The organism is Streptomyces sp. 3214.6 (genome assembly GCF_900129855.1).
In the GTDB taxonomy this organism is placed as follows: Bacteria; Actinomycetota; Actinomycetes; order Streptomycetales; family Streptomycetaceae; genus Streptomyces; species Streptomyces soliscabiei.
Genome location: NZ_LT670819.1, coordinates 1,999,818 through 2,113,056 on the forward strand (window position 1 = coordinate 1,999,818; position 113,239 = coordinate 2,113,056).

Here is a 113,239-nt window from a genome sequence, read left to right on the forward strand (position 1 = left end):
GCGGACAGCATGCCCGCGCCGCCGTCCGTGGTGGCGCTGCCGCCGACCCCGAACACGATCGTGCGCACGCCAGCGTCCAGCGCGGCCCGCAGCAGTTCCCCGGAGCCGTATGTCGACGCCGTGAGCGGCGCGAACACGCCGGCCGGGAGCCGTTGCAACCCGCTCGCCTCGGCCATCTCCACGACCGCGGTGTCGCCGCGCACCGCGAACGCGGCGGTGACCTCGTGCCCGAGGGGGCCGGCGACCCGCACCTCGCGGCGTTCGAAGCCGGCCGCGACCGCCGCGGCGACCGTCCCGTCACCTCCGTCGGCGACGGGCAGGGCCTCCACCTCGACGTCCGGTACGACCCGGCGCAGTCCGGCCGTCACCCGCTCGGCGACCTCCACGGCCGTCAGCGAGCCCTTGAACTTGTCCGCGGCCACGAGCACCCGTCGGGTGCCCTGCGCTGCAGCGTCCGCCACCTTGCCATCCCCTTGCTCTCCGGGCCCCGCGCACGTCAGGGCCAGTCGCGCCGCTGCGACCTTAACCGGAGGACGCCCCCGCCGTCATGCGGAGACCGGACCCTGGAACAAGCCTGAGCGCCGTCTGTGGGCCGTCCGGGCCCGCACGAGTGTTCCCGGGATCCGGAATCGGGTAAACCGGAGCCATGACCCCTGTGGGCGGCGAGCCGGAACTCGCCGACCGTGTCCTCGGAGGCTGGCTGGGCCGGATCGCGGGCAACATGCTCGGCAAACCGATCGAGCAGGGCGATCTGTGGACGCGCGGACGCATCGACCGCTATCTGCGGCGGGCCGCCGCCCTGCCCCTCACCGACTACCTGCCCGAACCGCCCACCGAGGAGGACGGCCTGCGGCTGCGCCCGGAGTGGCGCGCGTGCGTGCGCGGCCGCATCCACGGCAGCTGCCGCGACGACGACGTCGACTACGCCGTCCTCGGCCTCGACCTCCTGGAGACCCACGGCTTCGGCTTCAGCACCGAGCAGGTCGGCGACCTGTGGCTGTTGCGGCTGCCGTATCTGCAGACGTTCACCGCCGAGCGGGCCGCCTACCGCAACCTCGCGAACGGGCTCAGGCCACCGCTGACGGCGACGTACGACAACCCCTACCAGGAGTGGATCGGCGCCCTGATCCGCGCCGACGTCCACGGCTGGACCAGCCCCGGGCTCCCCCGTCGCGCCGCCGCCCTCGCCCGCCGGGACGCGGTGCTCTCGCACACCGGCAACGGCGTGTACGGCGCGATGTTCGCGGCCGCCCTGATCGCGGCGGCGTTCACCGCGCCGACGGTGCGGCATGCGCTCGACGAGGCGCTGGCCGTCGTCCCGTCGAGCAGCCGTCTCGCCCGGACCGTGCGCCGGGTCGTCGCCCTGCACGCCACCCGCATGAGCTGGGAGGACACCCTCACCACGATGGAGGCGGAGACGGCGGGCCTGGGCTGGATCCACACCGTCCCCAACATCGCCGTCCTCACCGCCGGACTGCTGTACGGCGACGGCGACTTCACCCGCACGATCGCACTCACCGTGCGCGGCGGCCTGGACACCGACTCCAACGGGGCGACGGCCGGTTCGGTGGCCGGCGTCCTGACCGGCGCCGCGGCCATTCCGCTGCAGTGGACGGAGCCGCTCCAGGACACGGTCCGCAGTGCGGTGTTCGGCTTCGACGGCGCACGCATCAGCGAGTTGGCGCAGCGGACGGTTCGACTGGCGCGGCTCGCACGGCTGGAGGACGCCCGGGACCGGCACCCGACGCAGAACCCGCCGGACGCCCCACCGGCCGACCCGCCGCCCCTTAGCCTTTCCGGGTGACTGCTTCCAGTACGACCGACTTCGCCGCCTACCTCGCCTCCCTGCCCCGGGTCCTGGCGGGCGCCGCCGCGATCTTCCGTGACGCCGACGGGCGGGTGCTGCTCGTCGAGCCCAACTACCGGGCGGGCTGGGCGCTCCCGGGCGGCACCATCGAGTCCGACGGCGGGGAGACCCCGCGGCAGGGCGCGCGGCGCGAGACCCTCGAGGAGATCGGACTCGACCGCGAGCTCGGCCGACTGCTCGCGGTCGACTGGGTGCTCGACCCGGGCCTGCCGCCGCGGGTGGCGTACGTGTACGACGGCGGGGTCCTCGGCGAGGCCGACTTCGAGGCGATCCGGCTGCAGGAGGCGGAGCTGCTGTCCTGGCGACTGGTCCGGCCCGAGGAGCTCACCGACTATCTGCCGGGCCAACTGGGCCACCGGGTCCTGGCCGCGCTGGACGCCCTGACGGACCCCTCGCTGACGGCCGAACTCGAGAACGGCCACCGGGTGGGCTGACCGCCGGACGGCGCACTCTCGCGCACTCGCACTCGCCCCCCTGGTCGTGGGCGGCTGTCTGCGGGCCACCGCCCGATATCCGCTCGCGGCCACCGGATCCCCCGACTTACGCTCGAACGCATGAGCAAGCCACTCGTCGCCATCCTCAGCGGGGCCGGTATCTCCACGGATTCCGGGATCCCCGACTACCGCGGTCCGAACGGGTTGTGGCGGCGGGATCCGGAGGCGGAGAAGCTGGTCACGTACGAGTACTACATGGGCGATCCGGAGATCCGGCGGCGGTCCTGGCAGCTGCGGCGCCGCAACCGGGCCCTGACGGCGGAGCCGAACGCGGCACACCGGGCCGTCGTCGAGCTGGAGCGGTCCGGGGTGCCGGTCAGAGTCATCACGCAGAACGTGGACGGGCTGCATCAGCTCGCGGGGATGCCCGTGCGCAAGGTGCTCGAACTGCACGGCACCGTCCGCAGCGTGGTGTGCACGAAGTGTCATGCGCGAGGGCCGATGGCCGAGGCGCTGGCGCGGGTCGAGGCCGGTGAGGCCGATCCGCCGTGCCTGGCGTGCGGGGGGATCCTCAAGTCGGCCACCGTGATGTTCGGCGAGCGCCTCGACCCGGTGGTGCTGGGCGAGGCCGTCGCCATCACCAAGGCCTGCCAGGTCTTCGTCGCCGTCGGCACGAGCCTCCAGGTGCAGCCGGCCGCCGGACTGGCCGGCGTCGCCGCCGACCACGGCGCCCGGCTGGTCATCGTCAACGCCGAAGCGACGCCGTACGACGAACGGGCCGAGGAAGTCATCCGCGAACCCATAGGCACCGCGCTACCGAAGCTGCTGCGCCAACTCGGCGCCGAGTAGCCTCCGGACAGGCCTCAAGGGAGCCCTAAGGGCGGATCCCGTCGCAGGAGATGTGCAGACGCCGTGGCCCGCGGAGCACGGCGTTCTGCCGGTACTGGGGCGGATCCTTGAGCAGACGGGGGTTTTCCAGCCTCCGGGCCAGTTCCGACAGGGCGAACTGGGTCTCCAGCCGGGCGAGTGGCGCGCCGAAGCAGCTGTGGATGCCGCTGCCCAGGCCGAGGTGCTGGATGTCCCGGCGGTCCGGGTCGAAGCGGTCCGGGTCCTCGAAGCGCTGGGGGTCGCGGTTGCCGGACGCCAGAACCAGCCAGAGGGAGGCGCCCTTGGGAATGGTGACGCCGCGGACCTCGATGTCGGCGAGGGTGGTGCGCTGCGGCACCAGTTGCACCGGCGGCTCGAAGCGCAGCAGCTCCTCGACGACGGGCACGGCCAGCCGAGGATCCTCGCGCAGCCGCTGCAGGACGTCGGGATGGCGCAGCAGGGTCAGCATTCCGTTGGTGATGAGGTTGACGGTGGTCTCGTGCCCCGCGATCAGCAGCAGCGCGGCGGTGCTGAGCAGCTCCATCGTCGTCATCGCGCCGTCCTCGCCCTTGGCCGTGGCCAGCTGGGAGAGCATGTCGTCGCCGGGATTCTTACGGCGCTCCTCGATCAGGCCGGCCAGGTACATGCCCAGCTGCATCCTGGCGTCGTGCGCGCCCTTGCCCCGCTCGGTGGGATCGGCGTCCGGGTCGGGGTCCAGGCTCGCGGCGAGCGTGTCCGCCCAGGTGTGGAAACGCGCCTCGTCTTCGCGTGGCACGCCGAGCAGCCGGCAGATCACGGTCACCGGGAAGGGGTACGAGAACTGCTCGACCAGGTCGATCCGGCCCGGGTCGCCGATGCCGTCGATGAGGCCGGAGACGATGTCGTGGAGCTCTGCGCGCATCCCGTCGACGCGGTGCGGGGAGTGCGGCGGGCCGAAGGGCCGGTTCGTCATGCGTCGCAGCCGGTCGTGTTCGGGCGGGTCGAGCCGCAGGAACCCGGGCGGCAGGGCACTCTCCTCCTGGGTCGGCTCGGCCAGCGGGTCGTGGGCGGTCGAGGCCAGATTGCGGGCGTCGGAGCTGATCCGCGGATCGTGCAGGAGGCTGCGGATCTCGTAGTAGGTGCTGATGACGTACGGCCCGCCGTCTTCGTGGTGTACCGGCGTCTTCCGCAGCTGTTCGTAGATCGGGTACGGGTTGGCGCGGTTGGCGTAGTCCAGGATCTGGTGCAGCAAGGATTGCGTCATGGCGAGTCCTCGTGGCCGTACGGGTCAGTGCGCGGGGGTGAACGTCATCCGGCGGTCGGTCGGCGCGTATCCGCCGAGGGTCACGGTGGGGCCGTGCGTGGGAACCGACGGGTCGGGGAAGTCCGCGTCGACCGGCCGCTGTCCGTCCGCACGCCGGTCGACCGTGGGGAACGGCGGCGGGAACGGCGCGGTGGTCTCGATCAGCTCCTGGTAGAACGGCAGCCATCGGGCATGGTCGAAGGCGACCGCGCCGATGACGCGCCCCTGGTAGCCGTAGACGCCCATGAACCGGTGACTGTCGAGTGCGCCCTGCGAGATGACGATCTCCGTTCCCAGCGACGGCACCCCTACCGACTTGATGTTGACTCCGAACTGTGAGGACCAGAAGGCCGGCACCTCCATGTGGGGGATGCGGTCGGCGCTCTCGCTGATCATGTTGTGCGCCGCGATCCGGGCCTGGGTGACGGCGTTGCCCCAGTGCTCCAGGGACAGGAACTGGTAGCCGAAGAGGGGGTGCGGGCAGCGTGCGACGTCGCCGGCCGCATAGATGTCGTCGGTGACGATTCCGCGGATGTCGAAGGCGCGGCAGCCGGCGTCGCAGGCGATGCCTCGGGGGCCTGCCCCCAGTCCGGACCCGGCGAGCCAGTCCGTGTTGCGGATGGCGCCGAGCGAGACGATCACCACGTCGGTCTGCACGGTGGAGCCGTCGGACAGCTGCGCGGCGCGCACCCGTCCCGAGGCATCGCCCTCCAGAGCAGTCACCATGATCCCGCACCGCAGGTCCACACCGTGCGCGCGCTGGAGCTCTGCGGCGACCGCGCCGACCACCCCGCCGAGAGCGCCGACCAGAGGCGCCGCGCCGCGCTCGGCGACGGTGACGGCAATGCCGCGCTCGCGACAGGCGGAGGCGATCTCCGAGCCGGTGAACCCGGCCCCGATGACGAGGACCCGCTTGGGGCCCTCCTCGAGCCGCCGTGCGAGCGCGACGCTGTCGTCGCGGGTCCGCAGGACGAAGACGCCATCGAGTTCCGCCTCGGCCTCGCGCGGCCACGCTCGCGCCCGAACGCCGGTAGCGATCAGCAGCCGGTCGTACGGCACCTCGTCGCCGTCGGCCAGCCGCACCCGCCTTGCGGCCATGTCCAGGCCGGTGGCCGGGACACCCAGCCGCCAGGTCGCATCGACCGATCGAAGCCTGGGCAGCGCGGTGCGGTCGGCGGCCGCCCTGCCCAGCAGCACCTGTTTGGAGAGCGGGGGCCGGTCGTACGGCTCGTGGGGCTCGTCGCCGATCATGGTCAGGGAGCCCGCGAAGCCCTCGGCCCGCAGGGTTTCGGCAGCGCGCAGCCCGGCCAGCGAGGCGCCTACGACGACGATGCGGCCCTCGCGTTTGAGCCGTTCCAGGGATCCGTCACCGCGCACCGGACACCGCCTCGGCCGGCACGTCCACCGCATCGACGAGGATGGCCTGGACCGGGCAGGCCGCGGCGGCCTGAGCCAGCTTCGCGCGCTGCGCCTCGTCGGCCTCCGGGTCGTACAGCAGCGCCTCCTCGCCGTGCATGGTGAAGATCTCGGGGGCGAGGAACGCGCACTGCGCATACCCCTGACAGCGGTTCAGGTCGACGGCAATCCTCAGCACGGGATCGGTCTCCTCTCCAACGGCCCGGTCAGTCCCCTGCTACACCTTCGGCGGCCCGGCGGGATCCTGCGACGAGAAGGAGGCCGTTCGAGTGAGCGGTGCGGTCCGCTCAGGTCGACGGGGCGGGCCGCGTGCGTGCGGGACGCCGACCCCACAGGATGTTCAGGCTGAGCAGCAGCGCCCAGGCCGGGAAGACCAGTTCGGACCAGGGCACACTCGCTCCCACCAGGAGCAGCGCAAGGCCCGCCAGGTAGCCGAGGACGACGAGCGGGCGCGGGAGGGCGCCGTGTCGGCGGCCGATGGTCGAGGTCGTGATGATGAACACCGCCGCCATCCGCATGGCGTACGTGGTCAGCAGGGCGTAGGCGAAGTCCCGGCCGAATGGAGGGTGCTGCCGACTCTCGTCGAGCACGGTTCCGGCCGCCGCGGCAGCGCCGAACAGAGTGGCGACGAAGACCAGGCCACTGCCCAGGAACACGGTGGAGAAGAACTGGTCCTCGCCCTCCCCGGCCTGCTCACGCAGCGCGCCCATGAACCACAGGAAGGCGATCCCGGCGAACGGGAGCAGCGCCAGCGCGGTCCGCACGGCGCCACGCTGTCCGGCGTCGACGGTTGCGTCGCCGCCGGCGCCGCCGGGCAGGGCGGTGCGCATCAGGGCGATCGCCGCGGCCATCAGGATCGCGAACACCACCCCGGCCACCCCGGCGGCCCAGGGCGTCGCGAGACGCTCGTGCTCGCGCTTCAGCTCCATGGTCTCTCGCCTTCTGCCTGGTCCTCCTTCGTACAGACACTCGCGATCCAGGCACTCGCGCCACCGGGGTCACTCGGGAGGAAGACCCCTATGCGCCATACAGGTCACGGCTGCTGGTCGGAGGGGTGATCCGGAGATCCGGCGGTGTTCCTGGCAGCTGCGGCGCAGGAACAGCACCCGTCAACGCCGTACGACGAACGCGCCGACGACGTCGTCCGGGAGCCGATCGGGACGGCGCTGCCGAAGCTGCTGCGGGAGCTGACCGGGGCGCAGCTCTGACGTCGTCCCGGCCCGGCCTGTCAGCCCAGGTAGGCGGGGGCGACGGCGGAGGTCATGAGGGTGCGGGCCGTGCCGCTGCCGTCGGCGGGGACGGTCCACAGGTCCGAGCCGTAGTCGCCGGGGAGGGCGTACACGAGGGTGGAGGGGTCGGCCCACAGGGCCTGGTCGTCGATGTTGCGCCGCTCGGCGGTCGCGGTCTCCTTCATGGTGCGCAGATCCAGGACGTACAGCCGCCAGGGGGCGTCGGCAGAGGCCCCCTTTACGCGCCTCTTGTAGGCGATCCGGGTGCCGTCGGGTGAGAGGGAGGGGCATTCGACGTTGCCGTGCACGGTGGTGAGGGTGCGTGCGGTGACGTCGCCGCGGACGAGGTAGGTCCGGCCGCCGCTCGCCAGGGTGGCGTAGAAACGGGTGTCGTCGGCGAAGGTGACACCCCAGACGTTGATGTCCGCCGCGCGGTAGGGCCGACCGTCCTTGATGATGCGGAAGGTCTCCAGGTTGTCGTCGATCGCCCAGGTGCGGGTGTCGACGATGGCGGTGCGGGTGGAGAAGTCGGTGCCGGCGTAGGAGTCTCCGCTGACGAAGACCGTCCAGGCCACCAGGTGGCCGGAGGGTGAGACCCGGGCCCGGGTGGGGATGCCGGCGGCCGGGAAGTGGTGCAGTTCGTGCAGGTGCGAGTCGAGCACCACCGCTCGGTAGGTGTCCTGCAGTGCGCCGTGCACGGCCTGGAGGCAGATGCCGGTACCGGCCGCCGCGTGGAAGCGCAGGCATTTGACGCCCGATGCGGTCCGCGGGCCCTGCGGATCGTCGGCGGGCACGGTGGCGATCTCGTCGCGGTGCGGGCCCCAGGCCAGGTTGCGCACCAGCAGCCGACGGCCGGTCGTCGGCCGGAGCGAGACGTCGCCGGCCCGCACGGTCGGACCGTTCGCCTGCTGCTCGTCACGCATGCCCGACCGGTGGGCGGCGTACAGCACCGCCCCGGTGCCCACGCTGCCGAGGAGCAGGACCGAGACCAGCAGGATCAGCAGGCGGGCGGTTCTGGTCATACGGGCACCTCATCGGCCGTACGGAGTATGAAGGAGGCCACCACGGCGCTGACGGCCAGCGCGACAGCGGTGACGGCGAGCGCGGTGTGCCCGCCCCACAGGGTCCAGGCCGCGCCGAAGGCGAGCGAGCAGGCGAACCGGGCCAGCGCCTGGCCGGTGCCGACCAGCGCCTGCCCGGCCCCTTGGTGCTGGGCCGGCACGGCGCCGGCGGTGGCGGCCGCGAGGACTCCGTCGGTGGCGGCGTAGAAGGTGCCGTGCAGGACGAGGACGGCGACCACGGCGGGGGCGCCGTGCCAAGGGGACAGCACCAGGCCGTAGCCCAGCAGCAGGACGCCGTGGCCGGCCAGGAAGAGCCGACGGCTGCTGACGCGGTCGGCGAGGGCACCGAGCGGGAAGGCGAGCAGCAGGAAGACGGCGGCGGTGCCCAGCGGCAGCAGCGGGAAGAGATGGGCGGGCAGGTCCCCTTCGCGCTGCAACAGCAGATAGAGGAAGGAGTCGCTGACGGTGGTCAGGCCGAGCAGGGTCGCGCACACGGTGAGCCCGCGCAGCTCGGGGCGGCGCAGCAGCCCGAGCGCGTCCCGCAGCAGCGGGCGGGCCGGTTCGGGTCGTGGTACGCCGCCGGCGGGGGCGATGTCGCGGGGCACGAAGAGCACCAGCACCAGGACCCCGAGCACGGCGATGCAGCCGCTGACCGCGAAGACCGCGTCGTAGCCGTCGACGGTGGCCCTCAGCACGGCGAAGGCCACGAGCGGGCCGAGCAGCGCGCCGGTGGTGTCCATGGCACGGTGCACCCCGAACGCCCGTCCCCGGTGGGCGGGTTCGGTGGCCAGCGAGATCATCGCGTCCCGGGGGGCCGTGCGCAGTCCCTTGCCGGTACGGTCGGCGGCGAGCACGGCGCTGATCACGGGGAGGGTGTGGGCGAGCAGCAGCAGCGGCTTGCTCAGCGCCGACAGTCCGTAGCCGAGGCCTGCCACGACCTTGTGCCGACGGCCTCCCCGGTCGGCGAGATGGCCTCCGGCCAGCCGGACCAGGGCCCCGACGCCGTTGTTGATGCCGTCGAGGAGACCGAACCCGAGCGGCGACAGACCGAGGCCCGCGACCACGTAGAGCGGCAGGACCGCCGTGACCATCTCCGAGGAGACGTCCGTGATCAGGCTGACCGCCCCCAGGGCCAGCACGGTGCCGGGCACGGCGGCCGGCCGCCGCCCCGGACGGGGGTCCGGGGCGGCGGCGGCCTTGGTGCTGCGGGAGTCCGCGAGATACACGGGCGTCAGTTCCAGATGCCGGTGATGTCGGAGGCGGAGGCGGCGTTGCCCGCGTGCGCGCTCAGACCGGCCAGGTCCTCCACGGTCCGCAGGACGTTGTAGTGGTTGTAGGTGGTGGCGCTGGCGCTGCCCGGGGTGACGTGCTGCCCGTAGAGAACGGTGGGTATGCGGTTGCCGGACAGCTTGTTGTCCTCGTCGAAGGTGACGGCGAGGATGCTGTTGTGGGTCTGCGCCCAGGTGGCGTACGCGCCCAGGTTGTTCTTGATCCAGGTGTCGCCCGTGGAGACCGAGCAGTCGTGCATGTCACTGCACAGGTTCGGCACGACGAAGGACACCTTCGGCAGGGTCGTGTAGTCGGTCGGGAACTGCGTCATGGTCTTGGCGCTGCTGGTGGGCACATTGGAGAAGCCGAACCACGGGTTGTGCTTCTGTGCGTAGTTGCCGCTGCTGCAGGTCGTCGAACCCTGGCTGGGCAGCGACTCGTTGTAGCTGGCCCAGGTCTCGCCGGCGGCGATCAGCTCCGAGGCGAGGTTGGGCGCGGAGATGGACCCGACCGAGACGCAACTGTCGTCGGTACGGCCCTGGTTGGAGCCCGAGAACAGCATGTAGTAGTTCGGCTCGCTGGGGTGGGTGAGGCCGTAGGACTGGGTGAGGTTGGCGCCACCCGCCTTGAGGGTGTTGTTGATGTAGGGGGCGCTGGAGCTGCCGATCACCTGCGAGTAGGCGTGGTTCTCCATCACCACGACCACCACGTGGTCGGGGGTCGGGAGAGCGGCGGCCTGAGCGGTGGAGGCCGTGGCGGCCCACACGCCGATCGACGTGGCGGTGAGGGCGACGGCGCCGGCGAGTGCGGCGAGGGGGCGTCTGTTGCGCTGGGAAGCCTTGACGGCGGCCATGACTGTCCTCCGGACAGAAGGGACGGACGTGCGAGGGGGCAGCGCCGCAAACCCTAGAAGCCCTGGGCCGGGCCTGGGTGAAGGCCAGAAGAACGGTGAACCCCAGCAGGCAAAGGTCGCACCAGGCCCAGGTCACGCACGGCAAAAGCCGTCCGGTCCTTCCAACTGTGTGTGGAAGAGGGTCGTTTCGCCGGCTTCGTCGATCGCGGTGCCGCTCTCGAACTTCAACAGGCGCTGCTTGCGTTCCAGACCGCCACCGTAGCCGGTGAGGCCGCCGCCCGCTCCGATCACACGGTGACAGGGGACGATGATGCCGATGGGGTTCTTGCCGTTGGCGAGGCCCACCGCGCGGGAGGCGGCCGGATTGCCGAGGGCTTCGGCGAGTTCGCCGTAGGTGCGGGTCTCGCCGTACGGGATCCTGCGCAGTTCGGCCCAGACGCTCTGCTGGAACTGGGTTCCACGCAGGCTGAGTTGGAGGGTGAAGTCCTGCAACTCGCCCGCGAAATAGGCGTCGAGCTGTTCCTCGGTGTCGCCGAAGAGGGTGTCGTCGCGAGGGCCGAAGTTCTCCTCGGGCGGGCGGTGGCGCTGTTCGGTCATATAGAGGCCGCAGAGGACTCCGTCGTCGGCGACGAGGGTCAGCGGGCCGTACGGGCTGTCGACGATCGTGTGCTGGTTCATTGAACGCCCCTATACGGGAAGGAAGTTGATGGGGTGGCTGTCGGTCGCCCACAGGTACTGGACGGCGTACGCGCGCCAGGGCCGCCAGGCCGCCGCACGGGCCGTGAGCGCCGCCGGAGTCGAGGGCAGGCCCAACTCCTGGGCGGCGCGCCGGATTCCGAGGTCGGTGGCGAGGAAGGCGTCGGGGTCGCCCAGGGCGCGCATCGCGATGACGTCGACCGTCCACGGCCCGAAGCCGGGCAGTGCCAGGAGACGGGCACGGGCCTCGGGCCAGTCGCTCTCCACCCCCAAGTGCAGTGTGCCGTCGGCGAGTTGACGGACCAGGGTGGTGAAGGTGGTGCGGCGGGTGCGGGGCATCGCCAGACGCTCGGGGACGATGTCGGCGAGCGCCTGCGGCGTCGGGAAGAGATGCGTGAGGCCGCCTTCGGGGTCGTCGACCGGGTCGCCGTACGCGGTGACCAGTCGGGCCGCGTGGGTGCGGGCGGCCGCCGTGGAGACCTGCTGGCCCAGCACGGCACGCACGGCGAACTCCGCCTCGTCGACCGTGCGCGGCACCCGGCGGCCGGGGGCCTTGTCCACCAGCGGCGCGAGCAGCGGGTCCGTGCGCAGTTGCTCGTCGACGGCGACCGGGTCGGCGTCCAGGTCGAGCATGCGCCGGCAGCGGCTGATGGCGACGGTGAGATCGCGCAGGTCGCTGAGGGTGAGACGGCAGCCGATGTGGTCGGGGTTCGGGGTGAGCGCCACGATCCCGTGCCCGTACGGCAGCCGGAGCGTGCGCCGGAATGCCCCGTTCCGCCACTCCTCCACGCCCGGCACGGCGGTCGCGGCGAGGTGCCCGAAGAGGTTGTCGGGGTTGAGGGGCGCGCGGAAGGGGAGGCGGAGGGCGAGCGTGCCGGGCGTGGCCGGGTGGGCTGCGGGGTGCGCGGGGGCTGAGGCCGAGGGGGCCGTATGGGCGGAGGGGTTCTTGCGCGGGACGCGGGCTCGCAGTGCGCTCGGGGAGAGTGCGAAGACCTCGCGCACGGTGTCGTTGAAGGTGCGGATGGAGGAGAAGCCGGCGGCGAACGCGACGTCCGCCATGGGGAGTTCGGTCGTCTCGATGAGGATGCGAGCCGTCTGGGCGCGCTGAGCGCGGGCCAACGCCAGGGGACCCGCGCCGAGTTCGGCGAGGAGCTGGCGTTCGACCTGACGGGCGCTGTAGCCGAGGCGCGCGGCGAGTCCGGGGACGCCGTCGCGGTCGACGACGCCGTCGGCGATCAGCCGCATGGCCCGCGCGACCAGGTCGGCGCGTTGGTTCCACTCCGGTGACCCCGGAGTGGTGTCGGGCCGGCAGCGCTTGCAGGCGCGGAACCCGGCCTGCTGGCAGGCGGCCGAGCTCGGGTGGAAGACCATGTTCTCCGGCTTGGGCGGCACCACCGGGCAACTGGGCCGGCAGTAGATTCCGGTGGTCAGGACCGCTGTGAAGAACCAGCCGTCGAACCGCGCGTCCTTGGACTGTACGGCGCGCACACAGCGCTCCCGGTCGGTGTACATCCCGTTCTGCATGCCTCCAGCATCGACCGGCCACCGCCCCCGTGCTGGCGAGAATCCGACGTCGACCTCGCGTGTCCTGCGCCGTCCCGCATCACGTCGTGCCGCCCTGCACCTCCCATGGCGTCGTCAGGGACCAGATCACGAACACGTCGATCGCCATGACGGTGATCGACCAGAGCGGCTCGTAGGGCAGGAACAGGAACTGGGCGACCAGGCTCAGCGCGGCGAGGAGGATGCCCGGGAAGCGGGCCCAGTGGGCGTTCTTCAGGAGGGCCACGCCGGTCGCGGCCGCGACGACGCCGAGGACGAGGTGGATCCAGCCCCAGCCGGTGAGACTGAGTTCGTAGACGTAGGTGCCGACGCGAGCGTAGACGACGTCCTCGGCGATGGCCGCAATGCCCTGGAGGACGGCGAGCACGCCGCTGCACAGCATCAGGACGCCGGCGAAGACGACGCCGCCGCCGATCCGGCTGCCGGGCGGGGTGGTCCGGCGTGGTCCGCCGCGTGGCGTGGACCAGGCGGTGCCGATCTCGCCGTGCGGGTCGCCGGCCGGGGGGTTCGCACTCATGTGGGGCTGTCCTTTCGCCGGGGCCGGGTCGCGAGGAGGTCGACGACGCCCAGCGCGAAGAGCAGGGCGAGGGCGAGGCCGATCACGACCCGGCCGGTCGGGTACGGCCACAGCAGATACGCCAGGACGGCCGCCCCGGCCAGGATCCCGGGGGCCCGCTGCTCGGAGGGCCGGTGTCCGCTGGCCCTCCGGCCGGACGGGCGTCGGCCGGGGTGTTGCCGTCCCGGGCGCTGCGCTCCGGCATGGCGGACTCCCTAGCCGTCGGTCCGGTCCTGGCCGGACCGCCCCGCGTCGGTCGGGGTTCGGTCCGGTGGATGCCAGCACATCCCGGCCGTACGTCGGCGGCGAGCGCAGCGGGACCGTTCGGGTGAACGGCCCCGCCGGGCGCGGTGCGCAAGACCTACATGTTGATCATGTGCCCGGCCAGTCCGTGCACCGCCTCCTTGACGGCTTCGCCCAGGGTGGGATGGGCGTGGACGTTACGGGCGACCTCGTGGACGGTGAGGTCCCACTGCTGGGCCAGCGTCAGCTCGGGAAGGAGTTCGGTGACGTCGGGGCCGATGAGGTGGCCGCCGATGAGCTCGCCGTACTTGGCGTCGCTGATCAGTTTCACAAAGCCGGTGGTGTCGCCGAGGCCGTGCGACTTGCCGTTCGCGGTGAACGGGAACTTCGCCACCTTGACGTCGTAGCCCCTTTCCCGAGCTTGCTCCTCGGTGTAGCCGAAGCTGGCGATCTGGGGCTGGCAGTAGGTGGCCCGCGGGATCATGGCGTAGTCCAGCTCCATCGTCTCCGCGTCGGCGAGGGTCTCGGCGGCGATGACGCCCATCGCCTCGGCGGCGTGCGCGAGCATGAGCTTCGCGGTGACGTCTCCGATGGCGTAGATGTGCGGGACGGAGGTGCGGCAGCGGCCGTCGACGTCGATCGCGCCGCGCTCGGTGACCTTCACGCCCGTGTTCTCCAGGCCGTAGCCGGTCACGTTGGGCGCGAACCCGATCGCCTGAAGGACCTTGTCGGCCTCCAGGACCTGCTGGGCGCCGTCCTTGCCGGTCACGGTGACACGCACCTGGGGACCGGACTCGTCGATCGCCTCCACGCGGGTCGAGGTCAGTACGTCGATGCCCAACCTGCGGTACTGCTTGGCCAGTTCGGCGGAGACCTCGGCGTCCTCCAACGGGGCGACCCGGTCCAGGAACTCGACGATCGTGACCTTCACGCCGTAGTTGTGCAGCACATAGGCGAACTCGATGCCGATGGCGCCGGCGCCCGCGATGACGATCGACTGCGGCAGGTCCTCGGCGAGGATCTGCTCCTCGTACGTCACCACCCGCGCGGTGCGCTTGGTGCCGGGCAGCAGCTTGGGGGTCGCGCCGGTGGCGATGATGCAGTGGTCGAAGCCGATGGTGCGGATCTCGCCGTCGTAGCCGGTCACCCGGAGGGTGTGGTCGTCGACGAAAGCGCCACGGCCGTCGAGTTCGGTGATCTTGTTCTTCTTCATCAGGTAGTGGACGCCCTTGACCCGGCCGTCGGCGACCTTGCGGCTGCGGCGGTACGCCTCGCCGTAGTCGAAGGAGACCTGCCCGTCGACCTTGATGCCGAAGGTCTTCGCGTCGTGGGTGAAGATGTGCGCGAGTTCGGCGTTGCGCAGGAGGGCCTTGGTGGGGATGCAGCCCACGTTGAGGCAGACGCCGCCCCAGTACTTCTCCTCGATCACCGCGACACGCTTGCCCAGCTGGGCGGCGCGGACCGCGGCGACGTAGCCGCCGGGACCGGCGCCGAGGACCACGACGTCGAAGCGTTCGTCCTGCTCGGGCATAGGGGTTCCTTTTCCGTCGATTCCGTTTCCCGTTCCGTGGGAATTGTTCCGCTCTTCCCCGCCCGCCGCCACAAAGATCATCCGTGGAGGGGGTCACACGGGCGGGGAAACGGCGCCGACGGACCCGGGGGGTTACTCCTCGGCGGTGGGCCTGCGCGAGGCGGCCGTCGCCTCGCGCACATCGGTCAACGGCCGCAGACGGTAGGTGTACGCGTAGTCGCGGTCGGCGAACAGCTTGTACTCGTCGTGGGTGTGCGCGCCCCAGCTGTTGTCGCCGCCGATGCCCATCTGCCGGTGGTTCAGGCGGAGTACGACCTCCTTGCGGGGTGTGAGCTGGTAGTCGTGGCGGGCCCCGACCGACAGGTCCTCGGGCGTGAAGTGCGAGGCGTTGACCTCCAGGAGCGGCTCACCGGAGACGAGCAGGCCGTTGCCGTCGCCGTCGGTGAGGGCGACCCACCGCACGTCGGTCTTGTTGCCGTTCTCCTGCGGACGCAGATAGGAGGTCCACTGCCCGGTGACGGTGCCGGAGTACAGGCCCACGTCGGTGGCGTCGTTGCGGTCCCAGTGGTTCTCCTCGGGGCCGCGGCCGTAGTAATGCAGTTTCTCCAGACGGGCGGGCAGGAACAGCATCGTGCCGACCTCCGGGAGGTACGGCAGCGAGGCCGCGCCCGGATGCAGCGTGTTGTCGACCTTGATCTCACCGTTTCCGAAGACGGTGTAGGTGGTGGTGTACGTCGATTCCGTCGTCGTGGGCAGGGTGCCGGCGACCTTGATCACTACGGCCCGGTCGCGCACCGCCCGCACGTTGACGTCGGTCACCTTGCGGCGCGCGCCGGCGTCGCGCCAGGTCTGGTTGCGGGTGTGCTGGCCGTTTCCCCGGTCGTTGTCGGTGGGGGCACGCCAGAAGTTCGGGACCGGCCCGGAGGAGATCAGCTGAACGCCGTCGGCCCGGTAGGACGTGATGACACCGGTCCTCTTGTCGACGGTGACGGAGAAGTCGTCGCCCGTGACGGTGACCGACGTCTCGCCGTCCTCATGGCTGAGCGCGGGCACTCCGTCCAGGGACACGGGGGTGACGGCGGGGCTGCCGGCGTCGACGACGAGCTGCTGCCTGGCCACCTCGAAGCCGGACCGCGCCCACTTCGTCGTCTCCTTGATGGTGAACGACAGGTGCAGGAAGTACTCGGCGCCCGGCGCCGGATCCCCCGGCGCCTTGAAGGGGACGGTGACGTTCTTGCTCGACAGCGGAGCCACGTCCAGCTGCGCACGGCTCAGCTTTCCGCGTTGCAGCACTCTGCCGTCGCCGACGAGCTCCCACCGTCCGTCGAATTCACGGAGGTTGGTGAAGAGGTACTCGTTGGTGAGGGTGATCGCCGCTCCGGGAGCGAGCCGTTCGCCGGCGGCCGGTGCGGCGTTGACGGCCTGGTAGATCCGCTTGACCTCCGCCGACTTGCCGGTGGGTCCACGGTCGGCGGTGACGATGCCGTCGCCGGAGAAGGCCCCGTCGTTGGGGTTGTCGCCCCAGTCGCCGCCGTAGGCGCGGAACGTCTTCTCACGGGGCCGCTTCTCGGTGAGGCGGACGGTGGCGGCGTCGAACCAGAACCGTACGCCGTCGTCGCCGGGGCCACGGCCGGCGGAGGCCAGTTCGGCGGCGCTCAGCGCCCGGGCGTACACCCGGGCCCGGCGGACGGTGCCGCTGAACTCCCGGGTCGGGTTGTCGACGTCGGTGGCCAGGGACAGCGGGGCGGTGTTGACGGCGGGGCGCACCGTGGTGGTCCGGGTCGCCCGGACCGAGCCGTCGACATGAAGGGTCAGGGTGCCGGCCGCCGCGTCGAAGACGCCCGCGACATGGTGTTCGGCGCCGGTCCAGTCGTCCGGCAGCGCCCAGCTCGCAGTGACCCACTGACCGCTGCCGTAGATGAAGAACTCCAGGGTCCTGTCGGTCTGTTTCAGGGCGTACTGGGTGTCGCCCTTGGCGAGGACGGGCTGGTGGTAACCGGTTACGTGCGGGGTGATCCACGCCTCCAGGGTGAGTGAGCCGGTGAGGTCGAGGCGCGCGTCGCGGGCGAAAACGGTTCCACCGGACACGCCCCGGTCACGGGTGAAGCTGCCGCTGGGGGCGATGAGCTCGCCGCGCAGTGCGGCGGGACCGGCCTCGGTGAACAGCTTGCGGACGGGGGTGGGCCAATCGAGGGCCTGGTCGACGAAGTCCCAGATCCAGCCGCCCTGCAGCACGTCGTGGCGGCGGACGAGATCCCAGTACTTCTTGAAGTTTCCGCTGGAGTTGCCCATCGCGTGGGAGTACTCGATCATCACGTACGGCCGGGTGTCGGCGGTGTCCTTCGCGCGGGCCTCGACGCGGGCGGGACTGTCGTACATCTCGGAGCGGATGTCGCTGATTCCCGGGCGGTCGTCGCCCTCGTACTGGATGACGCGGGTGGTGTCGTAGGAGCGGATCCAGTCGTGCATGGCGGTGAACGTGCTGCCGCCGCCGGCCTCGTTGCCGAGGGACCAGATGACGACCGAGGCGTGGTTCTTGTCGCGGTGCACCATGTTCTGGGCGCGGGCCACGCACGCCCTGGTCCACTCGGCGTGGTCGCCGGGGTACTCGCCCCGGATGCCGTGGGTCTCGAGGTTGGTCTCGTCCACGAGGTACAGGCCGTACTCGTCGGCGAGTTCCAGCCAGAGCGGGTTGTTGGGGTAGTGCGAGGTGCGCACGGTGTTGATGTTCAGCCGCTTGATGATCCCGATGTCCTGGACCAGGTCCGCGCGGGTGAGGGCCGAGCCGCGCGCCGGGTGCATCTCGTGCCGGTTGGTGCCCCGGAAGGAAACCGGCTTGCCGTTGATGCGCATCAGCCCGTCCTTGAGCGCGAACTCGCGCAGGCCGACCCGATGGGAAACGGTTTCGATCACCTTTCCCGCGGGGTCGCGCAGGCGGAGCACGGCCGTGTAGAGGTTTGGGTGTTCGGCCGACCACAGACGCGGTGTCGGCACCGCCTTCGCCGCCCGCACGGTCCTCTCCTGTCCGGCGTCGAGCGCGGCGGCCTGCTGGAGCGGCCTGGACCACACCGGATGCCCGTGCGCGTCGTACAGCTGGGTCTCGACGGAGTACCGGCCCGCGCCCTTCCCGCCGTAGTCCCGCACGCTGGCGGTGACCGACAGCTCGGCCGCCTTGTAGTCGTCGCTCAGCGGGGTGTCCAGCCTGAAGTCGCGCAGGTGCACGGCCGGCGTGGAGTAGAGGTAGACCGAGCGGAAGATGCCGCTCAGCCGGATCATGTCCTGGTCCTCCAGCCAGTCCCCGTCGGAGTAGCGGTAGACCTCCACGGCGATCTGGTTGGCGCCCGGCTTGAGGTGTGGGGTGATGTCGTACTCGGCGGGGTCGTAGGAATCCTCGTGGTAGCCGACCAGCTCACCGTTGATCCATACGTAGTGGGCGGACTTGACCCCCTCGAAGTGAAGGAACGTCCGCCGTCCCGCCCAGCCGCGCGGGACCGTGAAGGTGCGACGGTACTGGCCGACGGGGTTGTAGCGGGTGGGGGCGAGCGGCGGCTGCGCCTCCTCGCCCAGGCCGTTGGGGCCCCACCACGGGTAGGTGATGTTGATGTAGATCGGCCGGTCGTAACCGTGCAGCTGCCAGGCGGAGGGAACGGGGATGGTGTCCCAGCCGCTGTCGTCGAGATCGGTGCGGTGGAAGTCGGCGTCTCGGTCGTCGGGGCGGTCGGCGTACGCGAACTTCCAGACACCGTCCAGACTCAGCCGGTACGGGGAGCGGGTGCGGTCGGCGGCGAGCGCCTGGCCGAGGTCCGCGTACGGCATGAGGGTGGTGTGCGGGGCTTCGGTGCCGAGCCGGAAAGCGTCGATGGAACCGTTCCACTCCGGCGTACCGTCCGCCGCGACGGCCCGGTGTGCGGTGGACGGTGCGGACAGGGCGAGGGCGCCGAGGACGGCGGCGGACCCTTCGAGCAGACGACGGCGGCTGACGACCGGCCGCTGGGAATGAGCCGGCTCCACCCGCGGGGGGCGGTCCGGCCGGTCCACGGACGACACGTGCGGGTGCGACATGACCACGACCTTCCTCTAGGCGACCGTGCGACTGTGCACGGACGGAGGGTGCGTCAGATCTTGTCCACTCCTGTTGAAAAAACGAACATAGTCGCGCCGCGATGGCTGAATATCAACTCTCTTCGGCGCAACACCACTTGGCGCCCACGTTTCCCACGGGCCCTTTTGGTGACTCCCGTCAGTAAACGTCTCAGTAAACGTCTCACTGAACGGCTCAGTAAACGTCCCGTACGTACCGCTTGTCGGCGGCGAGCTGCTTCACATGCGCCGCCGCCTCCTCCTCGCTCATGCCGCCGTGGACGACGGCGACGTCGCGCAGGGCCCGGTCCACGTCCTTGGCCATGCGGGAGGCGTCCCCGCAGACGTAGAAGTGGGCGCCGTCCTGGAGCCAGGACCACAGGTGGGAGCCGTGCTCGCGGATCCGGTCCTGGACGTAGACCTTGGCGCGCTGGTCGCGGGAGAAGGCGGTGTCCAGTCGGGTCAGGGTGCCGTCGGCCCGCAGGCCGCTCAGCTCGTCCTCGTAGTAGAAGTCCGTCGCCCGGTGCTGCTCGCCGAAGAACAGCCAGTTGGGAGCCCGGTGTCCGCGGGCCCGGCGCTCCTCGAGGAACCCGACGAACGGCGCCACCCCCGTTCCCGGGCCGACCATCACCATCGGGGTCGAGGGGTCGGCGGGCGGTCGGAAGTGCGGGGAGCGCTGCACATGGACCGGGACCTCGGTGCCGGGTTCGGCGTCGGCGAGGAAGGGCGAGCAGACGCCCTGCCGGGGTCGGCCGGCCAGGTTCTCGTACCGCACGACGGAAACGGTGAGCGACACAAGGTGGGGGTCGGTCAGCGGGCTGGACGAGATGGAGTACAGGCGCGGCTGCAGCCTTCCGAGTACCTCGGCCCATTCCTGGGCGTCGGCGCGCAGGCCCAACTCGGCTGCCACGTCGACGGCTTGGCGGCCCCAGGACCACTTCGCCAGCTCGTCCTTGTTGTCCGGGCGCAACAGTTTCCGCAACTCGCGCGGGTCGCGGGTGCGGTCGGCGGCGAAGCGGAGCAGGGCCGGGGTGATCCGGGTGATGTCCAGGTGCCGCAGCAGGGCCTCGCCGACGGCAACCTCTCCGAAACCGCTCAGGACAACAGGCGCGTGCGCGTCGAGGCCGGTGACGGACAGCCACTCCGCCACCAGTTCGGGGGAGTTGAGGGGGCGCACGCCGAGGGCGTCGCCGGCCTCGTAGACGAGCGGGCTCTCGCTGTCGCCGGTGTCGAAGGTGAAGCGCCGGACCTCCTTGCCGGAACCCGGCCGGCTCAGCAACCGGTTGCCGGTGAGGCGGGCGGTGACGGGAACGGGCCGCCGGGAGCGGGCGGGAGCGGCGGGAGCGGCGGGCGCGGGCCTGGTGGCGACGGCGGCGGACGTCGAGGCAGGGCCGAGGGCCGGGACAGGGGCGGCGGCGGGGGACGCGGGCGGGGTCGCGACGGGGGCCGCGGGCACGAGCTCCGTGGCCTCCTTGAGCGCGGTGACCACCTGGTCCAGCCAGGCCTCCGCCTCCGTCTCGTAGTCCGGTTCACAGTCCGTGCGCGGGGCCAGCCGGACCGCGCCGAGCTCGTCCATACGGTGGTCCAAGCGTCGGCCGTGTCCGCAGAAGTCGTCGTACGAGGAGTCCCCGAAGGCGAGGACGGCGTAGCGGCGGCCTTCGAGACGGCCGGTGTCCAGCGCGGCGAGGCCGTCCCAGAAGCCGGCGCCGTTGTCGGGGGCGTCGCCGTCGCCGAAGGTGCTGGTGATCAGCAGCAGGTCGGCGGCTGCGGGCAGGCTGGCGGGGTCGGCCTCATCCATGGCGACGAGGGACGCCGGGTGGCCGCCCTCGGTGAGCCGGGCGGCGGTGGCGGCGGCGAAGTCCTCGGCGTTGCCGGTCTGGGAGGCCCAGAGGATCACGACCTGGCGCGCCGGGGATTCCTGGGGCGCGGCGGTGGTGCGGGAGTACATGCCGGCGAGGGTGCCGTTGACCCACAGGGCGTGCTCGGGGCTGAAGGGCGCGTCCGGCGGCAGGACGGGGACGCCGGGGGCGCCGGCCGGGATGCCGGCGAGGAAACCGACGAGGTACTGCCGTTCGCGTTCGGTCAGGGCCGGCGGCGGGGCGGGATCCAGGCCGAAGACGGCGGCCGCGGAGGGCTGGACCGCGGTCGGTACGAGGACGGGCGCGGGCACGGGCGCGGAGGCCCCCAGGGCAGAGGTCTCCGTTGCCGGAGTTTCCGTGACCGGTCCGGCCATGACGCGCGTCCCCATGGCCGTGGTGGCTGTGGCCGGGGTGTCCGTGGCCGGAACCTGCACGGTAACCGGTGTCGAAACCCTGGTCAGCGAGACGGCGCACACCTTCAGCTCGGGCTGGAAGGAGAGCGGGTCGACGGCGTCGCTGGTGACCGCGTTGACGCTGAGGTACTCGCCGAACAGGTCGTTCCAGTGGAACGGCGCGAAACAGGAGCCGGGCAGGACGCGATCGGTGACGACGGCCGGCAGCACGGCCCGCCCGCGCCGCGAGGCGACCTCGACGGAGTCGCCGTCGGCCACGCCGAGCGCGGCCGCGTCCTCGGGGTGCACCTCGACGAACGGGCCGGGGTTGAGCTTGTTGAGCTTGGCCACCTTCGCGGTCTTGGTCAGGGTGTGCCACTGGTGCTGGAGGCGTCCGGTGTTCAGGACGAACGGATAGTCGTCGTCCGGCATCTCGGCGGGCGGGACGTGCGGACGCGGGTGGAAGACGGCGCGGCCGGAAGCCGTGGGAAAGGTGAGCGAGCCGTCGTCGTTCACGTACCGGATCGGGTTGCGGTCGGGGCCGTCGGCGGTGGCGGCAGGCCACTGCACGGGGGTGGCGCGCAGTCGGTCGTACGTCACTCCGCGCAGGTCGTAACCGGTTGCCGGGTTGTGGGCGCGCTTGATCTCCTCGAAGACCTGCTCGGCGCTGTCGTAGGTGAAACCGCTCTCGTAACCCATTGCGCGGGCGACGGCCGCGATGAGCTGCCAGTCGGCCATGGCCTCGCCGGGCGGGTCGGCGGCGGGCCGGGCGAGGGTGAGGTTGCGCTCGCTGTTGATGAGGACGCCCTCGGTCTCCGTCCACAGCGCGCCGGGCAGGACGACGTCGGCGTAGGCGTTGGTCTCGGTGTCGGCGAAGACGTCCTGGGCGACGACGAACTCGGCTGCCTCCAGCCCCTCGATGACCGTTCTGCGGTTGGCGACGGAGGCGACCGGGTTGGTGCAGATGATCCAGCAGGCCTTGATCTCGCCCTCGGCCATTTTCCGGAACATCTCGACGGTGCCCTTGCCGACGCCGTCGGCCCGGATGGTGCCCGGTTCGAGCCCCCACAGCTCCTCGACGAAGGCACGGTCGGCGTCGACGAGGACGGAGCGCTGGCCGGGGAGCCCCGGACCCATGTAACCCATTTCCCGGCCGCCCATGGCGTTGGGCTGGCCGGTGAGGGAGAAGGGCCCGCTGCCCGGGCGGCAGATCGCGCCGGTGGCGAGGTGGAGGTTGATGAGCGCGTTGGTGTTCCAGGTGCCGTGCGTGGACTGGTTGAGGCCCATGGTCCAGCAACTGGTCCACTCCCCCGCCTCCCCGATCAGCCGCGCGGCCTCGCGCAGGTCGGCCTCCGGGAGGCCGGTGATCTCCGCGACGGTCGCGGGTGGGTAGTCGGCGAGGAACTCCGGCATCGCCTCCCAGCCTTCGGTGTGGGCGGTGACGAAGGCGGGGTCGGTGTGGCCGCTCTCGTGCAGGAGGTGGAGCAGACCGTTGAGGAGGGCCAGGTCGGTACCCGGCTTGACCTGGAGGAACAGGTCGGCTTTCGCCGCGGTGGCGGTGCGGCGCGGGTCGACGACGATCAGTTTCGCGCCCGCTTTCACCCGGTCCATCATCCGCAGGAACAGGATCGGGTGGCAGTCGGCCATGTTGGAGCCGATGACGAGGAAGACGTCCGCCTTGTCGAGGTCCTCGTAGGAGCCGGGCGGGCCGTCGGCGCCCAGAGACAGCTTGTAACCGGTTCCGGCGCTTGCCATGCACAGTCGGGAGTTCGACTCGATCTGGTTGGTACGGAGGTAGCCCTTCACCAGTTTGTTGGCGAGGTACTGCGCTTCGAGGCTCATCTGGCCGGAGACGTAGAGGGCGACCGCGTCGGGGCCGTGCTCGTCGACGATGGCCCGCAGTCGCCGTGCCGTCTCGGCGACGGCCGCTTCCACGGGGGCGGGTTCCGGTTCCTCGCCACGGTCCGAGCGGACGAGGGCGGTGGTCAGCCGGCCGGGGGCGGCGAGCATGTCGGCGGTGGTCGCACCCTTGGTGCACAGCCGGCCGAAGTTCGCGGGGTGCTCCTTGTCGCCGGACGCCTTCAGGACCGTACGCCGTCCGTCCGGTCCGAAGCCGATGTCCAGGACCATGCCGCAGCCGACGCCGCAGTACGAGCAGACCGTGCGCACCTTCGTCTCCGACGCGCTGTCGGTCCGCGGGTCCAACGCGGCCACGGGCGCCCCTTTCCTTCTGACGATCAGCCTGGTGAGAGTCTCTGCAAGCCTCTGCGACGGTACGAACCGTGCATTACACAGGTGTCTCCCGGACCGGCCACCGGGAGTTAAGCCCGGCGCACAACGAACGGCGGGCGAGTGTGAGCGGCCCGCTGCGGCCCCGCAAAGGAGCAGGTTACGGGGGTGACGGCCGGGGTGTTCGAAGGCGGGGTGGGTTCGAAGGCGGGGTGGGTTCGAAGGCGGGGTGGGTTCGAAGGCGGGGTGGGGTTTCGGGCTGCGGGGCCAGGGAGCTTTGCCAATCTCTGATGGCATGGCCGCGTCAAATCTGTCAGGCTTCCGGCAGCCGTCGCGCACCGCCCCTCCGGCACACCCACGCCGTCGGGGACAGCCACCGAGCAGGCCGGAAACCCGGCCGCCGCAAAGGAGCCATGTGTGAGACCCACCCCCCGCAAGGCCATCTCCACGAGCGCGCTCGTCCTCGCCGCGCTGGCCGCCGTCTCGCTCCCCGCCACGACCGTGGCAGCCGCGCCGCAGACACAGCAGGCACCCGGTGCACAGCAGGCAGCCCGTGCACAGCAGGCACAGCAGGCCCCGCGGTCGTCACAGGCACCGCGGGCTGCGGGTGCGGCTGCCGCCTGCACCCCCGCCCAGGTGGTCGCGGGCGGCGACTTCGAGAGCGGCGCCTCGGCGTGGACCCAGTCCTCGACCGGTGTGATCACCAGCCGCACCGGTCAGTCGGCGCACGGCGGCACCGCTTTCGCCTGGCTGGACGGAGTCGGCAGCACGCACACCGACACGCTCTCGCAGAGCGTCACGATCCCGTCCGGGTGCGCCACCGCCACCCTCACCTTCTGGCTGCACATCGACACGGCCGAGACGACCTCGTCCACCGCGTACGACAAGCTGACGGCGAAGATCGGCACGACGACGCTGGCCACGTACTCGAACCTCGACAAGAACACCGGCTACGTCCAGAAGTCGTTCGACGTGTCGGCCTTCGCGGGCCAGACCGTGAGCCTCGCCTTCACCGGAACCGAGGACTCCAGCCTCCAGTCGAGCTTCGTCCTCGACGACATCGCGCTCAACACCTCCGGCGACACCGCACCGCCGCCCGCCGACTCCACGCGCACCCCGGCCGCACCCTCGTACACCGTCAGTCTCACCAGCAACACGGCCGGCACGGTCTGGACCGGTCACGAGAGCGCGACCTTCACCAACGCCTCCGCCACCGCGCTGAGCGAGGTGTATCTGCGGCTGTGGGACAACTACCACGGCACCTGCACGTCGATGCCCATCGCGGTCAGCAACGTCACCGGCGGCACCGCGGGCGCCCTCTCCGTCGGCTGCACGGCCCTCCAGATCACCCTCGCCACGCCCCTCACCCAGGGGCAGAGCGCCACGATCGGCTTCGACCTGGGCATCACCGTGCCCAGCGGCGCCGACCGGTTCGGCTACGACGGGTCGTTCAGCTTCATCGGCAACGCGCTGCCCGTGCTGGCGGTGAAGGACGGGGCGGGCTGGCACCTGGACCCGTACACGAACAACGGCGAGTCGTTCTACTCCCTGGCCGCCGACTTCAAGGTGACCCTCGACCATCCGACCGCCCTGCTGGTCCCGGCCACCGGCGCCTCGGTCGACGCCGCCGGCTCCAGTGGGCGCACCATCACCACGGCAACCGCGTCCAAGGTGCGTGACTTCGCGTGGGCGGCGGGCCCGTTCAGCAAGATCTCCGGCACCTCGACCGCCGGGACGCCGATCAACGTCTACTCCGTGTCCGGCATCAGCTCGGCCAACGCCCAGTCGATGCTCACCACCGCCAAGTCCGCCGTGGACGCCCACGCCGCCCGCTTCGGCGCCTACCCGTACGGCGAGTTGGACGCCGTCATCGACAACAACTTCTGGTTCGGCGGCATGGAGTACCCCGGGTTCGTCCTGGACCTGGTGAGCACCACGGCGCTGACGCATGAGATCGGCCACCAGTGGTGGTACGGCATCGTCGGCGACGACGAGTACAACAGCCCCTGGCTGGACGAGTCGTTCACCGACTACGCCACCGACCTGGCGCTGGGCAAGACCGGCAGTGGCTGCTGGAGCAGCGTCTCGTGGGCCTCTTCGGCGGAGAAGATCACCAACTCGATGGCCTACTGGGACGCCCACTCCTCCCGGTACTCCACCGTCGTCTACGGCTACGGCAAGTGCGCCCTGCACGACCTGCGACGGCTCATCGGCGACACCGCCATGGCCAACCTGCTGAAGGCGTACGCCACTTCGCACTGGTACGGCGTCTCGACCACGGCCGAGTTCAAGGCGGCGGCCCAGGCCACCACGGCCACGGACCTGACGTCCTTCTGGACCACCCACCGCATCGAAGGCTGATCCGGCAGCGAAGGCTGATCCGGCAGCGACGGTTGATCCGGCGGGGACCGGACCACCGCGCTCGCCGGTGCTTCACGGGTGACGCCCCCAGCGCGTCACCCGTGAAGCACCGGGCGCAGGGGGTCTCCCTTTCGCCCCCTTCCCCCCTTCCTCCCTTCCCCCCCCAGGGCACGCCGTCAGTTCTTCGCCGCGAGTTCCTTGAGCGCGATGTTGAGTTCGAGGACGTTGACGCGGGGTTCGCCTATGAAGCCGAGGGTGCGGCCGTCGGTGTGGTCGGCGACGAGCTCGTGGACCTGGGCGACGGACAGACCGTTCTTCTCGGCGACCCGGTGGACCTGGAGGTCGGCGTAGGCCGGGGAGATGTCCGGGTCGAGGCCCGACCCGGAGGAGGTGACCGCGTCGGCGGGCACCTGGGACGGCTTGACCTTGTAGTCCGCGGTCGAGTTGTCCTTCACCACCTCGGCCTTGGCGTCCTCGACCGACTTGATGAGTTTCTCGTTGTCGGCGGAAAGGTTGGTCGCTCCCGAAAGCAGCAGTTTGTACTGGGTGTTGACGGTGTTCTGACCGAGCCCGTTCGCGGGGCGCGGCTGGAAGTAGTCCAGGCTGTAGCCCTGTTGGCCGATCAGGGAGGAGCCGACGACCTTGCCGTCCGCCCTGATCTCGGAGCCGTTCGCCTTGCCCGGGAAGAGGCCCTGGGCGATGCCGGTCACGACCAGGGGGTAGATCACGCCGGTCATCAGGGTCACTACGAGGAGGGCACGCAGGCCCGCCCCGAGCAACCGGGCTGTGTTCACAACGGAGTTGTTCATGGTCCTGTCCTTCACCACGCTTTCGAAGCGTTACAGCCCGGGGATCGATGAGATGAGCAGGTCGATGAGCTTGATGCCGACGAAGGGCGCGACAAGTCCGCCGAGGCCGTAGATCCCGAGGTTGCGGCGGAGCATCCGGTCGGCGCTGACGGGCCGGTACTGCACGCCCTTCAGCGCGAGCGGGACGAGCGCGATGATGATCAGCGCGTTGAAGACGACCGCGGAGAGGATCGCGGAGTCGGGGCCGGCCAGGTGCATGATGTTGAGCTTGTCCAGGCCCGGGTAGACGGCCGCGAACAGCGCCGGGATGATCGCGAAGTACTTCGCGACGTCGTTGGCGATGGAGAACGTCGTCAAGGCGCCCCGGGTGATGAGGAGTTGCTTGCCGATCTCGACGATCTCGATGAGCTTGGTCGGGTTGGAGTCGAGGTCGACCATGTTGCCGGCCTCCTTGGCGGCCGATGTGCCCGTGTTCATCGCGACGCCGACGTCGGCCTGCGCGAGCGCCGGAGCGTCGTTCGTGCCGTCGCCGGTCATCGCCACCAGCTTGCCGCCCGCCTGCTCCCGCTTGATGAGCGCCATCTTGTCCTCGGGGGTGGCCTCCGCGAGGAAGTCGTCCACGCCTGCCTCCTGCGCGATGGCCTTCGCGGTCAGTGGGTTGTCACCGGTGATCATGATGGTCTTGATGCCCATCCGGCGCAGCTCCTCGAACCGCTCCCGCATACCGTCCTTGACGACGTCCTTGAGGTGGATGACGCCCAGCACCCGGGCGCCCTCGGCGTCCTCGACAGCGACGAGCAGCGGGGTGCCGCCCGCCTCGGCGATCCGGTCGGTCGACTCCGCGGCGTCCTGGGCGACTTCGCCGCCCCGCTCCTTCACCCAGGCGACGACGGATCCGGTCGCGCCCTTGCGGATCCGGCGCCCGCCCACGTCCACTCCGGACATACGGGTCTGCGCGGTGAACGCGATCCACTCGGCGCCGGTCAGCTCGCCCTGGTGTCGCTCCCTCAGTCCGTACTTCTCCTTGGCCAGGACGACGATGGAACGGCCCTCGGGCGTCTCGTCGGCCAGCGACGACAGCTGGGCGGCGTCGGCGAGCTCCGCCTCACTCGCGCCGCTCACCGGCACGAACTCGGCGGCCTGCCGGTTGCCGAGGGTGATGGTGCCGGTCTTGTCGAGCAGCAGGGTGGAGACGTCACCGGCGGCCTCCACGGCCCGTCCGGACATCGCCAGGACATTGCGCTGGACCAGCCGGTCCATGCCCGCGATGCCGATGGCGGAGAGGAGGGCGCCGATGGTGGTCGGGATGAGGCAGACCAGCAGCGCCACCAGCACGACCATCGTCAGGCGCGTGCCCGCGTACTCCGCGAACGGCGGCAGGGTCGCCACCGCCAGCAGGAAGACGATCGTCAGCGAGGCGAGCAGGATGTTCAGCGCGATCTCGTTCGGCGTCTTCTGCCGGGCCGCGCCCTCCACCAGGTTGATCATCCGGTCGATGAAGGTCTCGCCCGGCTTCGTCGTGATCTTGATGACGACGCGGTCGGAGAGGACCTTCGTGCCGCCGGTGACGGCGCTGCGGTCGCCGCCCGACTCGCGGATGACCGGCGCCGACTCGCCGGTGATCGCCGACTCGTCGACGCTGGCGACGCCCTCGACGACGTCACCGTCGCCGGGGATGACGTCCCCCGCCTCGCAGACCACCAGGTCAGCGACGCGCAGCTCGGTGCCGGGGACCTGTTCCTCGGCCCCGTCCTTCAGCAGCCGGCGGGCGACCGTGTCGGTCTTGGCCTTGCGCAGGGTGTCGGCCTGCGCCTTGCCGCGGCCCTCGGCCACCGCTTCGGCCAGGTTGGCGAAGACGACGGTGAGCCATAGCCAGGCGCTGATGGTCCAGCCGAACCAGTCGGTCGGGTCCTTGAAGGAGAAGACGGTGGTCAGCACCGAGCCGACGAGCACCACGAACATCACGGGCGACTTGACCATCACCCGCGGATCGAGCTTGCGGAAGGCGTCCGGCAGGGCCTTCACCAGCTGCTCGGGGTCGAAGAGACCCGCGCCGACCCGGCTCTCCCTGTGGCCGGTCGGGATGTCGCTGTGTGGTGCCCGGGTGGGAGTGGCTGTGGACATCGGGTCCTCGTGCTTCGTTACGTCGGTCGTCATGACGCCAGCCCCTCGGCGAGCGGCCCCAGCGCCAGGGCCGGGAAGTACGTCAGACCCGTGATGATCAGGATCGCGCCCACCAACAGGCCGGTGAACAGCGGTTTCTCGGTGCGTAGGGTGCCCGCGGTCACCGGGATCGGCTTCTGCTCGGCAAGCGATCCGGCCAGCGCCAGCACGAACACCATCGGCAGGAACCGGCCGAGGATCATCGCCAGGCCCAGGGTGCTGTTGAACCACTGCGTGTCCGCGTTCAGACCCGCGAACGCCGAGCCGTTGTTGTTGGACGCGGACGTATAGGCGTAGAGGATCTCGGAGAACCCGTGCGCGCCGGTGTTCGTCATCGAGTGGCCCGGTGTCGGCAGGGCCATCGCCGCGGCGGTGAAGACCAGCACCAGCGCCGGGGTGATGAGGAGGTAGCAGGCGGCGAGCTTGATCTCGCGGATGCCGATCTTCTTGCCCAGATACTCGGGCGTGCGGCCCACCATCAGGCCCGCGATGAACACGGCGATGATCGCCATGACGAGCATGCCGTAGAGGCCGGAGCCGGTGCCGCCGGGCGCGATCTCGCCCAGCATCATGCCGAGCATGGCGATGCCGCCGCCGAGGCCGGTGAAGGAGGAGTGGAAGGAGTCGACGGCGCCGGTCGAGGTGAGGGTCGTCGACACGGCGAAGATGGACGAGGAGCCGACGCCGAAGCGGACCTCCTTGCCCTCCATCGCACCCCCTGCGGCCTGGAGCGCCGGGCCGTGGTGGGCGAACTCGGTCCACATCATCAGGGCGACGAAGCCGAGCCAGATCGTGAACATGGTCGCGAGGATCGCGTAGCCCTGCTTCACGCTGCCGACCATCACACCGAACGTCCGGGTCAGCGCGAAGGGGATGACCAGCAGCAGAAAGATCTCGAAGAGGTTGGTGAAGGGGGTCGGGTTCTCGAAGGGGTGGGCGGAGTTGGCGTTGAAGTAGCCGCCGCCGTTCGTGCCCAGCTCCTTGATGGCCTCCTGCGAGGCGACCGCGCCGCCGTTCCACTGCTGCGAGCCGCCGATGCCGTCCCCATGGAGGAACTGGCCGACCTCGTGGATGCCGGAGAAGTTCTGGATGGCGCCGCACGCGACGAGCACGATCGCAGCGACGAGGGAGCCAGGCAGCAGGATGCGGACGACACCGCGCACCATGTCGGCCCAGAAGTTGCCGAGTTCACCAGTGCGCGAGCGTGCGAACCCGCGCACCAGCGCCACCGCGACGGCGATGCCGACGGCCGCCGAGACGAAGTTCTGCACCGCCAGCCCGGCCGTCTGCACGACATGGCCCATGGCCTGCTCACCGTAGTACGACTGCCAGTTGGTGTTCGTGACGAACGACGCGGCGGTGTTGAACGCCTGGTCCGGATCGATCGCCTTGAAGCCCAGTGACAGCGGCAGAACGCCCTGGAGCCGCTGGAGCAGGTAGAGGAAGAGGACCGAGACGGCCGAGAACGCCAGGAGACCGCGCAGATACGCCGGCCAGCGCATCTCGGCGTCGGGGTTGGCGCCGATGCCGCGGTAGATCCACTTCTCCGCCCGCCAGTGCCGGTCGGAGGAGTAGACCCTGGCCATGTAGGTGCCGAGGGGGACGTAGGCGAGCGCCAGGGCGCCTATGAGGGCCAGCAGCTGAAGCACGCCGGCGAGTACGGGGCCCATGGTGCTGCTCAGAACCTCTCCGGGAAGATCAGGGCGAGGAAGAGATAGCCCAGCAGGGCGACGGCCACGACCAGGCCGACGATGTTCTCGGCGGTCACAGCTTCGTCACCCCCTTGGCTACGAGGGCCACCAGCGCGAAGACCGCGGCCGTGGCGACGACGAAGGCCAGATCGGCCATCGCGAACTCCTAGAAGAGGTTCGAAGGAAACAGAACCGGACGGATCGAGGAAAGCGCTTCTTCGACCGGATGTGACCGCCGTTGACGGCTCTCTAACGGCACTCCGTCCACCCTTGACGGCGCTTTGACGGCACCGGGCGTCACCAGCCCGGCGCTAGAGTGAAACGGTGACTCCCCTGCCGGAAGAGCCCGTTCCCGCAGGACGGACAGGTCGGAGTCGGTCATGATCCACGCTCTCCGGGTCTTCCAGCCGTCCGGCCGTCCGGCCGCAGAGGCTGATTCAGCCCCCGCGGCGCAGCGTCCTCCACCGGCTTGAGCGGCGCCCCGCGTGTCATTGATGCGTCATCAAACCTGCCGGGCGAACGCGTCGTACGCGCGCTCGTCGAAGAGCACGAACCTGACCTCCTCGACGTTCGTCTCCGTGGCCCGGACGGTCTCCACGGCGATCCGGGCGGCGTCGTCCATCGGCCAGCCGTAGATGCCCGCGGAGACCGCCGGGAAGGCGACGGTACGGGCGCCTAGCTCGTCCGCGACCCGCAGCGACTCCCGGTAGCAGGAGGCCAGCAGCTCCGACCGGTCCTCGGTGGCGCTGTGGACGGGGCCGACGGTGTGGATCACCCAGCGTGCGTCCAGTTCGCCCGCGGTCGTGGCGACCGCCCGGCCGGTGGGCAGGCCCTTGCCGTACTGCGAGGCGCGCAGGCGGCGGCAGTCGTCGAGGATCGCGGGTCCGCCCCGGCGGTGGATGGCGCCGTCGACGCCACCGCCGCCGAGCAGGGAGGAGTTGGCGGCGTTGACGATGGCGTCCACGGACTGCCGGGTGATGTCGCCCTGGACGAGCGTGATCCTGGTCATGGCTGTGTGTATACCAACGGGGACCGGCCCGCCGTTCACCTTTGCTGCCGCAGCCTCCGCCACACGGCCTTCGCCGCGTTGTGGCCCGACATGCCGTGCACGCCAGGGCCGGGCGGGGTGGCCGAGGAGCAGATGAAGACGGCCGGGTGCGGGGTGGCGTACGGGAACAGGGTCGGCTTGGGGCGCAGCAGCAACTGGAGGCCGGAGGTCGCGCCGGAGGCGATGTCTCCGCCGACGTAGTTGGCGTTGCGCACGGCGAGTTCGGCCGGGCCCGCGATGGCGCGGGCGAGGACTCGGTCGCGGAACCCCGGGGCGAAGCGCTCCAGTTGGCGTTCCATCACGTCGGTGAGGTCGCCGGTCCAGCCGTTGGGGACATGGCCGTAGGCCCAGAAGACGTGCCGGCCGGCCGGGGCCCGGCTGGGGTCGACGACACTGGGCTGCACCGTGATCATGAAGGGCCGGTCGGGTGCCCGACCCTCCCGGGAGGGGGCGCGCAGAGCGGCGCCGATCTCCGCACTGTCCGCGCCGATCTGCACGGTGCCGGCGGTGCGGGCCTCCTTCGCGGTCCACGGGACCGGGCCGTCGAGCGCGTAGTCGATCTTGAAGGCGGCCGGGCCGTACCGGTAGCCCTGGTAGTGGTTGCCGAAGCCGGCGATGCGGGCGAGGGCGGTGGGCGAGGTGTCGAAGACGTAGGCGCGGGCCGGGGGCAGGTCGTCGAGGCGCTTGACCTCGTAGTCGGTGTGGATGCTGCCGCCGAGGTCCTCGAGGTAGGCGGCGAGGGCGTCCGAGATGGACTGGGAGCCGCCGCGGGCCACCGGCCAGCCGCGGGCGTGCGCGGCCAGGGCGAAGACCAGGCCGACGGCCCCGGTGGCGAAGCCGCTCAGCGGGGCCATGACATGGGCGACGAGACCGGCGAAGAGGGCCTTGGCGGGCTCGTCGCGGAAGCGGCGGGTGAGCCAGGCGGACGGGGGCAGGCCGACCAGGCCGAAACGGGCCAGGGTGAGCGGGTCGCGCGGGAGCGCGGTCAGCGGCAGCGACATGAAATCGCGGGCCAGGGTGTCCCACTTGGGCAGGAAGGGCTCGACCAGACGGCGGTACGCGCCCGCGTCGCGTGGCCCGAAGGAGGCGGCCGTCTCGGCGACCGACCTCGACAGCACCGCGGCGCTGCCGTCGAGGAAGGGGTGCGCCATGGGCAGCTCGGCGTGCAGCCATTCGAGGCCGTAGCGCTCCAGGGGCAGGGCACGGAAGGCGGGCGAGTTGATGCCGAGGGGGTGCGCGGCGGAGCAGGAGTCGTGGCGGAAGCCCGGCAGGGTGAGCTCCTCGGTACGCGCTCCCCCGCCCACGGTGCCCCGCGCCTCGAACAGCGCCACGGAGAAGCCACGCCTGGCCAGCTCCACCGCCGCGGTCAGCCCGTTGGGCCCCGCTCCCACCACGACCGCATCGAGCATCGACGGCACTTCGACCCCTTCGTCAGCCGGTGACCTCCGTAGACCGGCGGCCCCCGATCTCAGGATATGCCGGTGGTACGACAACACCTGCGGCACGGGGCCACCGGAAGCGTCCGGATCACAGGAGCAGCCACGAAACGTCGCGAGGGCGGTCGCGCACCGCATCACCGGGGCGCGCCACAGTAGCCGCCCGCCCCCGGCACAGGGATCGTCCTACCGTGTCCGCCTTACCGTGTCCGCCTTACCGTGTCCGTGGTTCGGTGCCCGAGAGTAGGCCCGACACGCGGCGGGCCGTCGTCGCGTCCCTGGCCGCTGTGAACGGCAGGGCGTTGCCGCCGGTGATGCGGAACGGCTCACCGGTGAGGGTGAGGTGGGCGCCGCCCGCCTCCTCGACCAGCAGCAGTCCGGCCGCGTGGTCCCAGGCCGCCTCCCAGGAGAAGGCTGTTGCGTCCAACTCGCCCCGGGCTATCGCGAGATACTCCAGGCCGGCCGATCCGCACGCGCGCGGTGCGACCCCGTCCGTCCACAGCGCCAGCAGGGCGCGCTTCTGCTCGTCGGTCGTGTAGTCGGGGTGGGACGTGGCCACCGTCAGGTCGCGGCCTGCCTCGGGCGGGCCGGCGAAGAGACGCTCGCCGTTCAGGAAGGCACCGCCGCCGCGGACGGCCGTGGCCAGTTGGTCGCGGGCCGGAGCGTACGTCCAGGAAGCGAGCAGGACGCCGTGCCGGGCGAGGGCGACCAGGGTGCAGAAGCCGTCTTCGCCGCGCACGAACTGCCGGGTCCCGTCGACAGGGTCGACGATCCAGACCGGCGCGTCGCCCTGTATCGCCTCATAGGTCGCCGGGTTGGCGTGCACCGCTTCCTCGCCGACGACCACCGAGCCGGGCAGAAGGGCGCCGAGGGCCTCGGTGAGGAGCAGCTCGGCGTTGCGGTCGGCATCCGTCACCAGGTCGTGCGGGCCGCTCTTCTCGTCGATCTCATGCGCCGCGAGCTGCCGGAAGCGGGGCATGATCTCGGTCGCGGCGGCCTTGCGGACCGCCTCCTCCACGTCGGCCGAGTGGCGGGCGAGAAACTCGTCGATGGTTTCCGTGTCTCCGATCATGCCTCCATGAGAGCACGCCCCACTGACAATCCTCGCCCGGCCGGTGCACACCGGGTGGAATCGGGATGAAGAAGCGGGGCGTGGGGTCAGCGGCCCAGGCGTGGGGTCAGCGGCCCACCGCATACCCCTGCATCCCGCGCGGGTTCGCGGCCGCGAGCAGGATCCCGGTCCGCGGGTCGCGGGCCACCGCGCACAGCCGGCCCTCGGACCACGGGTCGCCGACGGTGACGTCATGGCCGCGCCGCCGCAGCTCCTCCACCACCTCCGCCGGCATGCGCGACTCCACGGTGACGCTGCCGGGCCGCATGCCGCGCGGGTAGAAGGAACCGGGGAAGGCGTCGTTGTGCCAGTTCGGGGCGTCGATGGCCCCCTGGAGGTCGAGGGAGCCGCGCACCCGCGCGCGAAGGGCCACGGCCAGGAAGAAGTGCAGCTGCCACTGGTCCTGCTGGTCGCCCCCGGGCGTGCCGAACGCGAGTACCGGCGCCCCGTCGCGCAGCGCGATCGAGGGGGTGAGGGTGGTGCGGGGGCGGCGCCCCGGCGTCAGCGAGTTCGGCAGGCCCTCCTCCAGCCAGGTCATCTGCAGCCGGGTGCCGAGCGGGAAGCCCAGCTCGGGCACGACCGGGTTGGACTGCAGCCAGCCGCCGCTGGGCGTGGCGGCGACCATGTTGCCCCAGCGGTCGACGACGTCGAGGTGGCAGGTGTCGCCCCGGGTGAGTCCGTCACCGGTCACCTCCGGCTCGCCGGGCACCGGCGAGGCCGGTCCCTTGGCGACCGTCGGCTCGCCCGCGCCCATCGGGTCGAAGGCGGGGTCGTCTCCGTTGACGACGTGCGCGTGCGCGCTGAGCCGCGGGGTGCGCCCGCCGGGGCTGCCGGGTCGCAGCTCGTACGACGCCTTGTCGCCGATCAGCCGCCGCCGGTCGGCGTTGTAGTCGGCGTCGAGGAGCTCGCCGAGCGGGACCTCTGCCGCGTCGCCGTACCAGGCCTCGCGGTCGGCCATGGCGAGCTTGCAGCCCTCGATCAGGAGGTGGACGTAGTCGGCGCCGCCGTGGGCGGGCAGCTCGGGCGGGAGCAGGGCGAGCTGCTGGAGGAGGGCCGGGCCCTGACTCCAGGGGCCGGCCTTGCACACCGTCCAGCCGTTCCAGTCGTACGTCGCCGGCGTCTCGTAGGTCGCGGACCAGCCGGCCAGGTCTGCGGCCGTGAGCGGGCCGGTGTGGCGCTCTCCGCTGGTGTCCAGGGTGGGCCGGGCGGCCTGGCGGACCAGCGCCTCGGCGATGAACCCGGTCCGCCACACCTCCCGCGCGGCCTCGATCCGCGCCTGGCGGTCACCGGCGCCGGCGGTCTCGGCGAGCAGCCGCTTCCAGGTGGCGGCGAGGGCGGGGTTGCGCAGCAGCTCGCCGGTCCGCGGCGACTGCCCGCCGGGCAGGTACACCTCGGCCGAGGAGGTCCAGTCCGTCTCGAACAGTTGTCGTACGGTCTCGACGGTCGCGCCGACCTTCTCCACGGGCGCGTGGCCGTGCTCGGCGTACCCGATGGCGTACTTCAGCACGTCGGCGAGGGACTTGGTGCCGTGGTCGCGCAGGAGGAGCATCCAGGCGTCGAACGCGCCGGGCACGGCGGCGGCGAGCGGTCCGGTGCCGGGGACCAGGTCCAGGCCCAGCGCCCGGTAGTGCGCGACCGTGGCACCCGCGGGCGCCACGCCCTGACCGCACAGCACCCGCACCTCACCGGCCGCCGGGGCGAGCAGGATCGGCACCTCGCCGGCGGGGCCGTTGAGGTGCGGTTCGACGACGTGCAGGACGAAGGCGCCGGCGACGGCGGCGTCGTAGGCGTTGCCGCCGTCCTCCAGGACGGCCATCGCCGACTGGGAGGCCAGCCAGTGTGTGGAGGACACCATGCCGAACGTGCCCTGGAGGGTGGGTCGGGTGGTGAACACGAGTGCTCCTCAACTCACGACGGCCGCTCTCGTGATCGTACGCACGGGCCCGTCATGCCGGGCCGCGATCACTCGAACCCGTGCTCCCTTCCGTGGGTCCGGGCCGCCGCTATGCCCCGTGAAGAGCCGTGATGTCCCGGTCGGGCCGGGCCCCTTCGTCACCGCGCCGCCACGGAGCGAGTTTTCGCTTCCGCCCCACCGGGAGTCGTGTGACACTGGCGTCTTCGTCCGCATCGCGGACTCGTCCGCACCGTCCCCCACGAAAGTGCGCCGTGCGCTCTCTCCCACTGCCGCTCGCCCTCACCGCGCGCCTGTCCCCGGTGGCCGTGCTGGCCTGCGCGGGCTGGGCGCTGACGTCCGGCCCGCTCACCGAAACACAGGACACGGCGAGCAAGGACACGCAGAGAACCCAGTCCCAGAAGGCGTCCGACCCTTCCTCCACCGCCGCACCCAAGACGTACTCCGCGGCGCCCGCCCCCTGCACCAGCGTGGCCGCGAAAACGGTTGCCGCGCTTGTTCCCGGCGCCAAGACGGCGGGCAAGGAGATCCCGTCCACGGACGCCGCCCTGCGCCGCACCTGTTCCTGGAACGCGCTCAAGGGATACGACTACCGGTGGCTCGACATCTCGTTCGAGATCATGGATTCGAACGATGCGGCGCAGAGTTCGTACAAGGCGCGTCTCGGGGAGAAGAGCGGCGGCGGGGCGGTCCCAGGGCTCGGCAACGCGGGCTACTCGGTGGTGAACCTCACGACGGAGGACAAGCAGCAGACCCGGGAGGGCGTCGTCATCGCCCAGGTGTCCAACGCGCTGGTGGTCGTCAACTACAACGGCAGCGACTTCGAGACGAAGAAGGCGCCCAGCACGGACGAGATCAACAAGGGTGCGATCAAGGCCGCGAAGGAAGCGGTGGCCGCCCTGCAGAACGGCACGAAGAGCTGAGAGCCTGACCTCGAACACGGAAGCGGCCGAAGGAGCTGAGCAGCTTCTTCGGCCGTTCCCGTGTCCCGTGCCGTCGACCGTCAGGCCAGGTGTTCCTCCTGCCGTCCACGCGTCAGCATCAGCGCCAGGTACAGCACCGTCGAGGTGCCGAGCCCGACCGCCCAGCCGTAGTCGGCGAGGGATTCCAGTGCCGGGATGGGCCGCCCGTCGAACAGGGGCTTGAAGCTGGCGCCGCCGATCGCGAGGACGCCGCCGACCGCGAAGGCCACCACGGCCCGCCAGTTCCAGCCGCCGTCGTACCAGTAGCGGCCGCCGGTGCGGTACAGGTCGCTCAGGTCGAGCTTGCCGCGGCGCAGGATCCAGTAGTCGGCGATGAGGATGCCGGCGACCGTGCCCAGCAGTCCGCCGACCAGACCGAGCCAGGTGAAGATGTAGCCCTGCGGGTCGGAGTACAGCTTCCACGGGAAGATCAGCACGCCGAGGACGCAGGTGGCGAGGGCGCCGGTACGGAAACTGATTTTCCTCGGCGCGATGTTGGAGAAGTCGAAGGCCGGCGAGACCAGGTTGGCCGCGATGTTCACGGACAGCGTCGCCACCAGCACGGTCACCAGCGCGAACAGCAGCCCGAAGACGTTGTCCGTCTTCGCGGCGAGCTGTACCGGGTCCCAGATCGTCTCGCCGTAGACGGCCTGGGAACCGGAGGTGACCATGACCGACAGCAGCGCGAAGAGCGTCATGGTCGTGGGAAGGCCGAGGGCCTGGCCCCACGTCTGCGCTTTCTGCGACTTTCCGTAGCGGGTGAAGTCCGGGATGTTCAGCGACAGCGTCGACCAGAAACCGATCATGCCCATCAGGGACGGCCAGAAGAGTTTCCAGAAGTCGCCGCCCCAGCCGAGCTTGGAGGGCTGGTCCAGCAGCGGGCCGAAACCGCCTGCTTTGTTGCTCATCCAGATCAGCATCACCAGCGCGCCGACCAGGACGAAGGGCGCCGCCCAGTTCTCGAAACGGCGGATCGTCTCCATGCCCCGGTAGATGATCGCCACCTGGATCGCCCAGAACACCGCGAACGACAGCCACATCGTCCAGGCGTAGCCGCCGATCTTCCCGGCGTCGCTCCAGCCGTTGCCGATCAGTTTCCCGGCGAGGAAGTAGATCGCCTCGCCGCCGATCCAGGTCTGGATGCCGAACCAGCCGCAGGCCACCAACGCGCGTACGACAGCGGGGAGGTTGGCGCCGCGGATGCCGAAGGAGGCGCGGGCGAAGACCGGGAAGGGGATGCCGTACTTCGGTCCCGCGTGCCCGGTGAGCAGCATGGGGACCAGCACGATGAGGTTGGCCAGCGCGATGGTGAACACCGCCTGCTTCCAGTCCATGCCGACGGCGATCAGACCGGAGGCGAGCGTCCACGACGCCGTGTTGTGGGCCATGCCGACCCACAGCGCGGAGAAGTTGTACGTGGTCCAGGTGCGCTTCTCCACGGGAACCGGAAGCAGGTCCTCGTTGGCGTAGGGGCCGCTGGGCGGCGGTGAGCCCGGGGCGAGCTCGACGCGTCCGTCGGGGCGGGTGACTTGGTCGGCCATGGGTATGGCCGTGGGAGCGGTGTCGGTCATGGGCAGGCCAATCAAACGAGGGGCGGATCCGGAAAGGCCGTGCGGGATCTCCGGTCCCCTCCTCCGGGAATGCCGCAGGAGGGGAGAACTGGAGTGGGGGGTGGGGAGTCGAGCGGGGTGATCCGGGCGGGGATCAGCCGTTGACGGCCGGGATCACCGTCGTGCCGTACGCGTCGATGACCTTCTCCTGCGCGTCGTGCATGTCGTAGACGGCGAACTGGTCGACGCCCAGCTCGCGCAGGGCGTTCAGCTTCTCGATGTGCTTCTCGACCGGCCCGATGAGGCAGAACCGGTCGACGATCTCGTCGGGCACGAACTCGGTGTCGGGGTTGTCGCTGCGCCCGTGGTGCGAGTAGTCGTACCCCTGACGTGCCTTGATGTAGTCGGTGAGCTCCTCGGGGACCTGGGAGGAGTGTTCGCCGTACTTGGACACCAGGTCGGCGACGTGGTTGCCGACCATGCCGCCGAACCACCGGCACTGGTCGCGGGCGTGGGCGAGCGCCTCGGGCGAGTCGTCCTCGGTGACGTACGCGGGGGCGGCGACGCAGATCTTCACCTCGGACGGGTCGCGTCCGGCGGCGACGGCCGCGTCCTTGACGGCCTTCACCATGTACTCGGTGAGGTACAGGTCGGCGAGCTGGAGGATGAAGCCGTCGGCCTCCTCGCCGGTCATCTTCAGCGCCTTGGGTCCGTACGCGGCCATCCAGACGGGGAGCCGGGCGTCCTCCTTGATCCAGGGGAACCTGACGACCGTGCCGCCGAGGTCGGCCTCCCGGCCCGAGCCGAGCGCCCGGATGACCTTCATGGCCTCGCTGATCCGGGCGAGGGTGTTCGGGGTGCGGCCGGCGACGCGCATCGCGGAGTCGCCGCGGCCGATGCCGCAGACCGTGCGGTTGCCGAACATGTCGTTGAGCGTGGCGAAGGTGGAGGCGGTGACCTCCCAGGTGCGGGTGCCGGGGTTCGTCACCATCGGGCCGACCGTCAACGTGCTGGTGTTGGCGAGGATCTGACTGTAGATCACAAAGGGTTCCTGCCAGAGCACCGCGGAGTCGAAGGTCCAGCCGTAGGTGAAACCGCTGCGCTCGGCGCGCTGCATCAGGCTGACGACCTTCGAGGCCGGCGGGTCGGTCTGCAGGACGAGTCCGAAGTCCATGGTGCGCTGCTCCTAGTTGAGGTACTGACAGGTGGAGCGCGGGGTGTAGACGCCGTGCCCGGCGTGTCCGGTGTACTCCCGCTCGGTGATGACGAGTTCGCCGCGCGAGAGGACCGTCTCGACACGGCCGGTGAGGCGCTTGCCCTCGTATGCCGAGTAGTCGACGTTCATGTGGTGCGTCTCGGCGGAGACGGTCTGCTCGGCGTGCGGGTCGTAGATGACGACGTCGGCGTCGGCCCCCGGCGCGATGGTGCCCTTCTTCGGGTACATGCCGAACATCCGGGCCGGGGTGGCACAGGCGATCTCGATCCAGCGGCGGCGGCTGATGTGGCCGTCGACGACGGCCTGGTGGAGCAGGTCCATGCGGTTCTCGACGCCCGGCAGCCCGTTGGGGATCTTCGAGAAGTCGCCCCGGCCGAGCTCCTTCTGGCCCACGAAGCAGAAGGGGCAGTGGTCCGTCGACACCACCTGGAGGTCGTTGGTCCGCAGGCCCTGCCACAGCTTGGCCTGGTGCTCCTTCGGCCGCAGCGGGGTGCTGCACACATACTTCGAGCCCTCGAAGTCGGGCTCCGCGAGGTTGTCGGTCGACAGGAACAGGTACTGCGGGCAGGTCTCGCCGAAGACGTTCAGCCCCTCGTCGCGTGCCCTGGCGAGTTCCGCGACCGCTTCCATCGCCGATACGTGCACCACGTACAGCGGAGCGCCCGCGACCTGCGCGAGTTTGATGGCGCGGTGGGTGGCCTCGGCCTCCAGCAGCGCCTTGCGCACTTCGCCGTGGTACCGCGGATCCGTCTCGCCGCGCGCCAGCGCCTGCTCGACCAGGACGTCGATGGCGATACCGTTTTCCGCGTGCATCATGATCAGTCCGCCGTTCTCGGCGGAGCGCTGCATGGCGCGCAGGATCTGGCCGTCGTCGCTGTAGAAGACGCCGGGGTAGGCCATGAACTGCTTGAAGGACGTGACGCCCTCCTCCACCAGCAGGTCCATCTCCTTGAGCGTGTCCTGGTTCACGTCGGAGACGATCATGTGGAAGGCGTAGTCGATCGCGCAGGTGCCCTCCGCCTTGGCGTGCCAGGCGTCCAGGCCCTCGCGCAGGGTGTGGCCGACGCTCTGCACGGCGAAGTCGACGATGGTCGTCGTACCGCCCCAGGCGGCCGCCCGGGTTCCGGTCTCGAAGGTGTCGGAGGCGAAGGTGCCGCCGAACGGCAGCTCCATGTGGGTGTGGGCGTCGACCCCGCCCGGGATCACGTACTTCCCGGTGGCGTCGATGACGCGCTCGGCGCTCCAGGCCTCGGCGGCCGGGGTGCCGGAGGCGGCGAGGGCGGCGATACGGCCGTCCTCGATCAGGACGTCGGCGTGGATCTCGTCGGACGCGGTGATGACGAGGCCACCCCGGATGACGGTACGGCTGCTCATACTCCCTCTCCTGCCGTGCTCAACACTGGTGTGCGGGTCGGTCGGCGCCGCCGGTCGGGCCCCGTGCACCGGACCGGCGGCGAGCGCTGCGACTGCGGCCGAGCGGGCGGCCGCGGCCGGCTACGGAGCGGTGAGCGGCGGGTAGGCGTCGGGACGGCGGTCCCGGTAGAACTGCCAGCGGTCGCGCACCTCGCGCAGCTTGGCCATGTCGAGATCGCGGACGACGAGTTCGCTCTCCTTGTCGCTCGCCACCTCGCCGACGAACTGGGCCTCCGGGTCCACGAAGTACGAGGTCCCGTAGAAGTCGTTGTCGCCGAGTTCCTCGACGCCGACCCGGTTGATCGCGCCCACGAAGTACTCGTTGGCGACGGCCGCCGCCGGCTGCTCCAGCTGCCACAGGTAGGCGGACAGGCCCCGTGAGGTGGCCGAGGGGTTGAAGACGATCTCCGCGCCCGCCAGCCCCAGCGCGCGCCAGCCCTCCGGGAAGTGGCGGTCGTAGCAGATGTAGACGCCGATCTTTCCGACGGCCGTGTCGAACACCGGCCAGCCCACGTTCCCCGGGCGGAAGTAGAACTTCTCCCAGAAACCGTTTACCTGCGGGATGTGGTGCTTGCGGTACTTGCCGAGGTACGAGCCGTCCGCGTCGATCACGGCGGCGGTGTTGTAGAGGACCCCCGGCTGCTCCTCCTCGTACATCGGCAGCACCAGCACGATGCCGTGTTCCCGGGCGAGCGCCTGGAAACGCTCGACGATGGGGCCGTCGGGGATCTGCTCGGCGTACTCGTAGAACTGCGGGTCCTGGACCTGGCAGAAGTACGGTCCGTAGAACAGCTCCTGGAAACACAGGACCTGAGCACCCTGGGCGGCCGCGTCGCGCACCGCCTGCTCGTGGACCTGGATCATCGATTCCTTGTCGCCGGTCCAGGCCGTCTGGAAAATCGCGGCACGGATCACTCTGCTCATCGGGACCTCCGGTCGCTCGGTGTGCGAGGAGCCTAGAAAGGCCGGAAGACCCATTTGAGTTGCACCGTGTCACGTCTGCGGGCGTCCGGCGTGCCAGCGTGTCACGTCTTGGTCGCCCCATGTTTCACCGCCGTTTTCCCAGGTCGTTTCATGTTTCCGGGCGGTTGCCGCCGCCCGCGGGTCAGCCCTGTTGAGCGTCGTGCGCGAGAAGCGCGATGTGCACCGAGGCGGCCTGTTCGAAGTCGTCCAGGTCCACGCCCAGCCGGCCCTCTATCGCCTCCAGCCGCCGGTACAGCGCGGGCCGGGAGACATGATGGAGCTGGGCGGTGCGGGACTTGTTGCGGCCGGTGGCCAGATAGGTCCGCAGCACGGCGAGCAGGTCCTCGCCCGCCGCGCACAGCAGCCCGTCGAGCTCTCGCTCCGCGAAGGACTGCACATGCGGGTCGTCCCGCAGCAGCCGGACCAGGCCCCGCAGATGGACGTCCTTGAGGCGGACGACGGCCGGGAGGTCGAGGGCGGCCGAGGAGTCGGCCACGGCGTCGGCGACGTGCTGGGCCTCACGCAGTCCGGCGGGCACGTCCTCCCAGACGGTGCGCGGGTCGGCCGCCGCGACGACCCTGCGGGCCTGACCCGACTCCGTCCGCAGCCGGGCGGCGAAGTGCGCGGCGAGTGCGTCGGCGTCCTGGTCGCGGGCGAGGCTGAGCAGGACCGCCGTCGCCCCGTCCGCGAGTTCGGCGACCAGGCCCGGCATCCCCAACAACCGCAGTGTCCGGTCGAGTTCGGCCAGGTCCCCGTCGCGCACGACCAGCGGGACGAAGGTGCGCCGGTTGACGGGGAGTCCGGCCGCCCGGGCCCGGGGCAGCAGCTGCCGGGCCGGTACGACGCCGGAGATCAGGTCGGTGAGCAGGCTCTGCGCGGACTGCTCCTCCCAGGTGTGGGCGGAGGCGCCGCCGAGCATGCGGTGCAGGACGAGGGCCTCGGCGGCCCGGTCGGCGAGCAGCCGTCCGCCCGCGGTGTCGCCGCGGTGCCCGCAGAGCATGATCTGCCCCCACCGTTCGCCGCGTCCGCCGAGTTCGGCGCGGATCCAGCCGTCGCCCTCGTTGCCGCCGGCCTGCCGGGCGATGCGCTCCCAGTCCCGCAGCACGTCGTCGACCGCCGACCGCTCCCCCGCCGTCGCCAGCACCCGGTGGGCGAGGTTGGTGACGACGACGGGGCAGGCCGCGTGCTGGGCGATCTCGTCGAGCAGCAGTTGCAGCGGAGCCCCCGCGGTGATCAGTGCGGTGAGCGCGGTCCGTACGGCCTCCGACAGGCTGACGGCGGCAAACTTGCGCCGGACCAGCCGGGACTGGACCTCCTCCGTCAACTCGGCGAAGGGGAAGGGCCGATGGAGCACGATCATGGGCAGCCCGCACCGCTCGGCGGCCCGCCGCATCACGTCCGGCGGGGTGGGAAAGGCGCGGCCGAGGCCCAGCACCACGGCCGCGGCCTCCGCCCGGTGCAGGGACCGGATGTACTCGGTCTGCGCGCTCTCGTCGCCGGCCAGCAGCACGCCGGTGGTGAGGACCATCTCGCCGCCGCTGAGCATCACGCCCACGTCCGCCGCCTCGGCGACGTGCACCCAGCGCACCGGCCGGTCGAGCTGCGCAGCACCGGCGACCACCTCGGGCTCGCCGGCCAACACCCGTTCCAGGGCCAGGACCTGACGGATCGACAGGGCGGGTTCCAGAGGCTCTACGGGCCCCCAGGGCTCCAAGGTGATGGTCATGGCGATGTGTTCCCTTGCTCAGGCCGGCACTACTGCGTGGTCCTCAGCGCGTTTTCGAGGATCGCGGCGCCCTCCTCGGCCTCCGCCACGGTCAGGGACAGCGGCGGGGCGATGCGCAGGGCGCTGGTGTTGTGGCCGCCGCCCTTGCCCAGCAGCAGCCCGTCGGCGCGGGCCGCCTCCAGCACGGCGGACGCCCGGTCCGGGTCGGCCAGGCCGGTGCCGGGTCTGGTCAGTTCGACGCCGATCATCAGCCCGCGCCCGCGCACCTCCCGTACTCCGGGGTCCTGGGCGGCGACGGCGCGCAGCCGCTCGATGAGCAGCCCGCCGACCCGCCGGGCGTTGCCCTGGAGGTCGTGTTCCAGCAGGTAGCCGAGGTTGGCGAGGCCGGCCGCCATGGTGATTTGGGTGCCGCCGAACGTGGAGATGCTGTTGGCGTCCAGACAGTTCATGATCTCGGAGCGGGCGATGACACCGCCGATGGACATGCCGTTGCCGATGCCCTTGGCGAAGGTGACGATGTCCGGCGGACCGCTCTGCCCATGCGCCTGCCAGCCCCAGAAGTGCTCGCCGGTGCGTCCCCAGCCGGTCTGCACCTCGTCGGCGATCCACAGGATGCCGGATGCGTTCAGCACGTCACGGAATGCCGCGTACAGGCCGTCGGGCGGCGAGGTGAAGCCTCCGACGCCCTGGATGGGCTCGGCGATCAGGGCCGCGGGCGGGCGGGTGTGCCCGAGCAGGTCCTTCAGGTCCTCCACGCAGGCGTCGATGAACTCGGCGTCGTCGAGGTCGGCGAAGGGACCGCGGGTGCGCACCCCACCGTGCACGTACAGCGTCTGCAGGGGGGACAGCGAGGTCGGGGACCAGCCGCGGTTGCCGGTGATGCCGACCGCGCTGAAGGAACGGCCGTGGTAGCTGTTGCGCATCGCCAGGACGGTGTTGCTGCGCCGGTATGTGGTGGCGAGCAGCAGCGCCGTGTCGTTGGCCTCGGTGCCGGAGGTGGTGAAGAAGACCCGGGCGTCGGGGATGCCGCTGAGGTGGGCGATGCGCTCGGCGAGCTCGACCATGGGCCGGTTGAGGTAGAGCGTGGACGAATGGACGATCCGCCCGGCCTGCTCGCTCACCGCTTTCGTCACCTCGGGCAGCGCGTGCGCGGTCATCGTGGTGAGGATGCCGCCGAAGAAGTCGAGGTACTTGTTTCCGTCGGCGTCCCAGACGTGGCGGCCCTCACCGTGAGTGATCTCCAGCGGGTTGTCGTAGTAGAGGGCGAGCCAGTCCGGCAGGACGCTTCGATGGCGGGCGAGGAGGTCGCTCACGGCTGCACCAGTCCTTCGTAGGCGTCGGGTCGGCGGTCGCGGTAGAAGGCCCACTGCTGGCGGACCTGCTCGACCAGGTCGAAGTCGAGGTCGCGGACGAGGAGTTGCTCGTCCTTGTCGCTGGCGACCTCACCGACGAACTGCCCGCGCGGGTCGACGAAGTACGAGGTCCCGTAGAAGTCGTTGTCGCCGTACTCCTCGACGCCGACCCGGTTGATCGCGGCGACGAAGTACTCGTTGGCGACCGCGGCCGCCGGCTGCTCCAGCTGCCAGAGGTGGGCGGACAGACCGCGGTGGGTGGCCGACGGGTTGTAGACCAACTGCGCTCCCTTCAGGCCGAGTTGCCGCCAGCCCTCCGGGAAGTGACGGTCGTAGCAGATATAGACGCCGACCTTGCCGACGGCCGTGTCGAAGACGGGCCAGCCGATGTTGCCCGGCCTGAAGTAGTACTTCTCCCAGAAACCCTTCACCTGCGGAATGTGGTGTTTGCGGTACTTGCCGAGGTACGAGCCGTCCGCGTCGATCACGGCGGCGGTGTTGTAGTAGAAACCGGACTGCTCCACCTCGAAGACCGGCACCACGACCACCATGCCCGTCTCGCGCGCGAGGTCCTGCATACGACGCACGGTGGGCCCGTCGGGGACCGGCTCGGCCCAGCGGTAGTGCTCCGGCTCCTGGACCTGACAGAAGTAGGGAGCGTTGAACACCTCCTGGAACCCGATGATCTTCGCACCCTGCCGGGCCGCCTCGCGGGCGTGCTCCTCGTGTTTCGCCACCATGGACTCGGTGTCGCCGGTCCAGGTGGCCTGGACCAGAGCGGCACGTACGACGTTGGCCATGAGCTGCTCCTTCGACGGGACGGCAGAGCGTCTACGCGCGTGTACGCCGACCGTAGAGGGCGAAGGTCCCGCCGGGAAGGATGCCCGCCCACTCGATCGAGTGAACTGCATTGAATGCCCCGCAAGAAACAAGCGTGAGCCGATTTCTTTGCCTCGGTGTAAACCGGGCCGGCCGGGTGCGGCCCGGTCAGGCGGTGAAGCCCGCGACCCGCAGGGCGTGCACGAGGTCCCAGTGGCGCTCCTCCGAGACGCTGCGGGCCGCCTCCAGAAGGAGCGGGACGAGCGCCTGCGGATCCGGGGCCACGCTGCGGGCGGCCTCCTCGGGGGTACGGACACGGACGTAGGCGTCGACCAGCGCGCGGGCCTCCCGGCGCCTGCCCTCCGTGACCAGGCCGAGCACGGACTGCCCGATCTCGGCGGCCGGCCGGGCGACGCCCTGCCGCAGGATCTGCTCGCCGTCGGCCGTGCGCCCCACGGCGGCCAGGGCGTCGGCCGCCGCGACGAGCCGGTCGGCGGGCAGGGACGCGGCCTCCCAGAGCAGGGTGGTCCAGTCGGCGGTGAGTCCGGCGCGCTGCAGTTCGGCCGCGAGCAGCGGGATGCGGGCGGCCGGCCAGTAGGCGAGCTCGACGAGCAGGGCGTGCGCCTCGCCGCTGCGGCCGTCGCCGCGGAGCCGCACCAGCCGCTCCACCACCTCGACGGTCTCCCGCCGGGCCACCGCGTCCAGCGGCTCACGCTGCGGCTCGGACGGACGCTCGACCTTCTCGGCGGCCCCGGCGAAGCGGGCGCCGCGCGGGGTGCGGCGCGCGGGCGCGGCAGGCGCGGGCGCCACCGGCTCGGCGACGGGCGGTACGACGGGAACGCCGGCGTCCTCCTCCTCGGCGATCCCGGCGAAGCGGGCGCTGCCACGACGCCGCTTGCGCTGCTTGGGCACGGGCGCCGGTGCGGGAGCGGGGGTCTCCTCGGCGGGGGCCGTCGGAGCCCCGGCATCGTATGCGTCGACCGTGGTGCCCGCGGCGGACTCGGCACCGCGATACCCAGCCCGGGCGTCGTGCACGTCGACCGCAGCACCGGCCGCAGGCCCGGCGGCGCCGTGCCCGGACCGTGCGTCGTGCACGTCGACCGCAGCACCGGCCACGGGCTCCGCAGCCCGGTACCCGGCGCCGGCATCGTATGCATCGACCACAGCACCCGTCGCAGGCCCGCCGGCGCGGAACCCGGACCGGGGGTCGTACGCGGCGACCGCGGCACCCGGCGTTGATTCCGCGTCGGGATGCCTCGCACGGGCGGCGTATGTGTCGGTCGTGGGGGTGGTGGGGCGGGTGTTGGGGGTTGGATCGGTGGTGGTGGGGCCGGGGCGCGGGACGGAGGCCGGGAGGCGGTCCAACTCCGCCATCCGGTAACGGAGTTCGGCGCAGCGGGCGGTGGCTCGTTCGTGGTCGTCGTGGGCCCAGGCGAGGTCGAGGCGGATGGCCTCGGCCTGGTCGTGGGTGGCCGCCGAGGCAAGCCGGCGGCTCAGGTCGGCCAGCCGTTCCGCGGCGTAGCGCTGTTCGCGGAGCATGACGTCGAGCCGGTCCCCGAGGGCGTCGCGGCCGCCGGGCCGGGCGTCGTGGGCGGCGAGCGCGGCGGCGTGCAGGGGCCGTACCCGTTCCGCCTCCTGCACGGCGACCTCGGTGCCGTACTCGGCGGCGAGGTCCTGGAGCAGCGCCTCCACCACGTCCCAGGGCGGCACCTCACGTCCGTCGAGGCAGGCCTGCATGCCGTCGGGATCGCGCTGCCAGAACACCGCGCACCAGCCGGCGCCCTGATCCAGGCGCGCCAGCAGTGCACTCAGGTGGAGCGCGAACTCCCGCACCCCGCCCGGGAGTTGATGCACATCCATCGCTCGACTCCCGCCCCGGCCGGAACACTCCGGTTCGTAGAAAACACCAGTCGTGTTACAGCGGGGCTACGGCAAGTTTTCGAAGCGGACGCGACGGCGTCGTTTGCGCGATCTTGACCCCTGCCCGAGGACGGGCGCCGGGGGTCATACCGGGGCGAGCGCGCACAGCCCGGCCAGTTCGTCCATCGACAGGCCGAGCACCCGGGCGAGCGCGGCGACGGTGAAGAACGCCGGGGTGGGCGCGCGGCCGGTCTCGATCTTGCGGAGGGTCTCGGCGGAGATGCCCGCGCTCGCCGCGATCTCGGTCATGCTCCGGCCGCCGCGCGCCTCGCGCAGCAACCGCCCGAGCCGCTCGCCGCGTTCGCGCTCTTCCGGAGTGAGGGGGGTACGCACCATGCCGTCATTCTAATACCGGTATAGTAATTGGCATGGTGGAGCTGAAGACAGACACATCGATCGATGCCATGTACGAGGCGGGACAGGTCGTCGCACGGGCTCTTACGGCCGTGCGCAAGGCCGCCGACGTGGGCGTTTCCCTGCTGGAGCTGGACGAGCTGGCGCATGAGACGTTGCGGGAGGCGGGGGCGACGTCACCGTTCCTCGGCTACCGCCCGTCCTTCGCCCCGACGCCCTTCCCGGGGGTGATCTGCGCGTCCGTGAACGACGCGATCGTGCACGGCGTCCCCACCCGCTACCGGCTGCGCGACGGCGATCTGCTCTCCGTCGACTTCGGCGCCGAGCTGAACGGCTGGGTCGGCGACTCCGCGATCAGCTTCACCGTCGGACGGGCACGCCCGGCGGACGTCCGGCTGATCGAGACGGCCGAGCGTGCCCTCGCGGCGGGCATCGAGGCGGCGGTCGTCGGCAACCGCGTCGGCGACATCGCGCACGCGATCGGCACGGTCTGCCGGGCGGGGGGCTACGGCATCATGGACGACTTCGGCGGCCACGGCGTGGGCCGCCACATGCACGAGGACCCAGCGATCCCCAACGAGGGCCGCCCGCACCGCGGCCTCCCGCTGCGTCACGGCATGGTCATCGCGATCGAGCCGATGCTGATCGCCGGCGGCGGGGACGACTATCACGCGGCCCCGGACGGCTGGACGCTCCGAACGAACGACGGCTCAAGAGCGGCCCACACCGAACACACGGTGGCGATCACGGAGGCGGGCCCCAGAGTCCTGACCGAGAGGCTCTAGAGCAGCCGGCGGTCCACCGGGGGCGCGAGGCCGTGACGCACCCAGGACATGCCACGCAAAGGGGAACGTGCCATGGTGGTCTACGGGCCCTGCCCAACCACACAGGTGTAGCGCCGCACGGCGAGGGCACCCGCGTCCGAACGGTACCTCGATCGAACGGAACGCCATGACCAGCGGCTTCACCAGCCCGGAGGGCTACGGCGACCCCTTCGGTGAATTCCTGGCCCGCTTCTTCGGCGGGCCCCGCCCCGGCCCCCGCCAGATCAACATCGGCCAGCTCCTCAGCCAGCCGGCGAGGGACCTCGTGCGCGGCGCGGCCCAGTACGCCGCCGAGCACGGCAGCCGCGACCTGGACACCGAGCACCTGCTGCGCGCGGCCCTCTCCGCGGAGCCGACGCGCAGTCTGCTCAGCCGGGCGGGCGCCGACCCCGACTCCCTCGCGACGGAGATCGACGAGCGCTCGGGCCCGGTCCAGCACCCGCCGGGCGAGGTGCCGCCGCCCACCTCGCTGGCCCTGACCCCGGCCGCGAAGCGCGCCCTGCTGGACGCCCACGACCTGGCCCGTTCCCGCGGCGCGGGGCACATCGGCCCGGAGCACGTGCTCAGCGCCCTCGCCGCGAACCCGGACTCGGCGGCCGGGCACATCCTCAACGCGGCCCGCTTCGCCGCCGCCGGTCTGCCGCCCGAGCCCCCGGACGCCGCCCAGGCGACCCGCACCGCGGACCGGCAGCGGTCCACCGACACTCCCACGCTCGACAAGTACGGCCGTGATCTGACCGAGCTGGCCCGCGAGGGCCGGATCGACCCGGTGATCGGCCGGGACGACGAGATCGAACAGACCATCGAGGTGCTCTCGCGGCGCGGCAAGAACAACCCGGTGCTGATCGGCGACGCGGGAGTCGGCAAGACGGCCATCGTGGAGGGGCTGGCCCAGCGGATCGCGGAGGGCGACGTACCGGACACCCTCGTCGCCCGGCGGGTGGTGGCCCTGGACCTGACGGGCGTGGTCGCGGGAACGCGTTACCGCGGCGATTTCGAGGAGCGGCTGAACACCATCGTCGACGAGATCCGCGCGCACTCCGACCGGCTGATCGTCTTCATCGACGAACTGCACACGGTCGTCGGCGCGGGCGGAGGCGGCGAGGGCGGGTCGATGGACGCCGGAAACATCCTCAAGCCGGCCCTGGCCCGCGGCGAACTGCACATCGTGGGCGCGACGACACTGGAGGAGTTCCGACGGATCGAGAAGGACGCGGCGCTGGCCCGCCGTTTCCAGCCGATCCTCGTCCCGGAGCCGTCCGTCGCGGACGCGCTGGAGATCCTGCGCGGACTGCGCGACCGCTACGAGGCCCACCACCAGGTCCGCTACACCGACGAGGCGCTCGTCGCGGCCGTGGAGCTGTCCGACCGCTATCTCACCGACCGCAGGCTGCCCGACAAGGCGATCGACCTGATCGACCAGGCCGGCGCCCGGGTGCGCCTCGGCGCCCGCACGAAGGGCACGGACGTACGGGCCATGGAGCGCGAGGTCGAGCAGCTCGCCCGCGACAAGGACCAGGCGGCCGCGGACGAACAGTACGAGCAGGCCACCCAGCTACGGGACCGTATCGTCGAGTTGAAGCAGCGCATCGCGGACGCCAGCGGCGAGGACGCGGCCGACGAGGGATGTGATCTGAAGGTCACCGCGGAAGCCGTCGCCGAGGTGGTGTCCCGGCAGACCGGCATCCCGGTCGCCAGCCTCACCCAGGAGGAGAAGGACCGGCTGCTCGCCCTGGAGGAGCATCTGCACGAGCGGGTCGTCGGCCAGCAGGAGGCCGTACGGGTCGTCGCGGACGCGGTGCTGCGCTCACGCGCAGGGCTCGCGAGCCCGGACCGGCCGATCGGCAGCTTCCTCTTCCTCGGCCCGACCGGCGTCGGCAAGACGGAACTGGCCCGCGCGCTCGCCGAGGCGCTGTTCGGCAGCGAGGAGCGCATGGTCCGGCTCGACATGAGCGAGTACCAGGAGCGGCACACCGTGAGCCGTCTGGTGGGCGCCCCGCCCGGCTACGTCGGCCACGAGGAGGCCGGGCAGCTGACGGAGGTCGTCCGCCGTCACCCGTACTCGCTGCTTCTGCTCGACGAGGTGGAGAAGGCGCACCCGGACGTCTTCAACATCCTGCTGCAGGTCCTCGACGACGGTCGACTCACCGACTCCCAGGGCCGCACGGTGGACTTCACCAACACGGTGATCGTGATGACCAGCAACCTGGGCTCGGAGGCGATCAGCCGGCGCGGCGCCGGCATCGGCTTCGGGTCGGGCGGCACGGACGCCGACGAGGAGGCGCGGCGCGAGCAGATCCTGCGTCCGCTGCGCGAGCACTTCCGGCCGGAGTTCCTCAACCGGATCGACGAGATCGTCGTCTTCCGGCAGCTCACGAGTGAGCAACTGCGGCAGATCACCGACCTGTTGCTGGAGAAGACGCGTCGGCTGGTGCATGCCCAGGGCATCACGGTCGAGTTCGGCGGCGCGGCCGTCGACTGGCTCGCCGAGCGCGGCTACGAGCCCGAGTACGGTGCCCGGCCGTTGCGCCGCACCATCCAGCGCGAGGTCGACAACGAGCTCTCGCGGCTGTTGCTCGACGGGCGGGTCAAGGAGGGCGACCGGGTGCGGGTGGAGGTCGAGGACGGGCGGCTCGCGTTCCGCACGCCGCCGCCCGTCCCCACCGCCGAACTCTGAGAGCTCCTGCCGCTACGGCGCCGGGTGCACCACCTGCGCGGAGCCGCCGCCGCGCCGAACGGTCTCGGCGGCGGCCAGCCACTTGCCGTTCGGCAGCCGCTGCACGCCCGTCGCGGCACCGATCTCGGGGTTGAGCTTGAAGGAATGGCCAAGGGCCTCCAGCCGGGCCCGCAGGCTGTCCGGGCCGGCGTCGTTGTAGAGCGCGGGCTCCAACTCCGTCTGCGCGGCGTTGCGTTGGCTGGCGCGCGGGGCGGCGATCGCGTCGACGAGCGGCAGACGGCGGTCGAGGAACTCGGTGAGGGTCTGCAGCACGGTGGTGATGATGGTCGCGCCGCCGGGCGAACCCAGCGCCACCACCGGCTCGTTGTGCCGGTCCAGCACGATCGTGGGTGAGATCGACGACCGCGGCCGCTTGCCCGGGCCCGGCAGGTTCGGGTCGTGGACGGCCGGGTTGGCGGGTGCGAAGGAGAAGTCCGTCAGCTCGTTGTTGAGGATGAAGCCGCGGCCGGGGACGGTGATGGCGCTGCCGCCGGTCTGCTCGATGGTGAGCGTGTAGGAGACGACGTTGCCCCACTTGTCGGCGACGGTCAGGTGCGTGGTGTTCTCGCCCTCGTACGTCGTCGGCGCCGCCGTGCCAGCGGTGTTGCAGGCGGCCGGACGGCGCGGGTCGCCCGGTGCCACGGGGCTGGTGAGGACCGCGTCGTCCTTGATGAGGCAGGCGCGGGAGTCGGCGTACTTCTGCGACAGCAGTTGCTTCGTGGGCACGTCCTCGAAGGCGGGGTCGCCGACCCAGCGTCCCCGGTCGGCGAAGGCGATCCTGCTCGCCTCGATGAAGTGGTGCAGATACTGCACCTCGCTCGCCTTGGAAAGGTCCGTCCTCTCAAGGATGTTGAGGGCCTCGCCGACCGTTGTGCCGCCCGAGGACGAGGGGGCGATGGAGTAGACGCCCAGTCCGCGGTACGAAGTCCTCGTCGGTGCCTGGGGTTTGGCGCGGTAGGCCGCGAGATCCTTGGCGGTCAGGTCGCCGGGCCGGGCGTTCCAGCCCGAACCCGGGTCCACGGGAGGGTGGTTGACGGTGTCGACGATGTCCTTGCCGAGGCCGCCCCGGTAGATCGCGTCGACGCCCTTCCTGCCGAGCTCCTCGTAGGTCTTCGCGAGGTCGGGGTTCTTGAACGTGGAGCCCACGACGGGGAGCCCGCCGCCCGGCAGGAACAGCTTCGCCGTGTCGGGGAAGTAGCGGAAGCGGGTCTCGTTGGCGGCGGTCTGGCTGCGGAAGGTGTCGTCGACGGTGAAGCCGTCGCGGGCGATGCGCTCGGCGGGCTTCAGGACCGTGCCGAGCCGTTCGCTGCCCCACTTGCCCAGTGCCGTCGCCCAGGTGGCCGGCGTGCCCGGCGTGCCGACGCTGAGGCCGCTGCTGACGGCGTCCGCGAAGGCGAGCGGCTTGCCGTTCTCCAGGAAGAGACCGGAGTCCGCCGTCAGCGGCGCGGTCTCGCGGCCGTCGATGGTGTGCACCGTGCGGGACTTGGCGTCGTAGTAGACGAAGTAGCCGCCTCCGCCGATGCCGGAGGAGTAGGGCTCGGTGACGCCGAGGGCGGCGGCGGTGGCGACGGCCGCGTCGACGGCGTTGCCACCCTTCCTCAGCACCTCGATACCGGCCGCGGAGGCGTCCGCGTCGACGCTGGCCACGGCGCCGCCGTAGCCGACGGCGACGGGTACCTTCGCAACCCCCGTTCTCTGTGCGGCGGGTGGCGCTGCCGCCCCCACCGTGACCACGGCGGCCGAGACCGCCAGGACCGACAGTTTCCGCGCGACAGGGCGACGCATCCGTACCTCCAGTCCAGGACCGTCCGCGCAGCGTAACCACATTCACGGAGGCCTGACAGACTCCTTCCGGGCACTGTCATACGACTGCCACACCTCGAACACGGGTACGTACCGGTCATGCTCGCCCGCTACCATGCGCGCCCATGAACGACGACGTGCGCAACATCGTCCTGGGCGTGGTCGCCGCCGGCATCAGCGCCGCGTTCGGCTGGCTCGCCCGTACGTACCTGTGGCGGCGCCGACTGCGGCGCAAGCAGGCGTTCTTCGGGCTGCCGGAGAACTCGGAGACCTTGCTGGTCGTCAACCGCGACCCGGCGTCCTCCGAGCCCGCGGTGCACCGCTTCGACGTCTTCGCGCTGCTGGAGCTCTCCGCGCTGATCAAGGACTGCGGCGCCAACGTCCAGGTGGTCACCCAGGACACCGCCCAGCAGGGTTTCGGCGAGCGCACCGAGTTCTGCGTGGGCGGCCCCGCCTCCAACCGGCGCATGATGGCGCACATGGCGGCGATGCTGCCGGGCGTGCGCGTCAACGTCGATCCCGAACCGGGGCCGGACCGGGGGGCGTTCCAGATCGGACCCGATCGATACCGGCTGGAGGCGGGGATCACGGAGTATGTGCTGCTGGCCCGGCTCACCGCGGGCGGGCGGCGTGACATGCGGCCGGTGTTCCTCTTCTGCGGCCAGCGTGCGATCACCAACCAGGCCGCCACCCGCTATCTCGCCCGCAACCACGAGCGGCTGGCCCGCAAACACGGGAACAACTCGTTCGTGCTGTTGCTGAAGGTGGTCAACTCGCAGGCGTACGGCCCCGATGTGGTGGATCTGGTCGCCGACGTGAGCCGGGCGGCGCAGGCGCCGCTGCCGTCCCAGGAGGTGGCTTCGCGCAGCTCACATCGTGCGTCCTGAGTGCCTTCCGGCAAGCGGACAGAAACTCGCCGACATCGTTTACGTCGTGCTCAGTCACGACGTGCGGGGCTTCTGGCAGTAGTCGACCCGCTCCACATCGAGCACAACCCGTCCGGCGCGCGGCTGACCTTCTCCTCGCCGGCGAACGACCCGTCGTATGTGGCGGTTCCGCTGCGCGAGCAGTGATCTCCGGCCGCTGCCGGGGCGGGTGGGCTCGGTGGCTGCCGCCGGTCGGGATCAGTGCTTGAGGATCTTGGAGAGGAAGTCCTTGGCGCGGGCGACCGCCACGCTCCCCCAGCGCCTGAAGGGCCTGGGAGGTACCTGGCCCAGCGAGATGTTGACGCGCGGCACAGTGTCGACTTCCCCGATCCCGAAGGGCGGGACATGCAGCTCCCCGAAGTACTTGTTGACGTCACGCAGCTCGATCAACGGATCGACGGCCATGCGCAGCCCTACTCACTCTCAGCTGTGTCGTGATTGCCGCAAACTATCCACATAAGGCTGGAGTTAAGACACGACACGCACTTTTCGGTCATTAGCCGTATTTAATCCATAAAGTCAGTTCTCTGACACCTCTGCGTACAGCTGGGACAGTTCGGGAGTGCCGCTCGCGGCCCACTCGTGTCCTGCGGTGACCACGTCGACCTCCCGGCCGGACTCCAGCCTGACGACCGGCTCGCCGCCGGGCCGGATCGCCCAGGCGGCGCCCGGCACGGTCCGCACCACGACGGTGCCCAGGTAGAGCCCGGCGTCATGGCCGAACCACGACAGGCCGTCCTCGTCGTCGCGCCAGCGCGGCGGAAGCTGGTCCAGGGCCTCCAACGAGGCGGCGGTGTCGTCGAGTCCGATCCCCTCCCGGGCCGCGTGGGATCGCAACAGCTCGCATTCGGAGAGGAGTTCGGCGATCCCCTCGGGGTCCTCGGCCAGCACCGACGCACGGTACTTCTTGCTCCTGTTGCCCAGGAAAGGGATGTTCATAAGCTCAGCGTGACACCGGCACCGGGGTGTGCACCACAGGCGCGCTGGCCCTCCCCGGGACCTACACGTCGAGGTCGACGACGACCGGCGCGTGGTCCGAGGCGCCCTTGCCCTTGCGTTCCTCGCGGTCGACATAGGCGTCCTTGACGGCCTTGGCGAACGGCTCGTTGCCGTACACGAGGTCGATGCGCATGCCGCGGTTCTTGGGGAAGCAGAGCTGGCGGTAGTCCCAGTACGTGAAGGGGTGCTCGTACTTCAGGGGGCGCGGGACGACGTCCGACAGGCCGGCCTCGCGCAGGGCGGCCAGGGCGGCGCGCTCGGCCGGGGTGACATGGGTGAGTCCCTCGAACGCGGCCACGTCGTAGACATCGTCATCGGTCGGCGCCACGTTGTAGTCGCCCATCACCGCGAAGGGCCGGCCGCCCGCCGCGTCGCCCGCGACGGCCGCCTTGAGGGCCTCGAACCACTGAAGCTTGTAGGCGTAGTGCGGGTGGTCGACCTCGCGGCCGTTCGGCACGTACACCGACCAGACGCGGACCGGGCCGCAGGTCGCCGAGATGGCGCGGGGCTCCGGCGCGCCGTCGTAGCCGGGGTCGCCGGGCAGGCCCTTGACGACGTCCGCGAGGCCGACGCGGGAGATCACCGCCACGCCGTTCCACCGGCCCGTGGCATGGACGGCCGCCTCGTAGCCCCGCTCGCGCAGCTGGTCGAGCGGGAACTGCTCCTCGGCGACCTTGGCCTCCTGGAGGCAGAGCACGTCGGTGCCGCTGCTCTCCAGCCAGGCCAGGAGCCTCGGCAGGCGGGCGGTGATCGAGTTGACGTTCCAGGTCGCGATGCGCATGTCTCACAACCTACCCGGCAGGTCCGACACTCACAGGAGTGCGGTCTCCCCGGGCGTCAGCCGCAGGTGCCGCGAGCCGCCGAGGGAGCCGATCTGGTTGTCGTAGATCGGGCGGGCGAGGTCGGTGAGGAGGGCGTCGTGGATGTCGTAGGCCCGCTGTGGCTTCACCTCACGGACGTAGTCGATGACCTCGGAGATCTTGCTCCAGGGGGCCATCACCGGGAGCATCAGCGTCTCGACGGCGCAGTCGGGGACGGTGAGGGCGTCGCCGGGGTGGAAGACGCGGCCGTCGTCGATGAGGTAGCCGACGTTGGTGATGCGCGGGATGTCGGGGTGGATGACGGCGTGCAGCTCGCCGTGGACCTGGACGTCGAAGGCCGCGGCGGTGAACGTGTCGCCGTGGCCGACGGTGTGGACGCGGCCGGGGAAGGCCGCGGAGATCTTCTCGGCGACCGACTTCAGGGTCCAGATCTCGGCCGCCGGGTTGGCGTCCATGGCCGTGCGCAGCCGGCCTTCGTGGAAGTGGTCGGGGTGCTCGTGCGTGACCAGGATGGCGTCCGCGCCGACCGCCGCGTCCTCCTCGCCGAACCCGCCGGGGTCGAGGACGAGCGTGCGCCCGTCCTTCTCCAGGCGCACGCACGCGTGGAACTTCTTCGTGAGCAACAGATCCGTCGTCATGGCGTCCATCCTGCCTCGGCGCCGACGGCGGGGCTCACTCGGTGGGGGTGGTCTCCTCGCGGATGACCTGCTGCGCCACCTTGAACGCGCTGTTCGCCGCCGGTACGCCGCAGTAGACGGCCGCCTGGAGCAGCACTTCCTTGATCTCGTCCGGGGTGAGGCCGTTGCGCAGGGCGGCACGGGTGTGGAAGGCGAGCTCCTCCAGATGGCCGCCGGCGACCAGCGCGGTGAGCGTGACGCAGGAGCGGGAGCGCCGGTCGAGGCCGGGGCGGTCCCAGATCTCGCCCCAGGCGTAGCGGGTGAGGAACTCCTGGAAGTCCCCGGAGAACTCGTCGGCCTGCGACAGCGCCCGGTCGACGTGGGCGTCGCCGAGGACCTCCCGGCGCACCTTCAGCCCGGCGTCGTACGGATCGGGGCGGCCCATGACCTGTGGCGGCTCGACGACGGGGGCGGCCGCGATCTCCGCGATGGCCACGGGCTGCGGGGGCTGCTGGGGCGCGGTCAGGACGGCTCTGACGGGGACGCCCGGGATGGCCGTCTGCCCGGTGCCGGAGTCGTAGGCGGGCTGCCAGGCGGTGGAGAAGTGGCGGACGAGCAACTCGGTGACGGCGGCGGGCTGCTCGACGGGGACCAGGTGCGAGGCGCCGGGGACGACGGCCAGGCGGGCGTCGGGGATGCCGGCGACCAGGGTGCGTGCCTCGGCGGGGCCGGTGACCTGGTCGTCCGAGCCGACGAGGACGAGCGTCGGCACGCCGACGCGACCGATCTCGGCCCGTACGTCGAACGCGGCGAGGGCCTCGCAGGCCGCGATGTAGCAGCCGGGGTCGGTGGTGCGCACCATCTGCACCGCCCACTCGGTGATCGCGGGCTGCGCGGCCGCGAAGCCGCTGGTGAACCAGCGGTCGGGCGAGGTGCGGGCGATGGGGTCGAGGCCGTTCGTGCGCACTATCACGCCGCGCTGGCGGAACTCGTCGGCCGTGCCGAACCGCGGGGAGGCCGCGATCAGCGCCAGCGAGGCGACGCGCTCCGGGTGCCGCAGGGCCAGTTCCACGCCGACCGCGCCGCCGAACGCACAGCCCGCGTAGCCGAAGCGCTGCACCCCGAGCGCGTCGAGCGTGGCGAGGAGGCGGTCGGCGAGGTCGGAGACCGAGCCCGCCGGGTAGGCGGGGGCGCCGCCGTGCCCCGGCAGGTCGAACCGGAACACCCGCCACTGCTGGGCCAGTTCGGGAACCTGGCGGTCCCACATGTGCCATGTGGTACCCAGTGAGGGACCAAGGATCAGGACCGGCGCCTCTTCTGGCCCGTCAAAGCGGTATTGCAGGGTGTTCGGTGAAGTCTCGCTCACCCGTCCGCTCCTCTCATCTCTCACGGGATTCACATGGCCGGTCCGACCCTAACGGCTCTTGTCCCTCTCCTTACGACAGGTCCGGTGCTGCCGGAAGCCCCGGCTCGGCGTGACTCACCTGCAAGCCTTCCGGAATCTCCCCAATCAGGGGCTTGAACACCACAAGGTGAACGTTTTCTTGCCGGTCTTCACGTTCATGCGTTCAGCCGGGTCGGAAGAATGCGAGCATTTTCCTGGCGGCGTCCGGCGACCGCAGCAATTCCTGCAAGTCCGCGGACATCCGGGCGGCAGCGCTGGTGCGTTCGAACATCTCGCGTTCGTATTCCTTGACGGCGGCGGGAAAGTCGTCCGGGTGCGCGGCCAGCGCGAGCCCGAGCAGGGCACCGTCGAGCAGCGCCATATTGGCGCCCTCTCCCACCGGCGGCATCAGGTGCGCGGCATCGCCGAGCAGCGTGACGTCCGGCGTCGACGGCCAGGTCAGGCCGAGCGGGAGCGTGGTGATCGACCGCGGCACGACCATGTCGTCGCAGGCCTCGATCAGCGCGGTGAACCGCGGGTCCCAGCCGGGGAGCAGGTCGATCAGCCGTGCCCGGGCGGCGGCCGGGTCGTCGAACGGGATCCCGCTGGTGGCGAACCAGTCCTCGGCGGTGTTGTAGAAGCTGACACCGATGCGAACGCGGCCGTCGCCGTTGCGCTGCGCCGCCAGGGATATTCCGCCGCCGAGCACCCAATAGGTGCCGCGCCCGACCATCTCCGCGAGGTCGGGGTGCGTCCGGTCGATGTCGGGAATGCCGATCTCGACGACGTTGTGGCCGGTGTGCGCCGGGCGGGCGTCGGTGAGCAGCGCGCGGACCCGGGACCGCGCGCCGTCCGCGCCGACCAGCAGGTCATACGGCGCACTGCTGCCGTCGGCGAAGCGCAGCAGGCCGTTGTCGGCGGATCTGAACGCGTGTCCCCAGCGCACCATGTCCTCGGGGAGGGAGTCCAGCAGCAGGTCGCGAAGATCGGCGCGGTCGACCTCGGGTCGGTCGAGCGGTGCGTCGGGGGGTGTGTCCTCCTGGAGCAGCAGGGTGCCGTCCGGCTCCAGGAGACGCATGTCCTGGCCTTCACCACGGGCGATCGCGTAGAACTGCTCGATCAGACCGGCCTCGCGCAGTGCCCGCTGGCCGGAGTGGATGTCGAGCATGCCGCCCTGACCGCGCGCACCGCGCGACGCCTCCCGTTCGTGGACGACGGCGTCGATGCCGTTCACGTGCAGCACCCGGGCAAGAACCAGGCCGCCCAGGCCGGCTCCGACGATGGCAATCGGGTTCACCGGCGGAGCCGGGGTGCGAGGACCGTGCGCACGACCTTGGCCACCTTGCTCGCGGCGGATCCGTCGTCGCCTTCGGGTTCCGGTTGGAGCATGCCCTGGAGCTGCAGCAGCAGTTGGTTGGCCGACCGCCAGAGCGGGACGAACATGCCGGCGACCGGCCCGACGCCCTGGATCGGGCCGCCGCACAGCTCGGTGACCTCCTTGGCGATCGTGACCGTGGTCGGGTCCCGGAGGATCAGATGCACCTCGTCGTCGACGAGCCGGATTTCCATCTTGCGCGCGGCGGCTTCCTCCGGGTTCGCGTCCGTGGTGGTCTCCGGGTCCAGTTCGTCGATCTTGGCGGCGACCGCGTCCGGATCGACCCCGAGTTCGCGCAGCACCCGGGCCGCCATGCTGTTCTCCGCCCGCAGCATCGCCTCGAGGAGGTGATGGCTGCCGAGCGGTGCGCCACCGGCCAGCGCGCGGGCGGCGGACACGGTGTCCTCGGTGGCGGGCGTGCCGGCCGGCCATGGGCCGGGCGCGACGTCCTGCGGTCCCTCCATCGATGCCAGCACCGCGGTACGGATCTTGCTGATCGGATTGATCCGCTCGGCGAGCACCTTCGCGCCGACGCCCTCACCCTCCCTGACCAGGGCGAGCAGGATGTGTTCGGTACCGACGTCGTGGTGGTGCAGCTGCTGCGCCTCGCGCAGGGCGAGTTCCAGCGTCTTCGTCGCGCGCGACTCGAACGGGATATGGCCGCTCAGCTGCCGCGTGCCGGGCGGGACCAGCGCGGCGACATCGGCCTGCGCCGCCTCCTTGTCGTACCCGAGTCGGTGCAGAACCTTCGCCGCCGTGCTGTCCGGCACGTCGAGCAGCCCCAGCAGGAGGTGCTCGGTGCCGATGTGGAGGTGCTTGAGCAGCCTCGCCTGCTCCTGGGCCGCGACGACGGCCTGGCGGGCTTTCGCCGTGAACCTTTCAAATGTCATGCTTCCATGGTCCCAACCCTGTCAATACACTGTCATTGACAGGGTCACCGTGCTGAAAGGAGGGTGTGATGGAGACACCGTCGGACTGGGAGGACCGGCTCGCGCGCTGGCGGAACGAGCTGGAGTTGTTCGAGCAGTTGGACGAGAGCCCGTGGGTCACGCTGGCGAAGGCGGAGGCCGAGACCGGCGTTTCCCGCTCGGCCCTGCGGTCCTGGTATCGCAACGGCGAGATCCGGTCTCGGCTGGTGGACGGCCCGAACGGCCCGCAGCGTCTGGTCCGGTTGGACGCGGTGATCGAGCGGGCCGCCACGTCACCGCGCATCCAGCGCAGGGCGGAACGAGAAGTGAGCCTGGAAGCCCAGGTCACCCTGCTACGACACCGGGTCGACCAGCTTGAGCTGCGGCTGGCGGCGTTGGAGCGACGGTGACCGTGTTCGCCGTACTGTGCGTCAGGCCGCCCGGGTGAGCTCGGCTCGGCCGAACAGCAGGGCGTAGCCGGAGGGGAGTTGGGCGAGGATGCGGTCGAGGAGTTCCTCGCCGGCGAGGTGGGCCACGATACGCAGGACGGTACCGGTGTCCCAGCGGGTGGTGGCCGGTGTCCCGCCGGTGCGGGTCGCCAGGTCCTTGACGAAGCCCCAGCCGGTGAGGGCGTCGGTGGCGGGGATCTGGGAGGAGAAGATGACGGCGGCCTCGTGCGGCAGCCGGGCGGCGAGCTCCACGCGCTCATCGCCGGTGAGCGTGCGCCCGAAGGCGGCCAGCACGGCGCGCACGACTTGCTCGGCCTGGGCACGGGTGGCATAGGCGCCTTCGTAGCGCACTTGTTCCAGCATCTGCTCGAACGTCATGCCCGTGGTGGACCGGCACGGCTGCTGCTGGGGAATCATCGCTGACGGGGTTGCCCTTCTCGTGTGAGGTGGTGGCGGCACCGGTGGTGGCGGCACCGGTGGCGAGGCCCTCGCCGGCCACCGGTGTCGCCCGGGGTCAGGAAGAAAGCGGGTGTGGCCGGCTGTGGGCCGGCCGTGGGGTCAGACGGGCTGGGGGTGGCCGAACAGCAGGTCGTAGCCCGCCGGGAGCTGGAGCAGGATGCTGCGGGTGAGTTCGTCGCCCGCCGCGTCCGCGGCCACGCTGAGCACGGCGCTCACGTCCCAGGCCGCGGTCTGTTCCGTGGCTCCGTCGATCCAGGCCGCGGTGGCCCGTACGAAGCGCTCGGGGGACAGCGGCTCGCGCGCCTGGAGCGGATTGAGCAGGACGAGGGCCAGATTCTCCGGCAGTCGGGCGGCCAGTTCCGCCCGCACTTCGCCCACCAGGTGTGCGCCCAGCAGCGCCAGTACCGTGCGGGCCGCCCGCTCGGCCTCCTCGGTGGTCTCGTATTCGCCGCGTTCCTTGACCTGGTCAAGGAACGTTTCCCATCGCATCACCATCGCTGCTCCCATGCCTGTGTGCTGCGGCGAGCGGAGGACGGCGCCGGCCACGGGGCGGCGCCGGCCCCGTCCTCCGGTGCGGCCGGGAGGGGATTCAGCCGCTGATCTCCCTGCGCTCGGATCCGCCGCCGATGGCGACCTTGCGTGGCTTGGCGCGCTCGGCGATCGGGATACGCAGGGTCAGCACACCCGCGTCGTAGTCCGCCTTGATGTGCTCGGTGTCCAGGGTGTCGGCCAGCACGACCTGGCGGGAGAAGACGCCCAGAGGCCGCTCCGACAGCTCCATCTGCACGTCGTCCGCCTTGGCGACGGGCCGCCGCTCCGCCTTGACGGTCAGCATGTTCCGCTCGACGTCGATGTCGATCGCGTCCGCGGAGACGCCGGGCAGGTCGAGGGCGATCACATACTCCTCGCCCTCGCGGTAGGCGTCCATCGGCATCGGCGACGGCCGCGACCAGGTCCCGGTCGTGCCGAGGAGCTGCTGGGTGAGCCGGTCGAGCTCGCGGAAGGGGTCGGTGCGCATCAACATCGTCAAACACCTCCAGCGTTCAGGTCAGGCACTGCTGCCAATGCGTTCACCTGCCATCGTTGTAACATGTCATCCAAGCGATGACAAGTCGACAGTCGTCGAGATGATGACAGAGCCCGCTGGAGGCCCGATGACCAGGGATGATCAGCCCACCCGCCGCGGCGGCGGTCTCACACCGGCGTCCTTCCTCGCCGCCGCGGCGGCGCTGAACACGATCCACGAGGCCCTGCACACCGCCCGGACCACACCGGCAGGCACCGGCAGCACCCTCGCCGGGTCCGACCGGAGCAACTCCGAGCAGGCACTCGCCGCGCTCCTGCTGCTGCGCGAAGCGCGCGAGCAGCTCGCCGAGTGGGAACCGGGCCTGATCGAAACCGCGCGGGAGGCGGGCGCCAGCTGGGCCGACCTGGCCCAGCCCCTCGGCGTCTCCAGCCGCCAGGCCGCCGAACGCCGCTACCTGCGCGTACGACCCGGAACGCCGGGGTCCACGGGCGAGCAGCGGGTGCGGGCCACCCGCGACCACCGCGCCGCGGACCGCACCGTCACCGCCTGGGCCCGCGCCAACGGCGGCACCCTGCGTCAGCTCGCCGGCCAGATCACGGCGCTCACCGGCCTCCCGGCCGCCGCCGACATCCCGCTGGCCGAACTCACCGCCGCCCTCGCCGACAACGACCCGGCCGCCCTCGTCGCCCCCCTGACGGACACGCACCCCTACCTGGCTTCCGCCCACCCCGACCTCGCCACGCGCGTCGACGACCTCACCCGCCACACCGACCGGCTCCGCCGGCACAGCGGAGACCAGCGCCGGAACAGAACCTGAAACGGGCAGGTCACCGCCTCCGTGGGTGGCGGCAGGGACAGGAGGCGTCACCTCGCCGCCGGCCGGGAACCGAAGGGGTCGCGCCGCGGTTCAGGCCCGGTCAGGCACGGACCAGGGGTGTGTCGACCAAATGCTCGGCCAGGAACCACGCTTGGAGTTCGCCGGTCCGCACCACCTGTGAGACCAGCAGGTCGTTGGTGCCGTCGTCGCCCAACTCCGCGACCCGGGCCGCCGCGTCATGCGCGTCGGTCAGGATCGTCTCGTGTGCCTCCAGCAACCGCGACAGCATGGCCGGCACCTCCTCCACACCGTCCGGGGGCCGCGGGATCGACGTGATCTCGGCGACGTGCCTGGGGTCCCCGACCGCGACACCGCCCAGGGTCTGGACCCGTTCGGCGAGCGCGTCGACGAGTTCAAGCTGTTCCCCCGCATGCTTGTCCAGCACCAGGTGCAGCTGGTAGAAGGTCGCCCCGCGCATCAGCCAGTGATGCTTCTTGTAGAGGCCGTAAAGGATCTGAGTATCGGCCAGGACCTTGTTGAGGCGCTGGGCGGAGTACATGCGCGCCTCGTAGGAGAGGCCGAGAGGGAACTGTTTGACGGTCCCGAACTCCTGGATGATCTCGCCCTTCTGATGCAGCCGTGGCTGGCTGCTCACATGTTGCGAGCTGGTGGTCATGATCCGCCTCCTGCGGTCCGCTCTGTGTTGGCGCAGGTGACGCTAGGTGCCCGCTCGACGGAGTCCTTGCCCAGGAGCGCACGTGACGGTGCTCGGCAGCGCACGGATCGACGAGGCCGTGCGCCGTGTTCGTTCTCGGGCAAGTCTCCGTGCGCCGGCGGGCACGTCCCGGCGGCTCGCCGCCTCTAGCCTCTCGCCGACGGCGTGGGCCGATGAGCACCAAGGAGAGGCATGAGCGTGAGCCAGCAGGCCGACGTGGTCGTCCTTGGTCTGGGCCCCGGAGGCGAGTACGTGGCTGGGGCGCTGGCCGAAGCCGGGCTGGACGTGGTGGGAATCGAGGCGGAGCTGGTCGGGGGCGAGTGCCCGTACTGGGGGTGCGTGCCCAGCAAGATGATGATCCGTGCCGGGAACCTGCTCGCCGAGGCGGGCCGAGTGCCCTTCCTCGCCGGTGAAGTGAAGGTGACTCCCGACTGGAGCCGCGTTGCCGGACGTATTCGGGGCGAGGCCACCGACGACTGGAACGACCAGGTGGCTGCCGACCGCCTCGCGGCGAAGGGCGGCCGGCTCGTACGCGGAACCGGACGGCTCACCGGGCCTCGCCAGGTGACGGTCGGCGAGCGTACGTTCCAGGCCCGACGAGGTGTGGTCCTGGCCACCGGCACCCGGCCCCGGATCCCCGCGGTTTTGGGCCTTGCGGGGACGCCGTACTGGACCAACCGGGACGCCATGGCGGCCAAGGAACTGCCGGCCTCGATGATCGTGCTCGGCGGGGGCGCCATCGGCGTGGAGCTCGCCCAGGTCTTCGCCCGCTTCCAGTGCGCCGTCACCGTGGTGGAGGGACAGGACCGACTGCTGTCGCAGGAAGAACCGGAGGCCGGAGAGCTGGCCGAGAAGGTTCTACGGGAGGACGGTGTCACCGTGCTGTCCTCCACCCGCGCTCGGGAGATAGCCCATGACGGCGCCGGCTTCATCGTCCGCCTCGAAGGCGAGGAGGCGCCCCTGCGCGCCGAACGGCTTCTCGTCGCCACCGGGCGCCATGCCGATCTCGCCGCGTTGGGCGTCGACGCGGCGGGCCTCGACCCCTCGGCGCCGAGCGTGCGCACGGATGGACAGATGCGTGCCGGGGAAGGACTCTGGGCGATCGGTGACATCACCGGTCACGGCAGTTTCACGCATGTGTCGATGTTCCAGGCGGAGATCGCCCTGCGGGACATCCTCGGACGGCCCGGTCCCGACGCCGACTACCGGGCGCTGCCCCGGGTCGTCTTCACCGACCCCGAGATCGCGGCCGTAGGACTCACGGAGCGGCAGGCGCGCGACCAGCGCTTGCGGGTGCGCACCAGCCTGCAGCCGATCGCCTCCTCCACCCGCGGCTGGATCCACGGACCGGGAACCGAGGGGTTCATCAAGCTGGTCGAGGATGCCGACCGGGGCGTACTGGTCGGGGCGACCTCGGCGGGACCGGCGGGCGGAGAGGTGTTGTACGGGCTGAACGTCGCCGTCCACGCGGAAGTGCCCGTCGAACGCCTCCGGCACATGATCTACACCTATCCCACCTTCCACCGGACGGTGGAAGCCGCTCTGGGAGCCCTTCGCTGAGCCTCGTCTCTCCCCGGGGCATGCGGCGAGCCGGACGACGGTACGGGAGTTCCGGGGGCACCATGCAGGGCCGGGACCCCGGTGAACCGCACCGCGCTGCCACGTCGCTGGAGCTTCTCTTCGACCTGTGCTTCGTCATAGCGGTGGCGCAGGCGTCCGCGGGCCTGAGCACAGCGGTGACCGATGGGCACTACGTCACCGGTCCCCTGCGCTTCGCGCTGGTGTTCTTCACGATCTGGTGGGCGTGGATGAACTTCACGTGGTTCGCCTCCGCCTACGACCCGGACGACATCCCCTACCGGTTGACGGTGCTGGTCCAGATCACAGGGTCCCTCGTTCTCGCCGCCGGCGTCCCCCGGGCGTTCGAGGAAGGCGACCTGCGCGTCATCACCCTGGGCTACGTCGTGCTGCGCACGGCCCTGGCCGCCCTGTGGCTGCGTGCCGCGCGGTCGGACTCCGGCCGACGGCGGACGGCTCTCCGCTTCGCCGCCGGAGTGACGGGCTGCCAGCTCGGCTGGGTCGGAATGCTTCTCCTTCCGGCCCCGGCGCGACTGCCCGCCGTCATCGGGTTGATCGTTGCCGAGCTCTCCGTCCCGGTGTGGGCGCAGTCAGCCGGGATGACCTCGTGGCATCCGCACCACATCGCCGAACGGTACGAACTGTTCACCCTCATCGTGCTCGGTGAGTCCGTCGCCGCCGCCGCGTCAGCGGTCCGCAACGCCTTCGACCGGGGCCACCACGCCGGTGCGCTGTACATGCTGGCAACAGGGGGCCTGCTCATGGTCTTCGCCATGTGGTGGCTGTACTTCGCCAGGCCGGCGCACATGCTGCTCGCCACGACGCACCAGGCCCACCGAAGGAGGTTCACCTGGGCTTACGGCCACTACCTGATGGGCGACCCGACATTGTCCGCTTCGTCGCACCACTGCACGTCGTCGAGGACGATGAGCAGCGGTCTGTCCAGGGCCATCTGCTCCAGTCGGTCCTGCAGCTCCTGGAGCAGCCAGAACCGCTGGTCGGGCACCGTGAAGAGCTCCCGCAGCCGCGCCGCGTCGAGCAGGGGCTCGGCGCCGGACAGCAGCCCGTCCAGCAGCGGACCGAGCGGGACGAACTGCTCGTCGGGATCCGCGCCGCCCCGGAACGCCCGGAAGTTCTGCCGGACCGCGGCCGCGTACCCCTCCGCCAGGAGCCGGGTCTTGCCACTGCCTGGAGCGCCCTCGACGCACACGACCCCGCCGTGGCCGCGGGCCAGAGCGGTGAGTCGTGCGTCGATGAACGCGAGTTCCTGGTCTCGGCCGCGGACCGGCGCCTGGACGGCACCCGATCGGCCGGCGGGGAGCCGCTTGGTAGTCCGGTCCACGTGCCCTCCCTAAGAGCCATGGCCGCACGGAATGCGGCTCTGGCAGGCCTGCGGCGCGGCGAATCTGCACGAAGCATGCCAGATACGAGCCGGAACGACTTCGGGCGTCTTACGACGTAGCGGGGGATCGTCTCCGGAGGCGGGGCGGTGACCTGCCCGACGTCAGGGTGGCCGGGCCTGTGGTCACTGCGCGGCGCGCCCGCCTCCCGACCCGGTGACTCTGACGGCCTCAGTCGAACCGCAGGTCGGAGAGTTGCCGTTCGAGCATGGTGATGTCGTCGTCGGGTGTCTCCTGGGCCGGTCGGGCGGCCGTGAGGGCGGCCAGCTCGGCGCCCGCCCGCCGGATGCGTGCGGGCAAGCCCTCGGTGTACTCGTCGCCGCCGGATCCCCAGTCCTCGGACGCCGCGTACACCGCGGTGGGGACCACGGCGGCGCGCAGGTAGGCGAAGAGCGGGCGCAGGGCGTGTTCCAGGACCAGGGAGTGGCGAGCCGTGCCTCCCGTCGCCGCGACGAGGACCGGCTTGCCGGTGAGGGCGTCCGGGTCGATCAGGTCGAAGAACGACTTGAACAGCCCGCTGTAGGAGGCGGTGAACACGGGCGTCACGGCGATCAGACCGTCCGCGCCGGTCACCGCGTCGATCGCCGCGGCGAGTTGGGGCGCCGGGAAACCGGTCACGAGGTTGTTGGCGACGGCGACGGCGAGTTCCCGCAGCTCGATGACCTCGGTCTCCACCGCGTGGCCATGGTCGGCGAGCTCGTCGCGGGCCGACTCGGCGAGCCGGTCGGCGAGCAGGCGTGTGGAGGACGGGGTGCTCAACCCGGCGGACACGGCGACGAGCTTCATGCGGCGGACACCTCCTGAACGGCCCGCAGCGACTGGTGGGTGGGAGCGTCCGGCACTCCGGCAGAGCGGCCGATCGCGAACTCCTTGCGCAGCACCGGGACCACCTCTTCGCCGAGGATGTCGAGCTGCTCCAGGACGGTCTTCAGCGGCAGGCCCGCGTGGTCCATCAGGAACAACTGCCGCTGGTAGTCGCCGACGGTCGTACGGAAGGACAGCGTCCGTTCGATGACCTCCTGGGGAGAGCCCACCGTCAGCGGAGTCTGCTCGGTGAACTCCTCCAGCGACGGCCCGTGCCCGTAGACCGGCGCGTTGTCGAAGTAGGGCCGGAACTCCCGTACGGCGTCCTGGGAGTTCTTCCGCATGAACACCTGCCCGCCGAGCCCGACGATGGCCTCCTCGGGCCGGCCGTGCCCGTAGTGCGCGTACCGCCGCCGGTACAGCTGGACCATCTTCCTCGTGTGCTCGGCCGGCCAGAAGATGTTGTTGTGGAAGAAGCCGTCACCGTGGAAGGCCGCCAGGTCGGCGATCTCCGGGGAGCGGATGGAGCCGTGCCACACGAACGGCGGTACGCCGTCCAGCGGCCGGGGCGTGGCAGTGAACCCCTGCAGCGGAGTGCGGAACTTCCCCTCCCAGTTCACGACGTCCTCGCGCCACAGCCGGCGCAGCAGCGCGTAGTTCTCCTTGGCGAGGTTGATGCCCTGCCGGATGTCCTGCCCGAACCAGGGGTACACCGGGCCGGTGTTGCCGCGGCCCATCATCAGGTCGACGCGGCCGTCGGCCAGGTGCTGGAGCATCGCGTAGTCCTCGGCGATCTTCACCGGGTCGTTGGTGGTGATCAGCGTCGTGGCGGTGGAAAGGATCAACTTCTCGGTGCGGGCGGCGATGTAGCCGAGCATCGTGGTCGGCGACGACGGCACGAACGGCGGGTTGTGGTGCTCGCCGGTCGCGAAGACGTCCAGGCCGACCTCCTCCGCCTTCAGGGCGATGGCCACCATCGCCTTGATGCGTTCATGCTCCGGCGGGGTACGGCCGTTGGTGGGGTCGGGGGTCACGTCCCCCACCGAGAAAATTCCGAACTGCATGGGGTCCTCTTCACTCCGGCGACTGGGTAGGTGCCGGAAATGTAGGCGCCGGGTCGTGGGCCGTCATGCCTGTCCGCGCAGCGGCGCTTGCCCGTCGGTGCCCTCTCCCGGCCCGCGTGGGGGGCCGGGCCCTGTGCGACCGCAACTGTGCAGCATCGGGCAAGTGCAGGGGCGCTCGTAGGCAATCGTCTTACCCGGTCAGCCGTCTAGCGTGTCAGTGCCACAGGGCGGCGGTCGCATCCCCTCCCCCTGGTCGGCTCGGCCGCGGCGGCGGTGGACCCAGCACGCGACAGGGGCTCCCACCCCCACTCCACCCACCCGGGCAGCCGTGCCTGATGCCTCGCCCCGCGCGGGCCGTGAACACGCGCGACCCTCGCCAGGAACCGCTGCCTCCCGGGAGTACCCATGGACTCGTCAACCGTCGTCGAACTGTCCCGATGGCAGTTCGCGATCACCGCGATCTTCCATATGACCTTCCCCGCGCTCACCGTCGGCCTCTCCGTGCTCCTCGCCGTCGTGTACACGGTCTACGTACGCACGGGGAACCCCCTGTACCTGCAGATCTTCCGGTTCTGGAAGAAGATCTTCGCCGTCGGCTTCGGCCTGGGCGTCGTCGCGGGCACGGTGATGACGTTCGAGTTCGGCCTCAACTGGGGCGTGTACGCGCACGCGGTAGGGCCGATCATCGGGGTCACCATCGGCATGGAAGTGATCACCGCTTTCTTCCTGGAAGCGGGATTCATCGGCCTGATGCTCTACAGGGACGGCCGGATCCGCCCGCGCACCATGGCCCTGGCCAGCTGGATGGTCGCCTTCGGAACCCTGCTGTCCACCACCTGGATCCTGTCGGCCAACAGCTGGATGCAGGACCCCGTCGGTTACCAGAAGGTCGACGGCCAGTTCCACGCCAGGGACTGGATCAGCATCCTGTTCAACCCCGCCTTCGCCCACCGCTTCCCGCACATGCTGCTGGCCGTGCTGATCAGCGCCGCCTGGTTCGTCGGCGGGATCTCCGCCTGGTACCTGGTCAAGAACCGGGTCCATGCCCAGCCCATGGCCCGCCGCTGCCTGTCGATCGCGCTCGGCGTGCTGGGAGTACTGATGCCGGTGCAGCTGTACGTGGGGGACGGCACGGCGGTCTTCATGGGGCAGCACCAGCTCCCCAAGCTGGAGGCGTTCGAGGGCAACTGGAAGAGCGACAACAACGGCTACAACCTGCTCGTCGTCCCCGACACCGACAAGGGCGAGAACAGGCTGCACGTGGAGATTCCCTATCTCGGCTCGGTCATCGCCCAGGACCTCAGCGGCGAGACGACGACGCCCGGACTGCTGCAGACCCCGCCCGACGAGCGCCCCAACATGTGGACCACCTTCTACGGTTTCCGCGCGATGTACTTCACCGCGCTGCTCATGTTCGGCACGGCCTTCGCCGGCGTGGTCCTGCGCATGCGGCGGCGCCTGTTCGACTCACCGCGCTTCCTGCGGTGGATGGTGTGGATGACCCCGGCCGGGATCATCGCCATCACCGGCGGCTGGATCGTCGCCGAGACGGGCCGCCAGCCCTGGGTCGTCTACGGCCAGCTGCGCACCGCCGACGCGGTCTCCCACCTTTCCGCATGCGAAGTCGCCGCCAGTCTCGCCGGTTTCGTCCTGCTCTACGTCACGCTGCTGGCCGTCTGGGCCCGCTACATCGTCCGCACCGTCAAGGCCGGCCCCGAGGCGCTGTCCACCGGGCCCGCCTCGCCCGACGCATCGGAGGCCCTCGTTGCTTGAGTACGCCAGTTACGCCCTGGTTCTCTTCTCACTCGCCATGTACGTCGTCCTCGACGGTTACGACCTCGGGGTGGGCATGCTCAGCCTGGCGGCCCGGCCGGAGCGCCGACGGGAGTACGGCGAGATCGTCGCCACCGCCTGGGACGCCAACGAGAGCTGGATCATCCTGGTCGGCGTCGTCCTCTGGGCCGGCCTACCGGGCGCCTACGCCGTGATTCTGCCCGGTGTCTATCTGCCGTTGATCGGCATGTTGATCGCCATCATCCTGCGCGGGCTGGGCCTGGAGATGCAGAGCGCGGCCGGCGGCTACCGGCGAGGCTGGGCGCTGCTGTTCGGCGGTGCGTCGCTCGCGGCGACCGTGTGCCAAGGTCTCGTCCTCGGCGCCGTGCTCACCGGCCCGAACCAGCGCAACGGCAGCTTCCAGGGCGGGGCCTTCGACTGGCTCAGCTTCTACGGCGTGCTGTGCGCGCTCGGCCTGGTCGCCGTCTACCTGCTGGCCGGGGCCGCCTGGCTGCAGGACAAGACCGAGGGCTGGTCACGGTCGCGCGTCCGCCGCACCGGACGGTCGCTGCTGGTGGCCACCGCGGTCATGGCGGTCGTACTCGGCCTGCTGCTGTCGAGTTCCGACCCACAGCAGCTGCAACCGGGCCAGCCCCTGCGGGGCGTGCTGTTCTGGCTCACGGTCGTGGGCGCCGTCGTGGCCGGTGCGGTCGCCTGGCACGGCTTCGGCCGTCGCCCCGACTGGCGGCCGTTCGCCGCCGTGGCCACGATGACGCTCTGTGGGCTGCTGGGCCTGGTGGTGCTCTCCGCACCGGTCGTCGTACCGCCCGGACTGACCGCCCATCAGGCCGCGAGCCCGCACTCCTCCCAGCTCTTCCTGGTCCTGGGCGTCGGTGTGTGCATGCCGTTCGTACTGGCCTACAACGTCTACGCCTGGCGGAGTTTCCGCGGCAAGTACACCGATCCGGTGGAGCGTCCGATCCCGCCGCTGTACGCCCGTACGTACGCCTTGGTGGTGTCTTCGACGCCATCCTCCAGCACCCCGGGGACGATCGTGCGACGGACCCTGCTGGTGGTGCTCGGCATCCTGGCGACCGCCCTGTCCCAGGACGCGTTCGGCGGTGTCGCCGACTGGATCGGCCCGGTCGGCGTCGTCCTCCTGGGCTGCACAGCACTGGCCGCCTGGATCGTGGGCGACCGCCGGGACCGGCGCGCCGGGTACTTCCACGCGGACATCGCAGACATCGCAGACATCACAGGCATCGAGGCGGAGACCAGCTCGTGAGCACCACCGCCGTGCTCCTCGACGAACTGGACGCGGACAAGGCCGAAGACCCGGTGCCCGCCGCCCGGTTGAAGGAATGGGCGGCCGTAGGCGGGCGGGGGCTGCGCCGCGCGGGCCTGCTGCGCGGCGCAGCCCCCCCTAGGCACGATCATCTGGGCGGGCGGGCTCTCCTGGGGCGCCCAGCGCGGCCTGTCCGCACTCCACGGCGCCCCCGCGTCCGCCGTACTGCCGCCCGCACTGCTCATAGCGGCGGGCGTGGCCCTGCGCGCCGTACTGCTGGCGGCGGGCGACGCGGCTGCCGCACGCGGCGCCCGCACCGTACGCGAGAGCCTGCGCGGCCGACTCATCGAGACGGCGCTGCCCGCACATGGCCCGGTCCGCACCGAGCTGGACGACGCGGCACTGGTCCAGGCCGCCGACGGCGAGGTCGGCCAGCTGACCGACTGGCTCACCGACTACCTGCCCGCGCGGACCACCATGCTGCTCGGCAGCGGCCTCATCCTGGCCGCGATCGCCTCCCGCAGCTGGTTCGTCGCCCTGCTCGTGCTGGCCGCCACCCCCCTGCTACCGGTCAACCTGAAGGTCATCGGCCTGGGCACGCAGACCGTCGTACGGGCCCAACTGGCGTCGATCCGTACCCATCAGGCCCGACTGCTGGATCATCTGCGCGGCCTGCCCACGCTGGTCGGGCTCGGGGCGCACGACGAGGCGGCCGCTGCGCTGGCCCGGCACGACCGGGAGGTCGCCGGTCGCACCGAGAAGGTGCTGCGGATCGCCTTCCTGTCGACCGCATGGGTCGAACTGCTCATCACCGGCACCCTCGCCATGGTGGCGACCTACTGCGGACTGGTCCTGCTCGACTACCTTGACCTGCCCCTCGTCCCGGACCACATGAGCCTGTCCGCCGCGCTGTTCGTCCTCGTCCTGGTGCCTGCCTACTTCGCACCGGCCCGGGACCTGGCCGCCGGCTACCACGCCCGCGCCCGGGCGACCGCCGCCGCCGGTCTGCTGGCCGAACTCCTGGACGCGCGGGGCGAAACCGTGGTGCCATCCCCCCGACCGACCCTGCCGGCCCGACGGGCCGCGGCGCCACCCGGGGTGCGCCTGGAAGCCGTCACGGTCCATCACCTTGGACGGGAGGCGCCCGCGCTGGACCGTGTCGGCGTGGACCTCGCACCAGGGCGGTGCCTCGCCGTTACCGGCCCCAGCGGAGCCGGCAAGTCCACGCTGCTCGCCGTCGCGGCCGGGCTGTACGCCCCGCACGGTGGACGCGCGCTCCACCTGCCGAACGGCCGGCCCGTCCCCGCCGACCCCGGCCGGGTCGCCTGGGTGGGCCAGCCCGCGCACCTGCTGCCCGGCACCCTGCGCGAGAATCTCCTCCTGGCCCGGCCCACGGCGAACGACGACGACCTGTTGGACGCCGTGGCCTCCCTCGGCTTCGAAGACCTCCTCGCCGCGCTGCCGCAGGGACTGGACACACCGCTCGGCGAACGCGGCACCGGCCTGTCCTCCGGCCAGTCCCAACAGCTCGCACTCATCCGGGCGTTGCTGCGGAACGCACCCCTGCTCTGCCTGGACGAACCCACCGCACACCTCGACCCGGAAGCGGAGCGACGCGTCCTGTCCGCGCTGCGAACGCTGACCCGCGACCGTACGGTCCTGCTCGCCACCCACAGTCCCGCGCTGCTGCCACTGGCCGACCACGTCATCGCCCTGGACCACGGGAGAGCCCGATGAACCGGAACAGTGCCTGGCACCTGCTGCGTACGGCCGCTCCGGGGCGCGGCCTCCTGACCGGCATGCTGTTCGCCGTGGCGGCAGAACTCAGCGGCGCCGCACTGCTCGGTGTGTCCGGCTGGTTCCTGACGACCTGCGCCGTGGTCACCCTCCAGGCCAACACCGCCTGGTCCTGGATGTACCCCTCGGGTGCCGTCCGGGCACTGGCCCTGACCCGCACCGGTCTGCGCTACCTCGAACGCCTGGCCAACCACCGGGCCCTGCTGAACGCCCAGGTGGCCTTGCGCGCTCGGCTGGCCCACGGCGCTGCCCACCTCACCCCCCGTGAGCTGCGCGGACAACGCGACGGGACGCTGCTCACCCGGCTCACCGCCGATGTGGAGACCGTCGCGGGCCTGCCCGCGAACGCCATCGCACCGCTGGTGGCAGCGGTCATGACCGGGTGCCTGGTCGATGCCCTGCTGCTGTGGGCCGTGCCGGTCCTGGGAATGGCCGAACTCATCGTCTGGGCAGTCGGCCTCGCCTGTGCCCGGCACGCCCACCACCGCGCGCGGACCCACCTCGCCTACGCCGCCGACGCCAGGGCCGCATTCCGTACGGCGCTGCTCGGCAGTCGGGCGGCCTTCAACGAGCTGCGCTGCCTGGACGCCCTGCCGCAGGCTCAGCAGACGGCGACGAGCGCCATGGCCGCCGTCGAGTCCGCCGAGTGGGCCGCTGCCCGGGCCGAACGGCACGGCCGACTGGCGCTGCGTCTCCTTGCCGCACTGGGGCAGGCGGCGGTACTGGTCATCGCCCTGCGCGCCGCCCCGGCCCAGCCGATCGCCGTCGTGGTGGGCGAGGTGCTGCTCGTTGCCGCCAAGTGGGAGCTCCTGGAGAGACTCCCCGGGCTGATGCAGCATCTGGCCCAGGCCAGGGACGCAGCCGGGCGCCTGGCCTCCCTCGCCGCCGAGACGCACCCGGTCGGCCCGGCGGGCCCCCGACGGGAGGTCGTGCGCTCCGTCGAGACGGACGGCCTCCCGCTCGTCGGTTCGGCCGCGGAACTCACGATGACCGTGAAAGGCCCGGCACTGGTCCTGGTCACCGGCCCGAACGGCAGCGGCAAGTCGACGCTGCTCGGCCAACTGGCCGGGCGCGTACCAGTCCCTGCCGGCACGGTGCTCCTCGGCGGCACGCCCGTGCCCGAGCTGCCTGCCTCGGCCCTCGCCGAGACGGTCACCCTCGTCGAGGCCGACGACTGGCTGGCCGACGACACGGTCGCGGCCAATCTGCGTCAGGCGGCACCGTCGGCCGGCACCGCCGAGCTACGTGACGCGCTGGAACTCGTCGGCTTGTCGGCCTTGCCACTCGACACACCAGTGGGCCCCGGCGGACGCCTGCTGTCCCAAGGGCAGCGCAGGCGCCTCGCCACGGCACGCGCTGTACTGAGGCGTCCACCGATCCTGCTGCTCGACGAGCCGGTGGCCGGACTGGACCGCCCCACCGCCGAGGCACTCCTCGCCGCCCTGCCCGAGGCACTGCCCGAGACCGCACTGGTGATCGCCCTGCAGGAGCAGGACCTTGGCATTCTCAGGCGGACACCGACCGCCGTCGTGCGGCTCGGCCAAGCCGCCGAACGACCGCTCCGGGCCGGGAGCGCGGCCTAGGTGTTCTGTCCGGGGAGGTTGTGGACGGGTGAGTCAGGTATCGGCTGAGGGATCTTGAACAGGTGAGGGCCTTCCGGTTCGGTGTGGATTGCGACGTCCACACCAACCAGAAAGGCCCTCGTGGTCCACCGTAATGCACCCCTGACCGAGACCGGACGACTGCGTCTGGCCCGCTGCGTGGTCGAGGACCACTGGCCGTTGCGGCGGGCCGCCGAGCGTTCCCAGGTCTCACCCACCACGGCCCAGCGATGGGCTGAGCGTTACCGGCAGTTCGGCGAAGCCGGGATGTCCGACCGTTCCTCCCGGCCGCGCACAAGCCCGCGCCGGACCCCGACCCGCACCGAACGCCGGATCATCAAGGTCCGACCAGGTGCAGCTGGTAGAAGGTCGCCCCGCGCATCAGCCAGTGATGCTTCTTGTAGAGGCCGTAAAGGATCTGGGTATCGGCCAGGACCTTGTTGAGGCGCTGGGCGGAGTACATGCGCGCCTCGTAGGAGAGACCGAGAGGGAGGCAGTGCACTGCGTGCGAGGTCCCTGCTTCGCGCCGACCGTGTGAGCCGGCGAGCGGCGAGGATCCCGTGAATTCGGTGCGCGGATGAGCCGGTGCACGGCGAGGCAAAGACCAGTGCACTGGCAGGACAGGGCAGCACATCGGTCGTGCCTATCGTGATGGCGAAACATCCTCCCGCACAGGGCTTGTCCTGGTTTCTCACGGCACGACCAGTGTCGCTCGAATTCATTCTCGGTCGACTGAAACAGCCCTCCTCCGTCGCCGCCGGTCATGACTCGATTCGAAGTCGTCATTCCCCAAGGGGGTTTCCAGAGATGTCAGCAATGCCGGTCGGCGGGCTGGTTCCGCAGCCCATCGACGATGCCGCAGAGCTCATCGTCCGAAACGCGAAGATCCATACCGGGGATCCGGGCCGTCCGCATGCGGAGGCGCTCGCCGTCCGCGACGGCGTCATCACGGTCATCGGTGACGACAAGGACATGGCTCCCCACGTGGGCATGACCACGAAGGTGGTCGACGCACTCGGACGACGGATGATCCCCGGCCTCAACGACGCCCACCTGCACGTGATCCGCGGCGGACTGAACTACGTACTGGAACTGCGCTGGGACGGAGTGCGCAGCCTGCGTCAGGGTCTGGCGATGCTGCGTGAGCAGGCCGCTCGCACCCCGAAGGGCCAGTGGGTACGGGTGGTGGGCGGCTGGTCGGCCGAGCAGTTCGCCGAACGCCGGCTGCCGACCGTCGCCGAACTGAACGCCGCCGCCCCGGACACCCCGGTGTTCGTCCTGCACCTGTATCAGTCGGCCGTGCTGAACCGGGCGGCGCTCAAGGCCGCCGGCTTCACCAGGGACACTCCCGACCCCAAGGGCGGCCAGATCGTGCGCGGCCGGGACGGGGAACCGACCGGCATGCTGCTCGCCGCACCCAGCGCCCTCATCCTCTATTCGACCCTGGCCAAGGCGCCGGTACTGGAGAGCGAGGAGGACCGGAAGACCTCCACCCGGCATTTCCTGCGCGAGTTGAACAGATTCGGACTGACCTCGGCGATCGACGCCGCCGGCGGGTTCCAGAACTTCCCCGACAACTACGCCACCGTCATCGAACTGGCCAAGGCCGGACAGTTGTCGATGCGTATCGCCTATCACCTGTTTCCGCAGACCGCGGGTCAGGAAATCGACGACCTCGCCCGCTGGATCCAAATGGCCCGCCCCGAAGACGGGGACGAATGGCTGCGCCTCAATGGTGCGGGCGAGAACCTCACCTGGGCGGCGGCGGACTTCGAGAACTTCGCCCAGCCGCGTCCGGAACACACACCTGATTACGAGGTGGAGTTCGAGAAAGCGGTGCGCCTGCTCATGGAGAACGGCTGGGGATTCCGGCTGCACGCCACGTATGACGAGACGATCCGCCGCGATCTCGCGGTGTTCGAGAAGCTCGCCGCGGAAGGGCTCTTCCCGGCCGGGAACCGATGGCTGTTCGATCACGCGGAGACCGCCTCCCCGGACAGCCTCGACCGTGTCGCCGCCCTCGGCGGCGCCATGTCCGTGCAGAACCGCCTGTCCTTCCAGGGCGAGGCGTTCCTGCGGCGCTACGGCCCGGGAGCAGCCGCGGACGCCCCGCCGATCCGGGCCATGCTGGACCGCGGACTGACCGTGGGCGCCGGCACCGACGCCACCCGGGTCTCCACGTACAACCCCTGGGTCGCGCTGCACTGGCTGGTCAGCGGCCGCACCCTCGGCGATCTGGCGCTGCGCCCGCCGGCGAACCGCGTCGACCGGCAGACGGCGCTGGCGATGTTCACGCGCGCCGGCGCCGCACTCACCGGCGAGGACGAGGTCAAGGGCGTGCTGCGGCCGGGATGTTACGCGGACCTCGCGATCCTGTCCGAGGACTACTTCGCCGTGCCGGAGCCGGACATCGCGCACATCGAGTCGCTGCTGACGGTGACCGGCGGCCGGATCGTGTACGCCGCCGCCGAGTACGAGGGGCTCGACGAGGAACTTCCTCCCGTCAGCCCGGCCTGGAGCCCGGTCGCGCACTTCGGCGGCTACCAGGCCGCGTCCCGCCACGCGGCGCTTGCCGGCGCCCGTCAAGCGGAGTCGCTCGGCCAGGCCGTCGCCGAATCGGAGCAGCACCGCCGGTGGCGCATCGCACGCGGGCACGCCCCGGACGTGGCGAGCACCCCCTTCGATCCCTGCTTCGACCTCTGAACTCCCGGAAGGGGACCGGCCCTTGAGCCGCCCCTTCCAGGACACCCACCAGCTCCGTCCAACCGGACGGTTGTTCCTACGGCACGGACAGCAGTCCGCGCCACCGCTTACCGAGAAGGGCTCCACTCTCATGGTCAACATCTCCGAGGTCACCGCCGCCCCCAGCCCCGACCTGCTCACCCCGGACAACTGCGCCGTGCTGTTCGTGGACCACCAGCCCCAGATGTTCTTCGGCACCGGCAGCGGCGACCGCACCGCCATCATCAACTCCACCGTGGGCCTGGCGAAGTCCGCGAAGGCGTTCGACGTGCCGGTCGTGCTCAGCACCGTGGCCGCCGAGTCGTTCTCCGGCCCGATCATGCCGCAGCTGGCCGACGTCTTCCCCGAGCAGAAGATCATCGACCGCAGCACGATGAACGCCTGGGAGGACCTCGCCTTCGTCGAGGCGGTCAAGGCCACCGGCCGCAAGAAGCTCGTCATCGCCGGTCTGTGGACCGAGGTCTGTGTCGTCCTGCCCGCGCTCTCCGCCATCGCCCAGGGCTACGAGGTCTACGTCGTCACCGACGCCTCCGGCGGTGTCAGCCCGCAGGCCCATGAGCACGCGATCCAGCGCATGGTGCAGGGCGGCGCGGTCCCGGTCACCTGGGTTCAGGTTCTCCTGGAGCTGCAGCGCGACTGGGCCCGTACCGAGACGTACGCCGCCGTCGGCGACGTGGTCAAGGAACACGGCGGCGCCTACGGCCTCGGGATGGTCTACGCGCAGGCCGTCATCGGCGCCCACGCCGCCGGCTGATCCCTCCGCACGACAAGAACGCCAGGAACAGGCAGGAACGGGCAGGAACGGGCAGGAACGGGCAGGAACACGATGGACTCTGGACTGTTGATCCTCCGACTGGCGGTGGGGTTGCTCATCGCCGGGCACGGGGTGCAGAAGGTGAGTTTCCGGCTCGGCGGAAACGGCCTGGCGGGCGGGACCGATGAGTTCCGCCGTGACGGGTTCCGCGGCGGCCGGCTGACCGCGCTCGTCGCGGGCGCCAGTCAGATCGGGTCCGGCCTGTTCCTGGCCGCCGGCCTGCTCACGCCCCTGGCCGCGATGGCCGCCATGGGCGTGATGACGGTCGCGGGCACCGTGAAACGGCCCAAGGGGCTGTGGGTGCAGAACGACGGCTACGAATACCCCCTCGTCCTCGTCGTCGTCTCCGCCGCACTGGCCCTGACCGGGCCCGGGCGGTGGTCCGTGGACCACGCGCTGGCCGTCACCCCCTGGCCGGCGTGGATCATCCTTTCCGCGATCGTGCTCGGGCCGGTGAGCGCACTGCTCACCCGCGCGGTGCTGCACCGGCCGGCCGACACAAGGGGAGAGACGCGATATGCGCGCACTGCTGAATGACGTGGTCCGCACCCTGATACCGCGCGGAGAAGAACATCACGGCCCGCTGCCTCCCTTGCTGCTGACTCTGACGGTGGCCACCGGCCTGGTCGACGCCGTGAGCTATCTGGCGCTCGGGCACGTCTTCGTCGCCAACATGACCGGCAACGTGGTCTTCCTGGGGTTCGCCCTGGCCGGCGCCGACGGCCTGTCCGCGCTCGCGTCCGTCGTCTCGATGGCCGCGTTCCTCGTCGGCGCACTCGCGGGGGGCAGGCTCGGCACGCGGTTCGCCCTGCACCGCGGGCACCTGCTGCGCACGTCGACGGCCGTGCAGACGATCCTGGTGGCGGTCACCCTCGTGGTCGCCGCCGTGTCGGACGGCAGAGTCACCACCGGCGTCCAGTACACCCTGATCGTGTTCCTCGGGATCGCCATGGGCCTGCAGAACGCGGCCGCACGCCGCCTCGGCGTCCCCGACCTCACCACCACCGTGCTGACCCTGACCCTGACCGGGCTGGCCGCGGACTCCACCCCGGCCGGCGGCGCGGCGCCGCGGCCCGGCCGCCGGATCCTGTCCGTACTGGCCATGTTCCTCGGCGCGTTCGCCGGCGCCGAACTCCTCCTGCACGGCCACCTCCTTCTCACCCTGGGTCTCGCTCTGCTGCTCCTCGCGGTGACCTCCGTGACCACCCACCTCTTGTCCACCGACGACGCCGCCTGGGCCCGACCAAAGCCCTGAGGCGGCCAGAGCGCCGGCGCGGGCGCGAGGGAGGGGGAATCACCCAGGACGCCGCACGACTCCTGTAAAGGCAGGGACCAGCATGAGCTTCGCACCCTCACCACCAGAACCCGCCAAGCCGGACTCGCCCTGGGCGCCGCTCGCGGCGGGCGTCTTCCGGGCGCTGTGGATCGCCCAGTTGGTGTCCAACATCGGCAGCTGGATGCAGACGGTGGGAGCCCAGTGGCTGCTGATCGGGGACAACGCGGCTCTGGTGACTCTGGTACAGACCGCCTCCAGCCTTCCCATCGTGCTGCTCGCCCTGCCCTCCGGTGTCGTCGCCGACCGCTTCGACCGTCGTACGGTGCTGCTGGCCGCCCAGTTCGCCATGCTCACGGTCTCCTGCGTCCTGACGGCTCTGGCGTTCACGGACGCGCTCACCCCCGTTCCGCTGCTCGCGCTGACGTTCCTGCTGGGCTGCGGCACCGCGCTGATGGGCCCGGCCTGGCAGGCGATCCAGCCGGAACTGGTGGAACGCCGCCGGCTCCCGCAGGCGGCCGCGCTGGGCGCCGTCAACATGAACCTGGCCCGTGCCGTGGGACCCGCGCTCGGCGGCGTGGTGGTCGCGGCGGCGGGCGCGGGGTGGGTCTTCGCCTTCAACGCCGCCTCCTACCTCGGCATCGCGGCCGTCCTCATGCTGTGGCGGCGACCCGCGACGGCCTCGCCCGTCGCAGGGGACGAGAAGCTGCTGGCCGCGCTGTACGCCGGTCGCCGCTATGTGTGGCATGCGCCGGGCGTCCGCCGAGTCCTCCTGCGCACGCTCCTGTTCATTCCCGGCGGCGCCGCCCTGTGGTCGCTGCTGCCGGTGATCGCGAGTCGCTCCCTCGGCCTCGGCTCGGACGGATACGGGCTGCTGCTGGGAGCGGTCGGCGGGGGTGCGGTGGCGGGCGCGTTCGTCCTGCCGCGGCTGCGTCGCGCGCTCGGCGCCAACGGCATTCTCGTCGCCGGCGCCCTGATCTTCGCCTGCGTTCTGGCGGTGCTGGCCACGGTCCGGATCCCGTGGCTGGTGGCGGTCGCGCTGCTGCCCGCCGGTCTCGCCTGGATCGGCGTCCTGTCCACCCTCAACGCGGCCGTGCAGACACGGCTTCCGGGGTGGGTCAGGGCCCGCGGACTCGGCGTCTATCTCCTGGTCTTCCAGGGCGGTCAAGCCCTGACGGCGCCACTGGGTCCGACGCGTCGAGCAGCCCGACGTCATCCTGCACCTCGGAACCGTCCGGCTGGTAGACATCGTCGCCCATCGCTTCGTCAGCCACCTGCGCTCCCTCCTTGTCCGGGGCCCGACAGCTGGGGGTAGCCGCCCCCCAAGCCCGTCCACTGCACCGCGCCGTAGCGGCGAACGGTAAGGCCACCAGTGTCCCGCCCTGGATCCCTCGCCACCCCACCCGAAGGGGGGGAACCGTGCACTCCTGAGCAAGCGGTGGGCGCGCGGAGGCCGGCGGTGGCCGGCGACTGCGCCGGCGCGACCATGGCGACGGCTCTCACCATGGCTCTGGAGTGGCACTGGCGGCAGTACACCGACGACGAGTGCGAACTCGCCGGCCCACGGCCTCACCGCTGCGGGCCACTACGGCGGACCTCGCAGGCCTGCCTCCTGCCCTGGTCGTGACGGCGGAGCCGGACGTCGTGCGGGACGAGGGGGAACAGTACGCCCGCCTGCTGCGGCAGGCGGGCGTCGCCGTGACCGCGTCCGCTGTCTGGGGACGGTGCGCCGTCTCCGGCCTCGGACGGTGAACCGCTGCCTGTCCGGTCGTGATGTGCAGCGTCGGGCTGGATCGCCCCACCGCCGAAGACATGCGGGAGCCGGGGCGCCTTCGCAGGCGCCCCGGCTCCCGTTCGGTCACTTCCCGAGGAACGCGAGGAGCGCCGCGTTGACCTCCTCGGCGTGGGTCCACAGCAGGCCGTGCGGGGCGCCCTCGATCTCGACGTAGTCCGCGGACGGGAGCGCCTTGTGGAAGGGGCGGGCGGTGCCCTCGACAGGCAGGATGCGGTCGCCCGTGCCGTGCAGGATCAGGGCCGGCACGTCGATGGCCGGGATGTCGGCGCGGAAGTCGGTGTACCAGGTCGACGGCGCGGCGGCGGCTGCGAAGAAGCCGCTGCCCGCGGCGACGTTCCAGCTGTTGCGGACGGCCTCCTCGCTGATCCTGGTGCCGAGGTTCTCGTCGAGGTTGTAGAAGTCCTTGTAGAAGGCCGTGAAGTACGCGTACCGGTCCGCCTTCACGGCCGCGACGACACCGTCGAAGAACTCCTTGGGAGCGACCCCGTCCGGGTTGTCGTCGCTCTTGAGCAGGCAGGGCTCCAGCGAGGCCAGGAAGGCGACCTTGGCGACCCGGGCGGAGCCGTAGGCGGACACGTACCGGGCGACCTCACCGGTACCCATCGAGAAGCCGACCAGGACGGCGTCGGTCAGGTCGAGCGTCTCCATCACGGTGTTCAGGTCTGCCGCGAAGGTGTCGTAGTCGAAGCCGGTCGTCGGCTGGCTCGACTGCCCGAAACCGCGGCGGTCGTAGGTGATCACGCGGTAGCCGGCTTCAAGCAGCACGGCACTCTGCCGCTCCCAGGAGTGGCCGTCGAGCGGGAAGCCGTGGATGAGGACGACTGGCTGCCCGGTTCCGTGATCCTCGTAGTAGAGGTCGATGGCGGTGGAGTTCTCGTGGCCCACGGTGATGTACGGCATGGGTTGCTACCTCGTTTCCGGAAATGAACTGGTGCGCGCGGCCACGGCCCCGCCTTGCAGGGAAGGACGCCGTCGTACCGGAAGACCGGACCGTCGACGGCCGGTCGGCAGGCGTGGGCGGCACGGAACGCCTTTCACGCTAGGGCGGACGCTGAGCCCCGTGTTGCCTCGCAGCGCACTGATCGTTGCCTGACGGCGCAGACCGCGAAAGCGCGGACAGGCAACGGCTCGGGCGCTCACAGGCAATGCGCCGTCGCCGTCCGTCCTTACCGTCTGTTCGTACCTGAGGCTCTCCGCCCGGCCGGGCGTCCGGCCGGGAGCCGGCCGATCACCACCCTGCACAAGGAGTTGTGTCATGTCTCGAACCGGCAGCCCGACCGTCGTCCTGGTCCACGGCGCTTTCGCCGACGCCTCCAGCTTCTCCCGCGTCATCCCCGAGCTGATCGCCCGCGGCCTGGACGTGGTGGCGCCGGCGGTGCCCAACCGCAGCCTGCTCGGTGACGCGGCCTACGTCGCGTCGGTTGTCCGTCAGATACCCGGCCCGGTCGTCCTGGTAGGACACTCCTACGGCGGTGCCGTCATCACCGTCGCCGGTGCGGAGGACAACGTCACAGCGCTGGTCTACCTGGCCGGCTACGCCCTGGAGAAGGGCGAGAGCCTCGGCGAACTGCAGGGCCGCTTCCCCGACTCCGACCTCGCCGCCGCACTCGTCTACACGCCGTTCCCGATCGAAGGCTCGGCCACTCCCGGTACCGACGTGTCGGTCCGGATCGACAAGTTCCCGGCCATCTTCGCCGCCGACGTCGAGCCCCGCCTGGCCTCCGTTCTCGCCGTCTCCCAACGTCCGCTGGCCGCACAGGCGTTCGCCGCGCAGGCCCCCGTCGCGGCCTGGAAGACCAAGCCCTCCTGGGGGCTGGTCGCCTCGGCCGACCACACGATCAACCCCGACGTGGAGCGCTACGGCTACCAGCGGGCCGGAATGACCACCGTCGAGGTCGACTCCTCGCACCTGGTGATGCTCGCCCATCCCCAGCGTGTCGCCGAACTGATCGACGAGGCGGTCCAGGCCACGGCCCGGTGACCGCCCGGGTCCTGAACGCCGGACCGTCCGAAGCCGAAACCGTGGAGACCACCGTAGGAAGCGAACGATGAACTCACCGATCACACGCCGCACCGTCACCCTCTCGCTCCTGGCCGGAGCCGCCGCCCTGGGGACTTCCGGAGCCGCGCTCGCCGCTCCGTCACCGACGCAGGACGAGCAGAGCCATCGACACGGGCACGAGCGGCCCACCATCGTCCTGATCCACGGCGCGTTCGCCGACGCCTCCAGTTGGAAAGCCGTCGTCGAGCGGCTTCAGCGGCAAGGCCAGCATGTCGTGGCTCCGGCCCTGCCGCTGCGCGGGCTGACCAGCGACGCCGCCTACATCCGCAGCGTCCTGGACAGCGTGCCGGGCCCGATCGTGCTCGTGGGCCACTCCTACGGCGGAGCGGTCATCAGTGTCGCCGCAGCAGACGCGCCTCGGGTCAAAGCCCTGGTCTACATAGCCGCCTTCGTTCCGGACATCGGCGAAAGCGCGCTGGAACTCACCGGCAAGTACCCCGGCAGCACTCTGGCGCAGGCCGTCTCCACCCAGTACTACCCGTTGCCCGGCGGCGGCCAGGGCGAGGAGCTGGTCATCAAGAAGGAACTGTTCCGGAAGCAGTTCGCGGCCGGCGTGTCCACCACCACCGCTCAGGTGATGGCCGTGGGGCAGCGGCCCATCACCCTGGCCGCGCTCCAGGAGAAGGCCACCGCTGCGGCATGGAAGCAGATCCCCAGCTGGTACCTCGTGGCCACCGAGGACCGCAACATCCCTCCGGCTGCCGAGCAGTGGATGGCCGAACGCGCCCACGCCCACACCGTCAGAGTCCACGCGCCCCACGCGGTAGCGGTGAGTGACCCGGGCCCCGTCACCGAGCTGATCCTGCGCGCCACCCGCTCGGCCCGCTGACCGAGCGGCTCTCTGCGAGACCACGAAGCCGTGCCGTACGGCAAGGGGGCCCGCCCGCATCTCGGACAGGCCCCTTCCACTGTCGTACGTCACCACCGGTGTTCGCGGTGATCAGTGGTGACCGTGGCCGCTCGTGATCTCCTGGATTCCTCGGCGGTCGGCTTGGCGATCTGTCCGGCCGCGCCGAAGTACGCCCTGCTGAGCCGGGCGCGCAGCTTCTCGGCGCCCGTGGGCTTGCGCTCGACGCCGCCGTCGTCGAGCGTCGGCCCGATCTCGGCCGACCGGTACTGCTCGTGCGCGGTGAGGGTGTGCAACTGCTCCTGGCTGAGCGGGGCGTGGACCTCGATGGACTCGCCCTGCGGGAGCCGCTTGATGATGCCGGTCTCGCCGCCGTGCAGCACCTTGTCGCGGTCCCGGCGCTGCAGGCCCAGACATATCCGCTTGGTGACGGCGAAGGCGATGACCGAGCCTGCGAAGATGCCCGAGTCCCTGCGCGAGCAACTGCGCGCGTACTCCCGCCTGATCGACGAACGCCTGCCCCGGAAGCGCTGCACGTGTACGTGACCGGCTGGACCAGGATCCACGGCCTGCTGTGCCTGGAAGTCCTCCGCCAGATGGACTTCGTTCTGACCGACATGGAGCCGCTCTTCGAGGAGAGGGCCTCGGCGAACCGGCCGTCGCCCTCGGCCTGGACCCGAAGTCCTGACCACCACGACGAGGCGGGTGGGCGAGAGCGTCGGGTTCCCGGTTCGGCTCAGCGGTGCTCGGGATTGTCCGCCCCCGGACGGCAGCCGGCGTCCCACTCGGTGCGCTGGTTGCCGTGGGCCGGAACGCCTCCGGCCCGTTTGAGCAGGGCCGCCAGGTGCATCAGGTTCCAGGTCATGAAGCTGGTGTTGCGGTTGGTGAAGTCGTTCTCCGGGCCGCCCGAACCGGGGTCCAGGTAGGAGGGGCCGGGGCCGGCGGCGCCGATCCAGCCGGCGTCCGCCTGCGGCGGGATGGTGTAGCCGAGGTGCTGCAGGCTGTAGAGGACGTTCATGGCGCAGTGTTTGACGCCGTCCTCGTTGCCGGTGATCAGACACCCGCCGACCCGCCCGTAATAGGCGTACTGTCCCTGGGAGTTGAGCAGGCTGGAGCAGCTGTACAGGCGCTCGATGACCTGCTTGGTGACAGAGCTGTTGTCGCCCAGCCAGATGGGCCCGGCCAGTACCAGGATGTCCGCGGCCATCACCTGCTCGAAGAGCGCGGGCCAGACGTCCGTGGCGAAACCGTGTTCGGTCATGTCCGGATAGACGCCCGGCGCGATGTCCAGGTCGACCGCGCGGACGAACTCCGTGGTCACCCCGCGCGCGTCCATGATCGCCCGGCTCTTGTCGATGAGTCCCTGGGTGTGGCTGAGCTGGGGGGACGGCTTGAGCGTGCAGTTGATGAAAAGCGCACGCAGATCGTCGAAGCGGTAGCCGTCCTCGGTGGACGGGGTTGAGGGTGCTGCCATGGCGGACTCCGGGGAGGGCAGGAGAGCGGACAGGGGCGAGGGGTGAAGGACGAGGGGCCCAATGCGAGGGGCCCAGAGCGAGGGGTGATGCCAGCGGCAGCGTCTCGCGGAAGTCGCGCACTGTCCCGTTACGACGCACCGGCACACGGTGGGTTCCCAGAGGTCCAGCCGCTTGTCGTGCGCGCCGCCTGTTGCCTCACGCTGGGCTCGTTCCGGGTGAGGCCGAGGAACGTTCGTGGCACTGCGAGCGGGCCTGCCCGGCTGTAGGACCACAGAAAATGGAGCACGGGTGGTGCGCAAGTTCCGCTTCCAGAGCTGCTGGGACGGCAGGAACATCGACAGCGCAAACCACCGCAGCCACGTCGCCTTCGCCGACCCCGCGACCGGTGCCTGCCCGTCCGGATTCGTGGCCGTCCCGCAACTGACCATGCGACTGGTCTACAAGGTGCCCTCCGGCCCCCACTACGCCGTCGACGGCTTCCAGGGGCGGGGGCACAAGGCGATCACCGACCACGACGACTTCATCGAGGTCATGAACCCCCGGCTCATGAACCAAGCCGTCAAGTGCATCAACTCCGGCAGGCACTGCGGTTGAACAGCCATCGGCAACCGGCTTCCGGCCGTCGGACCTGCCGCATGCCTGGAGGCCCGTTCATCAAAGGTCCTCCGAGCCGCCCAGGCCGGTGAGGGCGCCCACCGGGTCCGGGTCGGGGGTGCTGCGCGGCCACCAGTCGTCGTGGCCCGGTTCCGACTCGTACGCGTACCACAGGCCGTCGCGGCCGAAGCGGAGCTGGACGTGACCGCGGGGGTGGGTGAGGTGGTTGCGGCGGGGGCGGAAGGCGGGGAGGTCGGCGGCCAGGAGGAGAGGGCGGGCCCGGTCGAAGCGGCCGGCCGGCGGATCCCAGGACTCCTCCAGGACGGTGAGCCCGTCCGGCCCGCCCTGCCGCCAGGCCGCCACCGCGCGCGCCAGCTCGGACGGGGTACGGCCGGCGGCGGAGGCGAGCGAGGCGTAGAGGGCACGCGTGGTGGCGGTGAGCCCGGAGCCCGGACGGGACGCGGCGAGGCGTACGGCGTCCTGCCAGAGGGTCAGTTCGCCGATCTCGTCCTGACCGGTCATCAGCAGGGTGTGGGCGCGGGCGGCCGCGTCGGTCGCCAGGTGATCCAGCGCGAAGGAGTCGGGGCCGTTCGGCGCCGACGGGTACGCCGGGGGCTGCTCGGGATGCGGAGGCACGGGCAACGGGGCCGGAAGGGGCGGGAGCCGACGTTCGGCGAGCGCTTCGGCGGCCCGGACGCCCGGCAGGGGCTCCGGTTCCTGTTCCTGTGCGGCACGGGCCGCGCGCGTGGCGTTACGCCGGGACAGCGCGTCGAGTACGTCGCGTTCGCCGCGACCGCGCAGCAGGAGCAGCACGAACGGGTCGGCGTCGAGCAGCCGCGCGGTCTGGTAGCAGAGGGCGGCCGCGTGCTTGCAGGGGTGACCGCGGTCGGGGCAGCTGCAGTGCGGGTCGAGGTCGCCGGGGCCGGGCAGCAGCGGCACCCCGCAGTCGGCGAGGGACTCGGGCAGCTCCTTGTCGAGCAGCGCGGCGATGTGTCCGGGACGCTCGACGGCGGCGTCCAGGAACCGCTCCCAGTCCTCGTCCCCCAGGGTGCGCAGGCGCACCTGGACACGGTAGGGGCGGGGGCGGCTGCCCTGCACATACGCCAGGACGAGCCCAGGGGTGACCGTGATCGCGTCCACGTTTCCCTGCTCGGCGTATCCGCGGCCGCGGGCCAGGCGCCCCGGGTCCAGGGCGCCTTCTTCGAGCGCGGTCACCCAGGCGTTGCCCCACCACGTCTCGGCGAAGGATCCACCGGTGCGCGGCGGAAAGGCGGGGAAGGTGCGACGGTGGTCGCCGTCCCGGGAGGGGGCGGCCATGGAGCGGGGGGCGGTGGGGGTGAGTGGGGTGGTGGGGGTGAGTGGGGCGGTGGGGGTGCGGGAGGTGGTGGGGGTGCGGGGTAGTTCGGCGGTCACCGAGAACGGCGAACTTCCCTCGGTGGGCGGGGTCGGTGTGTTGTGCCGAACGGGTTCGGGCTCGGAATCCGGGTATGACTCGGGATCCGGATCCTGCTCGGCATCCGGGTGCTGCTCGGGACGCGGTCCATGCTCGGGGCGAGGATCGCGACGCGGAACCAGGTCGGGATCGCGACCGGGACCGAGGTCGGGGGCGGGATCGAGATCGGGGACGGGGTCGAGCGGGTCCTCCGGTGGCATTCGGAAGGCGTCCGAAAGCAACTCCCTTACCGCACGCGCACGTTCTTCGGCGACATGGTCACGCGTGCGGCCCGGCCGCCGGGCTTCGGACGCGCGGGCGTCCGCGCGAGGGCGAGGGCGGGGGTGCGGTTGTGGGTGTCGGCTGCCGGGTGCGGTCTCCCGTCCTGTCTGCTCCCCCGCTTCGGCCGCGTCCTGCCGCGCCTGCGCGCGTGCCGCCCGCAGGGCCTCACGGGCGATGTCGGCGGGGCGCGCGCCGGTCGTTCCCTGCCGGGGGTGCGGCTTGTCGGCCGCCGGTCCGGCGTCCGCGGGTGGGGCGGGGGCCGCTGGGAGGATGGCGTCGGCGGCTGCCGGGGCGCCCTCCGCGGGAGCGGTGGCCGACGTGGAAGCAGTCGGTGCGGGGGTGGGGTCCGGCGGCCGTCGCAGGGCCGCGCGGGCCGCGTCGCCCGGCCGGGGAGCAGGGCCTGCGAGCCGCTGCGACGACTCCTGCGCCGACTGTTCCTGCCGCCGTTCCCGGGCCGCCCGCAGCGCGCGGCGGGCCTCGTCGGCCGGCCTGCTGCCCTGCCCTTGGTGCGCCGCCCCGGTGACTGCGTCGCACTCCACCTCGCCTCCGGCCTCCACCGCGGCTCCGGTTTCCACCTCGCCTCCGGTTTCCACCTCGGCCTCGGGCGGGACCGCGTCGTGCCTCTGCTCGTGCGACTCCCCCATCACGCCTCCCTCCGCAGCCTGACCAGGTCGGTCAGCTCGCGGTCCGTCAGTTCCGTGAGGGCCGACTCGCCGGAGCCGAGGATCGCGTCGGCCAGGGCGCGCTTGGCCTGGAGCATCTCGGCGATGCGGTCCTCGACCGTGCCCTCGGTGATGAGGCGGTGGACCTGGACCGGCTGGGTCTGCCCGATGCGGTAGGCGCGGTCGGTGGCCTGTTCCTCCACCGCCGGGTTCCACCAGCGGTCGAAGTGGACGACATGACCCGCGCGCGTGAGGTTGAGGCCGGTGCCGGCGGCCTTCAGGGAGAGGACCAGGACCGGGGTCGCACCGCTCTGGAAGCGGTCCACCATCCGCTCCCGCTCAGGTACCGGGGTGCCGCCGTGCAGCAGGTCGACCGGGACCGCGCGGGCGGTGAGGTGGGCGGCGATCAGGCGGGCCATGCCGACGTACTGCGTGAAGACGAGGGCCGAGCCGTCCTCGGCGAGCAAGGTGTCGAGCAGCTCGTCCAGGAGAGCGAGCTTGCCGGAGCGGGCGGCCAGCGCGTCGCCGACCGAGGCGCTCTCCTCCTTGAGGTAGAGGGCGGGGTGGTCGCAGATCTGCTTCAGCGCGCCCAGGAGCTTCAGCACCAGGCCGCGCCGGGCGATGCCGTCCGCCGTCTCGATGGCCAGCAGGGACTCCCGCACCACCGCCTCGTACAGTGCGGCCTGTTCCCGGGTGAGCGGGACCGGGTGGTCGGTCTCCGTCTTGGGCGGCAGTTCGGGCACGATCCCGGGGTCGGACTTCTTGCGGCGCAGAAGGAAGGGGCGCACCAGGCGGGCGAGGCGCTCCACCGCGAGCTCGTCCTCGCCGTTCTCCACGGCGCGCGCGTGCCGGGCGCGGAAGGACTTCAGCGGGCCGAGGAGTCCCGGTGTCGTCCAGTCGAGCAGGGCCCACAGCTCGGAGAGGTTGTTCTCGACGGGGGTGCCGGTCAGGGCCACGCGCGCGGGCGTCGGGATCGTGCGCAGGGCCTTCGCCGTCGCCGAGAAGGGGTTCTTCACGTGCTGGGCCTCGTCCGCGACGACCATGCCCCAGGCCTGCCCGGCCAGGGTCGCGGCCGCCGAGCGCATCGTGCCGTAAGTGGTGAGGACGAAGCCGCCGGTCAGGTCCGTCAGACTGCGGTCGGGGCCGTGGAAGCGGCGGACGGGGACGGCGGGCGCGAACCGGGTGATCTCGCGCTGCCAGTTGCCCAGGAGGGAGGCCGGGCAGACCACGAGGGTCGGCTCGGTGCGGGCCCGCTTCAGGTGCAGGGCGATGACGGTGATCGTCTTGCCGAGGCCCATGTCGTCGGCGAGGCAGCCACCGAGGCCGAGGGAGGTCATGAGGTCGAGCCAGGCCAGGCCGCGCAGCTGGTAGTCGCGGAGGGTGGCGTGCAGGCCGTCGGGCGGCTGCGCGGGGTGCACCCCGGCGGTGAGGCGGTCGCGCAGGGCGGCCAGGGCGCCGACGGGGACCGCCTCCACGGTCTCGCCGTCGACCTCGGCGGTGCCGGTGAGGGCGACGGACAGGGCGTCGACCGGGTCCAGCAGGCCCAGTTCCCGTTTGCGGGCCTTGCGGACGAGCGCGGGATCGACCAGCACCCACTGGTCGCGGAGGCGGACCACCGGGCGGTGGGCCTCCGCCAGCGCGTCCATCTCGGTATCGCTGAGCGGGTCGCCGCCGAGCGCGAGCTGCCAGCGGAACTGGAGCAGTTCCTCGCCCTCGAAGAAGCCGGTGCCGTCCGTCGCGGAGCCCGGCGCGGGCCGGACCACGGCGGCCGCGCTGAGGTCCTGCGCCAGGTCCCTCGGCCAGTGCACGGCGACCCCGGTCGCCGCGAGCCGGGTGGCCGCCACGCCGAGCAGGTCGCCCAGTTCGTCCTCGGAGAGGGCCAGGACGTCCGGCGTGTCCTGTTCGGCGAGCCGGGCGAGCGGCGGCCACACGCGGGCCGCGCGCCGCACGGCGAGCGCCGCGTCCACGCGTGCGCGTGCCCCGAAGGCGGCGTCGGCCCCGCCCGCCCACAGGGTCGCCGCGTCCGTCACCAGGGTCGGGTCGGCGAGGCTGTGCACCTGGACGATCGCGGCGCCCGCGCTGCGCACCCGCTCGCCGTCGTCGGACACGTCGAACATGTCGTACGCGGACAGGTCGAGGCGGAGCGAGATCCGCACGCCCGCATCCATGCCGGCCGCGACCTCGGCGGCCCAGTCGTGTGCGCCGGGCAGCCGCTGGGGGCGGCGGTCCGCGAAGGGCTTCCCGCAGGCGTGCGGCGCGGCGGGGGTGCGGGGCAGGGTGTCCGCGACGGCGTCCAGGAAGGAGCGCATCAGGGCCTCCGGCTTCGGCAGCCGGAGCGGGCCGGGGCCGGGGAGCGGCACCGCGTGGCCCTCGGGCGGGAGCGCGGCGGCGACCGCGCGCAGGTGTGCGATGTCCTCGGGGTCCAGGGGGCCCGCGCGCCAGGCGTCGTGTCCGGCGGGCGTCAGGCCGGGCAGCAGGCGGCCGCGGGCGGTGAGCCGCAACGCGTGCAGGGCGGCGGCGCCCCAGCAGGCGGTGGCGGGATGGGCGGCGGGGTCGCGGCGGGCGCGCACGAGCAGCGGAAGCGCCTTGTCGAGCGGCAGGGACAGGGCAGGGGCCTGGGTGCGGCGGATGGAGGAACCGTGCCGCCGGACGACGGTGAGCTCCGTGAGTTCCGCGTGGTCCGCGTCCGCCGCGAGGGGCGGCGGGCCCTGTGACGGGTCCCAGAAGGCGACGCGGCCCTCGCGCGGGAGAGATGCGGGCAGGAAGACGGCGGCGAGCCGCACGGAGACGGCACCGGGCTCCACCGAAGCCGCTTCGCCGACCATGGCGCTCATACCTTGTGTCCACCTCCCGCCCGTGTGTCGGATCAGTCGTCTTCGACTCTACGGGCGGGGTCTGACAATCGGCCCCGGCGGCTGGCAGGCCACCCCATCAGGTCCGGTCCGGTCAGGGCCCATCAGGTCCGGTCCGGTCCGGTCAGGGCACCGTGCGCGAGACGACGTAGACGAAGGGATAGAGCGCGTTGCCGGTGTTCACCACCACGTCCAGCGTCGGATCGGGGTTCTCCCGCTCGCGGACGATGCCGAAGTCGTCGCCGGGACGGGAGCCGGGGCCGGTGAGCTTCCAGCCGGTGATCTCCTGGTCACGGTCGCTGATGGCGATGTCGCCCTTCTTCAGGGCGGCCCTGCTGACGCCGATGTCCGCGAGGAACTGGTCGAGACCGGCCTGCGTGGTCTGGAACTGCACGTAGAGCCGGCTGGTCTTCCAGTTGTTCGTCTCGTAGTAGGCGACCTGGTTGGAGGGGTGCGGGATCGGCACCTGGTACAGGCGGCGCTGGACCATCGACGGCCAGTCCGCGGTCAGGCCGGTCGCCGAGTACTTCGCCTCCTTGTCCTTGCCGCTGTCGCGGCTCTGGTTGGCGGAGATCACCAGGTAACCGGCCGGGACCCCGATGAGCAGCACGATGATCAACAGGGTGAGCGCCCTGCGGCGGATCACATGCCGACGGTCCTCCGGCGGGCTGGACGACTCGTCGGGGGGCGCGGCCTGGCGGGGCAGCGATGCTGTCATGCGGCGTCCCGGGTGGTGCGGGGTGACGCGGCGGTCATGCCGTGTCCTGGGTACGGGGCAGTGCGGTGGTCATGACGGTCATGCCGTGTCCTGGGTGCGGCGGGCCGCCTCCGTGAACCGCTCGAAGCGCTCATAGCGCTCCACCCTGCGGCGCTTGGCGCGCCGGAAGCGGCGGGCGACCAGTCGGGCCAGGTCGGCGGCGCCGACCATGCCGGCCTCGGGGCCGAGCTGGGCGCGGACGATCCGGGCCTCGGGGCGGTAGCCGCGGCCGGTGAGCTGGCGCTTGAACGCGTCCCGCGCGGGGGCGATCAGCAGGTCGTCGGCGGCCGAGACGCCGCCGCCGATCACGAAGCAGGACGGGTCGAGGGCGGCGGCCAGGTTGGCGATGCCGACGCCGAGCCACTGGCCGATGTCCTGGAGCAGCTCGATACACATGGCGTCGCCCTCGCGGGCCAGCTCCGTGATCATCGGGCCGGTGATGTCGCCGATGTTGCCCTTGACGTGCTCGATGATCCCGTAGGCCACCGGGGAGTCGGCAGCGGCGAGCTCGCGTGCCTCCCTGACCAGAGCGTTGCCGGAGCTGTACTGCTCCCAGCAGCCACGGTTGCCGCACGGGCAGCGATGCCCGCCGGGCACGACCTGCATATGGCCGAACTCGCCGGCGACGCCGTACTTGCCGCGTTTGACCTGGCCGTCCTCCAGGATCGCGCCGCCGATGCCGGTGCCGAGCGTGATCATGACGAGGTGGTCCTCGCCGCGGCCCGCGCCGAACCGCCACTCCGCCCAGGCGGCGGTGTTGGCGTCGTTGTCCACCAGGACGGGAACCGCCAGACGGCCGGAGAGGCGGTCCCTGAGCGGCTCGTTGCGCCAGGACAGATGGGGCGCGAACAGGACGCGGTTGCGGTCCGCGTCGACCCACCCGGCCGCGCCGACGCCGACCGCGTGCACGTCGTGGCGGTCGGACAGGTCCAGGACCAGCTCGACGATCGTGTCCTCCACGACCTTCGGGCTCTTGGACTTGTCCGGGGTCTCCGTGCGGACCTTCTCCAGGATGTTGCCGTCGGCGTCGACGACGCCCGCCATCACCTTGGTGCCGCCGATGTCGATGCCGACGGTCGGCACACGGGGTGCGGTGAGGTGCGAGCGGCGCTCCCTCGTGCCCACGGTGCGAAGTGCGGGGGCGCGGCGGGAGCCGATGGGGGCGCTGAAGTTGCCGTAGGTGCTCATCGTCGCCGATTCTGCCTCACCCGCACATCGGGTGCCGAGTGGGGCAGTGCCCGTGCGGCGCAACCGCACACCGACGCCGGCCCGCGCCCGGAGGGGATGTGTTCCCGCTCAGGCCCGGGATCGTCGAGCTCGTCTCCGCCCGTCGTCCGCCTCGTCGGCCGCCCTCGCCCTGTCCGGATATCCGGTCACATTGTCAGGACATTGCGACGCATTCGGGCTTCTCTCGCCTGCTCTCAGGGTCGTACGAGCAGTTGGAACTCGAAGGAGTAGCGGGTCGGCCGGTAGATGTGATCGCCGAACTCCACCGCGCGGCCGGTGTCGTCGAAGGTCGTGCGCTGCATGGTCAGCAGGGGGGAACCCTCGTCCTCGGCGAGCCGCTCGGCCTCGTCGGCGGTGGCGGCGCGGGCGCCGATGGACTGACGGGCGCTGTGCAGGGTGATCCCGGCGGCCCGCATCAGGCGGTACAGGCCGGTGGCCTGGAGCTGGTCGGTGTTCAGATCGAGCAGGCCGGAGGGCAGGTGGTTGCACAGGTAAGCCATCGGCTCCCCGTGCGCCAGCCGCAGCCGCTCCACCCGGTGGACGTCACTGCCCTCGGCCACCGCGAGCGCGGCCGCGACTTCCGCCGACGCCGGGACCACGGTGTTGACCAGGACCGTCGTCGCCGGACGCTGCCCGGCCGCCTCCAGGTCGTCGTAGAGGCTGCTGAGTTCCAGCGGGCGCTTGACCTGGCTGTGCACGACCTGGGTGCCCACGCCCCGGCGGCGGACCAGCAGGCCCTTGTCGACGAGCGACTGGATCGCCTGGCGGACGGTCGGCCGGGACAGGCCGAGCCGTCCGGCGAGCTCGATCTCGTTGCCCAGCAGGCTGCCGGGGGTGAGCGAGCCGTGCTCGATCGCGGCCTCCAACTGCTGGGCCAGCTGGAAGTACAACGGCACCGGAGAGCTTCGGTCCACACGGAGTTCGAGCTGCACGGTCGGGTCCACCTCTGGTTTCGGCACGGGCCGAGCGTAGCTCCGCCGCCGGTTGACGGGAAGTCGTGTAGTTCGGTTGTCCGGACATACGCATTGACAGCGTGCGGCTCGCGCCGCCACTTTGGTTTCATGCGCATCGGGGTCATCGGGACGGGCCGCATAGGCACCATTCATGCGAACACACTCAGCCGTCACCGCGAGGTCGGATCCCTGATCCTGACGGACGCGGACCATGCGCGGGCCCAGGAGCTCGCGCATCGGCTGGGAGAGACGGCCGCCCCTGGGGTGGACGAGATATTCCGCTGGGGCGTGGACGCCGTGGTGATCACGACGGCGACCTCGGCCCACGCCGAACTGATCGGTCGGGCAGCACGCTCGGGCCTTCCGGTCTTCTGCGAGAAGCCGATCGCCCTGGACCTGGCGGGCACGTTACAGGCGATCTCCGAGGTCGAGTCCGCCGGAACGATCCTTCAGATGGGCTTCCAGCGGCGCTTCGACGCGGGGTACACCGGGGCCCGGGAGGCGGTGCGGTCGGGGCGGCTCGGACGGCTGCACACCGTACGGGCGCTGACGTCCGACGAGTCGGCGCCGCCGGCCGCGTGGCTGCCGGTGTCCGGCGGGATCTACCGGGACGCGCTCATCCACGACTTCGACTGCCTGCGCTGGGTCACCGGGCACGAGGTGAGGGACGTGTACGCGGCCGGGTCCGACGCCGGGCCCGCGATGTTCCGCGAGGCGGGGGACGTCGACACGGCCGCCGTGGTGCTCACCCTCGACGACGGCACCCTCGCCACGGCGACGGCGACACGGCTCAACGGCGCGGGCTACGACGTCCGTATGGAGCTGGCCGGGGAGCTCGACCAGATCGTCGTGGGCCTGGACGACCGCACGCCTATCGCGTCCACCGAGCCCACCGGCCCGCCGGCCGCGGACAAGCCGTGGACGGGGTTCCTGGAGCGCTTCGAGCCCGCCTACGGGGCCGAGCTGGCCGCGTTCGTAGAGGTGGTGCTCGGGCGGCGGGCGAACCCGTGCGACGGCCGCGAGGCCCTGCAGGCGCTCAGGATCGCCGAGGCCTGCGAGCTGTCCAGACGGGACCGCAGACCGGTCGCCCTCGCCGAGATCCCGGGCGGGGTCGAGTCTGCGTTCAGCTGAGCAGGCGTATCGCGGGGGCCGCCGCGTCCGTCGCCATGAGGGACTCGCAGTGGGCGCATCTCAGGTGGTACGGCCGCACCACGTTGGTCTGGATGCTGTCCGTGCCCGACTTCTTGGTCTTCGGGCAGTAGTACCCGAGGTTCAGCCGCACCCAGGGATGGCTGGTGGGCGCCAGGCCCCGTCTGCTGTCCCTGGCGTCCTCGAACGGGGCCCACCAGAAGTCCACCAGGGCCCGCAGCGCGAGCCGGTCGGCGCCGGAGGTCGTGTCGTACGCGGCGATCCGGCCCGCGGTGTAGTGGCTCCTCAAGCCGCTGCGGCTGCCCGAGCACAGCGCCCGTTCGGCGCCGCGCTCGTAGACCGTGGTGCGGCCGGTCCGCTCGCAGATGAAGCAGTCCACGCTGAACTCGAGCTTGGAACTCCAGTGCAGATTGTGGAAGTCGTCGCCCTTGAGCGGGCCGGTCAGCTCGGCGGTGATCTCCGCGGTGCGCAGCACGCATACCCCCTGAGAACGTCTGGATCCCGGTGTTCTACCAGCGCACCGGCAGGCTGCGCACCCCGCGTATCAGCAGGCCCGGGAGCCAGTCGCCGGGCGGGCCGTCGAGGGCGAGGGCGGGGGCGCGGTCCAGCAACGTCCCTATCGCGGTGCGGGCTTCGAGGCGGGCCAGCGGGGCGCCCAGGCAGTAGTGGATGCCGTGGCCGAAGGCGAGGTGGCCCCGGGGCTCGCGGCGGATGTCGAAGCGGTCCGGGTCCGGGAAGCGGGCCCCGTCCCGGTCGGCCGCGGTGAGGCCGATCATCACGTGCTCCCCCTGCGCGATGGGGGTCGCGCCGATCTCCAACGGCTGCACCGCGTAGCGGAAGGTGGCGTTCTCCACCGGCCCCTCGTAGCGCAGGGCCTCCTCGACCGCGCCGTCCAGGAGGGTCATGTCGGCGCGCAGGGCGGCGAGTTGGTCCGGGTGGGTGAGCAGGGCGTGGACGGCGTTGGTGATCAGGTTGACGGTCGTCTCGTGGCCCGCGATGAGGAGGATGAACGCCATGCCGCGCAGCTCGCCGGGCGAGAGCCGGTCGCCGTCCTGCGCGGTGGTGCGGATCAGGTCGCTCAGCAGGTCGCCGCCGGGTCCGGCGGACCGCTTGTCCTCGATCAACTCGGTGAGGTACTCGGCGAGCCGGACCAGCGCGTCGTACTCGCTGTCCGCGTCGGTGGGCGCCACCACCTGCGTGGACAGCTTGCGGAACTCCGTGCGGTCCAGTTCGGGAACGCCGAGCAGCTCGCAGATGACCGTGATGGGCAGCGGGAAGGCCAGTGACTCCACGAGGTCGGCGCGGCCGTGCGGCAGCATCGCGTCGAGCAGCTCGTCGGTGATCTGCTGGACCCTCGGCCGCAGTTCCTCCACGCGGCGCATGGTGAAGGCGCGGGCGACCAGGGCGCGCAGGCGCGTGTGCCGCGGCGGGTCGGCGGTCAGCAGATACGGGCCGATGAGCTGATCGTCGAAGCCCCCCAGCCTGCTGCTGTCCTTGGACAGCCTCGGGTCGGCGAGCGCCGCCCGCGCCTCCTCGTACCCCACGACGAGCCAGGTCGTGTAGTCCTCGCCGGCGCCGGGCGGCCGCACCCGGTGCACCGGGCCACGCTCACGCAGTCGCGCGTACACCGTGTGCGGGGCCCTCAGGAACCCGTCGCCGAACTCCCCCAGGTCGATCACCTCGGCCATGCCACTCCCCCTCCGTCACTCCTCCAACGGACGGGAGCGACCCCTAGTGCCCGTCCTCCGCCGCGTCCTGAGCTCCCGCCGCGTCTTCCGCCCGCTCCTCAAGGAGCCCGGCGTCGTACGCCAACAGGGCGATCTGCACCCGGTTGTTGAGGTCGAGTTTGGCGAGGATCCGGGAGACGTGGGCCTTGACGGTGGCGACGCTCATGAACAGTCCGGCGGCGATGTCCGCGTTGGACAGTCCGCGGCCGACGGCGACGGCCACCTCGCGTTCGCGTTCGCCGAGCGCGGCGAGGCGCACGCGCGCGTGGGCGCGTCGGGTGTCGGCCGCCGTGCCCGCCGCGTGGTCCATCAACTGCCGGGTGACCGTGGGCGACAGGACCGGGTCGCCGGCCGCGACCCGGCGCACCGCGTCGAGGATCTCGGCGGGCGGGGTGTCCTTGAGGACGAACCCGGCGGCTCCCGCGCGCAGTGCCCGCAGCACCTGCTCGTCGGCGTGGAAGGTGGTGAGCACCACGACCTGCGGGGCGTCCGCCCGCCTGCGCAGCCGCTCCGTAGCGGTGAGCCCGTCCATGGCCGGCATCCGGATGTCCATCAGGACGACGTCGGGCCGGGTGCGGTCCACGAGTCCCTCGACCTCGCCGCCGTCGGCGGCCTCACCGACGATCTCGATGTCGTCGGCGCCGCCCATCATGAAGGCCAGACCGGCCCGCACCAGGGGATCGTCGTCGACGAGAAGGAGTCTGATCGCAGTCATGACCCTTACGTAATCACGGTTACGGGCCTGCCGGTCGGCGAGTTCACCGCTAGGCCGGGTCCGGCCACGGCAGCCACGCTCGTACCTCGAAGCCGCCGTCTCCCCAGGCCCCGTGTTCCAGGCGGCCTCCGGCCAGCGTCGCCCGTTCGGTGAGGCCGATGAGGCCCTGGCCGGAGCCGGGGACGGGCGGTACGGCACCCTCGGGGGCCGGGTTGCGCACGGTGACGGCCAGGCCCTCGCCGGGGCCGCCGGTGACGGTGACCGCGCTCTCCGCGCCGGGGGCGTGTTTGCGGGCGTTGGTGAGGCACTCCTGGGCGATGCGGTAGGCGGTGCGGCCGACGGAGGAGGGGACGGCCGCGGCGTCGCTGACGCGCTGGTCGAGGGTGACCTTCATGCCGGCCTCGCGGGACTCGGCGACCAGCGTGTCCAGGGCGGCCAGCGTCGGTTGAGGGCGGCCGGCGTCGTCGGGTTCGCCGGCCCGCAGCACACCGATGATCTCCCGCAGATCCTGGAGGGCGTCGTGGGCGCTCTCGCGGATGACACCGGCCGCCCGCGCGATCTCCTCGCGGGGCGCGTCGGGACGGAACTCCAGCGCGCCGGCGTGCACGCTGAGCAGGGTGAGCCGGTGGGCCAGCACATCGTGCATCTCCCGCGCGATGGCCTCGCGGGCCAGCCGCTGCGCCTGCTCGGCGCGCAGCCGGGCCTCCGTCTCGGCGCGTCGGGCACGCTCGCGCAGGCTCAGCATCAGCTGCCGCTTGGAACGTACGAACATGCCCCAGCTGACGGCCGTGACGATGATCAGCACAGTCCACGCCACCGCGGGCCCGTAGGCAAGGGTGGGGTCCGGGCGCGCCCAGGCGAGCACCGGGATCAGGGCGAGCTCGGCGCCGCCCACCCAGGCCACGTACCGCAGCGGCCGGTGCACGGCGAGCGAGAAGAGGGCGACGACGCAGGCACCGGACGAGGTGGTGGACAGGAAGCCGAGGGGGACCAGCAGGGTGGCCAGGCCGACGGGCCACCGGCGGCGCAGCCAGACCGCCGCGCAGGCGAGGGCGCCCAGGAGCTGGTCGGTGAGGGCGAAGGCGGGCGAGAGGTCGCGTTCGCCGGGGAAGGAGTCCGCGACCGTCAGGCCGACGGCGACGGCCAGCAGGAAGCAGCAGAAGTCGACGACCCAGTCGCGGGCGGTGCGCCGGTGCGGTCGGCCGGGCCGCGTCGCGTCCGGGTCGAGCGCCGAGACCAGGGCGGACGGCAGCAGCCATCGGCGTCCGGTGAACCCGGGCGTCGCCCGTGCCGCGTCGTCCGCGGCATCCGTGTCGTCGTATGCCCTCATGGTCGACAAATCTACGCAGCGCAGGTCCGTGCCACCTCCCCGCGGACGGGATCCGCTGCCGAAGGGAGACGACCGTCGACCGAAGTCGTGCCGCCGGCTACTTTCGGCGGCGCCGGACCGCCGGACCGGGGCCTTCCGTCGGACGGGTCTCACCTCACGGCCGATGGCCTGCGTGGGTGCTCTGGGGCGAGGGTCCTGGACATGAAGGAACTGCTGGAAGTGATCGGTTTTCTCGCCCTGGTGCAGGGTGTGCTGGGCCTGGTGCACGAGTTCAGCGACTGGCGGGTGGGCCTCGTGCAGCGGATCGGTTTGCTGGACGGCTACGAGGTCTACGCCAGCGCCGCGCTCATCGTCCTGGCGTTCGCCCTGTTCGCGGCGGCGGAGAGCCGGGGGTCCGACTGAGTGGGGGGAGTCGGACCTCCGGCCGGTCGCACCGTTCCTCGACGGTCAGCCCTTGATCGCCCGACGGCTCAGCAGCCGTAGTTGATCAGGTTGAACGTGGCGTAGTGGTCCGCGGTGTAGTAGTCCTCGTCGGTCTTCTTCCCGGTCACGATGCGGCGCGCTCCGCGCGTCGACGACCCGGGGGTCTTCACCGTGTACTCGTGGTAGTAGCCGGTCGACTGCGAGGGCAGCACGCCCTCCCGGTTCTGGAAGACCGAGCCGTCCTGCGAGTACGGGAACGGCCCGCCCTGCTCGATCAGCTCGAGCGTGTCGTACGCCTGGGACGGCAGCCTGCTGTAGCAGACACTGCCGACCGCGGCGTTGGCCGTGGTGGCGGAGACGGTGCCGCCGACCAGAAGGGCGGACAGGACGGCGGCCGAGGCGCCTATGCGGGTGATGCGTGGGGGGAATCTCATGCCCTCATGATGACGCGCGTAGACAGTGACATGTCAATGACAACTCCGAGGATTTTCCCGGCAAGTCCGATGAGTTTTCGGGAAGTTAACCTGCGGCTAGCCGTTGTCCGGGAGTTCGTACGAGCCGTAGCTCGGACGGCCCTGAAGGTCGTACGTCTGGATGGAGACGCCCGCCGCGGTGATCAGGCCGCCGGTGTGCCGGAACGCGGTGGGCAGGGCCCCCTCGGCGAACAGCCGCAGGCCGGAACCGAGCACGACCGGGAACGTCAGCAGGTGCACGGTGTCCACGAGGTCCAGCGCGAGCAGCGACCGGACCAGGGCGCCGCTGCCGTGGATCTGGAGCTCACCGTCGGTGCGCTCCTTGAGGGCGGTGACCTCCTGGGCGAGGGCGTCGCCGCGGATCACGGTGGTGCCAGTCCAGGCTGGGTCGGTGAGGGTCGTGGAGGCCACGTACTTCGGCAGTGCGTTCAGCTTGCCCGCGACCGGGTCGCCCGGGTCGGTGACCTTCGGCCAGAAACCGGCGAAGATCTCGTAGGTGCGCCGGCCGAGCAGGAACGCGCCGACGTGGTCGAAGACCCCGGAGACGAACCGGCCGAAGTCCTCGTCCCCGTACGGGAAGCTCCAGCCGCCGTGCTCGAAACCGCCGCGGGTGTCCTCGTCACGGCCGCCGGGGGCCTGGTAGACGCCGTCGAGGGTGACGAAGATGGTGGAGACCAGCTTGCCCATGACGCGTGCCTGCTTTCTTCAGTGAGTTCTGCTGTCATCACCTCAGACCCCACCGCGGCCCGCAACTCATCGGTTCAGCCCGCGTTCGTCGAGAACAGTCCGCCCGTAGGCCCCTGCTTGTCGCCGCCCTGGGCCTTCTTCAGGGCGTTGGCGAGGCTCTCGATGGTGAGGGACTGCAGGATGACCCGGCCGTTGCCCTCCAGGGTGGCCAGGGACAGGCCCTCGCCGCCGAACACGGCGTTCATGATCCCCTGGCGGTTGAGCCCGCCGACGCGCTGGACGCCGTACCGGATGCCCTCCTCGAAGGCGACCACGCAGCCCGTGTCCACCTCGATACGGCCGCCGAAGTCGGCCGGGTCGAGGTCGATGAAGTTGCCGGCGCCCGCGATGATCACCGTGCCGCGGCCGGTGAACTTCTCGAGGATGAAGCCCTCGCCGCCCTTCATACCGGTGCGGCCGCCCTGGAAGGCGATGCCGAAGTCGACGGTGGACTCGGCGGCCACGAAGGCGTCCTTCTCCGCGAACCACGCGCGCGTGCCGTCCAGCTCCAGCGCCCGCATCTCGCCGGGGAGCACGCCCGCGAAGCCGACCGTGCCCTCGCCGCCCTGCGCGGTGAAGTACTGGAACGCCAGCGACTCACCCGCGAGGGCACGCTGGCCGACCTGCATGGCCGTGCCCATGGCCTGACGGAGCATGCCGCCCATGCCACCGCCGCCGCTCTGGGGCTGCTGGCCGCCGCCACCGCCGGACGGGCCGCCCAGGCGGGTCTCCATGGTCACGTTCGTGGTCTTGAACAGGAACTTTCCGGCCTCGCAGTACACGGTCTGGCCGGGGTGCAGGCTGACGACCGCCATCTGCATGGCGTTGCCGACGATCTCTTGCTGAAGGGTCACGAGGGGAGAACGCCGGGGGCGGAGGAAAGAGTTCCGGCCTGCGCGCTTTCGGCCACCGGCTCCGTCGGCTCCTCGACCTCGGTGTCCGTTCGCCGCCAGCACGGCGGGGCACCGGCCGCTGGGATGGACCCATGACAACGACCTACGGAACTCTCGACGGCAAGGTGGCACTGGTGACCGGCGGCAGCCGCGGCATCGGGGCGGCGACGGCCCTGCGGCTCGCCCAGGAAGGCGCGGACGTGGCGCTGACGTACGTGAACGGCAAGGAGGCCGCCGCGGACGTCGTAGCGGCGGTTCAGGCGCTGGGGCGGCGGGCGGTGGCACTGCGCGCGGACTCGGCGGACCCGGCGGAGGCGGCCGGGGCGGTGGACCGTGCGGTGGAGGCGCTGGGCGGCCTCGACGTGCTGGTGAACAACGCGGGCGTCGGCGTCCTCGGTCCGCTGGCGGAGCTCGCCCTCCCGGACGTGGACCGGGTGCTGGCCGTGAACGTGCGCGGGGTGTTCCTGGCCTCCCAGGCGGCGGCCGGGCGGATGCCGGCCGGCGGGCGGATCATCACGATCGGCACCTGCATGACCCAGCGGGTGCCCGGCCCCGGCGGAACGCTGTACGCGATGAGCAAGTCGGCCCTGGTGGGACTGACCAAGGCGCTGGCCAGGGAGCTGGGCCCGCGCGGGATCACCGCGAACCTCGTCCACCCCGGCCCGATCGACACCGACATGAACCCGGCGGACGGCCCGTACGCGGCCGGTCAGGCGACGATGACCGCGCTGGGCCGCTTCGGGACGGCGCAGGAGGTGGCGGCGACGGTCGCGCACCTGGCGGGGGCCGCCTACGTCACGGGCGCCGAGTTCGCCGTGGACGGCGGGCACGCGGCGTGAGTGAGGGAGTGCGGGAGTGCCTGACCGTCAGGCCAGGGCCTCGCGGACCCGGTGCAGATAGCTGAAGTCGTGGTCCTCGCGGGCCCGGGCCAGGGGGCGGATCTCGCGGGTGGCCACGTTCAGCGCGATGCCGCCGACCGCCCCCAGGACCCAGCCGAGGCCCGGCCGGACCACCTCGCCGGCGGCGGCCGTGAGGCCCACGGTCACCATCACGGACCGTTCCACCCAGGCCATCCGGCTGCTCCTGGCGGCCGCGCGGTAGTCCGCGACGGACTCGTCGATCTCGCGCCGCAGCTGGGCCAGGACGTCAGCCGGGTGTGCGTAGTCGCGGCGGAGGTCGCCGAGCATCCGGTGCAGGGCCCGCATCAGCCGCTCCCGCTCGTCGCCGTAGCGGTCGCGGAAGGCGAGGACGTCGGCGGTGGGGGTGCCGGGCGCGGGGACCGGCAGGAGGCCGCCGAGGTCCGCCTGGTAGGCGGGCAGCCGGTGCTCGTCGGGGGCGGTCAGGCACGCGGCCGCGGCCTCCGCGCGGTCGGTGTACGGGACGTACGCGAGGTGTCCGGCGGCGGCCAGTTCGCGTGCCATGACGCCGACGATGAGCTGCTGGACCCGCTGCGGCACGGCCAGGCTCCAGTACGCGCGCTCGCAGCGCTCGGCCAGACCGAGGCGCAGCAGTTCGTCCTCCAGCCAGCGGCTCAGCTTCGAGCCGTAGATGAAGGTGTCGGGCGGTACGGGGAGCCGCGGCCGGTCCGGGCTCTCGGCCAGGCGGTGCAGTTCCCGCCGCAGCACCTGGGAGCTGAGGGAGCCGAGGGAGACCAGGCCGTGGTCCGGGTCGTCCAGCCGCTCCATCGCGTCCCGGCCGAAGACCAGCGGCGTGTACAGGGCGCGGTCCCGCAGCTCCGTCAGCTCGGCGGAGACGGCGACCTCGTACACCTCGGGTGCGCGGGGCACGACCGTGGCGATGCCGTCCCAGTACAGCAGCGCCTGGTGCAGCACCTCCGTCGGTGGCTTCACCAACGGGTAGTAGAGCAGGACCGCCATCGTGCCTCCCCGTGAACACCCCGTTCCCCGACGGGGAGTTCACCGTAGCGGAGGCCGGCTCAGCCGCCCAGTTCCTGGTGGCGGGCCGTCAGCGCCGCCGCGCCCGCCTCCGTGAGCGAGCCGAACAGGCGCAGGCGGGAGATGCCGCCGTCGGGATAGATGTCCACGCGCGCGTGCGTGCCGACGGCCGGCGCAGGCAGGACGAAGCGGTGGTTGGTGTCGGGCTGGAGGCGGGTGCGCGGGAGGATCTCCGTCCACGCCCCGTCCTCGCCGTCCTTGACCGACACCGTCGCCCAGCCCGCGCTGTTGCCCTTCAGGTACGCGGTGTCGATCTCCAGGGCGCGGATCTGCGCCTGGGCGGCCAGGCGGTAGCGGATCCAGTCGTTGCCCCGGTCGCGTCGGCGGCGGGTCTCCCAGCCATCGTCCATCTTGCGGGAGCGGCCCGGCTGGATGGTGTTGGAGGCCGGGGAGTAGAAGAGGTTCGAGGCGTCCTCGGCCCGGCCTCCGTTCTCCAGGGCGACGACGTCGAAGGCGCCGAGCACCGCCAGCCACGCGGGGTCCGGGATCACCTCGCCGTACACGCGCAGGCGGGCGATGCCGCCGTCGGGGTGCTGGTTGACCCGCAGATGTGTGAAGCGCTGCTCCACCGACACGGCGAAACCGTTCGCCGCGTGGCCGCCGACCGGGGTGCGCGGGACCAACGTCGTCCACTTCACGTCGTCGCCGAGGAGTTCCCGGGGGGACGGAGAGCCCGGCACCGAGGCGCCCTCGATCGACACCGCCTGCGGGTAGTTGCCGCGGAAGTGGGCCGTGTCGACGACGATGCCGCGGATCACGCCGGGCGCGCCGAGGCGGACCAGCGCCCAGTCGTGGTCCTCGGCGGTCGGCCAGGGGTGCTCGGCCGAGGCGCCGCGGCGGCGGCGGGTCTCCCAGCCGTCCATGATCTTGCCCTTGTGTCCGAAGCGCTCCGGGTCGAACTCGGCGGGCTCGGGGATCAGCAGGTTCTCGCGCTGGGCGAAGAACTCGTCGTTGGCGGCGATCACCGAGGCGCCGAGCCGGCGGTCGGCGAGGTCGGCGTGGTGGGTGAAGGGGAAGTCGGCGGTGCGGTAGTCCGCGTACGGGTCGCCGCCGCCGTAGGGGTTCGCGTCGCCGGTGAAGCTCTCTATCGCTGTCACGGTGCTCAGGTCTGCCTTTCGGGAGTCGGCCGGTGCGGATGCGGGTGCGGGTGGCGTCGGGGGTGCGGGGCGGGCCCGCCTTCGGCTCAGGGGGTGCGGGTGAGCAGCCGGCCCTTCGGTTCGGTGAACTCGCCGTCTGCGACGATGCGTTCGCCGCGCAGCCAGGTCGACTTGACGACGCCGTACAGGGTCCGGCCGGCGTACGCCGTGACGCGGTTGCGGTGCTGGAGGTCGGCCGGGTCGACGGTGAAGGTCTCGTCGGGGGCGAGGACGGCGAAGTCGGCGTCGCGGCCCACCTCGATGGCGCCCTTGCGGGTCAGGCCCACGAGGGCGGCGGTGCGCGCGGACATCCACCGGACGACGTCCTCCAGGCCGTGGCCGCGCCTGCGGGCCTCGGTCCAGACCGCCGCCAGGCTGAGCTGCAGGCCCGAGATGCCGCCCCACGCGGTCGCGAAGTCGTCGGTCTTCAGGTCGGCCGTGGACGGGGAGTGGTCGGTGACGACGCAGTCGATGACGCCGTCCGCGAGGGCCTGCCACAGCAGGTCCCGGTTGGCGGACTCGCGGATCGGTGGGCAGCACTTGAACTCGCTGGCGCCGTCGGGGACTTCCTCGGCGGTGAGGGTCAGGTAGTGCGGGCAGGTCTCGACCGTGATGCGGACGCCGTCGGCCTTCGCGGCGGCGATCAGCGGCAGCGCGTCGGAGGAGGACAGGTGCAGGACGTGCACGCGCGCGTGGAGGCGCCTGGCCTGCGCGACGAGGTGCGCGATGGCCGTGTCCTCGGCGTCGCGCGGGCGGCTGGCGAGGAAGTCCGCGTACTTGGGGCCGCCCTGCTGCGGGGCGGCGTCCAGGTGGTGCGGGTCCTCGGCGTGCACGATCAGCAGGCCGTCGAAGGCGGCGATCTCGGCGAGCGACCGGGCGAGCGCGTCCTGGTCGAGGTGGGGGAACTCGTCCACGCCCGACGGGGAGAGGAAGGCCTTGAAGCCGAAGACGCCACGGTCGTGCAGCGGGCGCAGGTCCTTGAGGTTGTCGGGCAGGGCGCCGCCCCAGAATCCGACGTCGATGTGCGCCTTGTCGGCCGCGACCTCCTGCTTGACGCGGAGGTGGTCCACAGTGGTGGTCGGCGGGAGGGAGTTGAGGGGCATGTCGACGAGGGTGGTGATGCCGCCGGCCGCCGCCGCGCGCGTGGCGGTCCAGAAGCCCTCCCAGTGGGTGCGGCCGGGGTCGTTGACGTGCACGTGTGTGTCGACCAGGCCGGGCAGCAGGACGTCGTCCCCGAAGTCCTCCAGTCGGGCGCCCTCGGGGACGGGGGCGTCGTACGGCAGGACGGCGGTGATCTCGCCGGCCGCGACGGCGACCGCGGCGGGCCGTGTCCCCTGGGGAGTGATGACGCGTGTCGAGCGCAGCACCAGTTCAGCGTCGGGCACCCGGACCCCTCTCTGTTCGCGTTCTCCGCCGTTGTCTTCCGCTCTCGGAACCGGGTCTCTTCCAGGTCGCCCCCGAGAAGCTTCCGGAGACATTCCGGAGACATTCCGGAAACTTCCATGTAACGGAATTCAACGTTCTGTTGAAAGAGTCTTCACTCCCGCCCTCGCGCCGTCAAGGGCACACTTCTCCAGAGTGGCACCTACCGTCGACACCTGGACGTTTCCACAAGGCGGAATTAGCATTCCGCCAAGCAAAACGTAGCTACGCACCAGCGAGGAGTCAACCGACTGCCGGGTAGGCTTCAGCCCTTCCCGCCTGTTTCGAAAGGAACGCGCCGTGCCGACGTCCAGCGCCAGCACCACCGACTCCGCCAAGTCCGCCGGCGGAGGGGTCCAGTCCCTCGAGCGCGCCTTCGATCTGCTGGAACGGATGGCGGACGCGGGCGGCGAGGTGGGCCTGAGCGAGCTCTCCGCGAGCAGCGGACTGCCCCTGCCGACCATCCACCGCCTGATGCGCACGCTGGTGGCCTGCGGATACGTCCGTCAGCAGACCAACCGCCGCTACGCGCTGGGCCCGCGACTGATCCGCCTCGGCGAGTCCGCCTCCCGGCTGCTGGGCACCTGGGCCCGCCCCTACCTGGCCCGCCTGGTCGAGGAGACCGGCGAGACGGCGAACATGGCGCTGCTCGACGGCGACGAGATCGTGTACGTGGCGCAGGTGCCGTCCAAGCACTCGATGCGGATGTTCACCGAGGTCGGCCGTCGGGTCCTGCCGCACTCCACGGGCGTCGGCAAGGCGCTGCTGGCGGCCTTCCCGGACGCCGAGGTGCGCGCCCTGCTCGCCCGCACCGGCATGCCCGCCGCCACCGAGAAGACGATCACCACCCCGGAGGGCTTCCTGGCCGCCCTGGCGGAGGTGCGCCGGGCCGGTTACGCGGTCGACGACAACGAGCAGGAGATCGGCGTCCGCTGCCTGGCGGTGTCCGTGCCGGACTCCCCCACCGCCGCGGCCATCTCCATCTCCGGCCCGGCGGGCCGCGTCACGGAGCCGGCCACCGAGCGGATCGTGCCGGTGCTGCAGCAGGTGGCGGCGGAACTGTCGGAGGCCCTGACGAACTCGGGACCGGCCACCTAGGGCCTGTCCGCACGCCGGCCACCCACCCGCACCCCGGCCGCGCGCAGGTGCCCCGGGAGCCTCACCGGCCGACGCCCGAGGCCCGGCCCGGAGGCAGGGGTCACGGCTCAGCGGCGCGGCGTCTCCCCGAACAGCTCCACGGCGTCGCGTACGTCCGACAGGCCGCGGGCCAGCGCGCTCACCGAGCCGATCGCGCCCGCGACGAGGAGCAGGGAACGGCGTAACCGGGGGATTTCCGGGATGCCGTGGGCAGCCATCGCGGCGAGTGCGGCGAGTTCGTCCTCGGCGATGACCCGGTCGGGGAACTCGGCCGGGTGCGCGGCGAGTTCGCGGCGCAGCCGGGACACCGCGGTCCGCAGTTCCGCCACCCTCGGATCCTCGTCGCTGTCGGTCACCGCTCTTTGTCCCAAGCTCCGCAACACAGCTCTCCCCCCTGGCGCACTCTCGCGTCTTCCCACCCCCGCGCCCACCGTGACGCCGGTCGGGCGCCGAAGGACGCGCGGGTCAGTAAACGCCACCCGATGCCGGGTGCGCCACTGCGCGGACGGAAATTCAGCTCCCGGAAACCGTGTGGTCGACACCGCGTCAGGTATGCAGGACGCATGACGCAAAACGAAGACCGGGCCCGCGACCAGGTGGTCGGTGTGCTGCTGGCCGCGGGCGGGGGCCGGCGGCTCGGCGGACGGCCCAAGGCGTTGCTCGAACACCGGGGACGCCCACTGGTCGAACACGCGGTGGGAGTGCTGCGCGCGGCGGGCTGCGCGCGCGTGCATGTGGTCCTCGGGGCCGCCGCCGACGCCGTACGGGAGCGGGCCCGGCTGGAGGGGTGCGTGCTGGTGGAGAACCCCGCGTGGGAGCAGGGCATGGGCACGTCACTGCGGGCCGGGCTCGACTCGCTCGCCGGGACAGGGGCACGGGCGGCGCTCGTCTCGCTCGTGGACCAGCCCGGCATCGGGCCTGGGGCGATCGCCCGGGTACGCGCCGCGTACGAGGACGACTCCTCGCTCGTCTCCGCCGCCTACGACGGCGTACGCGGCCACCCCGTCCTGTTCGGGGCGGCCCACTGGGCGGACATCGCCGCGACTGCGACCGGCGACCGTGGGGCACGCGCCTATCTGAGGGAACACGAGGAGGCGATCACGCTCGTCGAGTGCGGGGACGTGGCCCGGCCGTTCGACATCGACACGCCCCAGGATCTCGCCCACCTCGAGTGAGGGACCTGGCACTCGGCGCCACCATGCCTCGACCCGAAGAATCTCGACATCAACAAACCATTGAACTTCCACGATGAGGAAACTAGTATCCACTACTCAGAAGGACCCGGCTTGTCCGGGGCCCCGCCCGCCGTACCCGGTTCGACTGGCACCCGGTGCCACCGCTGAAGGAAGTGACCGCACATGTCCGCACCAGCGCCGTCCCCGCTGGCCATCGTCGACGCCGAGCCCCTGCCGCGGCAGGAGGAGGTCCTCACCGAGGCGGCGCTCGCCTTCGTGGCGGAGCTGCACCGCCGGTTCACGCCACGCCGTGACGAGCTCCTCGCCCGGCGTGCGGAGCGCCGCGCCGAGATCGCCCGCACGTCCACCCTCGACTTCCTCCCCGAGACCGCCGCGATCCGCGCGGACGACTCCTGGCGGGTGGCCCCCTCCCCCGCGGCCCTGGACGACCGCCGGGTCGAGATCACCGGCCCCACCGACCGCAAGATGACCATCAACGCCCTCAACTCGGGCGCACGGATCTGGCTCGCCGACTTCGAGGACGCCTCCGCGCCGACCTGGGAGAACGTCGTCCTCGGCCAGATCAACCTGGCCGACGCGTACACCCGCGCCATCGACTTCACCGACGAGAGGTCCGGCAAGTCGTACGCCCTGCGCCCGGACGAGGAGCTGGCGACGGTCGTCATGCGCCCGCGCGGCTGGCACCTGGGCGAGCGCCACCTCGTCGACGCCGACGGCAACCAGGTCCCCGGCGCCTTCGTCGACTTCGGCCTGTACTTCTTCCACAACGCCCAGCGCCTGCTCGACCTCGGCAAGGGCCCGTACTTCTACCTCCCGAAGACGGAGTCGCACCTCGAAGCACGCCTGTGGAACGACGTGTTCGTCTTCGCTCAGGACTACGTCGGCATCCCGCAGGGCACCGTCCGCGCCACCGTCCTCATCGAGACGATCACGGCCGCGTACGAGATGGAGGAGATCCTCTACGAACTCCGCGACCACGCCTCGGGGTTGAACGCCGGCCGCTGGGACTACCTGTTCTCCATCGTCAAGAACTTCCGTGACGGCGGAGCCAAGTTCGTCCTCCCGGACCGCAACGCGGTGACGATGACGGCCCCGTTCATGCGCGCGTACACCGAACTCCTCGTCCGCACCTGCCACAAGCGCGGCGCGCACGCCATCGGCGGCATGGCGGCGTTCATCCCGTCCCGGCGGGACGCGGAGGTCAACAAGGTCGCCTTCGAGAAGGTCCGCGCGGACAAGGACCGCGAAGCCGGCGACGGCTTCGACGGCTCCTGGGTCGCCCACCCCGACCTGGTCCCGATCGCCATGGAGTCCTTCGACAAGGTCCTCGGCGACCGTCCGAACCAGAAGGACCGACTGCGCGAGGACGTCCATGTGGAGGCCGCCGACCTGATCGCGATCGACTCCCTGGACGCCCGGCCGACGTACCAGGGTCTCGTCAACGCCGTACAGGTCGGCATCCGTTACATCGAGGCCTGGCTGCGCGGCCTCGGCGCCGTCGCCATCTTCAACCTCATGGAGGACGCGGCCACCGCCGAGATCTCCCGCTCGCAGATCTGGCAGTGGATCAACGCGGGCGTCGAGTTCGAGCACGCCGGGAACACGGTGAAGGCGACCCCGGAACTGGCCCGCGAGGTCGCCGCCGAGGAACTCGACAACATCCGCGAGGAGATCGGCGAGGAGGCCTTCGCGGCAGGCCACTGGCAGCAGGCCCACGACCTGCTGCTCACGGTCGCCCTCGACGAGAACTACGCGGACTTCCTGACGCTGCCGGCCTACGAGCAGCTCAAGGGCTGACCTACTCCCGCGACGGCTTGTCCGAGTGGCCCAGGGACCGTCCCGGGGCCACTCGGTCGCGTACGGCCTGCTTCACGGCCGTCGGCTCCGGGAAGCCCTGTTCGCGGCGGTCCCAGACCACCTCGTCGTCGACCCGGACGACGAAGACGCCGCCGGTGCCGGGCTTGAGGGACAGCTCGGTCAGCTCCGCCTCGAAGGTGATGAGCAGCTCCTGCGCCAGCCAGGCCGCGCGGGGCAGCCAGCGGCACTGGGTGCAGTACTCGATCTGTACCACCCGTCCCACACGGTTCATCCGAGGTGCACCGACCAATCCTGTTCCGCCGCCGGTTTGCCGTGCAGGTCGGGGACCCGCTTGAGCCAGTTCGGGCGGCCTTCCTGAGTGCGTGCCGCGCGGAGGGCCTCCTCGGCGGCGAGTTCCTCCCGGGTCGGGAAGTCGGTGGGCAGCCAGGCCGCGGACGCCCGCACGCGCGCGTGGAGGTAGGCGACGTACGCGGTCCGGACGTCGTCCGCGGTCGCGAAGCCCTCCTCCGCGTCCAGCCAGGCGTCGGGGACCTCCGCCGCGATGTCCCGCAGCAGTTCGCGCGTCACCTTCGGCGCGAGCTCCGCGTCGGCCGCCCGTACGTCGGGGGCGTAGTGGCCGAGGGCGTGGTGACGGAAGTCGTACCGCTTCCCGGGATCGGACCCGTCCCAGCGGTGATGGAAGACGAGGGCCGCGCCGTGGTCGATCAGCCACAGGCGCGCGGGCGCGGTGCCGAAGGTCGGCCAGACCATGAGGTTGGAGCTGTGCACCGTGCGGTCCACGTTCACGGTGAGGGCGTCGAGCCAGACGATCCTGCCCGCCTCCAGCGGGTCCACGGGGAAGGTCCTGGCGACCTCCGGGGTGAAGTCCCGCGCGCCCGGCAGGTAGTCCATGCCCAGGTTGAGGCCCGCGCTCGCGCCGTGGAGTTCGCGCACCTCCTGGTGGGGCTCGCCGTCGGCGATCGCCGGGTCGAAGTGCACGAGCACCAGCTCGGGGAACCGCAGCCCGAGCGCGCGGGCCAGCTCGCCGACGATCACCTCGGCGACCAGTGCCTTACGTCCCTGCGCGGAACCGGTGAACTTGACGACATACGTGCCCAGGTCGTCGGCCTCGACGACTCCGGGGACGGAGCCGCCGGAGCGCAGGGGTGCGACATAGCGGGTCGCAATGACTTCAGTCAGCATTTTCCCAGGCTCCACAGCTCGTTTTCCTTGCATACCACGGCATGCCCTCACGGGGGTGCAACCGGGCATGAAATGAGCATAGTAACCGGGCGTGTGACACCGGCGATGGTCATGGGACGAGCTCGGACAGACACGAAGGGAGTTGGGTGCGGCGGCGGATGCCGAGTTTTCGGTAGGCGCGGGTGAGGTGCTGTTCGACGGTGCTGACCGTGATGAAGAGCTTTCGGGCGATCTGCTCGTTCGTGGCACCCCGGGCGGCCAGCTCCGCCACCCGCCATTCCGCCGAGCTGAGCCGGCGGGCGGGTGTCGCGGCCTCGCCGAGGAGCTCCGCTCCCCTTCTCTCGTCGGCCGCCGGTGCCGACGGTGGCAGCAGCGGTGCCGCGGCGCACCGGTCCGCCAGTGCCCTCGCCTGGTCGGCGTGGCGGCGGGCCTGGCCGACCTCGCCCAGTGACTCGTAGGCGTGGCCCAGGTCGGAGAGGGTGTACGCGAGGTTCAGCGAGTCGCCGCAGCGGTCGAGAATGTCCGCCGCCTTCAGCAGCACCGGCGGACGTTCGTCCGGGCGGAGGGTGGCCGCCATGGCCCGGTAGGTCAGGCCGCGGGTGCGCGGGTGTCCCGGCGGGAGCAGCGTCATCTGTTCCGTCAGGAGTTCCCTCGCCTGCGTCACAAGGCCCTTGTGGAGATACGCGCGGGCGGCGTTGGCGCGCCAGGGCACCGCCGACGGACAGTCGGCCTCCCCCAGCTTCATCAGGTGTCCGGCCGCAAGGAAGTCCTGAAGAGCGGCGTCGTGGTGGCCGCGCGCGAGATGGTATTGGCCC

General features: G+C 71.2%; 94 protein-coding genes and 9 pseudogenes (2 of these 103 only partly in view). 33 read left to right on the forward strand and 70 right to left on the reverse strand.

Annotation, left to right across the window (positions count from 1 at the left end):
• Nucleotides 1-428, reverse strand: the 5' end (the start) of a protein-coding gene (locus tag B5557_RS09010) for a glycerate kinase (RefSeq protein WP_079658625.1). 691 nt of this gene lie to the left of the window's left edge; the window shows 428 of its 1,119 coding nt (coding positions 1-428); its start codon is at nt 426-428; its stop codon lies off the left edge, out of view.
• A gap of 218 nt (nt 429-646) precedes the next feature.
• Here B5557_RS09010 and B5557_RS09015 point away from each other — a divergent pair, with 218 nt between their 5' ends.
• From B5557_RS09015 to B5557_RS09025, 3 genes are all read left to right on the forward strand, one after another.
• Nucleotides 647-1,804 (forward strand): ADP-ribosylglycohydrolase family protein, encoded by a 1,158-nt coding sequence (locus B5557_RS09015; RefSeq protein ID WP_231976312.1) that lies wholly within the window; start codon nt 647-649, stop codon nt 1,802-1,804.
• A complete protein-coding gene (locus B5557_RS09020) occupies nt 1,801-2,301 on the forward strand; it encodes an NUDIX domain-containing protein (RefSeq protein WP_079658626.1) in 501 nt (166 codons plus the stop codon). Before B5557_RS09015 ends, B5557_RS09020 begins: the two co-directional genes overlap by 4 nt.
• A gap of 120 nt (nt 2,302-2,421) precedes the next feature.
• Nucleotides 2,422-3,150, forward strand: coding sequence for an SIR2 family NAD-dependent protein deacylase (locus tag B5557_RS09025; protein WP_079658627.1), 729 nt, complete (start codon nt 2,422-2,424; stop codon nt 3,148-3,150).
• Between the two features lie 25 nt (nt 3,151-3,175).
• Here the strand turns inward: B5557_RS09025 and B5557_RS09030 are convergent, their stop codons facing one another.
• The 4 genes from B5557_RS09030 to B5557_RS09045 form a co-directional block, all read right to left on the reverse strand.
• The gene (locus B5557_RS09030) at nt 3,176-4,411 is read right to left on the reverse strand and encodes a cytochrome P450 (protein ID WP_079658628.1); all 1,236 of its coding nucleotides are present in this window, start codon (nt 4,409-4,411) and stop codon (nt 3,176-3,178) included.
• Nucleotides 4,412-4,435: 24 nt separating this feature from the next.
• Nucleotides 4,436-5,860 carry an FAD-dependent oxidoreductase gene (locus tag B5557_RS09035; RefSeq protein WP_079658629.1) on the reverse strand — a complete coding sequence of 475 codons (1,425 nt, stop codon included), beginning with the start codon at nt 5,858-5,860 and terminating at the stop codon, nt 4,436-4,438.
• Nucleotides 5,817-6,041, reverse strand: coding sequence for a ferredoxin (locus B5557_RS09040; RefSeq protein WP_079664671.1), 225 nt, complete (start codon nt 6,039-6,041; stop codon nt 5,817-5,819). The genes B5557_RS09035 and B5557_RS09040 overlap by 44 nt, the downstream gene beginning before the upstream one ends.
• Before the next feature lie 112 nt (nt 6,042-6,153).
• Nucleotides 6,154-6,789 (reverse strand): hypothetical protein, encoded by a 636-nt coding sequence (locus B5557_RS09045; RefSeq protein ID WP_079664672.1) that lies wholly within the window; start codon nt 6,787-6,789, stop codon nt 6,154-6,156.
• A gap of 189 nt (nt 6,790-6,978) precedes the next feature.
• On the opposite strand from B5557_RS09045, the pseudogene B5557_RS42715 reads away from it, so the two are divergent.
• A pseudogene (locus B5557_RS42715) lies at nt 6,979-7,074 on the forward strand (NAD-dependent deacetylase); the annotation flags it as partial.
• A gap of 20 nt (nt 7,075-7,094) precedes the next feature.
• On the opposite strand, the gene B5557_RS09050 reads toward B5557_RS42715, so the two are convergent.
• The 9 genes from B5557_RS09050 to B5557_RS09090 form a co-directional block, all read right to left on the reverse strand.
• Entirely contained in the window at nt 7,095-8,117 is a 1,023-nt protein-coding gene (locus B5557_RS09050; protein ID WP_079658630.1) for a TolB family protein, read from the reverse strand.
• The gene (locus tag B5557_RS09055) at nt 8,114-9,382 is read right to left on the reverse strand and encodes an MFS transporter (protein ID WP_079658631.1); all 1,269 of its coding nucleotides are present in this window, start codon (nt 9,380-9,382) and stop codon (nt 8,114-8,116) included. The genes B5557_RS09050 and B5557_RS09055 overlap by 4 nt, the downstream gene beginning before the upstream one ends.
• Before the next feature lie 5 nt (nt 9,383-9,387).
• The gene (locus B5557_RS09060; protein ID WP_079658632.1) at nt 9,388-10,278 is read right to left on the reverse strand and encodes an alkaline phosphatase family protein; all 891 of its coding nucleotides are present in this window, start codon (nt 10,276-10,278) and stop codon (nt 9,388-9,390) included.
• 132 nt (nt 10,279-10,410) lie between these two features.
• Entirely contained in the window at nt 10,411-10,956 is a 546-nt protein-coding gene (locus B5557_RS09065; protein WP_079658633.1) for a methylated-DNA--[protein]-cysteine S-methyltransferase, read from the reverse strand.
• 9 nt (nt 10,957-10,965) lie between these two features.
• Nucleotides 10,966-12,498 (reverse strand): AlkA N-terminal domain-containing protein, encoded by a 1,533-nt coding sequence (locus B5557_RS09070; protein ID WP_079658634.1) that lies wholly within the window; start codon nt 12,496-12,498, stop codon nt 10,966-10,968.
• Nucleotides 12,499-12,577: 79 nt separating this feature from the next.
• Nucleotides 12,578-13,054, reverse strand: a complete 477-nt coding sequence (locus tag B5557_RS09075) for a DUF7144 family membrane protein (protein WP_079658635.1) — start codon at nt 13,052-13,054, stop codon at nt 12,578-12,580.
• A gap of 400 nt (nt 13,055-13,454) precedes the next feature.
• A complete protein-coding gene (gene lpdA, locus B5557_RS09080; protein WP_079658636.1) occupies nt 13,455-14,867 on the reverse strand; it encodes a dihydrolipoyl dehydrogenase in 1,413 nt (470 codons plus the stop codon).
• Nucleotides 14,868-14,999: 132 nt separating this feature from the next.
• On the reverse strand, nt 15,000-18,929 hold the full coding sequence (locus B5557_RS09085; RefSeq protein WP_079658637.1) for a glycoside hydrolase family 2 TIM barrel-domain containing protein: 3,930 nt from the start codon (nt 18,927-18,929) through the stop codon (nt 15,000-15,002).
• A 214-nt stretch (nt 18,930-19,143) separates the two neighbouring features.
• The gene (locus B5557_RS09090) at nt 19,144-23,328 is read right to left on the reverse strand and encodes a molybdopterin-dependent oxidoreductase (protein ID WP_443031361.1); all 4,185 of its coding nucleotides are present in this window, start codon (nt 23,326-23,328) and stop codon (nt 19,144-19,146) included.
• A gap of 516 nt (nt 23,329-23,844) precedes the next feature.
• Between B5557_RS09090 and B5557_RS09095 the strand changes: the two genes are divergently transcribed.
• Nucleotides 23,845-25,788, forward strand: coding sequence for a M1 family metallopeptidase (locus B5557_RS09095; RefSeq protein ID WP_079658639.1), 1,944 nt, complete (start codon nt 23,845-23,847; stop codon nt 25,786-25,788).
• Nucleotides 25,789-25,964: 176 nt separating this feature from the next.
• On the opposite strand, the gene B5557_RS09100 is transcribed toward B5557_RS09095, so the two are convergent.
• From B5557_RS09100 to B5557_RS09135, 8 genes are all read right to left on the reverse strand, one after another.
• Nucleotides 25,965-26,597 carry a potassium-transporting ATPase subunit C gene (locus B5557_RS09100; RefSeq protein ID WP_079658640.1) on the reverse strand — a complete coding sequence of 211 codons (633 nt, stop codon included), beginning with the start codon at nt 26,595-26,597 and terminating at the stop codon, nt 25,965-25,967.
• A 30-nt stretch (nt 26,598-26,627) separates the two neighbouring features.
• Nucleotides 26,628-28,721 (reverse strand): potassium-transporting ATPase subunit KdpB, encoded by a 2,094-nt coding sequence (kdpB, locus tag B5557_RS09105; protein WP_079664673.1) that lies wholly within the window; start codon nt 28,719-28,721, stop codon nt 26,628-26,630.
• 29 nt (nt 28,722-28,750) lie between these two features.
• The gene (gene kdpA, locus B5557_RS09110; protein ID WP_079658641.1) at nt 28,751-30,430 is read right to left on the reverse strand and encodes a potassium-transporting ATPase subunit KdpA; all 1,680 of its coding nucleotides are present in this window, start codon (nt 30,428-30,430) and stop codon (nt 28,751-28,753) included.
• An 8-nt stretch (nt 30,431-30,438) separates the two neighbouring features.
• Nucleotides 30,439-30,528: a K(+)-transporting ATPase subunit F gene (gene kdpF / locus B5557_RS09115; RefSeq protein ID WP_079658642.1), complete on the reverse strand. Its 90-nt coding sequence runs from the start codon at nt 30,526-30,528 to the stop codon at nt 30,439-30,441.
• Nucleotides 30,529-30,953: 425 nt separating this feature from the next.
• Complete coding sequence (locus B5557_RS09120) at nt 30,954-31,460, reverse strand: O-acetyl-ADP-ribose deacetylase (protein WP_079658643.1); 507 nt, start codon at nt 31,458-31,460, stop codon at nt 30,954-30,956.
• A 35-nt stretch (nt 31,461-31,495) separates the two neighbouring features.
• On the reverse strand, nt 31,496-32,908 hold the full coding sequence (locus B5557_RS09125; protein WP_079658644.1) for a phytoene desaturase family protein: 1,413 nt from the start codon (nt 32,906-32,908) through the stop codon (nt 31,496-31,498).
• A 241-nt stretch (nt 32,909-33,149) separates the two neighbouring features.
• Entirely contained in the window at nt 33,150-34,007 is an 858-nt protein-coding gene (locus B5557_RS09130) for an inositol monophosphatase family protein (RefSeq protein ID WP_079658645.1), read from the reverse strand.
• Nucleotides 34,008-34,113: 106 nt separating this feature from the next.
• The gene (locus tag B5557_RS09135) at nt 34,114-35,940 is read right to left on the reverse strand and encodes a gamma-glutamyltransferase family protein (protein WP_079658646.1); all 1,827 of its coding nucleotides are present in this window, start codon (nt 35,938-35,940) and stop codon (nt 34,114-34,116) included.
• 272 nt (nt 35,941-36,212) lie between these two features.
• On the opposite strand from B5557_RS09135, the gene B5557_RS09140 reads away from it, so the two are divergent.
• Nucleotides 36,213-36,881, forward strand: coding sequence for a hypothetical protein (locus B5557_RS09140; protein ID WP_079658647.1), 669 nt, complete (start codon nt 36,213-36,215; stop codon nt 36,879-36,881).
• 80 nt (nt 36,882-36,961) lie between these two features.
• Here B5557_RS09140 and B5557_RS09145 read toward each other — a convergent pair whose 3' ends face one another.
• The 9 genes from B5557_RS09145 to B5557_RS09185 all read right to left on the reverse strand — a co-directional run bounded on the left by B5557_RS09145 (nt 36,962) and on the right by B5557_RS09185 (nt 48,215).
• Nucleotides 36,962-38,491 carry an NCS1 family nucleobase:cation symporter-1 gene (locus B5557_RS09145; RefSeq protein WP_079658648.1) on the reverse strand — a complete coding sequence of 510 codons (1,530 nt, stop codon included), beginning with the start codon at nt 38,489-38,491 and terminating at the stop codon, nt 36,962-36,964.
• Nucleotides 38,492-38,624: 133 nt separating this feature from the next.
• Nucleotides 38,625-39,644 carry a TIGR03842 family LLM class F420-dependent oxidoreductase gene (locus B5557_RS09150; protein WP_079658649.1) on the reverse strand — a complete coding sequence of 340 codons (1,020 nt, stop codon included), beginning with the start codon at nt 39,642-39,644 and terminating at the stop codon, nt 38,625-38,627.
• Nucleotides 39,645-39,656: 12 nt separating this feature from the next.
• The gene (gene hydA / locus B5557_RS09155; protein WP_079658650.1) at nt 39,657-41,060 is read right to left on the reverse strand and encodes a dihydropyrimidinase; all 1,404 of its coding nucleotides are present in this window, start codon (nt 41,058-41,060) and stop codon (nt 39,657-39,659) included.
• Nucleotides 41,061-41,180: 120 nt separating this feature from the next.
• Complete coding sequence (locus tag B5557_RS09160; protein ID WP_079658651.1) at nt 41,181-42,023, reverse strand: nitrilase-related carbon-nitrogen hydrolase; 843 nt, start codon at nt 42,021-42,023, stop codon at nt 41,181-41,183.
• Nucleotides 42,024-42,204: 181 nt separating this feature from the next.
• Nucleotides 42,205-43,788 (reverse strand): PucR family transcriptional regulator, encoded by a 1,584-nt coding sequence (locus B5557_RS09165; protein ID WP_079658652.1) that lies wholly within the window; start codon nt 43,786-43,788, stop codon nt 42,205-42,207.
• Nucleotides 43,789-43,817: 29 nt separating this feature from the next.
• Nucleotides 43,818-45,101, reverse strand: a complete 1,284-nt coding sequence (locus B5557_RS09170) for an aspartate aminotransferase family protein (protein WP_079658653.1) — start codon at nt 45,099-45,101, stop codon at nt 43,818-43,820.
• Complete coding sequence (locus B5557_RS09175) at nt 45,098-45,940, reverse strand: nitrilase-related carbon-nitrogen hydrolase (RefSeq protein ID WP_079658654.1); 843 nt, start codon at nt 45,938-45,940, stop codon at nt 45,098-45,100. The genes B5557_RS09170 and B5557_RS09175 overlap by 4 nt, the downstream gene beginning before the upstream one ends.
• A gap of 187 nt (nt 45,941-46,127) precedes the next feature.
• A complete protein-coding gene (locus B5557_RS09180) occupies nt 46,128-47,819 on the reverse strand; it encodes a hypothetical protein (RefSeq protein ID WP_079658655.1) in 1,692 nt (563 codons plus the stop codon).
• 144 nt (nt 47,820-47,963) lie between these two features.
• On the reverse strand, nt 47,964-48,215 hold the full coding sequence (locus tag B5557_RS09185) for a helix-turn-helix domain-containing protein (protein WP_079658656.1): 252 nt from the start codon (nt 48,213-48,215) through the stop codon (nt 47,964-47,966).
• Nucleotides 48,216-48,247: 32 nt separating this feature from the next.
• Between B5557_RS09185 and map the strand changes: the two genes are divergently transcribed.
• Nucleotides 48,248-49,018, forward strand: coding sequence for a type I methionyl aminopeptidase (map, locus tag B5557_RS09190; RefSeq protein ID WP_079658657.1), 771 nt, complete (start codon nt 48,248-48,250; stop codon nt 49,016-49,018).
• A gap of 166 nt (nt 49,019-49,184) precedes the next feature.
• Nucleotides 49,185-51,734 carry an ATP-dependent Clp protease ATP-binding subunit gene (locus tag B5557_RS09195; protein WP_079658658.1) on the forward strand — a complete coding sequence of 850 codons (2,550 nt, stop codon included), beginning with the start codon at nt 49,185-49,187 and terminating at the stop codon, nt 51,732-51,734.
• Between the two features lie 12 nt (nt 51,735-51,746).
• Here the strand turns inward: B5557_RS09195 and ggt are convergent, their stop codons facing one another.
• Nucleotides 51,747-53,558, reverse strand: a complete 1,812-nt coding sequence (gene ggt / locus B5557_RS09200; RefSeq protein ID WP_079658659.1) for a gamma-glutamyltransferase — start codon at nt 53,556-53,558, stop codon at nt 51,747-51,749.
• Nucleotides 53,559-53,701: 143 nt separating this feature from the next.
• On the opposite strand from ggt, the gene B5557_RS09205 reads away from it, so the two are divergent.
• Complete coding sequence (locus B5557_RS09205; protein WP_079658660.1) at nt 53,702-54,463, forward strand: hypothetical protein; 762 nt, start codon at nt 53,702-53,704, stop codon at nt 54,461-54,463.
• A gap of 341 nt (nt 54,464-54,804) precedes the next feature.
• Here the strand turns inward: B5557_RS09205 and B5557_RS45890 are convergent.
• The 7 genes and pseudogenes from B5557_RS45890 to B5557_RS09240 form a co-directional block, all read right to left on the reverse strand.
• Nucleotides 54,805-54,907 (reverse strand): annotated as a pseudogene (locus B5557_RS45890) (amino acid ABC transporter ATP-binding protein); the annotation flags it as partial.
• Nucleotides 54,908-55,021: 114 nt separating this feature from the next.
• Nucleotides 55,022-55,441, reverse strand: coding sequence for a DUF6278 family protein (locus B5557_RS09215; protein ID WP_079658662.1), 420 nt, complete (start codon nt 55,439-55,441; stop codon nt 55,022-55,024).
• 61 nt (nt 55,442-55,502) lie between these two features.
• On the reverse strand, nt 55,503-56,282 hold the full coding sequence (locus B5557_RS09220; protein WP_079658663.1) for an exodeoxyribonuclease III: 780 nt from the start codon (nt 56,280-56,282) through the stop codon (nt 55,503-55,505).
• Nucleotides 56,283-56,312: 30 nt separating this feature from the next.
• On the reverse strand, nt 56,313-56,960 hold the full coding sequence (locus tag B5557_RS09225; RefSeq protein ID WP_443031340.1) for an MBL fold metallo-hydrolase: 648 nt from the start codon (nt 56,958-56,960) through the stop codon (nt 56,313-56,315).
• 34 nt (nt 56,961-56,994) lie between these two features.
• Nucleotides 56,995-58,305, reverse strand: a complete 1,311-nt coding sequence (gene pcaDC / locus B5557_RS09230; RefSeq protein WP_079658664.1) for a bifunctional 3-oxoadipate enol-lactonase/4-carboxymuconolactone decarboxylase PcaDC — start codon at nt 58,303-58,305, stop codon at nt 56,995-56,997.
• 202 nt (nt 58,306-58,507) lie between these two features.
• Nucleotides 58,508-59,620: an FAD-dependent oxidoreductase gene (locus B5557_RS09235; RefSeq protein WP_079658665.1), complete on the reverse strand. Its 1,113-nt coding sequence runs from the start codon at nt 59,618-59,620 to the stop codon at nt 58,508-58,510.
• The gene (locus B5557_RS09240) at nt 59,617-60,588 is read right to left on the reverse strand and encodes a Clp protease N-terminal domain-containing protein (RefSeq protein ID WP_079658666.1); all 972 of its coding nucleotides are present in this window, start codon (nt 60,586-60,588) and stop codon (nt 59,617-59,619) included. Before B5557_RS09240 ends, B5557_RS09235 begins: the two co-directional genes overlap by 4 nt.
• 68 nt (nt 60,589-60,656) lie before the next feature.
• Here B5557_RS09240 and B5557_RS09245 point away from each other — a divergent pair, with 68 nt between their 5' ends.
• On the forward strand, nt 60,657-61,016 hold the full coding sequence (locus tag B5557_RS09245) for an excisionase (protein WP_079658667.1): 360 nt from the start codon (nt 60,657-60,659) through the stop codon (nt 61,014-61,016).
• Nucleotides 61,017-61,037: 21 nt separating this feature from the next.
• Here the strand turns inward: B5557_RS09245 and B5557_RS09250 are convergent, their stop codons facing one another.
• The 3 genes from B5557_RS09250 to B5557_RS09260 form a co-directional block, all read right to left on the reverse strand.
• Entirely contained in the window at nt 61,038-61,433 is a 396-nt protein-coding gene (locus B5557_RS09250) for a DUF2267 domain-containing protein (RefSeq protein ID WP_099937093.1), read from the reverse strand.
• A gap of 180 nt (nt 61,434-61,613) precedes the next feature.
• Nucleotides 61,614-62,009: a DUF2267 domain-containing protein gene (locus B5557_RS09255; protein WP_079664675.1), complete on the reverse strand. Its 396-nt coding sequence runs from the start codon at nt 62,007-62,009 to the stop codon at nt 61,614-61,616.
• Between the two features lie 94 nt (nt 62,010-62,103).
• Nucleotides 62,104-62,538 carry an Hsp20/alpha crystallin family protein gene (locus tag B5557_RS09260; protein ID WP_079658669.1) on the reverse strand — a complete coding sequence of 145 codons (435 nt, stop codon included), beginning with the start codon at nt 62,536-62,538 and terminating at the stop codon, nt 62,104-62,106.
• A 130-nt stretch (nt 62,539-62,668) separates the two neighbouring features.
• On the opposite strand from B5557_RS09260, the gene B5557_RS09265 reads away from it, so the two are divergent.
• Nucleotides 62,669-63,358 (forward strand): type III effector protein, encoded by a 690-nt coding sequence (locus B5557_RS09265; RefSeq protein WP_079658670.1) that lies wholly within the window; start codon nt 62,669-62,671, stop codon nt 63,356-63,358.
• 100 nt (nt 63,359-63,458) lie between these two features.
• Here B5557_RS09265 and B5557_RS09270 read toward each other — a convergent pair whose 3' ends face one another.
• Complete coding sequence (locus B5557_RS09270) at nt 63,459-64,034, reverse strand: Dps family protein (protein WP_079658671.1); 576 nt, start codon at nt 64,032-64,034, stop codon at nt 63,459-63,461.
• A 231-nt stretch (nt 64,035-64,265) separates the two neighbouring features.
• On the opposite strand from B5557_RS09270, the gene B5557_RS09275 reads away from it, so the two are divergent.
• Nucleotides 64,266-65,633 carry a dihydrolipoyl dehydrogenase family protein gene (locus B5557_RS09275; protein ID WP_331716831.1) on the forward strand — a complete coding sequence of 456 codons (1,368 nt, stop codon included), beginning with the start codon at nt 64,266-64,268 and terminating at the stop codon, nt 65,631-65,633.
• A gap of 62 nt (nt 65,634-65,695) precedes the next feature.
• A pseudogene (locus B5557_RS46205) lies at nt 65,696-66,466 on the forward strand (low temperature requirement protein A); the annotation flags it as partial.
• A 50-nt stretch (nt 66,467-66,516) separates the two neighbouring features.
• Here the strand turns inward: B5557_RS46205 and B5557_RS09285 are convergent.
• From B5557_RS09285 to B5557_RS09295, 3 genes are all read right to left on the reverse strand, one after another.
• The gene (locus tag B5557_RS09285) at nt 66,517-66,993 is read right to left on the reverse strand and encodes an ATP-binding protein (RefSeq protein WP_079658672.1); all 477 of its coding nucleotides are present in this window, start codon (nt 66,991-66,993) and stop codon (nt 66,517-66,519) included.
• A gap of 229 nt (nt 66,994-67,222) precedes the next feature.
• Entirely contained in the window at nt 67,223-67,837 is a 615-nt protein-coding gene (locus B5557_RS09290; RefSeq protein ID WP_079658673.1) for an FMN reductase, read from the reverse strand.
• Nucleotides 67,834-68,919 carry an LLM class flavin-dependent oxidoreductase gene (locus B5557_RS09295; RefSeq protein WP_079658674.1) on the reverse strand — a complete coding sequence of 362 codons (1,086 nt, stop codon included), beginning with the start codon at nt 68,917-68,919 and terminating at the stop codon, nt 67,834-67,836. The genes B5557_RS09290 and B5557_RS09295 overlap by 4 nt, the downstream gene beginning before the upstream one ends.
• Nucleotides 68,920-69,324: 405 nt before the next feature.
• Here B5557_RS09295 and B5557_RS09300 point away from each other — a divergent pair, with 405 nt between their 5' ends.
• The 5 genes and pseudogenes from B5557_RS09300 to B5557_RS09320 form a co-directional block, all read left to right on the forward strand.
• On the forward strand, nt 69,325-70,692 hold the full coding sequence (locus tag B5557_RS09300; RefSeq protein WP_079658675.1) for a cytochrome ubiquinol oxidase subunit I: 1,368 nt from the start codon (nt 69,325-69,327) through the stop codon (nt 70,690-70,692).
• Nucleotides 70,685-71,977: a cytochrome d ubiquinol oxidase subunit II gene (locus B5557_RS09305; protein WP_079658676.1), complete on the forward strand. Its 1,293-nt coding sequence runs from the start codon at nt 70,685-70,687 to the stop codon at nt 71,975-71,977. Before B5557_RS09300 ends, B5557_RS09305 begins: the two co-directional genes overlap by 8 nt.
• Before the next feature lie 255 nt (nt 71,978-72,232).
• On the forward strand, nt 72,233-73,714 hold the full coding sequence (locus tag B5557_RS09310; RefSeq protein WP_231976315.1) for an ABC transporter ATP-binding protein/permease: 1,482 nt from the start codon (nt 72,233-72,235) through the stop codon (nt 73,712-73,714).
• Nucleotides 73,711-75,357 carry an ATP-binding cassette domain-containing protein gene (locus B5557_RS09315; RefSeq protein WP_079658677.1) on the forward strand — a complete coding sequence of 549 codons (1,647 nt, stop codon included), beginning with the start codon at nt 73,711-73,713 and terminating at the stop codon, nt 75,355-75,357. Before B5557_RS09310 ends, B5557_RS09315 begins: the two co-directional genes overlap by 4 nt.
• Before the next feature lie 120 nt (nt 75,358-75,477).
• Nucleotides 75,478-75,723 (forward strand): annotated as a pseudogene (locus B5557_RS09320) (leucine zipper domain-containing protein); the annotation flags it as partial.
• Here the strand turns inward: B5557_RS09320 and B5557_RS46210 are convergent.
• Nucleotides 75,722-76,009, reverse strand: a pseudogene (locus B5557_RS46210) (hypothetical protein); the annotation flags it as partial. The pseudogenes B5557_RS09320 and B5557_RS46210 overlap by 2 nt on opposite strands.
• A 173-nt stretch (nt 76,010-76,182) precedes the next feature.
• Between B5557_RS46210 and B5557_RS09330 the strand changes: the two are divergent.
• The 5 genes and pseudogenes from B5557_RS09330 to B5557_RS09350 form a co-directional block, all read left to right on the forward strand.
• The gene (locus tag B5557_RS09330) at nt 76,183-78,078 is read left to right on the forward strand and encodes an amidohydrolase (protein ID WP_079658678.1); all 1,896 of its coding nucleotides are present in this window, start codon (nt 76,183-76,185) and stop codon (nt 78,076-78,078) included.
• 130 nt (nt 78,079-78,208) lie between these two features.
• The gene (locus B5557_RS09335) at nt 78,209-78,871 is read left to right on the forward strand and encodes a hydrolase (RefSeq protein ID WP_079658679.1); all 663 of its coding nucleotides are present in this window, start codon (nt 78,209-78,211) and stop codon (nt 78,869-78,871) included.
• A gap of 72 nt (nt 78,872-78,943) precedes the next feature.
• Nucleotides 78,944-79,468 (forward strand): DoxX family protein, encoded by a 525-nt coding sequence (locus tag B5557_RS09340; protein ID WP_079664677.1) that lies wholly within the window; start codon nt 78,944-78,946, stop codon nt 79,466-79,468.
• A complete protein-coding gene (locus B5557_RS09345) occupies nt 79,449-80,186 on the forward strand; it encodes a YoaK family protein (RefSeq protein WP_079658680.1) in 738 nt (245 codons plus the stop codon). The genes B5557_RS09340 and B5557_RS09345 overlap by 20 nt, the downstream gene beginning before the upstream one ends.
• 82 nt (nt 80,187-80,268) lie before the next feature.
• Nucleotides 80,269-81,321 (forward strand): annotated as a pseudogene (locus tag B5557_RS09350) (MFS transporter); the annotation flags it as partial.
• 22 nt (nt 81,322-81,343) lie between these two features.
• Here B5557_RS09350 and B5557_RS46215 read toward each other — a convergent pair.
• Nucleotides 81,344-81,463: pseudogene (locus B5557_RS46215) on the reverse strand (DUF5709 domain-containing protein); the annotation flags it as partial.
• 173 nt (nt 81,464-81,636) lie between these two features.
• Here B5557_RS46215 and B5557_RS09355 point away from each other — a divergent pair.
• Nucleotides 81,637-81,911 (forward strand): annotated as a pseudogene (locus tag B5557_RS09355) (alpha/beta hydrolase fold domain-containing protein); the annotation flags it as partial.
• Nucleotides 81,912-82,062: 151 nt separating this feature from the next.
• Here the strand turns inward: B5557_RS09355 and B5557_RS09360 are convergent.
• Nucleotides 82,063-82,899, reverse strand: coding sequence for an alpha/beta fold hydrolase (locus tag B5557_RS09360; protein ID WP_079658681.1), 837 nt, complete (start codon nt 82,897-82,899; stop codon nt 82,063-82,065).
• Between the two features lie 355 nt (nt 82,900-83,254).
• Between B5557_RS09360 and B5557_RS09365 the strand changes: the two genes are divergently transcribed.
• Both B5557_RS09365 and B5557_RS09370 read left to right on the forward strand, forming a co-directional pair.
• Nucleotides 83,255-83,980 (forward strand): alpha/beta fold hydrolase, encoded by a 726-nt coding sequence (locus B5557_RS09365; protein ID WP_079658682.1) that lies wholly within the window; start codon nt 83,255-83,257, stop codon nt 83,978-83,980.
• 67 nt (nt 83,981-84,047) lie between these two features.
• On the forward strand, nt 84,048-84,890 hold the full coding sequence (locus B5557_RS09370) for an alpha/beta fold hydrolase (RefSeq protein WP_079658683.1): 843 nt from the start codon (nt 84,048-84,050) through the stop codon (nt 84,888-84,890).
• Between the two features lie 111 nt (nt 84,891-85,001).
• Here the strand turns inward: B5557_RS09370 and B5557_RS44190 are convergent.
• A pseudogene (locus tag B5557_RS44190) lies at nt 85,002-85,366 on the reverse strand (ubiquinol-cytochrome c reductase cytochrome b subunit); the annotation flags it as partial.
• 278 nt (nt 85,367-85,644) lie between these two features.
• Entirely contained in the window at nt 85,645-86,382 is a 738-nt protein-coding gene (locus B5557_RS09380) for a flavodoxin family protein (RefSeq protein ID WP_079658684.1), read from the reverse strand.
• Between the two features lie 289 nt (nt 86,383-86,671).
• Here B5557_RS09380 and B5557_RS09385 point away from each other — a divergent pair, with 289 nt between their 5' ends.
• Nucleotides 86,672-86,977 (forward strand): DUF1996 domain-containing protein, encoded by a 306-nt coding sequence (locus B5557_RS09385; protein ID WP_331716832.1) that lies wholly within the window; start codon nt 86,672-86,674, stop codon nt 86,975-86,977.
• 60 nt (nt 86,978-87,037) lie between these two features.
• Here the strand turns inward: B5557_RS09385 and B5557_RS09390 are convergent, their stop codons facing one another.
• The 5 genes from B5557_RS09390 to B5557_RS09410 all read right to left on the reverse strand — a co-directional run bounded on the left by B5557_RS09390 (nt 87,038) and on the right by B5557_RS09410 (nt 95,121).
• Nucleotides 87,038-89,335 carry an SWIM zinc finger family protein gene (locus B5557_RS09390; protein ID WP_079658686.1) on the reverse strand — a complete coding sequence of 766 codons (2,298 nt, stop codon included), beginning with the start codon at nt 89,333-89,335 and terminating at the stop codon, nt 87,038-87,040.
• Complete coding sequence (locus B5557_RS09395; protein ID WP_079664678.1) at nt 89,335-92,178, reverse strand: DEAD/DEAH box helicase; 2,844 nt, start codon at nt 92,176-92,178, stop codon at nt 89,335-89,337. The genes B5557_RS09390 and B5557_RS09395 overlap by 1 nt, the downstream gene beginning before the upstream one ends.
• Nucleotides 92,179-92,329: 151 nt before the next feature.
• Nucleotides 92,330-92,923 carry a sugar kinase gene (locus B5557_RS09400; RefSeq protein ID WP_079658687.1) on the reverse strand — a complete coding sequence of 198 codons (594 nt, stop codon included), beginning with the start codon at nt 92,921-92,923 and terminating at the stop codon, nt 92,330-92,332.
• Between the two features lie 78 nt (nt 92,924-93,001).
• Nucleotides 93,002-94,150, reverse strand: coding sequence for an ROK family glucokinase (locus B5557_RS09405; protein WP_079658688.1), 1,149 nt, complete (start codon nt 94,148-94,150; stop codon nt 93,002-93,004).
• Nucleotides 94,151-94,383: 233 nt separating this feature from the next.
• Nucleotides 94,384-95,121 carry a GntR family transcriptional regulator gene (locus B5557_RS09410; protein ID WP_173877820.1) on the reverse strand — a complete coding sequence of 246 codons (738 nt, stop codon included), beginning with the start codon at nt 95,119-95,121 and terminating at the stop codon, nt 94,384-94,386.
• A 129-nt stretch (nt 95,122-95,250) separates the two neighbouring features.
• Here B5557_RS09410 and B5557_RS09415 point away from each other — a divergent pair, with 129 nt between their 5' ends.
• The gene (locus tag B5557_RS09415; RefSeq protein ID WP_079658690.1) at nt 95,251-96,273 is read left to right on the forward strand and encodes a Gfo/Idh/MocA family protein; all 1,023 of its coding nucleotides are present in this window, start codon (nt 95,251-95,253) and stop codon (nt 96,271-96,273) included.
• On the opposite strand, the gene B5557_RS09420 is transcribed toward B5557_RS09415, so the two are convergent.
• Genes B5557_RS09420 through B5557_RS09435 form a run of 4 tightly spaced genes read right to left on the reverse strand, consistent with a single transcriptional unit; the run spans nt 96,266 to nt 100,063 of the window.
• Nucleotides 96,266-96,766: a hypothetical protein gene (locus B5557_RS09420; protein WP_079658691.1), complete on the reverse strand. Its 501-nt coding sequence runs from the start codon at nt 96,764-96,766 to the stop codon at nt 96,266-96,268. The genes B5557_RS09415 and B5557_RS09420 overlap by 8 nt on opposite strands.
• A 34-nt stretch (nt 96,767-96,800) precedes the next feature.
• Entirely contained in the window at nt 96,801-97,979 is a 1,179-nt protein-coding gene (locus B5557_RS09425) for a cytochrome P450 family protein (RefSeq protein WP_173877654.1), read from the reverse strand.
• Nucleotides 97,980-98,022: 43 nt separating this feature from the next.
• Nucleotides 98,023-98,733, reverse strand: coding sequence for a response regulator (locus tag B5557_RS09430; protein ID WP_079658692.1), 711 nt, complete (start codon nt 98,731-98,733; stop codon nt 98,023-98,025).
• 49 nt (nt 98,734-98,782) lie between these two features.
• On the reverse strand, nt 98,783-100,063 hold the full coding sequence (locus B5557_RS09435) for a sensor histidine kinase (RefSeq protein ID WP_079658693.1): 1,281 nt from the start codon (nt 100,061-100,063) through the stop codon (nt 98,783-98,785).
• Between the two features lie 201 nt (nt 100,064-100,264).
• Between B5557_RS09435 and B5557_RS09440 the strand changes: the two genes are divergently transcribed.
• Nucleotides 100,265-100,465, forward strand: coding sequence for a hypothetical protein (locus tag B5557_RS09440; protein ID WP_079658694.1), 201 nt, complete (start codon nt 100,265-100,267; stop codon nt 100,463-100,465).
• Between the two features lie 68 nt (nt 100,466-100,533).
• Here the strand turns inward: B5557_RS09440 and B5557_RS09445 are convergent, their stop codons facing one another.
• The 3 genes from B5557_RS09445 to B5557_RS09455 form a co-directional block, all read right to left on the reverse strand.
• Complete coding sequence (locus B5557_RS09445) at nt 100,534-100,920, reverse strand: ribonuclease domain-containing protein (RefSeq protein WP_079658695.1); 387 nt, start codon at nt 100,918-100,920, stop codon at nt 100,534-100,536.
• Nucleotides 100,921-101,016: 96 nt separating this feature from the next.
• Nucleotides 101,017-101,646: a dihydrofolate reductase family protein gene (locus B5557_RS09450; RefSeq protein WP_079658696.1), complete on the reverse strand. Its 630-nt coding sequence runs from the start codon at nt 101,644-101,646 to the stop codon at nt 101,017-101,019.
• Nucleotides 101,647-101,720: 74 nt separating this feature from the next.
• Entirely contained in the window at nt 101,721-102,539 is an 819-nt protein-coding gene (locus B5557_RS09455; protein ID WP_079658697.1) for an AIM24 family protein, read from the reverse strand.
• Between the two features lie 131 nt (nt 102,540-102,670).
• Here B5557_RS09455 and B5557_RS09460 point away from each other — a divergent pair, with 131 nt between their 5' ends.
• Complete coding sequence (locus B5557_RS09460; RefSeq protein ID WP_079658698.1) at nt 102,671-103,417, forward strand: SDR family oxidoreductase; 747 nt, start codon at nt 102,671-102,673, stop codon at nt 103,415-103,417.
• 27 nt (nt 103,418-103,444) lie between these two features.
• On the opposite strand, the gene B5557_RS09465 is transcribed toward B5557_RS09460, so the two are convergent.
• The 3 genes from B5557_RS09465 to allB all read right to left on the reverse strand — a co-directional run bounded on the left by B5557_RS09465 (nt 103,445) and on the right by allB (nt 107,054).
• Entirely contained in the window at nt 103,445-104,455 is a 1,011-nt protein-coding gene (locus B5557_RS09465; protein ID WP_079658699.1) for a hypothetical protein, read from the reverse strand.
• A 59-nt stretch (nt 104,456-104,514) separates the two neighbouring features.
• Nucleotides 104,515-105,630, reverse strand: coding sequence for an allantoicase (alc, locus tag B5557_RS09470; protein ID WP_079658700.1), 1,116 nt, complete (start codon nt 105,628-105,630; stop codon nt 104,515-104,517).
• A gap of 86 nt (nt 105,631-105,716) precedes the next feature.
• Nucleotides 105,717-107,054 (reverse strand): allantoinase AllB, encoded by a 1,338-nt coding sequence (gene allB / locus B5557_RS09475; protein WP_079658701.1) that lies wholly within the window; start codon nt 107,052-107,054, stop codon nt 105,717-105,719.
• Between the two features lie 337 nt (nt 107,055-107,391).
• Between allB and B5557_RS09480 the strand changes: the two genes are divergently transcribed.
• The gene (locus B5557_RS09480; protein ID WP_079658702.1) at nt 107,392-108,189 is read left to right on the forward strand and encodes an IclR family transcriptional regulator; all 798 of its coding nucleotides are present in this window, start codon (nt 107,392-107,394) and stop codon (nt 108,187-108,189) included.
• A 107-nt stretch (nt 108,190-108,296) separates the two neighbouring features.
• Here the strand turns inward: B5557_RS09480 and B5557_RS09485 are convergent, their stop codons facing one another.
• Nucleotides 108,297-108,584 carry a DUF5955 family protein gene (locus B5557_RS09485; RefSeq protein ID WP_231976316.1) on the reverse strand — a complete coding sequence of 96 codons (288 nt, stop codon included), beginning with the start codon at nt 108,582-108,584 and terminating at the stop codon, nt 108,297-108,299.
• 207 nt (nt 108,585-108,791) lie between these two features.
• Between B5557_RS09485 and B5557_RS09490 the strand changes: the two genes are divergently transcribed.
• Nucleotides 108,792-109,403: a nucleotidyltransferase family protein gene (locus tag B5557_RS09490; protein WP_079658704.1), complete on the forward strand. Its 612-nt coding sequence runs from the start codon at nt 108,792-108,794 to the stop codon at nt 109,401-109,403.
• Nucleotides 109,404-109,586: 183 nt separating this feature from the next.
• Nucleotides 109,587-111,221 carry a malate synthase A gene (gene aceB, locus B5557_RS09495; protein ID WP_079658705.1) on the forward strand — a complete coding sequence of 545 codons (1,635 nt, stop codon included), beginning with the start codon at nt 109,587-109,589 and terminating at the stop codon, nt 111,219-111,221.
• A gap of 1 nt (nt 111,222) precedes the next feature.
• Here the strand turns inward: aceB and B5557_RS09500 are convergent, their stop codons facing one another.
• The 3 genes from B5557_RS09500 to B5557_RS09510 form a co-directional block, all read right to left on the reverse strand.
• Nucleotides 111,223-111,513, reverse strand: coding sequence for a SelT/SelW/SelH family protein (locus tag B5557_RS09500; RefSeq protein ID WP_079658706.1), 291 nt, complete (start codon nt 111,511-111,513; stop codon nt 111,223-111,225).
• On the reverse strand, nt 111,510-112,424 hold the full coding sequence (locus B5557_RS09505) for a HipA family kinase (protein WP_079658707.1): 915 nt from the start codon (nt 112,422-112,424) through the stop codon (nt 111,510-111,512). The genes B5557_RS09500 and B5557_RS09505 overlap by 4 nt, the downstream gene beginning before the upstream one ends.
• 109 nt (nt 112,425-112,533) lie before the next feature.
• Nucleotides 112,534-113,239, reverse strand: partial view of a helix-turn-helix transcriptional regulator gene (locus tag B5557_RS09510; RefSeq protein ID WP_079658708.1) — the final stretch only. 2,054 nt of this gene lie beyond the right edge of the window; the window shows 706 of its 2,760 coding nt (coding positions 2,055-2,760); its start codon lies beyond the right edge, outside the window — the gene reads right to left on this strand; the stop codon is at nt 112,534-112,536.

What these genes read in the sequence shown, in the direction of transcription:
- B5557_RS09015 (WP_231976312.1), top strand. Translation starts at nt 647, where the DNA reads ATGACCCCTGTGGGCGGCGAGCCGGAACTCGCCGACCGTGTCCTCGGA.
- B5557_RS09025 (WP_079658627.1), top strand. Translation starts at nt 2,422, where the DNA reads ATGAGCAAGCCACTCGTCGCCATCCTCAGCGGGGCCGGTATCTCCACG.
- B5557_RS09030 (WP_079658628.1), bottom strand. Translation starts at nt 4,411, where the DNA reads ATGACGCAATCCTTGCTGCACCAGATCCTGGACTACGCCAACCGCGCC.
- B5557_RS09035 (WP_079658629.1), bottom strand. Translation starts at nt 5,860, where the DNA reads ATGCGGTGGACGTGCCGGCCGAGGCGGTGTCCGGTGCGCGGTGACGGA.
- B5557_RS09050 (WP_079658630.1), bottom strand. Translation starts at nt 8,117, where the DNA reads ATGACCAGAACCGCCCGCCTGCTGATCCTGCTGGTCTCGGTCCTGCTC.
- B5557_RS09060 (WP_079658632.1), bottom strand. Translation starts at nt 10,278, where the DNA reads ATGGCCGCCGTCAAGGCTTCCCAGCGCAACAGACGCCCCCTCGCCGCA.
- B5557_RS09065 (WP_079658633.1), bottom strand. Translation starts at nt 10,956, where the DNA reads ATGAACCAGCACACGATCGTCGACAGCCCGTACGGCCCGCTGACCCTC.
- B5557_RS09070 (WP_079658634.1), bottom strand. Translation starts at nt 12,498, where the DNA reads ATGCAGAACGGGATGTACACCGACCGGGAGCGCTGTGTGCGCGCCGTA.
- B5557_RS09075 (WP_079658635.1), bottom strand. Translation starts at nt 13,054, where the DNA reads ATGAGTGCGAACCCCCCGGCCGGCGACCCGCACGGCGAGATCGGCACC.
- lpdA (WP_079658636.1), bottom strand. Translation starts at nt 14,867, where the DNA reads ATGCCCGAGCAGGACGAACGCTTCGACGTCGTGGTCCTCGGCGCCGGT.
- B5557_RS09085 (WP_079658637.1), bottom strand. Translation starts at nt 18,929, where the DNA reads ATGTCGCACCCGCACGTGTCGTCCGTGGACCGGCCGGACCGCCCCCCG.
- B5557_RS09090 (WP_443031361.1), bottom strand. Translation starts at nt 23,328, where the DNA reads ATGGTCCTGGACATCGGCTTCGGACCGGACGGACGGCGTACGGTCCTG.
- B5557_RS09100 (WP_079658640.1), bottom strand. Translation starts at nt 26,597, where the DNA reads ATGAACAACTCCGTTGTGAACACAGCCCGGTTGCTCGGGGCGGGCCTG.
- kdpB (WP_079664673.1), bottom strand. Translation starts at nt 28,721, where the DNA reads ATGTCCACAGCCACTCCCACCCGGGCACCACACAGCGACATCCCGACC.
- kdpA (WP_079658641.1), bottom strand. Translation starts at nt 30,430, where the DNA reads ATGGGCCCCGTACTCGCCGGCGTGCTTCAGCTGCTGGCCCTCATAGGC.
- B5557_RS09120 (WP_079658643.1), bottom strand. Translation starts at nt 31,460, where the DNA reads ATGACCAGGATCACGCTCGTCCAGGGCGACATCACCCGGCAGTCCGTG.
- B5557_RS09125 (WP_079658644.1), bottom strand. Translation starts at nt 32,908, where the DNA reads ATGCTCGATGCGGTCGTGGTGGGAGCGGGGCCCAACGGGCTGACCGCG.
- B5557_RS09130 (WP_079658645.1), bottom strand. Translation starts at nt 34,007, where the DNA reads ATGATCGGAGACACGGAAACCATCGACGAGTTTCTCGCCCGCCACTCG.
- B5557_RS09145 (WP_079658648.1), bottom strand. Translation starts at nt 38,491, where the DNA reads ATGACCGACACCGCTCCCACGGCCATACCCATGGCCGACCAAGTCACC.
- B5557_RS09150 (WP_079658649.1), bottom strand. Translation starts at nt 39,644, where the DNA reads ATGGACTTCGGACTCGTCCTGCAGACCGACCCGCCGGCCTCGAAGGTC.
- hydA (WP_079658650.1), bottom strand. Translation starts at nt 41,060, where the DNA reads ATGAGCAGCCGTACCGTCATCCGGGGTGGCCTCGTCATCACCGCGTCC.
- B5557_RS09160 (WP_079658651.1), bottom strand. Translation starts at nt 42,023, where the DNA reads ATGAGCAGAGTGATCCGTGCCGCGATTTTCCAGACGGCCTGGACCGGC.
- B5557_RS09165 (WP_079658652.1), bottom strand. Translation starts at nt 43,788, where the DNA reads ATGACCATCACCTTGGAGCCCTGGGGGCCCGTAGAGCCTCTGGAACCC.
- B5557_RS09175 (WP_079658654.1), bottom strand. Translation starts at nt 45,940, where the DNA reads ATGGCCAACGTCGTACGTGCCGCTCTGGTCCAGGCCACCTGGACCGGC.
- B5557_RS09180 (WP_079658655.1), bottom strand. Translation starts at nt 47,819, where the DNA reads ATGGATGTGCATCAACTCCCGGGCGGGGTGCGGGAGTTCGCGCTCCAC.
- B5557_RS09185 (WP_079658656.1), bottom strand. Translation starts at nt 48,215, where the DNA reads ATGGTGCGTACCCCCCTCACTCCGGAAGAGCGCGAACGCGGCGAGCGG.
- map (WP_079658657.1), top strand. Translation starts at nt 48,248, where the DNA reads ATGGTGGAGCTGAAGACAGACACATCGATCGATGCCATGTACGAGGCG.
- B5557_RS09195 (WP_079658658.1), top strand. Translation starts at nt 49,185, where the DNA reads ATGACCAGCGGCTTCACCAGCCCGGAGGGCTACGGCGACCCCTTCGGT.
- ggt (WP_079658659.1), bottom strand. Translation starts at nt 53,558, where the DNA reads ATGCGTCGCCCTGTCGCGCGGAAACTGTCGGTCCTGGCGGTCTCGGCC.
- B5557_RS09205 (WP_079658660.1), top strand. Translation starts at nt 53,702, where the DNA reads ATGAACGACGACGTGCGCAACATCGTCCTGGGCGTGGTCGCCGCCGGC.
- B5557_RS09215 (WP_079658662.1), bottom strand. Translation starts at nt 55,441, where the DNA reads ATGAACATCCCTTTCCTGGGCAACAGGAGCAAGAAGTACCGTGCGTCG.
- B5557_RS09220 (WP_079658663.1), bottom strand. Translation starts at nt 56,282, where the DNA reads ATGCGCATCGCGACCTGGAACGTCAACTCGATCACCGCCCGCCTGCCG.
- B5557_RS09225 (WP_443031340.1), bottom strand. Translation starts at nt 56,960, where the DNA reads ATGACGACGGATCTGTTGCTCACGAAGAAGTTCCACGCGTGCGTGCGC.
- B5557_RS09240 (WP_079658666.1), bottom strand. Translation starts at nt 60,588, where the DNA reads ATGACATTTGAAAGGTTCACGGCGAAAGCCCGCCAGGCCGTCGTCGCG.
- B5557_RS09245 (WP_079658667.1), top strand. Translation starts at nt 60,657, where the DNA reads ATGGAGACACCGTCGGACTGGGAGGACCGGCTCGCGCGCTGGCGGAAC.
- B5557_RS09250 (WP_099937093.1), bottom strand. Translation starts at nt 61,433, where the DNA reads ATGACGTTCGAGCAGATGCTGGAACAAGTGCGCTACGAAGGCGCCTAT.
- B5557_RS09255 (WP_079664675.1), bottom strand. Translation starts at nt 62,009, where the DNA reads ATGGTGATGCGATGGGAAACGTTCCTTGACCAGGTCAAGGAACGCGGC.
- B5557_RS09260 (WP_079658669.1), bottom strand. Translation starts at nt 62,538, where the DNA reads ATGTTGATGCGCACCGACCCCTTCCGCGAGCTCGACCGGCTCACCCAG.
- B5557_RS09265 (WP_079658670.1), top strand. Translation starts at nt 62,669, where the DNA reads ATGACCAGGGATGATCAGCCCACCCGCCGCGGCGGCGGTCTCACACCG.
- B5557_RS09270 (WP_079658671.1), bottom strand. Translation starts at nt 64,034, where the DNA reads ATGACCACCAGCTCGCAACATGTGAGCAGCCAGCCACGGCTGCATCAG.
- B5557_RS09275 (WP_331716831.1), top strand. Translation starts at nt 64,266, where the DNA reads ATGAGCGTGAGCCAGCAGGCCGACGTGGTCGTCCTTGGTCTGGGCCCC.
- B5557_RS09290 (WP_079658673.1), bottom strand. Translation starts at nt 67,837, where the DNA reads ATGAAGCTCGTCGCCGTGTCCGCCGGGTTGAGCACCCCGTCCTCCACA.
- B5557_RS09295 (WP_079658674.1), bottom strand. Translation starts at nt 68,919, where the DNA reads ATGCAGTTCGGAATTTTCTCGGTGGGGGACGTGACCCCCGACCCCACC.
- B5557_RS09300 (WP_079658675.1), top strand. Translation starts at nt 69,325, where the DNA reads ATGGACTCGTCAACCGTCGTCGAACTGTCCCGATGGCAGTTCGCGATC.
- B5557_RS09315 (WP_079658677.1), top strand. Translation starts at nt 73,711, where the DNA reads ATGAACCGGAACAGTGCCTGGCACCTGCTGCGTACGGCCGCTCCGGGG.
- B5557_RS09330 (WP_079658678.1), top strand. Translation starts at nt 76,183, where the DNA reads ATGTCAGCAATGCCGGTCGGCGGGCTGGTTCCGCAGCCCATCGACGAT.
- B5557_RS09335 (WP_079658679.1), top strand. Translation starts at nt 78,209, where the DNA reads ATGGTCAACATCTCCGAGGTCACCGCCGCCCCCAGCCCCGACCTGCTC.
- B5557_RS09340 (WP_079664677.1), top strand. Translation starts at nt 78,944, where the DNA reads ATGGACTCTGGACTGTTGATCCTCCGACTGGCGGTGGGGTTGCTCATC.
- B5557_RS09345 (WP_079658680.1), top strand. Translation starts at nt 79,449, where the DNA reads ATGCGCGCACTGCTGAATGACGTGGTCCGCACCCTGATACCGCGCGGA.
- B5557_RS09360 (WP_079658681.1), bottom strand. Translation starts at nt 82,899, where the DNA reads ATGCCGTACATCACCGTGGGCCACGAGAACTCCACCGCCATCGACCTC.
- B5557_RS09365 (WP_079658682.1), top strand. Translation starts at nt 83,255, where the DNA reads ATGTCTCGAACCGGCAGCCCGACCGTCGTCCTGGTCCACGGCGCTTTC.
- B5557_RS09370 (WP_079658683.1), top strand. Translation starts at nt 84,048, where the DNA reads ATGAACTCACCGATCACACGCCGCACCGTCACCCTCTCGCTCCTGGCC.
- B5557_RS09380 (WP_079658684.1), bottom strand. Translation starts at nt 86,382, where the DNA reads ATGGCAGCACCCTCAACCCCGTCCACCGAGGACGGCTACCGCTTCGAC.
- B5557_RS09390 (WP_079658686.1), bottom strand. Translation starts at nt 89,335, where the DNA reads ATGGGGGAGTCGCACGAGCAGAGGCACGACGCGGTCCCGCCCGAGGCC.
- B5557_RS09395 (WP_079664678.1), bottom strand. Translation starts at nt 92,178, where the DNA reads ATGGTCGGCGAAGCGGCTTCGGTGGAGCCCGGTGCCGTCTCCGTGCGG.
- B5557_RS09400 (WP_079658687.1), bottom strand. Translation starts at nt 92,923, where the DNA reads ATGACAGCATCGCTGCCCCGCCAGGCCGCGCCCCCCGACGAGTCGTCC.
- B5557_RS09405 (WP_079658688.1), bottom strand. Translation starts at nt 94,150, where the DNA reads ATGAGCACCTACGGCAACTTCAGCGCCCCCATCGGCTCCCGCCGCGCC.
- B5557_RS09415 (WP_079658690.1), top strand. Translation starts at nt 95,251, where the DNA reads ATGCGCATCGGGGTCATCGGGACGGGCCGCATAGGCACCATTCATGCG.
- B5557_RS09425 (WP_173877654.1), bottom strand. Translation starts at nt 97,979, where the DNA reads ATGGCCGAGGTGATCGACCTGGGGGAGTTCGGCGACGGGTTCCTGAGG.
- B5557_RS09430 (WP_079658692.1), bottom strand. Translation starts at nt 98,733, where the DNA reads ATGACTGCGATCAGACTCCTTCTCGTCGACGACGATCCCCTGGTGCGG.
- B5557_RS09435 (WP_079658693.1), bottom strand. Translation starts at nt 100,063, where the DNA reads ATGAGGGCATACGACGACACGGATGCCGCGGACGACGCGGCACGGGCG.
- B5557_RS09440 (WP_079658694.1), top strand. Translation starts at nt 100,265, where the DNA reads ATGAAGGAACTGCTGGAAGTGATCGGTTTTCTCGCCCTGGTGCAGGGT.
- B5557_RS09445 (WP_079658695.1), bottom strand. Translation starts at nt 100,920, where the DNA reads ATGAGATTCCCCCCACGCATCACCCGCATAGGCGCCTCGGCCGCCGTC.
- B5557_RS09450 (WP_079658696.1), bottom strand. Translation starts at nt 101,646, where the DNA reads ATGGGCAAGCTGGTCTCCACCATCTTCGTCACCCTCGACGGCGTCTAC.
- B5557_RS09460 (WP_079658698.1), top strand. Translation starts at nt 102,671, where the DNA reads ATGACAACGACCTACGGAACTCTCGACGGCAAGGTGGCACTGGTGACC.
- B5557_RS09465 (WP_079658699.1), bottom strand. Translation starts at nt 104,455, where the DNA reads ATGGCGGTCCTGCTCTACTACCCGTTGGTGAAGCCACCGACGGAGGTG.
- B5557_RS09490 (WP_079658704.1), top strand. Translation starts at nt 108,792, where the DNA reads ATGACGCAAAACGAAGACCGGGCCCGCGACCAGGTGGTCGGTGTGCTG.
- aceB (WP_079658705.1), top strand. Translation starts at nt 109,587, where the DNA reads ATGTCCGCACCAGCGCCGTCCCCGCTGGCCATCGTCGACGCCGAGCCC.
- B5557_RS09500 (WP_079658706.1), bottom strand. Translation starts at nt 111,513, where the DNA reads ATGAACCGTGTGGGACGGGTGGTACAGATCGAGTACTGCACCCAGTGC.
- B5557_RS09505 (WP_079658707.1), bottom strand. Translation starts at nt 112,424, where the DNA reads ATGCTGACTGAAGTCATTGCGACCCGCTATGTCGCACCCCTGCGCTCC.